114 protein-coding genes, 3 pseudogenes and 1 other annotated feature (1 of these 118 running past the window's edge) are annotated in these 115,343 nt (G+C 42.2%); of the genes and pseudogenes, 105 read left to right on the plus strand and 12 right to left on the minus strand.

The window, feature by feature from the left end:
* The first annotated feature begins 138 nt into the window (after nt 1-138).
* The 15 genes from rsmD to trpB all read left to right on the plus strand — a co-directional run bounded on the left by rsmD (nt 139) and on the right by trpB (nt 13,037).
* The gene (gene rsmD, locus P5Y91_RS01865) at nt 139-678 is read left to right on the plus strand and encodes a 16S rRNA (guanine(966)-N(2))-methyltransferase RsmD (protein ID WP_037599242.1); all 540 of its coding nucleotides are present in this window, start codon (nt 139-141) and stop codon (nt 676-678) included.
* On the plus strand, nt 668-1,156 hold the full coding sequence (gene coaD, locus P5Y91_RS01870; RefSeq protein WP_003011880.1) for a pantetheine-phosphate adenylyltransferase: 489 nt from the start codon (nt 668-670) through the stop codon (nt 1,154-1,156). The genes rsmD and coaD overlap by 11 nt, the downstream gene beginning before the upstream one ends.
* A complete protein-coding gene (locus tag P5Y91_RS01875) occupies nt 1,140-2,222 on the plus strand; it encodes a SepM family pheromone-processing serine protease (protein ID WP_277838836.1) in 1,083 nt (360 codons plus the stop codon). The genes coaD and P5Y91_RS01875 overlap by 17 nt, the downstream gene beginning before the upstream one ends.
* A gap of 62 nt (nt 2,223-2,284) precedes the next feature.
* Nucleotides 2,285-2,674 (plus strand): insulin activator factor, encoded by a 390-nt coding sequence (locus P5Y91_RS01880; RefSeq protein ID WP_241672459.1) that lies wholly within the window; start codon nt 2,285-2,287, stop codon nt 2,672-2,674.
* A 55-nt stretch (nt 2,675-2,729) separates the two neighbouring features.
* On the plus strand, nt 2,730-3,680 hold the full coding sequence (locus P5Y91_RS01885; protein WP_155125251.1) for a hypothetical protein: 951 nt from the start codon (nt 2,730-2,732) through the stop codon (nt 3,678-3,680).
* 99 nt (nt 3,681-3,779) lie between these two features.
* A complete protein-coding gene (gene ccdA2 / locus P5Y91_RS01890) occupies nt 3,780-4,490 on the plus strand; it encodes a thiol-disulfide oxidoreductase-associated membrane protein CcdA2 (protein WP_031575887.1) in 711 nt (236 codons plus the stop codon).
* 26 nt (nt 4,491-4,516) lie between these two features.
* Nucleotides 4,517-4,840 (plus strand): hypothetical protein, encoded by a 324-nt coding sequence (locus P5Y91_RS01895; protein ID WP_004219828.1) that lies wholly within the window; start codon nt 4,517-4,519, stop codon nt 4,838-4,840.
* Between the two features lie 56 nt (nt 4,841-4,896).
* Nucleotides 4,897-5,457: a TlpA family protein disulfide reductase gene (locus P5Y91_RS01900; protein ID WP_154358963.1), complete on the plus strand. Its 561-nt coding sequence runs from the start codon at nt 4,897-4,899 to the stop codon at nt 5,455-5,457.
* 12 nt (nt 5,458-5,469) lie between these two features.
* On the plus strand, nt 5,470-6,591 hold the full coding sequence (gene msrB / locus P5Y91_RS01905) for a peptide-methionine (R)-S-oxide reductase MsrB (RefSeq protein ID WP_155125252.1): 1,122 nt from the start codon (nt 5,470-5,472) through the stop codon (nt 6,589-6,591).
* A gap of 58 nt (nt 6,592-6,649) precedes the next feature.
* Complete coding sequence (locus tag P5Y91_RS01910; protein ID WP_023917426.1) at nt 6,650-7,384, plus strand: response regulator transcription factor; 735 nt, start codon at nt 6,650-6,652, stop codon at nt 7,382-7,384.
* The gene (locus P5Y91_RS01915) at nt 7,381-9,093 is read left to right on the plus strand and encodes a cache domain-containing sensor histidine kinase (RefSeq protein WP_277838837.1); all 1,713 of its coding nucleotides are present in this window, start codon (nt 7,381-7,383) and stop codon (nt 9,091-9,093) included. Before P5Y91_RS01910 ends, P5Y91_RS01915 begins: the two co-directional genes overlap by 4 nt.
* A gap of 147 nt (nt 9,094-9,240) precedes the next feature.
* Nucleotides 9,241-9,816 (plus strand): YutD family protein, encoded by a 576-nt coding sequence (locus P5Y91_RS01920; RefSeq protein WP_049483935.1) that lies wholly within the window; start codon nt 9,241-9,243, stop codon nt 9,814-9,816.
* Nucleotides 9,817-9,822: 6 nt separating this feature from the next.
* Nucleotides 9,823-10,911, plus strand: coding sequence for a dual-specificity RNA methyltransferase RlmN (gene rlmN / locus P5Y91_RS01925; RefSeq protein WP_003005918.1), 1,089 nt, complete (start codon nt 9,823-9,825; stop codon nt 10,909-10,911).
* Complete coding sequence (locus P5Y91_RS01930) at nt 10,898-11,425, plus strand: VanZ family protein (protein ID WP_155125254.1); 528 nt, start codon at nt 10,898-10,900, stop codon at nt 11,423-11,425. The genes rlmN and P5Y91_RS01930 overlap by 14 nt, the downstream gene beginning before the upstream one ends.
* A 67-nt stretch (nt 11,426-11,492) precedes the next feature.
* Nucleotides 11,493-11,728 (plus strand) — a binding site (T-box leader).
* Nucleotides 11,729-11,849: 121 nt separating this feature from the next.
* Nucleotides 11,850-13,037 (plus strand): tryptophan synthase subunit beta, encoded by a 1,188-nt coding sequence (gene trpB / locus P5Y91_RS01935; RefSeq protein WP_061604234.1) that lies wholly within the window; start codon nt 11,850-11,852, stop codon nt 13,035-13,037.
* 7 nt (nt 13,038-13,044) lie between these two features.
* Here the strand turns inward: trpB and P5Y91_RS01940 are convergent, their stop codons facing one another.
* The gene (locus P5Y91_RS01940) at nt 13,045-13,704 is read right to left on the minus strand and encodes a prepilin peptidase (RefSeq protein WP_155125255.1); all 660 of its coding nucleotides are present in this window, start codon (nt 13,702-13,704) and stop codon (nt 13,045-13,047) included.
* 87 nt (nt 13,705-13,791) lie between these two features.
* Between P5Y91_RS01940 and P5Y91_RS01945 the strand changes: the two genes are divergently transcribed.
* Together P5Y91_RS01945 and P5Y91_RS01950 are read left to right on the plus strand one after the other, a co-directional pair.
* Nucleotides 13,792-14,010, plus strand: coding sequence for a YqgQ family protein (locus tag P5Y91_RS01945; RefSeq protein ID WP_003017930.1), 219 nt, complete (start codon nt 13,792-13,794; stop codon nt 14,008-14,010).
* Nucleotides 14,010-14,393 (plus strand): rhodanese-like domain-containing protein, encoded by a 384-nt coding sequence (locus P5Y91_RS01950; RefSeq protein WP_024055336.1) that lies wholly within the window; start codon nt 14,010-14,012, stop codon nt 14,391-14,393. Before P5Y91_RS01945 ends, P5Y91_RS01950 begins: the two co-directional genes overlap by 1 nt.
* 43 nt (nt 14,394-14,436) lie before the next feature.
* Here the strand turns inward: P5Y91_RS01950 and P5Y91_RS01955 are convergent, their stop codons facing one another.
* Nucleotides 14,437-15,162 (minus strand): 16S rRNA pseudouridine(516) synthase, encoded by a 726-nt coding sequence (locus P5Y91_RS01955; protein WP_155125256.1) that lies wholly within the window; start codon nt 15,160-15,162, stop codon nt 14,437-14,439.
* A 177-nt stretch (nt 15,163-15,339) separates the two neighbouring features.
* On the opposite strand from P5Y91_RS01955, the gene typA reads away from it, so the two are divergent.
* The 13 genes from typA (at nt 15,340) to ileS (ending at nt 30,261) form a co-directional block, all read left to right on the plus strand.
* Nucleotides 15,340-17,187, plus strand: a complete 1,848-nt coding sequence (typA, locus tag P5Y91_RS01960) for a translational GTPase TypA (RefSeq protein WP_003017941.1) — start codon at nt 15,340-15,342, stop codon at nt 17,185-17,187.
* 23 nt (nt 17,188-17,210) lie between these two features.
* On the plus strand, nt 17,211-17,459 hold the full coding sequence (locus tag P5Y91_RS01965; RefSeq protein WP_004219693.1) for a DUF3165 family protein: 249 nt from the start codon (nt 17,211-17,213) through the stop codon (nt 17,457-17,459).
* Nucleotides 17,460-17,549: 90 nt separating this feature from the next.
* Nucleotides 17,550-18,899: a UDP-N-acetylmuramoyl-L-alanine--D-glutamate ligase gene (murD, locus tag P5Y91_RS01970; RefSeq protein ID WP_277838838.1), complete on the plus strand. Its 1,350-nt coding sequence runs from the start codon at nt 17,550-17,552 to the stop codon at nt 18,897-18,899.
* Between the two features lies 1 nt (nt 18,900).
* Nucleotides 18,901-19,983 (plus strand): UDP-N-acetylglucosamine--N-acetylmuramyl-(pentapeptide) pyrophosphoryl-undecaprenol N-acetylglucosamine transferase, encoded by a 1,083-nt coding sequence (locus P5Y91_RS01975; protein ID WP_070450319.1) that lies wholly within the window; start codon nt 18,901-18,903, stop codon nt 19,981-19,983.
* Nucleotides 19,967-21,193, plus strand: coding sequence for a cell division protein FtsQ/DivIB (locus tag P5Y91_RS01980; protein WP_070450322.1), 1,227 nt, complete (start codon nt 19,967-19,969; stop codon nt 21,191-21,193). The genes P5Y91_RS01975 and P5Y91_RS01980 overlap by 17 nt, the downstream gene beginning before the upstream one ends.
* Before the next feature lie 142 nt (nt 21,194-21,335).
* On the plus strand, nt 21,336-22,724 hold the full coding sequence (gene ftsA, locus P5Y91_RS01985) for a cell division protein FtsA (RefSeq protein WP_277838839.1): 1,389 nt from the start codon (nt 21,336-21,338) through the stop codon (nt 22,722-22,724).
* Between the two features lie 15 nt (nt 22,725-22,739).
* Nucleotides 22,740-24,005, plus strand: a complete 1,266-nt coding sequence (gene ftsZ / locus P5Y91_RS01990; protein WP_277838840.1) for a cell division protein FtsZ — start codon at nt 22,740-22,742, stop codon at nt 24,003-24,005.
* Nucleotides 24,006-24,007: 2 nt separating this feature from the next.
* Nucleotides 24,008-24,676 carry a YggS family pyridoxal phosphate-dependent enzyme gene (locus tag P5Y91_RS01995; RefSeq protein WP_003011742.1) on the plus strand — a complete coding sequence of 223 codons (669 nt, stop codon included), beginning with the start codon at nt 24,008-24,010 and terminating at the stop codon, nt 24,674-24,676.
* Between the two features lie 9 nt (nt 24,677-24,685).
* Nucleotides 24,686-25,315: a cell division protein SepF gene (locus P5Y91_RS02000; RefSeq protein ID WP_277838841.1), complete on the plus strand. Its 630-nt coding sequence runs from the start codon at nt 24,686-24,688 to the stop codon at nt 25,313-25,315.
* Between the two features lies 1 nt (nt 25,316).
* Nucleotides 25,317-25,580 carry a YggT family protein gene (locus P5Y91_RS02005; protein ID WP_003011858.1) on the plus strand — a complete coding sequence of 88 codons (264 nt, stop codon included), beginning with the start codon at nt 25,317-25,319 and terminating at the stop codon, nt 25,578-25,580.
* 6 nt (nt 25,581-25,586) lie between these two features.
* Nucleotides 25,587-26,378, plus strand: a complete 792-nt coding sequence (locus P5Y91_RS02010; protein WP_049514221.1) for a YlmH family RNA-binding protein — start codon at nt 25,587-25,589, stop codon at nt 26,376-26,378.
* A gap of 9 nt (nt 26,379-26,387) precedes the next feature.
* Nucleotides 26,388-27,215, plus strand: coding sequence for a DivIVA domain-containing protein (locus tag P5Y91_RS02015; protein WP_049514223.1), 828 nt, complete (start codon nt 26,388-26,390; stop codon nt 27,213-27,215).
* Between the two features lie 253 nt (nt 27,216-27,468).
* Entirely contained in the window at nt 27,469-30,261 is a 2,793-nt protein-coding gene (gene ileS, locus P5Y91_RS02020; RefSeq protein ID WP_277838842.1) for an isoleucine--tRNA ligase, read from the plus strand.
* A 102-nt stretch (nt 30,262-30,363) separates the two neighbouring features.
* Here the strand turns inward: ileS and P5Y91_RS02025 are convergent, their stop codons facing one another.
* From P5Y91_RS02025 to P5Y91_RS02035, 3 genes are all read right to left on the minus strand, one after another.
* Nucleotides 30,364-30,666, minus strand: a complete 303-nt coding sequence (locus P5Y91_RS02025; protein ID WP_003012157.1) for a DUF1827 family protein — start codon at nt 30,664-30,666, stop codon at nt 30,364-30,366.
* Between the two features lie 67 nt (nt 30,667-30,733).
* Nucleotides 30,734-31,183 carry an NUDIX hydrolase gene (locus tag P5Y91_RS02030; protein WP_004219690.1) on the minus strand — a complete coding sequence of 150 codons (450 nt, stop codon included), beginning with the start codon at nt 31,181-31,183 and terminating at the stop codon, nt 30,734-30,736.
* 261 nt (nt 31,184-31,444) lie between these two features.
* Entirely contained in the window at nt 31,445-33,706 is a 2,262-nt protein-coding gene (locus tag P5Y91_RS02035) for an ATP-dependent Clp protease ATP-binding subunit (RefSeq protein WP_037615484.1), read from the minus strand.
* Nucleotides 33,707-33,954: 248 nt separating this feature from the next.
* Between P5Y91_RS02035 and P5Y91_RS02040 the strand changes: the two genes are divergently transcribed.
* From P5Y91_RS02040 to metG, 26 genes are all read left to right on the plus strand, one after another.
* A complete protein-coding gene (locus P5Y91_RS02040) occupies nt 33,955-34,185 on the plus strand; it encodes a DUF1797 family protein (protein ID WP_003005989.1) in 231 nt (76 codons plus the stop codon).
* 165 nt (nt 34,186-34,350) lie between these two features.
* Nucleotides 34,351-35,205 (plus strand): bifunctional methylenetetrahydrofolate dehydrogenase/methenyltetrahydrofolate cyclohydrolase, encoded by an 855-nt coding sequence (locus P5Y91_RS02045; protein WP_003002422.1) that lies wholly within the window; start codon nt 34,351-34,353, stop codon nt 35,203-35,205.
* A 13-nt stretch (nt 35,206-35,218) separates the two neighbouring features.
* Nucleotides 35,219-35,992: an HAD-IIB family hydrolase gene (locus P5Y91_RS02050; protein ID WP_004219876.1), complete on the plus strand. Its 774-nt coding sequence runs from the start codon at nt 35,219-35,221 to the stop codon at nt 35,990-35,992.
* A gap of 52 nt (nt 35,993-36,044) precedes the next feature.
* Nucleotides 36,045-36,923 carry an NAD(P)H-hydrate dehydratase gene (locus tag P5Y91_RS02055; RefSeq protein ID WP_118396897.1) on the plus strand — a complete coding sequence of 293 codons (879 nt, stop codon included), beginning with the start codon at nt 36,045-36,047 and terminating at the stop codon, nt 36,921-36,923.
* A 27-nt stretch (nt 36,924-36,950) separates the two neighbouring features.
* Nucleotides 36,951-37,946 (plus strand): LacI family DNA-binding transcriptional regulator, encoded by a 996-nt coding sequence (locus tag P5Y91_RS02060; RefSeq protein WP_049514237.1) that lies wholly within the window; start codon nt 36,951-36,953, stop codon nt 37,944-37,946.
* A gap of 131 nt (nt 37,947-38,077) precedes the next feature.
* Nucleotides 38,078-39,391: an ABC transporter substrate-binding protein gene (locus P5Y91_RS02065; protein WP_049483914.1), complete on the plus strand. Its 1,314-nt coding sequence runs from the start codon at nt 38,078-38,080 to the stop codon at nt 39,389-39,391.
* A gap of 85 nt (nt 39,392-39,476) precedes the next feature.
* Nucleotides 39,477-40,379 carry a carbohydrate ABC transporter permease gene (locus P5Y91_RS02070; RefSeq protein WP_014712989.1) on the plus strand — a complete coding sequence of 301 codons (903 nt, stop codon included), beginning with the start codon at nt 39,477-39,479 and terminating at the stop codon, nt 40,377-40,379.
* Between the two features lies 1 nt (nt 40,380).
* Nucleotides 40,381-41,226: a carbohydrate ABC transporter permease gene (locus P5Y91_RS02075; protein WP_176745622.1), complete on the plus strand. Its 846-nt coding sequence runs from the start codon at nt 40,381-40,383 to the stop codon at nt 41,224-41,226.
* A 9-nt stretch (nt 41,227-41,235) separates the two neighbouring features.
* Entirely contained in the window at nt 41,236-42,690 is a 1,455-nt protein-coding gene (locus tag P5Y91_RS02080; protein WP_272144672.1) for a glycoside hydrolase family 32 protein, read from the plus strand.
* A 74-nt stretch (nt 42,691-42,764) separates the two neighbouring features.
* Nucleotides 42,765-42,962, plus strand: a complete 198-nt coding sequence (locus P5Y91_RS02085; protein WP_070589596.1) for a type 2 periplasmic-binding domain-containing protein — start codon at nt 42,765-42,767, stop codon at nt 42,960-42,962.
* Nucleotides 42,963-43,114: 152 nt separating this feature from the next.
* Nucleotides 43,115-44,455 (plus strand): exodeoxyribonuclease VII large subunit, encoded by a 1,341-nt coding sequence (gene xseA / locus P5Y91_RS02090; protein ID WP_272144674.1) that lies wholly within the window; start codon nt 43,115-43,117, stop codon nt 44,453-44,455.
* Entirely contained in the window at nt 44,433-44,645 is a 213-nt protein-coding gene (locus P5Y91_RS02095; protein ID WP_003006013.1) for an exodeoxyribonuclease VII small subunit, read from the plus strand. The genes xseA and P5Y91_RS02095 overlap by 23 nt, the downstream gene beginning before the upstream one ends.
* Nucleotides 44,642-45,517, plus strand: coding sequence for a polyprenyl synthetase family protein (locus P5Y91_RS02100; protein WP_277838844.1), 876 nt, complete (start codon nt 44,642-44,644; stop codon nt 45,515-45,517). Before P5Y91_RS02095 ends, P5Y91_RS02100 begins: the two co-directional genes overlap by 4 nt.
* Entirely contained in the window at nt 45,510-46,328 is an 819-nt protein-coding gene (locus P5Y91_RS02105) for a TlyA family RNA methyltransferase (protein ID WP_013903231.1), read from the plus strand. The genes P5Y91_RS02100 and P5Y91_RS02105 overlap by 8 nt, the downstream gene beginning before the upstream one ends.
* Entirely contained in the window at nt 46,318-46,752 is a 435-nt protein-coding gene (locus P5Y91_RS02110) for an arginine repressor (protein WP_003006022.1), read from the plus strand. The genes P5Y91_RS02105 and P5Y91_RS02110 overlap by 11 nt, the downstream gene beginning before the upstream one ends.
* Before the next feature lie 6 nt (nt 46,753-46,758).
* Nucleotides 46,759-48,417 carry a DNA repair protein RecN gene (gene recN / locus P5Y91_RS02115; protein WP_277838846.1) on the plus strand — a complete coding sequence of 553 codons (1,659 nt, stop codon included), beginning with the start codon at nt 46,759-46,761 and terminating at the stop codon, nt 48,415-48,417.
* A 20-nt stretch (nt 48,418-48,437) separates the two neighbouring features.
* On the plus strand, nt 48,438-49,166 hold the full coding sequence (locus P5Y91_RS02120; protein ID WP_129824397.1) for a metallophosphoesterase: 729 nt from the start codon (nt 48,438-48,440) through the stop codon (nt 49,164-49,166).
* A gap of 89 nt (nt 49,167-49,255) precedes the next feature.
* On the plus strand, nt 49,256-50,089 hold the full coding sequence (locus P5Y91_RS02125) for a DegV family protein (protein ID WP_129824396.1): 834 nt from the start codon (nt 49,256-49,258) through the stop codon (nt 50,087-50,089).
* Nucleotides 50,090-50,199: 110 nt separating this feature from the next.
* On the plus strand, nt 50,200-50,475 hold the full coding sequence (gene hbs, locus P5Y91_RS02130) for a non-specific DNA-binding protein Hbs (protein WP_003006038.1): 276 nt from the start codon (nt 50,200-50,202) through the stop codon (nt 50,473-50,475).
* A gap of 103 nt (nt 50,476-50,578) precedes the next feature.
* Nucleotides 50,579-50,734 (plus strand): hypothetical protein, encoded by a 156-nt coding sequence (locus P5Y91_RS02135; RefSeq protein WP_173020162.1) that lies wholly within the window; start codon nt 50,579-50,581, stop codon nt 50,732-50,734.
* A gap of 239 nt (nt 50,735-50,973) precedes the next feature.
* Nucleotides 50,974-51,420 (plus strand): Fur family transcriptional regulator, encoded by a 447-nt coding sequence (locus P5Y91_RS02140; protein ID WP_080934814.1) that lies wholly within the window; start codon nt 50,974-50,976, stop codon nt 51,418-51,420.
* A gap of 123 nt (nt 51,421-51,543) precedes the next feature.
* Nucleotides 51,544-51,672: a hypothetical protein gene (locus tag P5Y91_RS02145; protein ID WP_275138293.1), complete on the plus strand. Its 129-nt coding sequence runs from the start codon at nt 51,544-51,546 to the stop codon at nt 51,670-51,672.
* A gap of 45 nt (nt 51,673-51,717) precedes the next feature.
* A complete protein-coding gene (locus P5Y91_RS02150) occupies nt 51,718-52,518 on the plus strand; it encodes a hypothetical protein (protein ID WP_061590925.1) in 801 nt (266 codons plus the stop codon).
* 2 nt (nt 52,519-52,520) lie between these two features.
* Entirely contained in the window at nt 52,521-53,030 is a 510-nt protein-coding gene (locus P5Y91_RS02155; protein WP_155125269.1) for a hypothetical protein, read from the plus strand.
* Nucleotides 53,031-53,202: 172 nt separating this feature from the next.
* Nucleotides 53,203-53,895, plus strand: coding sequence for a phosphoglycerate mutase (locus tag P5Y91_RS02160; protein WP_003012031.1), 693 nt, complete (start codon nt 53,203-53,205; stop codon nt 53,893-53,895).
* Nucleotides 53,896-54,054: 159 nt separating this feature from the next.
* Nucleotides 54,055-56,046, plus strand: coding sequence for a methionine--tRNA ligase (gene metG, locus P5Y91_RS02165; RefSeq protein ID WP_155125270.1), 1,992 nt, complete (start codon nt 54,055-54,057; stop codon nt 56,044-56,046).
* A 263-nt stretch (nt 56,047-56,309) separates the two neighbouring features.
* Here the strand turns inward: metG and P5Y91_RS02170 are convergent, their stop codons facing one another.
* Together P5Y91_RS02170 and P5Y91_RS02175 are read right to left on the minus strand one after the other, a co-directional pair.
* Nucleotides 56,310-56,516, minus strand: coding sequence for a helix-turn-helix domain-containing protein (locus P5Y91_RS02170; protein WP_003006064.1), 207 nt, complete (start codon nt 56,514-56,516; stop codon nt 56,310-56,312).
* Between the two features lie 10 nt (nt 56,517-56,526).
* On the minus strand, nt 56,527-57,048 hold the full coding sequence (locus P5Y91_RS02175; protein WP_129824393.1) for a DUF2975 domain-containing protein: 522 nt from the start codon (nt 57,046-57,048) through the stop codon (nt 56,527-56,529).
* Between the two features lie 248 nt (nt 57,049-57,296).
* On the opposite strand from P5Y91_RS02175, the gene P5Y91_RS02180 reads away from it, so the two are divergent.
* From P5Y91_RS02180 to P5Y91_RS02190, 3 genes and pseudogenes are all read left to right on the plus strand, one after another.
* Nucleotides 57,297-58,559: a DUF6287 domain-containing protein gene (locus P5Y91_RS02180; RefSeq protein WP_155125271.1), complete on the plus strand. Its 1,263-nt coding sequence runs from the start codon at nt 57,297-57,299 to the stop codon at nt 58,557-58,559.
* Nucleotides 58,560-58,903: 344 nt separating this feature from the next.
* Entirely contained in the window at nt 58,904-59,839 is a 936-nt protein-coding gene (locus P5Y91_RS02185) for a metal ABC transporter solute-binding protein, Zn/Mn family (protein ID WP_155125272.1), read from the plus strand.
* A 7-nt stretch (nt 59,840-59,846) separates the two neighbouring features.
* Nucleotides 59,847-62,282 (plus strand): annotated as a pseudogene (locus P5Y91_RS02190) (pneumococcal-type histidine triad protein); the annotation flags it as partial.
* Between the two features lie 1,070 nt (nt 62,283-63,352).
* Here the strand turns inward: P5Y91_RS02190 and P5Y91_RS02195 are convergent.
* Nucleotides 63,353-64,537 carry a DUF2974 domain-containing protein gene (locus P5Y91_RS02195; RefSeq protein WP_049491535.1) on the minus strand — a complete coding sequence of 395 codons (1,185 nt, stop codon included), beginning with the start codon at nt 64,535-64,537 and terminating at the stop codon, nt 63,353-63,355.
* A gap of 146 nt (nt 64,538-64,683) precedes the next feature.
* Between P5Y91_RS02195 and P5Y91_RS02200 the strand changes: the two genes are divergently transcribed.
* The 5 genes from P5Y91_RS02200 to P5Y91_RS02220 all read left to right on the plus strand — a co-directional run bounded on the left by P5Y91_RS02200 (nt 64,684) and on the right by P5Y91_RS02220 (nt 69,332).
* Nucleotides 64,684-65,361 carry a response regulator transcription factor gene (locus tag P5Y91_RS02200; protein WP_049505925.1) on the plus strand — a complete coding sequence of 226 codons (678 nt, stop codon included), beginning with the start codon at nt 64,684-64,686 and terminating at the stop codon, nt 65,359-65,361.
* Nucleotides 65,354-66,328 (plus strand): sensor histidine kinase, encoded by a 975-nt coding sequence (locus tag P5Y91_RS02205; protein WP_277838852.1) that lies wholly within the window; start codon nt 65,354-65,356, stop codon nt 66,326-66,328. The genes P5Y91_RS02200 and P5Y91_RS02205 overlap by 8 nt, the downstream gene beginning before the upstream one ends.
* Before the next feature lie 115 nt (nt 66,329-66,443).
* On the plus strand, nt 66,444-66,572 hold the full coding sequence (locus P5Y91_RS02210) for a hypothetical protein (protein ID WP_260314290.1): 129 nt from the start codon (nt 66,444-66,446) through the stop codon (nt 66,570-66,572).
* A gap of 15 nt (nt 66,573-66,587) precedes the next feature.
* Nucleotides 66,588-67,346, plus strand: a complete 759-nt coding sequence (locus tag P5Y91_RS02215) for an ABC transporter ATP-binding protein (RefSeq protein WP_004219620.1) — start codon at nt 66,588-66,590, stop codon at nt 67,344-67,346.
* Nucleotides 67,347-69,332, plus strand: a complete 1,986-nt coding sequence (locus tag P5Y91_RS02220; protein WP_277838854.1) for an ABC transporter permease — start codon at nt 67,347-67,349, stop codon at nt 69,330-69,332.
* A 389-nt stretch (nt 69,333-69,721) separates the two neighbouring features.
* Here P5Y91_RS02220 and P5Y91_RS02225 read toward each other — a convergent pair whose 3' ends face one another.
* The gene (locus P5Y91_RS02225) at nt 69,722-69,985 is read right to left on the minus strand and encodes a SemiSWEET family transporter (protein WP_003012241.1); all 264 of its coding nucleotides are present in this window, start codon (nt 69,983-69,985) and stop codon (nt 69,722-69,724) included.
* 286 nt (nt 69,986-70,271) lie between these two features.
* Here P5Y91_RS02225 and P5Y91_RS02230 point away from each other — a divergent pair, with 286 nt between their 5' ends.
* The 16 genes and pseudogenes from P5Y91_RS02230 to P5Y91_RS02305 all read left to right on the plus strand — a co-directional run bounded on the left by P5Y91_RS02230 (nt 70,272) and on the right by P5Y91_RS02305 (nt 87,727).
* On the plus strand, nt 70,272-70,529 hold the full coding sequence (locus tag P5Y91_RS02230) for a SemiSWEET family transporter (RefSeq protein ID WP_003006102.1): 258 nt from the start codon (nt 70,272-70,274) through the stop codon (nt 70,527-70,529).
* A 259-nt stretch (nt 70,530-70,788) separates the two neighbouring features.
* A complete protein-coding gene (locus P5Y91_RS02235; protein WP_277838856.1) occupies nt 70,789-71,166 on the plus strand; it encodes a YbgA family protein in 378 nt (125 codons plus the stop codon).
* Nucleotides 71,167-71,532, plus strand: a complete 366-nt coding sequence (locus tag P5Y91_RS02240) for a TIGR02328 family protein (RefSeq protein WP_277838857.1) — start codon at nt 71,167-71,169, stop codon at nt 71,530-71,532. It abuts the gene before it with no gap.
* A 126-nt stretch (nt 71,533-71,658) separates the two neighbouring features.
* The gene (locus P5Y91_RS02245) at nt 71,659-74,652 is read left to right on the plus strand and encodes a type I restriction endonuclease subunit R (RefSeq protein WP_277838858.1); all 2,994 of its coding nucleotides are present in this window, start codon (nt 71,659-71,661) and stop codon (nt 74,650-74,652) included.
* Nucleotides 74,653-74,880: 228 nt separating this feature from the next.
* Nucleotides 74,881-75,525, plus strand: a complete 645-nt coding sequence (locus P5Y91_RS02250; protein WP_277838859.1) for a macro domain-containing protein — start codon at nt 74,881-74,883, stop codon at nt 75,523-75,525.
* Nucleotides 75,526-75,537: 12 nt separating this feature from the next.
* Nucleotides 75,538-78,219, plus strand: coding sequence for a DUF4062 domain-containing protein (locus P5Y91_RS02255; protein ID WP_277838861.1), 2,682 nt, complete (start codon nt 75,538-75,540; stop codon nt 78,217-78,219).
* Nucleotides 78,212-79,432, plus strand: coding sequence for a restriction endonuclease subunit S (locus P5Y91_RS02260; protein WP_277838862.1), 1,221 nt, complete (start codon nt 78,212-78,214; stop codon nt 79,430-79,432). The genes P5Y91_RS02255 and P5Y91_RS02260 overlap by 8 nt, the downstream gene beginning before the upstream one ends.
* A gap of 16 nt (nt 79,433-79,448) precedes the next feature.
* Complete coding sequence (locus P5Y91_RS02265) at nt 79,449-80,645, plus strand: HAD family hydrolase (protein WP_277838863.1); 1,197 nt, start codon at nt 79,449-79,451, stop codon at nt 80,643-80,645.
* A 315-nt stretch (nt 80,646-80,960) separates the two neighbouring features.
* Nucleotides 80,961-81,326: a type II toxin-antitoxin system RelE/ParE family toxin gene (locus P5Y91_RS02270; RefSeq protein WP_048789179.1), complete on the plus strand. Its 366-nt coding sequence runs from the start codon at nt 80,961-80,963 to the stop codon at nt 81,324-81,326.
* Nucleotides 81,316-81,609, plus strand: coding sequence for a helix-turn-helix domain-containing protein (locus P5Y91_RS02275; RefSeq protein WP_021144391.1), 294 nt, complete (start codon nt 81,316-81,318; stop codon nt 81,607-81,609). Before P5Y91_RS02270 ends, P5Y91_RS02275 begins: the two co-directional genes overlap by 11 nt.
* Before the next feature lie 21 nt (nt 81,610-81,630).
* Nucleotides 81,631-83,232 (plus strand): type I restriction-modification system subunit M, encoded by a 1,602-nt coding sequence (locus P5Y91_RS02280; protein WP_277838864.1) that lies wholly within the window; start codon nt 81,631-81,633, stop codon nt 83,230-83,232.
* A 115-nt stretch (nt 83,233-83,347) separates the two neighbouring features.
* Entirely contained in the window at nt 83,348-84,271 is a 924-nt protein-coding gene (locus P5Y91_RS02285; protein ID WP_277838866.1) for an Rpn family recombination-promoting nuclease/putative transposase, read from the plus strand.
* A 2-nt stretch (nt 84,272-84,273) separates the two neighbouring features.
* A pseudogene (locus tag P5Y91_RS02290) lies at nt 84,274-84,498 on the plus strand (hypothetical protein); the annotation flags it as partial.
* A 153-nt stretch (nt 84,499-84,651) separates the two neighbouring features.
* The gene (locus P5Y91_RS02295; RefSeq protein WP_277838868.1) at nt 84,652-85,575 is read left to right on the plus strand and encodes an L-lactate dehydrogenase; all 924 of its coding nucleotides are present in this window, start codon (nt 84,652-84,654) and stop codon (nt 85,573-85,575) included.
* Nucleotides 85,576-85,824: 249 nt separating this feature from the next.
* The gene (locus P5Y91_RS02300) at nt 85,825-86,883 is read left to right on the plus strand and encodes an Rpn family recombination-promoting nuclease/putative transposase (protein ID WP_070673787.1); all 1,059 of its coding nucleotides are present in this window, start codon (nt 85,825-85,827) and stop codon (nt 86,881-86,883) included.
* 304 nt (nt 86,884-87,187) lie between these two features.
* Nucleotides 87,188-87,727 (plus strand): NADPH-dependent FMN reductase, encoded by a 540-nt coding sequence (locus tag P5Y91_RS02305; protein WP_004219679.1) that lies wholly within the window; start codon nt 87,188-87,190, stop codon nt 87,725-87,727.
* A gap of 29 nt (nt 87,728-87,756) precedes the next feature.
* Here P5Y91_RS02305 and P5Y91_RS02310 read toward each other — a convergent pair whose 3' ends face one another.
* Nucleotides 87,757-88,452, minus strand: a complete 696-nt coding sequence (locus P5Y91_RS02310; RefSeq protein WP_045759197.1) for a VIT1/CCC1 transporter family protein — start codon at nt 88,450-88,452, stop codon at nt 87,757-87,759.
* A gap of 175 nt (nt 88,453-88,627) precedes the next feature.
* Here P5Y91_RS02310 and P5Y91_RS02315 point away from each other — a divergent pair, with 175 nt between their 5' ends.
* The 3 genes from P5Y91_RS02315 (at nt 88,628) to P5Y91_RS02325 (ending at nt 91,364) form a co-directional block, all read left to right on the plus strand.
* Nucleotides 88,628-89,479, plus strand: a complete 852-nt coding sequence (locus P5Y91_RS02315; RefSeq protein WP_277838869.1) for a VOC family protein — start codon at nt 88,628-88,630, stop codon at nt 89,477-89,479.
* Nucleotides 89,480-89,728: 249 nt separating this feature from the next.
* Nucleotides 89,729-90,496, plus strand: coding sequence for an alpha/beta hydrolase (locus tag P5Y91_RS02320; protein WP_277838870.1), 768 nt, complete (start codon nt 89,729-89,731; stop codon nt 90,494-90,496).
* A gap of 292 nt (nt 90,497-90,788) precedes the next feature.
* Nucleotides 90,789-91,364, plus strand: coding sequence for an NADPH-dependent F420 reductase (locus P5Y91_RS02325; protein WP_277838871.1), 576 nt, complete (start codon nt 90,789-90,791; stop codon nt 91,362-91,364).
* Between the two features lie 158 nt (nt 91,365-91,522).
* Here P5Y91_RS02325 and P5Y91_RS02330 read toward each other — a convergent pair whose 3' ends face one another.
* Nucleotides 91,523-92,911, minus strand: a complete 1,389-nt coding sequence (locus P5Y91_RS02330; protein WP_277838872.1) for an MFS transporter — start codon at nt 92,909-92,911, stop codon at nt 91,523-91,525.
* Between the two features lie 298 nt (nt 92,912-93,209).
* Here P5Y91_RS02330 and P5Y91_RS02335 point away from each other — a divergent pair, with 298 nt between their 5' ends.
* From P5Y91_RS02335 to P5Y91_RS02360, 6 genes are all read left to right on the plus strand, one after another.
* Complete coding sequence (locus tag P5Y91_RS02335; protein WP_277838873.1) at nt 93,210-94,502, plus strand: PTS transporter subunit EIIC; 1,293 nt, start codon at nt 93,210-93,212, stop codon at nt 94,500-94,502.
* Nucleotides 94,489-95,346, plus strand: a complete 858-nt coding sequence (locus tag P5Y91_RS02340) for an alpha/beta hydrolase (RefSeq protein WP_070586458.1) — start codon at nt 94,489-94,491, stop codon at nt 95,344-95,346. The genes P5Y91_RS02335 and P5Y91_RS02340 overlap by 14 nt, the downstream gene beginning before the upstream one ends.
* Nucleotides 95,347-95,429: 83 nt before the next feature.
* Entirely contained in the window at nt 95,430-96,548 is a 1,119-nt protein-coding gene (locus P5Y91_RS02345; protein ID WP_277838874.1) for a DUF4767 domain-containing protein, read from the plus strand.
* A gap of 213 nt (nt 96,549-96,761) precedes the next feature.
* The gene (locus P5Y91_RS02350; protein ID WP_277838876.1) at nt 96,762-97,322 is read left to right on the plus strand and encodes a hypothetical protein; all 561 of its coding nucleotides are present in this window, start codon (nt 96,762-96,764) and stop codon (nt 97,320-97,322) included.
* A 328-nt stretch (nt 97,323-97,650) separates the two neighbouring features.
* Entirely contained in the window at nt 97,651-98,418 is a 768-nt protein-coding gene (locus tag P5Y91_RS02355) for an ABC transporter ATP-binding protein (RefSeq protein WP_277838877.1), read from the plus strand.
* Nucleotides 98,411-100,414: an FtsX-like permease family protein gene (locus tag P5Y91_RS02360; RefSeq protein WP_277838878.1), complete on the plus strand. Its 2,004-nt coding sequence runs from the start codon at nt 98,411-98,413 to the stop codon at nt 100,412-100,414. The genes P5Y91_RS02355 and P5Y91_RS02360 overlap by 8 nt, the downstream gene beginning before the upstream one ends.
* Before the next feature lie 304 nt (nt 100,415-100,718).
* Here P5Y91_RS02360 and P5Y91_RS02365 read toward each other — a convergent pair whose 3' ends face one another.
* Complete coding sequence (locus P5Y91_RS02365; RefSeq protein WP_277838879.1) at nt 100,719-102,683, minus strand: peptide ABC transporter substrate-binding protein; 1,965 nt, start codon at nt 102,681-102,683, stop codon at nt 100,719-100,721.
* 260 nt (nt 102,684-102,943) lie between these two features.
* On the opposite strand from P5Y91_RS02365, the gene P5Y91_RS02370 reads away from it, so the two are divergent.
* The 16 genes and pseudogenes from P5Y91_RS02370 to macP all read left to right on the plus strand — a co-directional run.
* Entirely contained in the window at nt 102,944-103,270 is a 327-nt protein-coding gene (locus P5Y91_RS02370) for a PadR family transcriptional regulator (protein ID WP_277838880.1), read from the plus strand.
* Complete coding sequence (locus P5Y91_RS02375; RefSeq protein ID WP_277838881.1) at nt 103,267-104,067, plus strand: hypothetical protein; 801 nt, start codon at nt 103,267-103,269, stop codon at nt 104,065-104,067. Before P5Y91_RS02370 ends, P5Y91_RS02375 begins: the two co-directional genes overlap by 4 nt.
* Nucleotides 104,064-104,891 (plus strand): hypothetical protein, encoded by an 828-nt coding sequence (locus P5Y91_RS02380; RefSeq protein WP_277838882.1) that lies wholly within the window; start codon nt 104,064-104,066, stop codon nt 104,889-104,891. The genes P5Y91_RS02375 and P5Y91_RS02380 overlap by 4 nt, the downstream gene beginning before the upstream one ends.
* Nucleotides 104,892-105,008: 117 nt before the next feature.
* On the plus strand, nt 105,009-106,409 hold the full coding sequence (locus tag P5Y91_RS02385) for an APC family permease (RefSeq protein WP_277838883.1): 1,401 nt from the start codon (nt 105,009-105,011) through the stop codon (nt 106,407-106,409).
* Between the two features lie 123 nt (nt 106,410-106,532).
* Nucleotides 106,533-106,769, plus strand: a complete 237-nt coding sequence (locus P5Y91_RS02390) for a DUF2829 domain-containing protein (RefSeq protein ID WP_000141913.1) — start codon at nt 106,533-106,535, stop codon at nt 106,767-106,769.
* Nucleotides 106,762-107,460, plus strand: a complete 699-nt coding sequence (locus tag P5Y91_RS02395) for a 3-oxoacyl-ACP reductase (protein WP_277838884.1) — start codon at nt 106,762-106,764, stop codon at nt 107,458-107,460. Before P5Y91_RS02390 ends, P5Y91_RS02395 begins: the two co-directional genes overlap by 8 nt.
* Before the next feature lie 172 nt (nt 107,461-107,632).
* Nucleotides 107,633-108,202, plus strand: a complete 570-nt coding sequence (locus tag P5Y91_RS02400) for a PepSY domain-containing protein (RefSeq protein WP_277838886.1) — start codon at nt 107,633-107,635, stop codon at nt 108,200-108,202.
* Between the two features lie 89 nt (nt 108,203-108,291).
* The gene (locus tag P5Y91_RS02405) at nt 108,292-108,966 is read left to right on the plus strand and encodes a response regulator transcription factor (RefSeq protein WP_277838895.1); all 675 of its coding nucleotides are present in this window, start codon (nt 108,292-108,294) and stop codon (nt 108,964-108,966) included.
* Nucleotides 108,938-110,296 carry a sensor histidine kinase gene (locus tag P5Y91_RS02410; RefSeq protein WP_277838897.1) on the plus strand — a complete coding sequence of 453 codons (1,359 nt, stop codon included), beginning with the start codon at nt 108,938-108,940 and terminating at the stop codon, nt 110,294-110,296. Before P5Y91_RS02405 ends, P5Y91_RS02410 begins: the two co-directional genes overlap by 29 nt.
* 181 nt (nt 110,297-110,477) lie before the next feature.
* The gene (locus P5Y91_RS02415; protein ID WP_277838898.1) at nt 110,478-110,978 is read left to right on the plus strand and encodes an NUDIX hydrolase; all 501 of its coding nucleotides are present in this window, start codon (nt 110,478-110,480) and stop codon (nt 110,976-110,978) included.
* Nucleotides 110,965-111,693: a GNAT family N-acetyltransferase gene (locus P5Y91_RS02420; protein ID WP_277838899.1), complete on the plus strand. Its 729-nt coding sequence runs from the start codon at nt 110,965-110,967 to the stop codon at nt 111,691-111,693. Before P5Y91_RS02415 ends, P5Y91_RS02420 begins: the two co-directional genes overlap by 14 nt.
* Nucleotides 111,694-111,734: 41 nt before the next feature.
* A pseudogene (locus P5Y91_RS02425) lies at nt 111,735-112,606 on the plus strand (putative PEP-binding protein).
* Nucleotides 112,581-113,021: an ASCH domain-containing protein gene (locus tag P5Y91_RS02430; RefSeq protein ID WP_277838900.1), complete on the plus strand. Its 441-nt coding sequence runs from the start codon at nt 112,581-112,583 to the stop codon at nt 113,019-113,021. Before P5Y91_RS02425 ends, P5Y91_RS02430 begins: the two are co-directional and overlap by 26 nt.
* 112 nt (nt 113,022-113,133) lie before the next feature.
* Complete coding sequence (gene glmU, locus P5Y91_RS02435; protein ID WP_277838901.1) at nt 113,134-114,513, plus strand: bifunctional UDP-N-acetylglucosamine diphosphorylase/glucosamine-1-phosphate N-acetyltransferase GlmU; 1,380 nt, start codon at nt 113,134-113,136, stop codon at nt 114,511-114,513.
* A gap of 9 nt (nt 114,514-114,522) precedes the next feature.
* The gene (locus P5Y91_RS02440) at nt 114,523-115,068 is read left to right on the plus strand and encodes an NUDIX hydrolase (RefSeq protein ID WP_277838903.1); all 546 of its coding nucleotides are present in this window, start codon (nt 114,523-114,525) and stop codon (nt 115,066-115,068) included.
* 11 nt (nt 115,069-115,079) lie between these two features.
* On the plus strand, nt 115,080-115,343 hold the 5' portion of the coding sequence (gene macP, locus P5Y91_RS02445; protein WP_023917587.1) for a cell wall synthase accessory phosphoprotein MacP. It continues 72 nt past the right edge of the window; the window shows 264 of its 336 coding nt (coding positions 1-264); it begins with the start codon at nt 115,080-115,082; the stop codon falls past the right edge of the window.

The following is a 115,343-nucleotide window of genomic DNA, read 5'->3' on the forward strand; positions in this document are numbered from 1 at the left end:
GAGCCCACTCAACCACTGCGTCTTGCTCGACAATCCAAAAATAATTGAGAGGCTAGGACTTTTGTCCCAGCCTCTTTTAATTGTCGCTTGACCATATCAAATCGCAATTTTCTGATTTTTTTTGGTATAATGGTCCCTATGAAAATAGTATCTGGAACCTATGGGGGACGTCCCCTCAAAACACTTGAAGGAAAAACAACCAGGCCGACTTCTGATAAGGTCAGAGGGGCCATGTTCAATATGATTGGTCCTTACTTTGACGGTGGAAGAGTGCTGGATCTCTATGCTGGAAGCGGTGGGCTCTCTATCGAAGCCGTTTCTCGAGGCATGTCAGAGGCCGTTCTAGTAGAACGAGATCGTAGAGCGCAGGAGATTGTAGCAGCCAATATTGCCATGACCAAGGAAAAGGAACGGTTTCAACTGCTAAAAATGGAGGCCAAGCAGGCCTTGGGTCTCCTAACGGGCACCTTTGACTTAGTTTTCTTGGATCCTCCGTATGCCAAGGAAGAGATTGTTCGTGATATCGAAACCTTGTGCGAGCGTCAACTCTTGTCAGAGGACGTCATGATTGTGTGCGAAACTGATAAACACGTAGAACTTCCTGAGGAAATCGGACAAGTGGGAATCTGGAAAGAAAAAATCTATGGAATTAGTAAGGTAACAGTATATGTCAGATAGAAGTGGATTGTTTACAGGATCGTTTGATCCGATTACCATTGGGCATGTGCAATTGATCGAGCGAGCTAGTCGCTTGTTTGACCGTGTCTATGTCGGAATTTTTTATAATCCGGAAAAAGTCGGACTCTTTTCCATTGAGCAACGTGTGCGCATGGTGAAAGGGGCCTTGGCTCATTTGGAAAATGTTGAAATTGTGACGTCGACTCAAGAGTTGGCTGTGACAGTGGCGCGAAATCTTGGGGTTATCACCTTGATCCGGGGCTTGCGCAATGCACAGGATCTAGTATACGAAGCCAATATGGATTATTTTAATCACCAGTTGGCACCTGAATTGGAGACGGTTTATCTTTACGCCCAGCCTCCTTACCAGGCCATAAGTTCAACCCGTATTCGAGAGTTGCTGGCTTTTCAGCAGGATATCTCACCTTATGTACCAAAGAGTGTAATGGAGGAAATCAAAGATGACACAAGCGAATAAACCAAGCTTGACCCCTAAAAAGAAAAAAGGACGATTGAAAGAATACCGATGGCCGATTGCAGGCGTTCTTTTCTTGCTTCTCTTGCTAGCTGCTTTTGTGATTCGCCTTCCCTATTATATTGAGATGCCAGGAACGGCAGAAGATATTCGATCGGTCATGACAGTGGATGGAAAAATGGATACCAAGTCAGGATCCTATGACTTTGTAACCGTGGCAGTGAAAGAAGCGACCCCGGCTGATTTGATCTATGCTTGGGCGACACCTTTTACAGATATCTACTCTGCCAAGGATATGACAGGTGGTAGTTCGAGCCAAGAATTTACGCGGATTAACCAATTCTATATGGAAACCTCGCAAAATATGGCTATCTACCAAGGGTTAAAGACAGCTGGGAAAGAAACCCAGATGGACTTTCTAGGTGTTTATGTCATGCAAGTGGCAGATGATTCGACCTTTAAGGGAATCTTGAACATTGCGGATACCGTCACCGGTGTGAATGGCAAGACCTTTAAGAGTTCCAAAGAATTGATTGACTATGTTGGTTCTCAAAAAATTGGCGATCCCGTTTCGGTGACCTATATCGAGGATGGGCAAACCAAGACCGCAGATGGGAAGATCATCAAATTGTCCAATGGGAAAAACGGAATTGGGATTAGCTTGATCGACCGGACTGAAGCCAAAGGCGATGTTCCTGTCCAGTTTGCGACTCAAGGAATTGGTGGACCAAGTGCTGGTATGATGTTTAGCCTAGCCATCTACACCCAAGTGGCTGATCCAGATCTTCGTCAGGGACGTCATATTGCAGGGACAGGAACCATTAACCAAGATGGAACGGTTGGCGATATCGGTGGAATTGACAAGAAAGTCGTTGCAGCAGATAAAGAAGGAGCAGAAATTTTCTTTGCCCCTAATAACCCTGTTTCCAAAGAAGAAAAGAAAGCCAATCCCAAGGCCAAATCAAACTATGAAACTGCTAAAGAAGCCGCGAAACAAATCCATTCGAAGATGAAAATCGTACCCGTCAAAACCCTTCAGGACGCCATTGATTATTTGAAGAAGAATTAGCGTAGTCTGTTGGACAAGTGATGAAATGAGAGAAAATCAATTTCTAATTTTTATGAAGGATTATGGGTCAAGAAAGTAATGAGTTTATGAAATCATATAATATGTTGCTAATGAATGGGATTATTGGTATTTTAGGAGCAATCGTAATCAGCTATGCCTCTTTTCAACGGTGGGAGTGGACTTTCGTTCATGCTGTTCCTGAGCTGGTTGAAAAAGGTGATTGGGGATTGGTAATCAATACAATCAGTCTCTTGTATCTTGTTATCTCTATACTTGCAATGGCCAACTATAGTGAAAATCCAAAAGTAAATAAGAAAAGTCATAAAATTCTCTTCGTTGCTTCTATAGTTGGTTTCGTTCCTTTTGTATCGTCTTTAACTAGTGTGCTAGCAATCATTTCAAGTTTGTTATATCTATTCGATTATCAACAGTTATCAAATGAAAAGAAGTAGGCTTTGAAAAAAGTATTTGGTGATGTGAAGTAAAAGAAAAGTAGGAGAATTCATAATGCAAAACAAAAATAAGGCTAGGTTACTCATATTCCTAATTATGCTTGTTATTGGCAGTATAATTTTTTTCAAATATAAAAATTCCTCAGAGAAAATTTATAGAAATGAAACTCCGTCAAAAATTAGGGAAATAAAATTATTGGACAATGATAAATTTGTTTTTGTGGCTGTAGATAACTATTTAGACGATGTTATTTTGTTTGGTCAGAATTATATTACAACTTTTTCTTCGCATACACTTGATACTACTAATTTTAAAAAAACTCCTCCAATTGGGAGCGAAGAATATTTTCAAATTATTAGTTATAGTGTACATGGTAAAGAAAAAATTGTAAAATTCAATTTATATGAATTACTTGGGAAGAATAATTTATACCGTTTTGTTCATAATTTTCCTCGTAGATATTTACAAAATGACGATGATTACCTGACAATGGATTTGGAGAAACTAAATATGTACGATATAGCAGGTCATGATATTAGATCTGTATTAGTTTCTGCTAGCGGAGAGAAAGTTAAAGATATTTCTGAAAGTGAAATGGAGAAGATTGACAGAGAGCGAAAACTATATTTTAGCCCAAAATATGATTGGGATAGGGGGGGAATATCTGAGCAAATTGATGATAATCTAGCAAAATATCATCTTTCAAGATTTAAAAATTTTATATCCCCGATGAATGATGAACCATCTAAAATTAATGTTAGTGGATCTAACTTTGCTAAATTGTTTCCAGAAGTAGGAAAAAATATAAACTATTTAAATCGCATTTATTTCCGTCCGAAACAATATAATGAACGCGAATGGTTTGATAACATCATTTATTGGTTTGCGCCGGAAGGTCAAGATGTCATGGAACTTTATGCCACAGATGAAACAACTGGAGAGAAAACACAAATTCACTCTTATGACGAGTTCGTAGCCTGGATAAAGGCCCATCCGAAGAATTAATCACCTTCTAATCAAATTCAAGTTTTTGCTTATCAATCTCTCTATTTTTAGAGGGATTTTTTCTTTATACTGGTATCAGAAAGAAAGGGAGGTAGTGAAATGATTCAAACCAGTTTGTTTTCCATTTCAGTATTCTTAGCGGGAGTTCTATCCTTTTTCTCCCCATGTATTTTGCCACTGATGCCAGTCTATGTAGGGATTCTATTGGATTCTGAACGTGTGAAGACAGTTCGGATTTTTGGAAGAGACATTTCTTGGTACGGCTTGGTGAAGACTCTTTGTTTTATCGCAGGTCTATCAACCGTATTTCTCATCCTAGGTTATGGTGCAGGGGCCCTTGGTCAGGTGCTTTATGCTCCATGGTTTCGCTATCTGCTAGGAGGGATTGTGATCTTATTAGGGATTCACCAAATGGAAGTGATCAATCTGAGACAACTCCAAAAACAAAAGAGTATCCAACTGAAGAAGGACGAAAAACGCAATGAATTCTTCAATGCTTTTCTGATAGGGGTCACCTTCAGTTTTGGTTGGACCCCTTGTGTCGGACCAGTTTTAAGTTCTGTTCTAGCCATTGCCGCTTCTGGAGGAGATGGTGCTTTACAAGGCGCTTTCCTGATGCTGGTCTATACATTGGGATTGGCGCTACCCTTCTTAGTCTTGGCTCTTGCTTCTAGCTGGGTTTTACAACATTTTGCTAAACTCAAGCCCCATATGGGAACCTTGAAAAAAATTGGTGGTGCCCTCATCATCTTGATGGGCATCTTGCTGATGCTAGGAAATCTTAATAGCCTCGCATCCCTGTTTCACTAATCTTGAATGATTAAAGGAGAAAAATCATGAAAAAAATTCTTGCACTTTCTATTGCTACACTTAGCATCGTCACTTTAGCAGCTTGTTCTGGACAGAAATCAGATTCAGACATGAAAAAAACGGACGATAGTAGTATGATGAAGAAGGACGATATGAAGAAGGATGACATGAAGGATTCATCCATGTCCGATGATAAAATGAAAAAAGAAGACATGAAAGATTCATCTATGATGTCTGACAGCAGTTCTGAAATGAAGGACGATATGAAAAAAGATGAGATGAAATCTAGCGATTCAGAAATGAAAGACGAAAAGAGTGGATCATCGGATATGAAATCAGACAAGGAATAAAAGAAGGGAGAGGTCATCTGAGGATGACTTTCTCCTTGTTTAAAGAGGTGATAATGATGAAAAAATTAGCTTTAGTAGCTGCAGGAATCTTGTGTACTGGACTTTTGGGGGCTTGCTCGAGTCAAGGAATGGCTACTTCCAATAAGGACATGAGCCAACAAACAGCCAAAGCTGGGGCTAGGCAGCCATCTGGCAAGAAAGTGAAGGAGTTTAGCTTGCAAGGAGTGGATGGTAAGACCTACCGCTTATCCGATTACAAGGGAAAGAAAGTTTACCTCAAATTTTGGGCTTCCTGGTGCTCTATTTGCCTATCGACATTAGAGGATACCAATGAGTTGGCAAAAGAAGAGGCGGGTAAGGATTATGTGGTCTTATCCGTTGTAGCTCCAACTTTTAATGGTGAAAAATCAGAAGCAGATTTCAAAAACTGGTACCAGTCTTTGGATTACAAGGATTTCCCAGTCTTGCTAGATAGTAAAGGGGAACTGCTAAAAGAGTATGGGATTCGTTCTTATCCATCGGCACTCTTTATTGCAAGCGATGGAACTCTCGCTAAGACCCATATCGGTTATATGAGCAAGGAAGACATCGTCCAGACTCTAAAAGAAATGAAGTAAGGAGGACATAAAATGGAAACAAAATGGAAACTCATTTCCATTCTTTTAGTGGGGCTATTTTGTTTTGGAATCTTTTTCCTTGTCAAAGGATCCATGGCCTTGGATACATCAGATGCGACGACTGAGCAGATCAAAAAAGCGTCCATGAGTCAGACACCAGTAGCAAACAAAAAGAAGGAAGAAAAAGTCAATCCAGAAGACCAACGAGAAATCTATCTAGCTGGTGGTTGCTTCTGGGGTGTGGAAGAGTATTTTTCCCGTGTTCCGGGTGTCATTGATGCCGAATCAGGTTATGCCAATGGAAAAGGGGATACCACCAAGTATGAATTAGTCCCTCAAACAGGCCATGCTGAAACAGTTCATATCACTTACAATGTCAAGCAGGTATCTCTGAAAGAATTGCTCCTGCATTATTTCCGGATTATCGACCCAACGTCGAAGAATCGTCAAGGAAATGATCAAGGGACTCAATACCGAACAGGTGTCTATTATGTCTCTCAAGAGGATCTTCCAACTATTAACCAAGTCTTTGAAGAGGTAGCAAAAAAATACGACAAACCGTTAGCAGTGGAAAAAGAGCCACTGACCAATTTCATCAAGGCTGAGGACTACCACCAGGATTATCTAAAGAAACATCCGAATGGGTACTGCCATATCGATGTCAATCAGGCTTCTTATCCTGTTATTGATGCTAGTCGCTACTCCAAGCCAAGCGATGAGGAAATCAAAAAGAAGTTATCTCCCGAAGAGTATGCGGTGACACAAAAAAATGATACTGAACGTGCCTTCTCCAATCGTTACTGGGATCAGTTTGATGCCGGTATTTATGTAGATGTCGTGACCGGTGAGCCCCTCTTTTCCTCTAAGGATAAATTTGATTCTGGTTGTGGTTGGCCAAGCTTTAGCCGACCGATCAGTCCGGATGTGGCAACCTACAAGGAAGATAAGAGTTTCAATATGACTCGGACAGAGGTTCGGAGTCGAGTAGGAAATTCCCATCTAGGCCACGTCTTTACTGATGGACCTAAGGAAAAAGGCGGCCTTCGCTATTGCATCAATAGCTTGTCAATCAAATTCATCCCTAAAGCAGAGATGGTGGAAAAGGGCTACGGTTATTTATTGGACTATGTCTGAGACATTTGGAACTACAATTTGCTATAATAAGCCTAGCAAAAATAAGTAGGTGAAAGACATGTATGCGATCATGATTGTGGAAGATGAAGAGCTTATCCGGCAGGGACTGACTTCCTTAGTGGATTATGAACAGTTTGGAATGACCGTCATCAACCAGGCAGAAAATGGCCGTGAGGCCTGGGAGAAGTTTCAAGATCAACCAGCCGATATCCTTCTAACCGATATTAATATGCCACAAATGAATGGCTTGGATCTGGCCCGTCTCGTCAAAGAGCAGTCTCCGTCTTGTCATATCATTTTTTTGACAGGTTATGATGACTTTGAGTTTGCGAGGAAAGCCATCAAGTTAGGTGCAGATGATTATTTGCTGAAGCCTTTTTCAAAAGATGATATCGAAGAGATGTTAGCAAAGGTGAAAGGAAAACTCGATCAAGAGCGAAAAAAGGCGCAAGTCGAAGATTTGGTCAGTCATGGTTATTCGACAGACTTGGAAGAAGCTATTCATGCTCGTTTAGCAGATTCCCAGTTAACCCTGAAGGATTTGGCCTATCAACTTGGTTTCAGTCCCTCTTATCTAAGTGTATTGATCAAGAAAAAATTGGGACTTCCCTTTCAAGAATACCTTATCCAGGAGCGAATGAAGAAGGCTCGGCTCTTGCTTCTCACGACAGATTTAAAGATTTATGAGATCGCCGATCAGGTTGGTTTTGAAGATATGAACTATTTTTCTCAACGCTTTAAGCAGGTTGTTGGGGTGACGCCAAGGCAGTACAAAAAAGGAGAGCATGAATGAAACGATATCCCTTGCTGATTCAGCTGGTCCTCTACTTTTTTCTCTTCATTCTCCTACTTTTTGGTCTCATCGGTAGCCTTTACTATCAAACGAGTTCAGGGGCGATCCGCCAGCTAACGGAGCGGACGACAAGAAATAGTATCGACCAAAGTAGTCAGTTTATCACGTCTTATCTAAAAAAATTAAAGCAGACCACAACAGTGCTTAGTAAGGAACAGGCTGTTCGCCAATTTGCCCAAGATAGAAGTGCGGATCAAGAAACGGTTCAGCACTTGATGCGAACGATGATTGAAACGGATCCGGACCTGGTCTCAGCGGTCTTGGTGACCAAGGACGGACGTCTGGTAGCGACAGATACCAAAATCAGCATGCAGACTTCTTCAGATATGATGAATGAAAGTTGGTATCAAGAGGCGATTAAGGAAAGAGCCATGCCGGTCTTGACGCCAGCTCGAAAGGAATCCTTGACCTCGGAAAAAGAAAAATGGGTGGTTTCTATTACCCAAGAAGTGGTCGATCAGACTGGTCAAAATCTCGGAGTAGTACGCTTGGATATTGGCTACGATAGCCTTCAGGCTTACTTGGATCACCTTCAACTAGGGAAACAAGGCTTTAGTTTTATCATTAATCAAAAGCATGAGTTTGTCTACCATCCTAAAAAAGCGGTCTATTCCTCCAGCCAAGAGATGCAGGCCATGCAGCCCTATATTGCTGTGACAGATGGTTATGCTAAAGGAGGACAGAATTTTATCTATCAGGTTCCGATTCCAGATAGTGATTGGACCTTGATTGGAGTAGCTTCACTTGAAGGACTTCAGATGCTTCAGTCGCAACTCCTATACTCTTTCATTGGCCTAGGATTACTAGCTTTGATCATGTGTTTGATAGGGATCGGCTTTGTTCTGCGTTTGTGGATCAAACCCTTACGAGACCTTCAGACCATCATTTTGAGGATTGGAGCAGGAGAAGCTCACGTGAGGGCTGTAGCCAAAGGATCTCCAGAATTGGTGGACCTCGCTCAAGCTTTTAATGCCATGTTGGACCAAATCGATAACCTCATGCAACAGGTTAAGGAAGAGGAGCAAAACGCGCGGCGTTATGAGTTGCGGGCACTTTCGGCTCAGATTAATCCGCATTTCCTCTACAATACTTTGGATACGATTGTCTGGATGGCAGAGTTTAATGATAGTCGGCGCGTGGTCAACATCACTAAGTCTCTGGCTCAATATTTTCGACTGGCTCTCAACCAAGGCCAGGAACAAATCCTGCTGAGAGATGAAATTGACCATGTCCGCCAGTATCTTTTCATTCAGAAGCAACGTTATGGAGAAAAGCTCAACTATGAAATTCTAGAAGATAAACGGTTGAGCGACTATCAGCTCCCCAAATTAGTGCTTCAACCCTTAGTGGAAAATGCGATTTACCATGGTATTAAGGAGATCGATCGGCCTGGTCTCATTCGAGTGACAACTGAAGTCAGTGGAGACTACGCTTGCGTATCGATTTTTGACAATGGACGAGGGTTTGACCGATCAGAATCAACAGCCCAAACCCTTCTTCGTTTAGGAGGTGTTGGCTTGAAAAATGTGGACCAACGATTGCGTCTTCAATTTGGCGAAGCCTATCATATGGAGATCGATTCTAAGGCCAATAGCTATACCAAAATTACTCTATTTTTACCCCTTTCATCATCTGATGAACATGTATAGAGACAAAGATTGCCTTCTTTGTCTCTTTTTCCTTTTGGAAACTTTCAATGTTGAATTTCAACTCTTTTCTAGTCAAATCTGACGCAAGTCATCAAATTTATGATAAAATAAAGTGTTACAGTAAATAGATTTTGATGAAGGAACACTATGCGAAAAGAGATTGACCCTGAATTATATAATTACAATAAATTTCCTGGACCTGTGTTTCGTCAGGTAGGAGACCAGATCCTTTCAGAAAACCTCTCTTTTGAGTTGTTAAAAAATGAGAAGGAAGCATTTGATGCGACCGTTTTTGGTCAGCGATTTTCTGAGATTTTAACCAAGTTTGATTACATTGTTGGTGATTGGAGCAATGAGCAGTTGCGCTTGCGTGGCTTTTATAAGGAAGAGCGCGATGTTGCAACGATGGATAAACTAAGTCGCTTAGACGATTATTTGTTAGAATATTGTAGCTATGGTTGTGCTTATTTTGTCCTTGAAAATAAGGAACCTCATCGTGCTTCCTTTGATAAGAAATCACCGGTCAAAAAAGCTCAATCAGAAGAAAGAGAGCCGAAAAAGCGTTCGCGCAATCGCAAACAAAAAGATCGTTTCCAAAAACGAGAACGCGACAAGGGACAACCAGCGAAAAACTCGAAAAAAACAAGACCGTCTGCTGAGACCAAAAAGACAACGAAGACAGACAACAAACGTCATTTTGTGATTCGACAAAAAGAGGAGTAAGAAAGAATGAAACCATCCATTTATAGTTTAACACGCCAAGATATGATTGATTGGGCAGAAGAAAACGGCGAAAAGAAATTCCGTGCAGCACAAATCTGGGAATGGCTCTATCGCAAACGCGTCCAGTCTTTCGAAGAAATGACCAACCTTTCTAAGGACTTGATTGCAAAGTTAAATGATCAGTTTGTCGTCAACCCACTCAAGCAACGGATCGTGCAAGAGTCAGCAGATGGAACGGTCAAGTATCTTTTTGAATTGCCAGACGGCATGTTGATTGAAACTGTCTTGATGCGTCAGCACTATGGTTTATCTGTCTGTGTAACGACTCAGGTAGGATGCAATATCGGTTGTACCTTCTGTGCTTCTGGTTTGATCAAAAAACAACGCGATTTGAACAATGGGGAAATCGTGTCTCAAATCATGTTGGTTCAAAAATACTTTGACGAACGTGGCCAAGATGAACGGGTCAGCCATATCGTTGTCATGGGGATCGGAGAACCATTTGACAACTATAACAATGTCTTGAAATTTATCCGGACGGTCAACGATGACAAGGGATTAGCGATTGGTGCTCGCCATATTACAGTGTCAACTTCTGGTTTGGCTCATAAAATTCGTGACTTTGCAAATGAAGGTGTGCAGGTCAATTTGGCAGTGTCCCTTCATGCTCCAAACAATGACTTGCGCTCTAGCATCATGAAGATCAACCGGGCCTTTCCAATTGAAAAATTGTTTGCGGCGATTGAATACTATATTGAGACTACGAACCGTCGGGTGACCTTTGAGTACATCATGCTCAATGAAGTCAATGATGGAGTCGAGCAAGCCTTAGAGTTGGCAGAATTGCTCAAGAATATCAAGAAATTGTCTTATGTCAACTTGATTCCTTATAATCCTGTCAGTGAGCATGACCAATATAGCCGGAGTCCAAAAGAACGGGTCATGGCCTTCTATGATACCTTGAAAAAACAAGGTGTTAACTGTGTAGTGCGTCAAGAGCACGGTACAGATATTGATGCTGCCTGTGGCCAATTGCGTTCAAATACCATGAAACGGGACCGGGAGAAAGCGATTGTTGAACATGCGCAACCTTAAACAAGGGCTGATGGATCATACAGAACTAACAAAAAGAGGAAGAAGGCTGTTACGGAGTGGCAGCTTCTTCTATTTTATCCTCTTGTGTTTGATGTGTTTTTTGCCCCAACAGCCAGAGCCAGGTATGGAAACACCGGGTATTCAACATTTCGGTCGTATCGTCGTCCTGCTAGTTCCTCTTAATTCGGTGATGAATCTTGGCCAGATTACCAGTGTCCTCCAACTCATTAAGGTCATCCTCCAAAATATAGCCAATATCTTTTTGTTAAGCCCGCTGGTCTTTCAACTTCTCTGGCTATGGCCCTGGTTGAGGAGCTGCAAACGGGTCTTGTGCTTCGGCTTTGCGATGAGCTTGTGGATTGAATGCAGCCAAGTTCTGTTAGATCTCTTGTTTGATGCCAATCGTGTCTTTGAGCTAGATGATTTGTGGACCAATACCTTAGGGGCTTATCTGGCTTATATAGGCTTTCAGTATTTCAGAGCACGATTGCTAGCAAAAAATGGGAAAATGTAAAACCCGAACATTTTAACCACTTTTTAAAATTTTTGTTGACAAAGTCAGAAGCGGGAGCTATAATAGCTTCAAGACATCAGAAAAGTAGAGATTTTTCTCACTTCCAGGGAGCTTGTGGTGATTGCGAACAAGCAGTGGTGAATCTTGAAATGGGCTGATGCGTTTATGATAATGAATTTGAAACAATAAAAATTCGGTGAGCACACCTTATCGTGCACCCTGTTGTTAGACAGGTCAGAGATGTAGGAGAAAGAATATCTTCCTACAATTGAGGTGGCACCGCGGTATCGAATCGTCCTCACACAGATTTTTCTGTGTGAGGTTTTTTGTATCTCAAAGGAACCCAGTGAGACTGCAGCTCAAAGGGCCCGCGAGAGAAAAAGATCATAAACAGGATTAAAGATATAGAAAAGAGGATACAATCATGACAGAAACAAAAGGCTATTTCGGACAATTTGGTGGATCTTTCGTACCAGAACCCATTCAAAACTTGCTCAATCAATTAGAGGAAACCTTTGAACAATATAAAAATGATCCAGAATTTATCGCAGAATACAAACATTATTTGAAAGATTATTCTGGTCGGGAAACACCGCTCTACTTTGCGGAAAGTTTGACAGAGCATTTAGGTGGGGCAAAAATTTATTTGAAGCGCGAAGACTTGAATCACCTAGGTTCGCATAAATTGAATAACGTTCTGGGGCAAATCCTCTTGGCTAAACGCATGGGCAAAACGCGCGTGATTGCTGAAACAGGAGCCGGTCAACACGGTGTAGCTACAGCAGCTGCGGCAGCTAAGTTCGGTATGGCCTGTGATGTTTATATGGGAGCAGAAGACGTGGAACGCCAACGCTTGAATGTCTTCCGCATGGAAATGATGGGGGCAACCGTTCATGCGGTTGAAACCGGGACTAAGACCTTGAAAGACGCCGTTGATGCTGCGTTTGGAGCATGGATGGCGGATCTGGATGCCTTTTACGTTTTGGGTTCTGCTGTTGGCCCTCACCCTTACCCAACCATTGTGCATGAATTCCAAAAGGTGATCAGTGAAGAATCTAAACGTCAAATCTTGGAAAAAGAAGGTCGTTTGCCGGATTATGTGATTGCCTGTGTCGGTGGTGGCTCCAATGCCATCGGTGCCTTTTCTGAATATGTCGCAGAAGAGGAAGTCGGCTTGATTGGGGTAGAAGCAGCTGGACATGGCTTGGACACCGATCAACACGCAGCGACCATGACCAAAGGGACTATCGGTGTGGTTGATGGGATGAAGACCTATGCAGTCTTTGGCGAAGATGGAAAAGTAGCGCCAGTGTACTCGATCTCTGCTGGTTTGGACTACCCAGGGGTTGGTCCAGAGCATGCTTTCTTTAAAGATTCTGGTCGTGTCGAATATGTAGCAGCGACAGATGATGAAGCAGTAGAAGCTCTTCTTCTTCTCAGTAAGACAGAAGGGATCCTCCCAGCCATTGAAAGCTCACACGCGATTGCGGAAGCTGTCAAACGTGCTCCACAATTGGATAAAGACAAGATCATCATCATCAATGTTTCCGGACGTGGGGATAAGGATGTGGCTGCCATCGCCGATTATCTAGAAGCGAAGGTTGCAAAGTAAGAAGAACTTATCTGCAAAATATCGTATAAAGCAGTAAAGCGTGATAACTGAGAAAGAGACAGGGAACAAAGGGGATCCGGTCTCTTTCTTTTTTGAGAGCAAAGACGAGAATGCCTAAGATGGATGCGATCTGAATGAGAATGAGGATCTTGGTAGAAGAAAAGCTTAGCGAAAAGGTAGCTAGTAAGAGAAAATCTCCTGCTCCTATTCCGATAAAGAAAAAGTGAGCTCCGATCGCAAGGAGTAAAAAGACCAGCATGAAGAGATTACTACCGGATAAAAAGAGGACCAAGGCATGGAGACAGCACCAGATGAATAAAGGGTATTCCATAAAGCGTAGGTCATAGATGGCTAAAACGGCAGCTCCCAGTAGTGTTAGAAGTTGAGGCAGAGAAAGGAAACCATTGGCGCAGGCTAAAAAAAGTAGGCCACTCCAGACCTCAAAAAGGCAGTACCAAAATGGGTAGGTCTGATGACAATAGCGGCAGCGAAAACGATGGAGTAGTTGCGAGATAATAGGGATGAGATCCCAAACGCCAAGGACGTGCTGGCAGTGATCACAATGACTGCGAGGAGCAAGAATGGATTGGTTTGGGAAACGATCGACAACTAGTCCCAAAAAAGAGGCGATACAAGTACCGATGGTAAAAAAATAAAAGTTGATCATACTTATTTATTCGTAAAGCAATCGGAAAATGTCATCATTTGCTTGAAAATCTTGTAAAGCCTTTCTAAATTTGATACAATAATGAACATGAAAAACCTGTATGATGTTCAACAATTTTTAAAACGTTTTGGAATCATCATTTACGTAGGGAAGCGCCTCTATGACATCGAATTGATGAAAATTGAGCTTCAACGTCTTTATGATGCAGGCCTGATGGAGCGGCTCGATTATTTAGAAGCCGACACCGTTTTAAGAAGAGAACACAAGCAAGAATTAGAATTTTTGAAAAAGAGTGAGGTAGAGTGATGGGAAATATCATTGTTTGGTTGGCTATTTTAGGAGCATTTGGATGGATGGCGTTTAATTATTTCCGCATCCGTAAAGCTGCTAAATTTGTGGACAATGCTACTTTTGAAGAGCTGATTCGTAAAGGTCAGTTGATTGACTTGCGAGAGCCAGCTGAGTTTCATGCCAAGCATATTTTAGGAGCACGCAACATTCCTTCTACTCAGTTGAAGTTGAGTCTTGCAGCCTTGCGCAAAGATAAACCAATTTTGCTCTATGAAAATAGCCGTAGTTCGCGTGTAACCAATGCGGCTCTCTATCTTAAGAAGCAGGGCTATACAGACATTTATGTCTTGTCTTATGGTCTCGATTCTTGGAATGGGAAAGTGAAAAAAGACGCCTAATAAAAAGAGCTCTAACTGCACAATGTATGTGGTTAGAGCTTTTTTATCTCGTTTTTTCAAGGTAATCTTTGACCCATGTGAGCTCTACCTCATTCAAAGGTCGGCTTTCTCCAGGGGCTAACTGAGGATCCAAGGTGAAGGGGCCAAAAGACAAGCGTTTTAAGGTCATTACTTTGACCCCAATGGCTAAAAACATCTTTTTCACTTGGTGGTATTTTCCTTCTGAGATTCGGACCTGGGCCTTGCTGTAGCTGGGGGTACTTTCTAGAATGGTCAAGGAAGCCGGCTTGCAGATAGGACCGTCTGTGAATGAAATCCCATTCTGAAATTGCTCGATGTGGGCTGCGTAAAGCGAACCATTGACTTCTACCTCATAGACTTTCTCCACATGGTATTGAGGATGGAGCAGTTGAAAGCCTAAGGGACCATTATCTGTGAGGAGGAGCAGACCACTGGTATCGCGATCGAGGCGACCAAGTGGATAGAGGTCGAGGTACTCTTGCTGGGGGTCTACTAGCTCGATCACCGTTAGATGGTGGGCGTCTCTTTTGGCGGTCACGGCTCCAATTGGTTTATGGAGCATGTAGTAGTGGTGACGCGGTTCTTGAATGATTCGTTCTCCGATTTGAATCTGTTGGAGTCCAGGGTCGATGTTTTGGGATAGCTTTTGAGCTGGTAGGTGATCGACCAAGATTTGCCTTCGGGCCAAAAGTTGTTTGATGTCTTTACGAGCGTACTGATGGTCTGCCATCAATTGATCTAATCTCATGGGAGCCTCTTTTTCTGAAAGTCTAATAATCAGTGTATCATGAAAAGAAAAGGAAATCGAGTCGGAGAAAAGAAATAAAGATGAAAACATTTACAACTAGCTGAACTGTGTTTTTTAGATAGGACTGTGGTATAATTGTTCAGTTAGAAATATTATTTAAATTTTATAGAGGAAATCATGACAAAATTAAGAGAAGATATTCGTAACGTTGCGATCATTGCCCACGTTGACCATGGTAAAACAACCTTGGTAGACGAATTGTTGAAACAATCGCACACCTTGGATGAACGTAAAGAATTGCAAGAACGTGCAATGGACTCAAACGATCTTGAAAAAGAACGTGGGATCACGATTCTTGCTAAAAATACAGCCGTTGCTTATAACGGAACTCGAATCAATATCATGGACACACCGGGACACGCGGACTTCGGTGGAGAAGTGGAACGGATCATGAAAATGGTTGACGGAGTTGTATTGGTCGTTGATGCCTACGAAGGAACCATGCCTCAGACGCGTTTCGTATTGAAAAAAGCCTTGGAACAAGATCTTGTTCCGATCGTTGTAGTCAACAAAATCGATAAACCATCTGCTCGTCCAGAAGAAGTTGTAGACGAAGTTCTTGAACTCTTCATCGAATTGGGTGCGGATGATGACCAATTGGAATTCCCGGTTGTTTATGCATCAGCGATTAACGGAACATCTTCACTTTCAGACGATCCAGCTGATCAAGAGCACACAATGGCACCGATCTTTGATACTATCATTGATCACATCCCAGCTCCAGTTGATAACTCAGATGAGCCTCTTCAATTCCAAGTATCCCTGCTTGATTACAACGACTTCGTTGGACGTATCGGTATCGGACGTGTCTTCCGTGGTACTGTAAAAGTTGGGGACCAAGTAACCCTTTCTAAATTGGATGGAACGACTAAGAACTTCCGTGTTACCAAACTCTTTGGTTTCTTTGGTTTAGAACGTCGTGAGATTCAAGAAGCTAAAGCGGGTGACTTGATTGCTATCTCTGGTATGGAAGATATCTTCGTTGGAGAAACCATCACACCGACAGACGCAGTTGAAGCTCTTCCAATCCTTCACATCGATGAACCGACGCTTCAAATGACCTTCTTGGTTAACAACTCACCATTTGCTGGTCGCGAAGGAAAATGGGTAACCTCTCGTAAAGTTGAAGAACGCTTGCAAGCGGAATTGCAAACAGACGTCTCTCTTCGTGTTGACCCAACTGATTCACCTGATAAATGGACCGTTTCAGGACGTGGGGAATTGCACTTGTCTATCTTGATCGAAACCATGCGTCGTGAAGGATACGAATTGCAAGTATCTCGTCCAGAAGTTATCATCAAAGAAATTGATGGTGTCAAATGCGAACCGTTTGAACGCGTGCAAATTGATACACCAGAAGAATACCAAGGATCTGTTATCCAAAGTCTTTCTGAACGTAAAGGTGAAATGTTGGATATGATCTCAACTGGTAACGGTCAAACTCGTTTGGTCTTCCTTGTTCCAGCGCGTGGTTTGATTGGATACTCAACAGAGTTCTTGTCAATGACACGTGGTTACGGAATCATGAACCACACCTTTGACCAATACTTGCCAGTGATTCCAGGAGAAATCGGTGGACGTCACCGTGGTGCTCTTGTTTCAATCGATAACGGAAAAGCAACCACTTACTCTATCATGTCTATCGAAGAACGTGGTACGATCTTTGTCAATCCAGGTACAGAAGTTTACGAAGGAATGATCATCGGGGAAAACTCTCGTGAGAACGACTTGACCGTAAACATTACGAAAGCAAAACAAATGACCAACGTTCGTTCAGCTACTAAGGACCAAACAGCGGTTATCAAGACTCCTCGTATCTTGACCTTGGAAGAATCTCTTGAGTTCTTGAACGACGATGAGTACATGGAAGTAACACCTGAATCTATCCGTTTGCGTAAACAAATCTTGAACAAAGCAGAACGCGAAAAAGCAAATAAAAAGAAAAAATCAGCAGCTGCTGAATAATACGGAAAGAAAGGAGAAGCAAAATGGTCTATTTTATCTTAGGGATTTTGATTCTCCTTTTTTACCTTTTTATGACCCCAAAAAGTATTCGTGGTACCTTAAACAGTGTCACAATGGTGGTCTTGATCGTCTCCATTATCGTACTGACTTGTCTCGCTATTTTTCAGATATTCCAACTACCGTCTGAGTTTTTTGTCGGTGCCTTTCTCGCCTTTGTTGGCTACCTGGCTTTGGTGGATATTTCCAAAATGACGACCAAACAGAAAAAATAAACGCTGACGTGATTTTTAAAGCCCTTTGGGCTTTTTAATTTTGCTAAAAAAAGGTAAAATAGAGAGTGATAAAAATGGAGCGAAGAAATCATGAAATTTGTGAAACAATTTGAAAATAAAAAGGTTCTTGTATTAGGTTTGGCTAAGTCAGGCGAGTCAGCTGCCCGTTTGTTGGATCGCTTAGGAGCGATTGTGACCGTCAATGATGGCAAACCTTTTGAAGAAAATCCAGCAGCACAAAGTTTACTGGAAGAAGGGATTAAAGTTGTGACAGGAGGTCACCCTCTGGAACTGTTGGATGAAGACTTTGCCGTCATGGTCAAAAATCCAGGAATCCCTTATACGAATCCGATGGTCGAAAAAGCGCTTGAAAAGGGCATTCCCGTCCTCACTGAAGTGGAATTGGCCTATCTGATTTCGGATGCGCCAATTATTGGGATTACAGGATCAAACGGAAAAACGACGACGACAACCATGATCGGGGAAGTCTTGACGGCTGCCGGCCAAGGTGGTTTATTGTCTGGGAATATCGGTTTTCCAGCTAGTCAAGTTGCACAAACAGCAACAGAAAAGGATGTTCTGGTCATGGAATTGTCTTCTTTCCAATTGATGGGAATTGAAGCCTTCCATCCAGAGATTGCAGTGATTACCAACCTCATGCCGACCCATATCGACTATCATGGTTCTTTTGAAAATTATGTAGCTGCCAAATGGAATCTTCAAAAGAATATGACAGAAAAAGATGTCATTGTCTTGAACTTCAACCAAGACCTGGCCAAGGAACTGGCGACAAAAACCAAGGCAAGGGTCCTTCCGTTTTCAACGGTCGAAAAAGTGGATGGGGCTTATTTGGAAGATGGACTTCTCAAGTTTAAGGGAGAAGTTGTTATGCGTGCAGATGAACTGGGCGTTCCAGGTAGTCACAATGTAGAAAATGCCTTGGCAACGATTGCAGTTGCAAAAGTCCGTGGTGTGGAGAATGAGGTCATTAAAGAAACCTTGTCAGCCTTTGGAGGTGTCAAACACCGTCTTCAATATGTGGATGAGATTCAAGGTGTCAAATTCTACAATGATAGCAAATCGACTAATATTCTAGCAACACAAAAAGCTCTTTCTGGTTTTGATAACAGCAAGGTGATCTTGATTGCAGGGGGGCTCGATCGTGGCAATGAATTTGATGAATTGGTGCCTCACATTACTGGTTTAAAGGAAATGGTGATTCTAGGGGAATCAGCTCCTCGAGTGAAACGCGCAGCAGATAAAGCTGGCGTCTCTTATGTTGATGCGGCAGATGTAGCGGATGCTACAAAGAAAGCCTTCGACTTGGCTAGCCCCGGAGATGTTGTGCTACTAAGTCCTGCTAATGCCAGCTGGGATATGTATCCGAATTTTGAAGTGCGTGGGGATGAATTCCTTGCTACAGTAAAAGGGTTGAAATAAGATGAAAAAAATAATGTTTACTGGTGGGGGAACCGTGGGACATGTGACCCTTAATCTCCTCTTGATTCCAAAATTTATCGAAGATGGATGGGAAGTTCATTATATTGGGGACAAAAAAGGAATCGAATACCAAGAGATCAAAAAGTCTGGCCTAGACGTACGCTTCCATTCAATTGCAACGGGGAAATTGCGCCGTTATTTCTCTTTCCAAAATATGATGGATGTGTTCAAGGTGGCTTGGGGAACGCTCCAGTCCATTGCAATCCTGCTTCGTGTGCGCCCACAAGTTCTCTTCTCAAAAGGGGGATTTGTCTCTGTGCCGCCGGTGATCGCAGCTAGACTCACGCGTGTCCCTGTCTATATCCATGAGTCGGATCTCTCGATGGGATTGGCCAATAAAATTGCTTATAAATTCGCTACCAAGATGTACACGACTTTTGAGCAAGCTCATGGTTTAACAAAGAGTGCGCATATCGGTGCGGTAACCAAGGTCACAGATCATATTCCGACAACTTCTGAAGAATTAGAAGAAAAAACACAAGGATTTCAAAAAGACTTGCCGACCCTTCTCTTTGTCGGAGGATCAGCCGGTGCGCGTGTCTTTAATGAATTTGTGACAGAGCATCAAGCAGAGCTCTTGCAGCACTACAATATCATCAATTTGACGGGTGATTCAACATTGAATCAGGCTGAGGGTGGCTTGTATCGAGTGGATTATGTAACCGATCAGTATTTACCCATGCTCCAGAAGGCTGATTTAGTGGTGACTAGAGGTGGAGCCAATACCTTATTTGAGCTCTTAGCTATGAACAAACTCCATTTGATTGTACCGCTAGGAAAAGAAGCCAGCCGTGGCGATCAGATTGAAAATGCCCAATATTTTGTGGATAAAGGTTATGCAGAGCAATTGCAGGAAGATCAATTGACGCTCGAAACCTTTAATGAAACCATTCAAGAAATGTTGAAGCAAAGCCAAGTCTACCACCAAGCAATGGAAAAATCGACAGAACTCCTTTCACTAGACGATTTTTATGGCCTGCTTCAAAAAGATATCAGTAAGGGAAAAGATGACGGACGACAATAAAAAAACGCCAACGGATGACAAAATTACAGAATTGTCAGCCTGGCAAAAAAGAAACAAAGAATATTTAGAAAAAAAAGCGCTTGAAAAAGCGGAAGAAGCTGAAACAGAGGAAACTGAAAGCGAAGAAGCAAAAGCAGACGAAGACCTTTCAGAAAAAGAAACAGCTTCCGTCTCAGAGGAAGAATCTGAAGAAGAAATAGAAGAGTCTGAAGAGGAAAATGAATCTGAGGTCGAAGAGGATCCAGAAGCAGATGGAGAAAGTTCAGAAGGAGAAAAGGATGATCCAGCTATAGAGGAGCTAGATCCTTCAGAGAAGCAAGAGAAAAAGCCTTCATTTTTTAAAGGCTTAAAGACGAAAAAACCAAAGAAGGAACCGACAGTGGCAAAATGCCATATCTATCGTGCCCTTCCGGTTATCGGAATCAGCTCTATTGTCGCCCTTCTCTCAATCTACTTTTTAAGCCCCTTGTCCACACAGAAAGTGATTGAATTTTCAGGGAATAAAGCGGTTGATCAGCAACTTTTGTATGAAAAAAGTCGCATCAAAGAAGAAGATTATACTCTGACGACCTTCCTTCATAAATCGGTCTATGAACAAAATATGAAAACGGCTAGTCCATGGATCAAAGAGGTTCACATGCATTATCAATTCCCGGTGACCTTTAAAGTCAATATCGTGGAACACAAAGTGGTTGCCTATTATGTGACCGGAGAAGACCACTATCCAGTATTGGAAAATGGAGAAGTCGTTGAGACAGTAACTCCAGCTTCGGAATTGCCGTCCTCCTATATTAGCTTAAAATTCTCAGATCGAGAATTGGTTAGACAATTTGTCCAAGAAATGAAATCCATTTCTTCTTCCATTACGGATAAAATTGTTTCGGTTGATCTGACACCGAGCAAGGTCACCAAGGATCTGGTGACCATCACCATGAAAAACGATAATAAAATCTTGGTGCCTGTTTCCCAAATTACCCGCAAGCTTCCTTATTATAAAGCCATTAGTAAGCAATTAGATGATGATTCGACTATCGATATGGAGGCTGGAGTTTTCAGCTATAGTGAACAATCCATCGCAGATGCCAAAGAGCAAGCTGAAAAAGAAAAGGCTGAAAGTACAGAAAAGCAAGAAGAACATTCTGAGGAAGCAAGCCAAGAACAGAATCAAGAACAGAATCCAGAAGGAGAAAATTCTTCTGGGAATGAGTAAAGCCCATAAATTATCTCAAATAATTGAAGAAAAAATGTCCATTTTAGGCTTCTTTGTGATATAATGAAGTTTGGATAGTTCCAACTAAAAGGGCTATAAATAGATGTAAAGTGAAAACAAATAAAGAGAGAGGACTGGTGTAATGGCTAGAGACGGCTTTTTTACAGGTTTAGATATCGGTACTAGTTCAATAAAAGTATTGGTGGCAGAACATGTCAATGGAGAAATGAATGTAATTGGAGTCAGCAATGCAAAAAGTGCTGGCGTCAAAGATGGAATTATAGTAGATATCGAAGCTGCTTCAAATGCAATTAAAACTGCAATCAGCCAAGCTGAAGAAAAAGCAGGGATTTCAATCAATCTAGTCAATGTTGGGTTGCCTGCAAACTTACTACAAATCGAAGCAACTCAAGGAATGATTCCAGTCACAAGTGATTCGAAAGAAATCACAGATGCAGATGTTGAGAATGTTGTCAAATCTGCACTCACAAAAAGTATGACACCGGATCGTGAAGTAATCACCTTCATTCCTGAGGAATTCACAGTTGATGGTTTCCAAGGAATCCGCGATCCACGTGGAATGATGGGGATCCGACTTGAAATGCGTGGCCTTCTTTATACAGGACCTCGTACAATCTTGCACAATTTGCGTAAAACAGTCGAACGTGCAGGCTTACAAGTTGAAAACATCATCATTTCACCGCTTGCGATGATCAAAACAGTCTTGAATGAAGGCGAACGTGAATTCGGAGCAACGGTGATCGATATGGGTGGTGGCCAAACAACGGTGGCATCTGTTCGTAGCCAAGAACTTCAATTTACAAATATCTACCAAGAAGGTGGCGATTATGTTACCAAAGATATTTCTAAAGTATTGAAAACTTCTCAAAAATTGGCAGAAGGCTTGAAGTTCAACTATGGTGAAGCCTATGTGCCATCTGCTGGAAACGAAGTCTTCCATGTAGAAGTCATCGGTGAAGTAGAGCCAGTTGAAGTGACTGAGAAGTACTTAGCTGAAATCATTTCAGCACGTATCAAACACATCTTTGAGCAAATCAAACAAGACCTTGAGAGAAGACATCTGTTGGATCTTCCTGGTGGTATTGTGATTATCGGTGGAGGAGCGATCCTTCCTGGTGTTGAAGAATTGGCTCAAGAAGTCTTTGGTTTAAATGTGAAATTGTTTGTTCCAAATCAAATTGGAATTCGCAATCCAGCTTTTGCCCATGTAATTAGCTTGTCTGAATATGCAGGCAATTTGACAGATGTGGATATTATTGCTCAAGCTGCGGTTCATGGAGACGAAGTCTTGCGTCAACAACCGATTCAATTTGATCGTCCAGTGCAACCACAAGTACAACCACAACCTGCTGCTCCAGCACAACCGGTAGTACCTGCATACAATGCTGAGAAGATTGAATCTCCAGTGGATACTCAAGAAATTCCAGCAGCAAGCAATGATAGCAAACAAGAACCAAAAACTACATTCACAGACCGAATGAAAAATTTGATCGGTAATATGTTTGATTAAGGAGTGTAAGTATTTATGACATTTTCATTTGACACAGCAGCGGCACAAGGTGCAGTAATTAAAGTAATCGGTGTCGGTGGCGGTGGCGGTAACGCCATCAATCGTATGATTGACGAAGGCGTTGCCGGTGTAGAATTCATCGCAGCTAATACAGATGTTCAAGCACTTTCAAGTGCAAAAGCTGAAACAGTTATCCAATTGGGTCCAAAATTGACTCGTGGATTGGGTGCTGGAGGTCAACCTGAAGTTGGTCGTAAGGCAGCTGAAGAAAGCGAAGAAGTGTTAACAGAAGCTTTGCAAGGTGCAGACATGGTCTTCATCACTGCAGGGATGGGTGGAGGATCTGGTACAGGTGCTGCACCAGTCATCGCTCGTATTGCAAAAGCAGTAGGTGCTTTGACAGTAGCCGTTGTCACTCGTCCATTCGGATTTGAAGGTTCAAAACGTGGCAACTTCGCTATTGAAGGGATCAACGAACTTCGCGAACATGTAGATACCTTGTTGATTATTTCTAATAACAACTTGCTTGAAATTGTAGACAAGAAGACACCACTTCTTGAAGCTTTGAGTGAAGCAGATAACGTTCTTCGTCAAGGTGTTCAAGGGATCACTGACTTGATCACAAGTCCTGGATTGATCAACCTTGACTTTGCAGACGTGAAGACTGTTATGGAAAACAAAGGAAATGCCCTCATGGGTATTGGTGTTGGTAGCGGTGAAGAACGCGTTATCGAAGCGGCTCGTAAAGCCATTTACTCTCCACTTCTTGAAACTACAATTGATGGTGCAGAAGACGTGATCGTCAACGTAACAGGTGGTTTGGATATGACATTGATCGAAGCTGAAGAAGCTTCAGAAATTGTGAACCAAGCTGCAGGTCACGGAGTGAACATCTGGTTGGGTACATCTATTGATGAATCTCTTAAAGATGAAATCCGCGTGACGGTTGTTGCAACTGGTGTCCGTCAAGACAAGGTAGAACGCGTTAGCGGAATTGCTTCCTCACAACGTCCTTATAAAACAGGAACACGTGAACAACGCCCACAAGCTGCACCATTTGACCGTGAATTTGATTTGAAACAAGATGTTGAATTGCCAACAACTCCAAGTCGTCCAGCGGTAGAACCAAACCGTGGCTCAGCCTTTGGTGATTGGGATATTCGTCGTGAGAATATCGTTCGCCAAACTGAACCAACATCAACACATCAAGTTGATCGTTACGTAGATTTATCTTCAGATGATGATGAATTGGAAACACCACCATTCTTCCGGAATCGTTAATCATGAATCTGGTAGAGAATGCTGATCTTGTTCGGCAACAAGTAGAAACAGCAAGAAACAAAGCTAACCGTCAAGATCAAGTTAATGTGATAGCTGTTACCAAGTATGTGGATGTTGCCACAACAGAAGCACTGGTGAAAACAGGTATCCAACATATCGGTGAAAATCGTGTCGATAAATTCCTAGAAAAGTATCAAGCTCTAAAAGAGTATGACCTCACTTGGCACTTGATTGGGAGCCTCCAACGGCGGAAAGTAAAAGACGTGATTAATCTCGTCGATTACTTTCATGCCTTGGATTCGGTGAAGCTGGCTCAAGAAATTCAAAAGCGAGCAGAACACCCGATCAAGTGTTTCCTCCAAGTGAACATTTCTGGTGAAGAAAGTAAGCATGGATTTGCACCCGATGAACTGGATGATGTTTTAGCGGAAATCGCACAGCTGGACAAAATTGAAATTGTTGGTTTAATGACGATGGCTCCTTTTGAGGCTAGTCAAGAAGAGTTGCAGGATATTTTTTCAAAAACTCACCAACTTCAGAAACAACTAGAAAAGAAACAATTAAAAAATATGCCTTTTTCAGAACTAAGTATGGGTATGAGTCGTGACTTTGAAGTAGCCATTGCGAACGGAGCGACTTATGTTAGAATTGGGACATCATTTTTTAAATAGGAAAGAACTATGTCATTAAAAGATAAATTTAACAACTTTATTGACTACTTCACAGAAGACGGTGAAGAAGTAGAAGTTCGCGAGGCAAAAGCAGCTGGGGCGGAAACACAACCAGTTCCACAGCCACAGCCGACTCCTCAAGTGACTTCTCCACGTCCACAGATTAGTCAAAGAGAACCAGTAAAACCAAAACCGACTCCTGTCGCACCTGTTACGACTCCAGTGTCTACAGCGGCAGTGAAGGAACCTGTTTCAACAACGAAAAATACATCTGAAAATATTACTCGTTTGCATGAACGTCAACGTGAATTGGCTGCTAATCGTGCGAATACAGATGAAAAGATTACCATTGATGTACGCTATCCCCGCAAATACGAGGAAGCGACTGAAATTGTTGATCTATTACTATCTAATGAGAGTATCTTGATTGACTTCCAATATATGACTGAAGTACAAGCACGTCGTTGTTTAGATTATTTGGATGGGGCTCGTTATGTTTTAGCAGGAAATCTTCGTCGTGTTGCAAGTACCATGTACTTGTTGACTCCAATTAATGTAGTCGTTAAGATTGAAGATATCCGCCTTCCAAATGATGTGGAAGTGACAGAATTTGACTATGATATGAAACGTAATCGTTAAGATGGTTATCTTTCAATACTTATCAAATATCATTCAAATCTATTCCATCATTCTTGTCATCTATGCCTTACTATCTTGGTTCCCTGGGGCACCTCAGAGTACTCTTGGACAAATGGTTCACCGCCTAGTTGAACCATTTTTGAGCCTTTTTAGAAAGTTACCATTGCAGTTTGGAGGCTTGGATTTTACGGTTCTTGTAGCACTTTTGGTCTTGAACTTGATGAATCAGTTATTAGCCCGCTTGTTCCTACTTTTGATTGGGTAGAAAACGATGGGACAGACAGAGATTTACCAACATTTCAATCGCGAAGATCACGAATTCATTGATCGTTGTATTGAATTGTCTGAAAGAGTGGTGGAACGCTATTCTGTTGAGGTGACGGGCTTTTTAAACCCTCATCAGGTCGGTATTTTACGAAATGTCGCGGCAAGCTACCAATTACAGGTCTTTGCTTCCAGCGATGAGCAGAAAATGGAGTATGCCAAGGTTATTGTTGCTCCAGATTATTACCAATTAGATCCAAGTGACTTTGATCTGGCCCTATTGGAAATGGTCTATGCTTCAAAATTTCATCACTTGACCCATTCCCAGGTACTGGGGACCATTGTTCACCAATTAGGTGTGGAGCGCAAGTCCTTTGGAGATATTCTGACGAGTGATGGAAAGATCCAAGTATTTGTTGAACAGCGTTTTGTTCCCTATTTCATGGATCACATCCAGAAAATTTCTCGGGTACCTGTTAAGCTGAGGGAAGTTCCTCTCTCTGAACAAATGATCGTAGAGGAAGAAAGCCAGCAGCGAGATATTCTCGTGTCGAGTTATCGGTTAGATAAGGTGATTGCTGGGACCTTCAAGCTTTCGCGCTCACAAGCTAGTCAGTTGATTAGTTCTGGTCTAGTGAAAGTTAACTATGCGACTACTTCCAATGTTAGCTATGCTGTAGGTCTGAATGATTTAGTCAGTGTTCGACGCTTTGGGCGTCTTAAAATTGTTTCTGAAAATGGTATTTCAAAGAGTGGAAAATATAAAGTAACTGTTGAAGTACTCTTAAGTAAAAAATGAGGAGGAGTTATGGCTCTTACTGCTTTAGAAATTAAAGATAAAACTTTTGGCGTTAAATTTAGAGGGTATGATGCGAACGAAGTAGAAGAATTTCTAGATATCGTTGTTCGCGATTATGAAGATCTTGTTCGTTTAAATCATGATCAAGAAGCAAAAATTCAAGCTCTTGAAGAACGCTTAAACTATTTTGATGAAATGAAAGATTCATTGAGTCAATCTGTTTTGATTGCACAAGATACTGCGGAACGTGTCAAACAAGCCGCTAACGAACGTTCTGAAAATATTGTTCGTCAAGCTGAACAAGATGCACAGCACTTAGTGGATGAAGCAAAACAAAAAGCAAATGAAATCCTTCGTCATGCAACGGATAATGCCAAGAAGGTTGCCGTTGAAACAGAGGAATTGAAGAACAAGACACGCGTCTTCCATCAACGTTTGAAATCAACCATCGAAAGCCAATTGAGCATTATCGATACACCTGAATGGGATGAAATTCTTCGTCCAACAGCTATGTACATTCAAACAAGTGATGAAGCTTTCCGTGAAATTGTGGAGAAAGCTTTGGGTGAATCTGTTCACCATCATCATGCAGAAGATGATAACATTGATTTGACTCGTCAATTCTCTCCAGCTGAAATCGAAGAATTGCAAAAACGCATCGAAGCTGCTAATTTAGAATTGGGTGCAACACAAGCGTTTGAAGGTTTGAATGAAAAAGTTCAATCCGCTTTAGAAGAAGCAGAGCACGCTCGTCATGAAAATGAAGAAGTTGTTGAGGTTGAAGAAACTATTCAACCTGAAGATGATGCAAATCGTGAATCTGTCAATATTTTATAATTTTGTAAAAACAGGTCCATTAATGATAGGTCTAGCGAGCAGATGATGGTGGAAGATCTGCACTCCCTCTTAATGGATGATCCTTTTACAGTATTCGTTCTGAACCATTGAGTAAGAACGGACGTTTCCCTCGTTACGGGATGAGAGGAGAAAGTCGTTTGCGACTTCTCGAACAAAGGTGGTACCACGAGCAATCGTCCTTTTTAGGATGCTCGTGTTTTTTTATAGCTTTTTAAATCAATAAGGAGACACAATGAAACTTAAAGAAACATTGAATCTTGGGAAAACAGCTTTTCCAATGCGGGCTGGGCTTCCAACGAAAGAACCAGTTTGGCAAAAAGAATGGGAAGATGCAAAATTGTATCAACGCCGTCAAGAGTTGAATGAAGGAAAACCGCATTTTACCCTTCATGATGGCCCTCCCTATGCCAACGGAAATATTCACGTAGGGCATGCCATGAACAAGATCTCAAAAGATATCATTGTTCGTTCTAAGTCTATGTCAGGATTTTACGCCCCTTATATTCCAGGTTGGGATACCCATGGTTTGCCAATTGAGCAAGTCTTGGCCAAACAAGGCGTGAAACGTAAAGAAATGGACTTGGTTGAGTATTTGAAATTCTGCCGTGAATATGCGCTTTCTCAAGTAGATAAACAACGCGAAGACTTCAAACGCTTAGGTGTTTCAGGTGATTGGGATCATCCTTATGTAACCTTGACGCCTGACTATGAAGCAGCACAGATCCGAGTCTTTGGTGAAATGGCCAATAAAGGCTATATCTACCGTGGGGCTAAGCCAGTTTACTGGTCTTGGTCTTCTGAATCAGCCCTCGCTGAAGCAGAGATTGAATACCATGATTTGGTATCAACGTCTCTTTACTATGCGAACAAAGTTAAAGATGGTAAGGGTGTCCTAGATACAGACACTTACATCGTTGTCTGGACAACAACTCCATTTACGGTTACAGCTTCTCGTGGATTGACGGTGGGTGCAGAGTTTGATTATGTCGTAGTGAAGCCTGCTGGATCTGACCGCAAGTATGTCGTAGCATCTGAGCTCTTGCCAAGCCTTTCTGAAAAATTCGGTTGGGAAAATGCTGAAGTCCTTGCGACTTACCAAGGAAAAGAATTGAACCATATCGTTACAGAACACCCATGGGATCCTGAAGTGGATGAATTGGTGATCCTTGGTGAGCATGTAACCCTTGATTCAGGTACTGGTATCGTCCATACCGCTCCTGGTTTTGGTGAGGATGACTACAATGTAGGGATTGCCAATGGCCTCGAAGTTGCTGTTACTGTTAACGAACGCGGAATCATGATGGAAAATGCTGGCCCTGACTTTGCTGGTCAGTTCTATGACAAGGTTGTTCCAACAGTTATCGAAAAACTTGGCGATTTGCTCCTTGCTCAAGAAGAAATCTCTCACTCCTACCCATTTGACTGGCGGACGAAAAAACCAATCATCTGGCGTGCCGTGCCACAGTGGTTCGCTTCTGTATCAAAATTCCGTCAAGATATCCTAGATGAAATTGAAAAAGTGAAATTCCACTCAGAATGGGGGAAAGTGCGTCTTTATAACATGATTCGTGACCGTGGTGACTGGGTCATCTCTCGTCAACGTGCCTGGGGTGTGCCTCTTCCAATCTTCTATGCAGAAGATGGAACACCAATCATGACAGCTGAAACCATCGAACATGTAGCGCAACTCTTTGAAGAACATGGTTCCATCATCTGGTGGCAACGTGAAGCGAAAGACCTCTTGCCAGAAGGGTTTACGCATCCTGGTTCACCAAATGGCGAATTTACAAAAGAAACAGATATCATGGACGTCTGGTTTGACTCAGGTTCATCATGGAATGGGGTTGTGGTTAATCGTCCAGAACTCAAATACCCAGCTGATCTTTACCTTGAAGGTTCAGACCAATACCGTGGTTGGTTCAACTCATCTCTTATCACATCTGTGGCGAACCATGGTGTCGCACCATACAAACAAATCTTGTCTCAAGGTTTTGCCTTGGATGGTAAAGGTGAGAAGATGTCTAAATCTCTTGGAAATACCATTGCTCCAAGTGATGTTGAAAAGCAATTTGGTGCTGAAATCTTGCGTCTCTGGGTAACCAGTGTAGACTCAAGTAATGACGTGCGTATCTCAATGGATATCTTGAGCCAAGTGTCTGAGACTTACCGTAAGATCCGGAATACTCTTCGTTTCTTGATTGCCAATACTTCTGACTTTAACCCAGCTGAGGATGCAGTTGCTTACGACGAGCTTCGTTCAGTGGACAAGTACATGACCATTCGCTTTAACCAGCTTGTCAAGACCATTCGTGATGCTTATGAAAACTTTGAGTTCTTGACGATCTACAAGGCGCTTGTTAACTTTATCAACGTTGACTTGTCAGCCTTCTACTTGGATTTTGCCAAGGATGTTGTTTACATCGAAGGAGCTAAATCCCTCGAACGCCGTCAAATGCAAACAGTCTTCTATGATATCCTTGTGAAAATCACGAAACTCTTGACGCCAATTCTTCCTCACACTGCTGAAGAAATCTGGTCCTATCTTGAGTTTGAAGCAGAAGACTTCGTTCAATTGTCAGAATTGCCAGAAGCAGAAACGTTTGCCAACCAAGAAGAAATCTTGGATACTTGGTCAGCCTTCATGGACTTCCGTGGTCAAGCTCAAAAAGCCTTGGAAGAAGCGCGGAATGAAAAAGTGATTGGTAAATCACTTGAAGCTCACTTGACTGTTTATCCAAATGAAGTTGTGAAAACACTTCTTGGAGCTGTTGATAGCAATGTTGCTCAACTCTTGATTGTTTCTGAATTGACCATCGCAGAAGGCTCAGCTCCAGAAGGTGCAGTGGCCTTTGAAGATGTAGCCTTCACGGTTGAACGTGCAGCTGGTGAAGTTTGTGACCGTTGCCGTCGCATCGATCCAACAACGACTGAACGCCACTACCACGCAACCATCTGTGATCACTGTGCAAGCATCGTTGAAGAGAACTTTGCGGACGCAGTCGCAGTAGGATTTGAAGCTAAATAAAAGCCATTAAAAGAAGTTCCATAAAGGAACTTCTTTTTTAATAGCTAGAATGGTCTATAAATTCATGCATTAAGGAAATAAAAAAAGTAAGGCAAATTGGCCTTACTTTGTAATTGGAAAGGAAATTTCAATTAGTTTATCGGAGTAGAGGGTTTTAATAGCGGATTGGTCAATGATTTGAAGATCAATCTTACGTTTTAAAAAGAACTCACGAATTTTTTCTACTTCAGTTTCACGAATAGCTCGGTGTTTGTTACTGATCAATAATTCATAGTGGGTTGGGGCCTGTGTAAAAACGACATCAGTATTGCCCGCGGAATAAACCTCGACAAGCAAGGCGTCAGTGCTGGCAAGTTGGCTTTTGACCAGTGCAGCATGACTATTTGTGGTATTAATGAGCTTCATATGAGTTCCTCCTAACCTCTATCTTCATTTATTATAGCACTTTTTTATTTTTTGTGAAAGAATCCCTTTATTTTTTGTGGGTATTTTTCCACTGTTCAATGCCCCATTTGTGACTGCCACGTTTGAGTTTTTCAATGGCTTCATCTACAGGAAACCAAGCAAGATTGTTAAAATCTTCCAGTGGTTTTTGAGCCTCTGTATAATCCACTACTTCATAAATATAGGCAGGATTGTAGTAGTAGGTGTCGCGATGACTGGAATAGAAATACTCATCTGCTTGGCCATAGTATTGTCCTAAAACAGCGGTAAAACCTAATTCTTCGATCAGTTCCCGTTTCAGAGCTTGCAAGTGATCTTCACCTGCCTCGATTTCCCCGCCGGGCAAGAACCAGGCTCCATTAGGAGCTTGAACGAGGATGATCTGATCCTGGTCCTTATTGGGAATAACAGCGTAGACACCATAGCGATTGACGTAGGTCACGTCTTGTTTCTTATCACCAAAACTAGGAATGGTCATGGTTTTCTCTTTTCTTATTTTTTCATTATTATAACATATTTTTTAGCAAAAATCTGGAGGAAAAAAAGAAAGAGACTGGGACAAAAGTCCTAGCCTCTCAATTATTTTTGGATTGTCGAGCAAGACGCAGTGGTTGAGTGGGCTCTACTACGCTGATTTCATCAGCTTTTACAGCCCTACTCAACTGTGCGGAGGTGGGACGACGAAATCGAATTCTAACGAATTACCGATTTTTGTCCCACTCTCTGAATGTACATTTACTTATAATGATTCTGAAGCCTGTTCTACTGGCTTGTGAGCAGCCTTGATAGAGATCTTCCCATTGCTGGTCATGACTGCTTTGAGTTGTTTCTCACTTGGATGTTCCAGGTAATAATCGGTAATAGCATCTTCGATATGGTCTTGGATGGTACGACGAAGTGGGCGGGCCCCCATTTTTGGATCGTATCCCAGATCGACCAATTTTTCTTTGACCTTCTCTGTCACATCCAGATGAATCTCATTTTGTGCGAGACGTTGATTGACTTCATCAAGCATGAGGGTAACGATTTGAAGAAGGTTTTCTTTTGATAGAGGTTGAAATTCAATGATGCCATCAAAACGGTTCATGAATTCAGGGCTAAAGAAGTTACCGAGTTCTCCAAGTACGGAGTTGGTGCGACCCTCGCGAGCAGCTCCAAAACCAACATTGGCCTCAGCCTTGCCGGTTCCAGCATTAGAGGTCATGATGATAATGGTATCTTTAAAGCTGACGGTACGGCCTTGACCATCTGTCAAACGGCCATCATCTAAAACTTGCAAGAACATGTGCATGACATCTGGATGGGCTTTTTCCACTTCATCCAACAACACGAGGGAGTATGGATTGCGACGGACCTTTTCCGTTAGTTGTCCAGCTTCATCGTAGCCAACATAGCCCGGAGGAGCTCCGACTAGTTTCGCTACGCTATGTTTTTCCATGTATTCGCTCATATCAAAGCGGATCATATTGTCTGCAGAGCCAAAGAGCTCGATCGCCAATTGTTTAGACAACTCGGTCTTCCCTACACCGGTTGGTCCGACAAAGAGGAAGCTTCCGATCGGACGGTTAGGAGATCCTAGGCCGACACGATTGCGTCGAATGGCTTTCGCAATTTTATCTACAGCATCATCTTGACCGATCACATGGGCTTTCAAATCAGAAGCCAGATTGATCAATTGAGACTGTTCTTTTTCTTTCAAATCGCCAACAGGAATATTGGTCTTTTGTTCAACGATGTGTTCAATCGTTTTTTCACTGATGACAGGGGTTTCCTGATCAGTGACATGTTGACCTTGCATTTCCTTGTATTTCGCGATTTGGTCGCGGAAGTAGGCTGCTTTTTCAAAGTCTTCTTCGCGTGTCGCTTGAGCTTTGAGGTTTTCCGCTTCAATCAAGCGCTGGTCGATCACTTTTGGATCCACAAAGTTTAGGGTCAGGTTCATCTTAGACCCCGCTTCATCTAACAGATCAATGGCCTTGTCTGGCAGGAAGCGATCTTGGATGTAACGGTTTGAAAGAATAGCTGCCGCTTCGATGGCCCCGTCTGTATAGTGGACGTGGTGGTAGTCTTCGTATTTTTTCTGGATGCCCTTGAGGATGGTGATGGTTTCTTCAACCGTTGGTTCATCGACCTTAACGGGCTGCATCCGACGTTCCAAGGCCGCATCTTTTTCAATGATACGGTATTCATTAAGGGTAGTAGCCCCAACTAATTGGAGTTCTCCGCGCGCCAAGGCTGGTTTGAGGATATTTCCAGCGTCCATATTGCCTTCACCAGCTGATCCTGCGCCAACAATTTCATGGATTTCGTCGATGAACAGAATAACATCTTCGCGTTGACGAATTTCATCCATTAATTTTTGCATGCGTTCTTCGAATTGACCACGGATGCCTGTGCCTTGAACTAGGCTCACGACGTCTAGGCGGATGACTTCTTTTCCTTGCAATTTATGGGGAACGTCGCCATCAACGATTTTTTGAGCCAGGCCTTCCACAACGGCAGTCTTTCCGACACCAGGTTCCCCAATCAGAACCGGATTGTTCTTGGTTCGACGGTTGAGAATTTCGATGACACGGATAATCTCCTCATCACGGCCAATGACAGGGTCAATATCCCCTTTGCGGGCAATCTCTGTGACATTGATGCCGAACTCTTCTAAAAGACCTTTTGGCTTTTGAGGACGTGCTTGACGAGGGTCTTGACCACCACCACGGTTATTGTTTTGGCCGTAGCCGCCACCTCCATAACTGCCTCCGGATTGAGTTGGAGGGGTTTGAGGTTCTTGCGGACTTTGGAAGTTTCCAAGGTTATTGAAGAAATCTTCAAAAGGATCTCCAGTCAGTTGGCTCCGTTGGGTCATGCCTTTCAAGAAGCTGTTATTTGGGTCTGTTTTCATAATTTTATAGCAATTTTGACAGAGGTCTACTTGTTGCTGACGTCCATTTACATTTGTATATAAATGGATGGTTGATTCATTTATTTTACAATTTTGACAAAGCATATACATACCTCACAGTAGGTTTTTGATGGTTTTCCATCAAGAGACGAGCCTATTTTCAAAAGGTCAAAAATAGTCAAAGATTTATATTTTCATTATATCAGTATTCTAGAAGTTTGCAAGAATTTGCTACGGAATGTCGCTAAGGAGTGAAGGAGAGAGCAAATCAATGGAAAAATGTGAATTTTTATTGGAAGAGCTTTCTCTTTTATGATAAAATAGGAGAGTAGAAAGTAAAGAGGAGAAATAAAATGGAATCACATTTAGTACGGATTATCAACCGTTTGGAGACGATGACAAAAGACGGTGGAAACTTGAAACGTAATTTTGAACGTGACGGTGTTGTTGTCGCTGAAGTAGCCTACAACCACAATGAAGAAGAGGGTTCAACCTTTACACTTCGTGATGTTGAAGCGCGTGAAACCTATACATTTGATAGCATTGATTTAATTGCAATGGAAATTTATGAATTGCTTTACTAAGCAGCTGTGTGGATGAGTTTGGGGTGGTCTCAAGCTCATTTTTTGTCCATCTGGCTATAGTTTTCGTCTATAAGAAATTCTAAATAGGAACAGTTAGGTTTGAGAGTTGAAATCTGCTATAATAGAGAGGACTATTTTCATTACTTGACTAGAAAGAGAATTGATATGACGACAATCATTGATGGGAAGGCGCTCGCTACAAAATTACAGGGTGAGATTGCGGAGAAAACAGCACGATTAAAAAAAGAGACAGGAGTTGTGCCTGGCCTCGTTGTCATCGTGGTAGGAGATAATCCAGCTAGCAAAATCTATGTAAGAAATAAAGAGCGTTCTGCTATTGCGGCAGGCTTTCGGAGTGAAGTGAGACGACTTCCTGAAAGCATCAGCCAAGCTGAATTATTAGAAGTGATCGAACACTACAATCAAGATCCCCTTTGGCATGGGATTTTGGTGCAGTTGCCACTGCCTAAGCATATCGATGCGGATGCAGTCCTTTTAGCCATTGATCCGACAAAAGATGTGGATGGCTTTCATCCATTGAATATGGGACGCTTGTGGGCTGGGAATCCTCTCATGGTGCCTTCAACTCCCGCTGGGATCATGGAGATGTTCAAAGAGTACGGGATTGATCTAGAAGGGAAGCGAGCAGTCGTGATTGGTCGTTCCAATATCGTTGGAAAACCAATGGCACAGTTGCTCCTCGCCAAAAATGCGACGGTAACCTTGACCCATTCCCGGACCCATCATCTGCCTAAAATTGCTAGAAGAGCAGATATCTTGGTTGTTGCGATCGGTCGTGCGAAATTTGTAACAGCAGACTTCGTGAAAGAAGGCGCCGTTGTTATTGACGTCGGAATGAATCGCGATGAGAATGGCAAATTGTGTGGGGATGTCGATTTTGACTCCGTTGCCCCTTTGGCCAGTCATATTACCCCGGTACCAGGAGGGGTTGGGCCTATGACCGTCACCATGCTGATGGAGCAGACCTACGAAGCAGCTGTTCGTGCCTTAAAAAAATGAAAGTGTGAACAAGATGAAGTTTGTATTTGATTTAGATGGAACCCTGTCATTCGATGGTGTCACAATCGATGATGAAATCAAACAGGTCTTATTGAGAGCAGAAGAATTTGGCCATGAAGTTGCCTTTGCTTCTGCACGTTCTTACCGGGACTGCTTGGGCCTTTTAGGGGACTCATTGAGTCAGCAACTCGTGATTGGTTTAAATGGTGGATTGGCCTATCGCCAGGGGCAATTAGTATATGAGGAACAATTGGACAAGGATGTGTATCGGGAAGTCCTTGGCTTTTGTCGCCATTACAATCTACCATTTTTTGTGGATGATACCTTTGATTATAGCGGACAGATTTTGGAAAAGATTCCTTTTGTTGCTAATGTGGATCCCCTCAAGAAAGCCCAGTATCGCTCGTTAGAGGAGCTGACAGATCCGATTAAGGTCGTGATCTATATGGGTGGTCATGAGGAGCTCGTGGATGAGATCATCGAGCGGATCGAAAAGACAGAAAAGGCCCATATCCGCTATCATGCGCATGAAAAATGCATCTATCTCAATCCAGCAGACACGCATAAAGCCACAACGGTAGAAGAACTCTGTGGAGAGAATTTCGTGGCTTTTGGCAATGATCAAAATGATATCGAGCTCTTTGAAAAAGCTCTTTATGCAGTTCAAATTGGTGATTTTCCAGCCCTTCAGCCTTATGCGGATGATCAATTGGTAGCCAAACAAAATCAACCACAAGCTGTGGCTGCTAAGATCTTGCAAGTCTTTGCAGAATTCAGAGGAAAATAAAAGATGGAGGGGGAGTCGTGGCTTCTCCTTTTTCGCTAGAAATGAGGAAGGTATGAGAACAGTTCAGAAAGAAGAGATCCAGCGAGTCATTGTGAAGCGAGATGCGAATTCTTATAAGGGCGATTTTGGTCGCCTGCTCTTGATTGGGGGGACTTACCCCTATGGGGGAGCTATTATTATGGCGGCGCTTGCTGCGGTTCATAGTGGTGCGGGGCTGGTTACTGTCGCAACAGATCCTGACAATCTGACAGCCCTTCATAGCCATCTTCCTGAAGCTATGGGCTTTGATCTGGCGGATCACGAACTTCTTCGGGAGCAACTCCAAAAAGCCAGCGTGATTCTTGTCGGTCCAGGCTTAAAGGAAGCAAGAGAAAGCCAAGCAATCTTGCAGATGATTTTTGAGCAAGTCTCTAGCCAGCAGGTCTTGATATTAGATGGAGGAGCTATTAGTCTTTTTGCGGCCTCTCAGTTTGACCTGCCAGAGGCTCAGTTGGTCTTTACCCCTCACCAAAAAGAATGGGAAAAACTGTCAGGGCTTGATCTAGCAAGCCAGACAGAAGGCAAGAGTCGAAGAGCAGTACAGAACTTTCCTAAAGGGACTGTCATTGTAGAAAAAGGACCCCACACCCGCATTTGGACAAGTGGGCAAGATGAGGGCTATCAGCTAGATGTTGGTGGTCCCTATCAAGCCACAGGTGGCATGGGGGATACCTTGGCAGGGATGATCGCAGGATTTGCGGGTCAATTTCCACAGGTCAGTCTCTATGAGCGCGTGGCAGTCGCGACCTACCTTCATTCAGCTATTGCTGAAGACTTGAGCAAGGAGGCTTATGTTGTTTTACCGACAAGCATTAGCAAAGAAATTCCCAAATGGATGAAGAAGTGGAGTGACAATTTAAACGAAAATGTTGAAAATGAAACGTTTTCATGATAGTATTTAAGAAAAGGAGGTGAAAAAATGAATGAGCAAAAAAAATCGATTACCATGAAAGATGTTGCAGCAGAAGCTGGAGTTAGTGTTGGGACAGTCTCTCGTGTCATCAATAATGAAAAAGGCATTAAAGAGGTGACCTTAAAAAAAGTTCAACAAGCAATTGAAAAACTTTCTTATGTCCCAGATGAATATGCGAGAGGATTAAAAACGAATCGTAGTAATATTATTGCTTTACTCATTCCAACTATATGGCATCCTTTCTTTTCTGAATTTGCTTATCATGTTGAAAAAGCACTATTAAAAAATCAATATAAATTATTAATTTGTAATGCGGATAAAGATTCTAAAAATGAGATAGAATACATAAAATTACTTGAGAAAAATAAAGTAGATGGGATTATAGGGATCACCTATTCAGATATTGATAAGTATGTCTCATCAAATTTACCTTTTGTCAGTATTGACCGTCATTTTTCTGAAAATGTCTATTACGTAACTTCTGAAAATTTTCATGGTGGTCAACTAGCTTGTCGCGAATTAGTCAAACGCGATTGTCAAAATCTAGCTTACATTAGTGGTGTGAACAAACATTTGAATGAAACAACGGAACGGGGGAGAGGTTTCAAAGCGGAGGCTAAACAGAAAAATACGAACCTTTATTGTCTTGAAATGCCGGAACCACTGAATCAAGTAGAAGAGCAAATAAGAACCTTTTTTGAAAAGCATCCTCAGATTGATGGGATTTTCACAGTAAATGATTTTATGGCCCTTCGTGTGATAAAAGTTTTAGGGGAGATGGGAAAAATTCCTATAGAAGATTATCAGATTATTGGTTTTGATGGATTAAGACCAGCTTTTGATCAACCTTACTTACTTTCTACAATTGTTCAACAAATAGCTCAGATGGCTCAAGCAGCAGTTGAACTATTGCTTAAATTAATTCGTGAAGAAAAAATAGACCAGAATGTCATTAGTTTACCGGTACATTTTTTTGAAGGAAACACAACAAAAAAATTATAAAAAGTGCTTGACAAATTATGAAAGCGCTGTTATAATTTAGTCATAAAATGAAACGTTTCAAAAAAACTCAGCTATCTTAGTTTGAGTTAAAAAATCAATAAAAAATGAAACGTTTCAAAAAGGAGGACGCTATGCGTAAAGGTATTAAGTTATCTGTAGTTGCAGCACTATCATTAGGATTGCTTGCAGGATGTGGTGGGGGATCAAAATCCAAAACTGCAAGTTCTTCGGACGAAATAAAAGTCTGGGTTCAATTCTCAGATGAAACAGCTGAGGGAAAAGCTTGGCAACAAGTTGTTGATAATTTCAACAAGTCAAAGAAAACCAAATACAAGGTTGTGACAGAATATATTCCACGTAGTGGTAGCGGTGGAGGATATGAAGATAAGGTCAACGCTGCTATTACGACAAATAGTTTACCAGATGTTATTACGCTAGATGGACCAAATACTGCTGCCTATGCAAAATCAAAAGTGATTGCTCCCTTGGATGATTATCTAAAGGACAATGACATGGATGATGTACTGGACAGTATTAAACAACAGGGAACTTATGATGGTAAATTCTATGCGTTTGGTTTTTCTGAATCAAATGTAGGTGTATACTATAACAAGAAGATGTTTAAGGAAGCTGGGATTGATGAAGCGAGTTTGCCAACCCTTGAAAAACCATGGACATGGTCTGAGTTTAATGCTATTGCTAAGAAATTAAAAGATCATTTTAATAAACCAGCAATCGATTTCCGTTTGAATTCAAATGATGAGATGTTACCATATGCTTATATGCCCCTTATTTGGTCAAATGGTGGTTCTGTTGTAAATTCTAAAGGAACAAAAGCTGAAGGTTACTTCAATAGTAAGGAAAGTGTTGAAGCTGTTCAATTTATTCAAAATCTAGTAAAAGAGGATTACACTACAGTTAGTCCTGTTGAAAAAGGATTTGAAACAGGTGAGTATCCGATGGTTCTAAGCGGGTCTTGGACGATTGGGGATCTACAAACAAATTACAAAGATATTGATTTTGGTATTCTTCCTTATCCAGTTTCAGATAAAACGAAGAAATTGGTCTCACCTTCAGGTAGTTGGCAATTAGCTGTTACAACAAAATCTGATAAAAAAGAAGCTGCTGCTGAATTTGTTAAGTTTGCAACAAATACAGAATCTAGTGAAATTATAAGCTTGGGGAACAGTGTTCTTCCAATCAGAAAATCAACAATTAAAAATATTAAGGATAAAGTATCTGAACCATTGCGCTTCTTGATGGAACAAAATGCTGTATCAGCCCATCCTCGTCCTGTTGTAGTAGCTTATCCACAAGTTTCACGCGCTTTCCAACAAGCAATGCAAGATATCAGCTATTATAAAGATAATCCAGATGTACAAAAAGTATTAGATGCTCGTGCGAAAGAAATGCAAACAGCAATCGACCAATCTTTAAATAAATAGTTGACATTCAAAAAGGTGGAAGGTAAGTTATGGAATGTACCTTCCACCTTATTTTATTTAATAGTTTCATCTTAGGAGACGAACAATGAGCGAAAAAAATAAAGTCGAAACAAAAAAGAAAGAACGCCTTAAAGAAAATATTATGGGCTATAGCTTTTTAGCTCCAGCTTTAATATTACTTTTCATCTTTTTAGTGATACCTGTTGGTATGGTGATCTATTATGCCTTTACAGATTATTACCTATTAACGCCTGAGGATAGAAAATTTGTAGGACTACAAAATTTTATGCGCTTAGCACAAGATCCAATCTTTATAAAAAGCTTCTTGAATACCTTGAAATTTGTAGTTTGGATTATTCCAGTGCAACTTGGTGCGGCTCTCGGGATGGCCTTAATTGTTAATAAGAAACGTAAAGGAAATATGTTCTTTAAGGTAGCATTTTTTGCTCCTGTTGTGATGTCTCTTGTCGTTATCTCTATCCTCTGGTTATACTTGTTAAATCCAAATAATGGTTTGCTCAATGCTCTACTGAATAAAATTGGTATTTCTTCACAACCATTCTTGACAAGTCCAAAACAAGCCATGTATGCCATTGTATTTGTTTCTGCATGGCAGGGTGCAGGTTATCAAATGTTGTTATTCCTTGGAGGAATGCAAAATATTCCACAAGATATTTATGAGGCGGCAGAGTTGGATGGATTTTCAAAATGGGCTCAATTTAGATATATCACGATGCCTTTATTGAAACCAACTGCCTTGTTTGTACTCTTGACAACATTGATTTCAGCATTTAAATTGATTGTGCAACCAATGGTCATGACTCAAGGTGGTCCATTGAACTCAACAATCACTATGGTATATTACATTTATCAACAAGGTTTCACTGACCGTCTTGTTGGTTACTCAAGTTCGATTGCCTTAGTATTTACAACATTGATTGGTATGATTAGTCTTGTACAACGGCGAGTTTTGAAGGAGGATGATTAGGATGAAACGTTTAAAACCGACTATTATTTTAGAATATGTTTTATTAATTCTATTAGCAGGCCTCTTTCTATTTCCTATGATCTGGATGGTGGTTTCAGCAATGAAGCCAGAAGCAGATGTGTATAAGAATTTAACAAGTTGGAAAGCATTCTTACCTAGTTTTAATCCAGCTGATTGGTTTAAACCCTACCAAGAGGTTCTTGCCCGTTTTAGTATTCTAACATATCTAGGGAACAGTATTTTTTATGCAGGAACATTTGCACTTGGGTCTATTATAGTAAACGCCTTAGCGGGATTTGCATTTGCAAAAATTAATTTTACAGGTAAAAAAATTCTGTTTGGCTTTTTATTGGCCTTGTTAATCATTCCGATGGAAACAGTGTTGATTCCACAATTTACAATTATTAATTCACTTGGCTTAGTTAATAATCGTTTAGCGGTTATTATCCCTGGATTAGCTAGTGTCTTTAATATTTATCTTTTCCGAAACTTCTTTATTGCCATTCCAGAAGAAATTATCGAATCTGCAAAAATAGATGGTGCAAGTATCTTACGGATCTTTTTCAAGATTATGTTGCCGATGTCGAAACCAGCGGTTGCAACAGTAGGTGTTCTTTCCTTTATTTCTAGTTGGAATGATTATATCTGGCCGTTGATGGTTTTAACCGATTCGTCAAAATTTTCAATGCAGGTGGCAATTACAACCATTAATACAACTCAACCAGTTTATATCAATCAAGTAATGGCTGTTTTGACAATTTCTACAATTCCACTTATTCTAGTATATATCGTAGCACAAAAATATATTATTCAAGGTCTAGGTGGATCTGGTACAGGTATTAAGTAGGTGATCAGTATGAAGGAAAGCATTCGGAAAGCAAATCAGTATATCAATGAAAACAGGGAGAGGGTGAACCAGCAATATAGAGGAGCATTTCATTTGCTACCTCCAATCGGCTGGATGAACGATCCAAATGGCTTTGTTTATTTTCGTGGGGAATACCATTTGTTTTACCAATTCTATCCCTATGATAGTGTTTGGGGTCCCATGCATTGGGGGCATGCCAAATCAAAAGATCTTCTCCATTGGGAAGAACTGCCAGTAGCATTAGCGCCAAGTGAAAGCTATGATAAGGATGGTTGTTTCTCGGGTAGTGCTATTGTGAAAGATGACAAGCTCTATTTGCTTTATACTGGTCATGTAGACGATGAGGAAAAGCGGGAAGAGACTCAGTGTCTTGCGGTGTCAACAGATGGCATTACCTTTGAAAAGTTGCCTACTAATCCAGTGATCCATGCTCAACATATTGAGGGGATCGCAGATATTGCAGATTTTCGTGATCCTAAAGTATTTGAATATCAAGGAAGATATTATGCTGTCGTTGCTTCTAAGACACCAGATGACAGAGGTCAAATTCTCCTATTTGTATCAAGTAATCTAGTAGATTGGGACTTTACATCAGTCCTTCTAGAAGGTGAAAAAGGGCAAGGGATTATGTGGGAGTGTCCTGATTTCTTCCCTTTAGATGGCAAATGGGTCTTGATCCTGTCTCCCATTGAAATGGAAAGGCAGCAAGAAAAATACTGGAATTTAAATTCGACGGTTGCCTTTATCGGTGACATGAATTGGGAAACGGGGCACTTTCGTGTCGATTCCTATGATGAAATGGATGGTGGTTTGGATTTCTATGCCCCTCAAACTTGTCAAGGACCAAATGGCGAACGATTCATGGTTGCCTGGATGCAAATGTGGCACCGGTCTATCCCCAGTCATGATTTAGCTCATGGGTGGGCAGGTAGTATGACTCTTCCAAGAAAATTGTCCTTGAAAGACGGACGATTGGTTCAGGAGTTACCTGAGTCAGTGAACGAACACTTTCTTGTAGAGCATGCCTCAGAAACCATTGTTAAGGGCAATCAGATCACGATTCCAGCTAGAGGGAAACAAACCTTGTTTGAGCTAGATACCAAACGGGGTTGCTCCTTTATCTTAGGTTATGGTGATGAAACTGATCCTGATAGTGTCTTGCAATTGATTTACGACGCCTCTCAAAAACGCTTTAGCTTAAGTCGAGACCAATTTGGGCACCCCATTTCTGGAAAAGAAAATCCAGCATTTCAATCGAGATGGATTCAGTTGGATACTGAAAAGGATCATCATTTTTCGATCATTCGCGATACCAACTCCATCGAAGTATTCGTGGATGGCAAAACTCTCTCGATGACTTTTTATGAAACGACTGAGAATCCCGTCTATACTCTCACGGCAGATGAAGGGGTTGATTGGGTCGTGAAAACCTATCAAAAATAGAAAATCAATAGCCTCCTAAAGAATAAAAGACAAGTCCTATGACTTGTCTTTTTGTTGTATCCTAAATAGGATTTGTGTTCATCGAAGAAAATTTGGGAATTGGTCTCATGACCGATCTGACTCTCTTCCCAGAATATCCAAATCTTGTCAAAATTCCGCTGGTTGAAGAGGAAAAAACAGTCTTCTATATTAGTTATGCCTATCCAAATGAAGGGGAACCCCAAGCGCTTCTTAGCTCCTTTATTGAACGGTTAGAGAAGTGTGAAAAATAAAGAAGCTGGTGTTAAACAGACAAGTAGAGGGTAACTTGAATAAAATGAGGCTTGTAGAGAAAGGAAATTCATGATTTCGCTTTGTCTGCCAGCCTTTTTTGGTGTTTTTTGGTATAATTAAACTTGATCATATTCTGCAGAAAGGAGTTCCTATGTCCAACTATTTATCCGTATCAAGTTTGACCAAATATTTGAAATTAAAATTTGATAAGGATCCCTATTTGGAAAGGGTTTATCTGACAGGGCAGGTCTCCAATTTCCGAAAACGTCCCAACCACCAGTATTTTTCATTAAAAGATGAAAAAGCGGTCATTCAGGCAACGGTCTGGGCTGGGGTTTATCGAAGCTTTGGTTTTGAGCTAGAAGAAGGCATGAAGATCAACGTCATTGGTCGCATTCAGCTCTATGAGCCAAGTGGGAGTTATTCCATTGTCATTGAAAAGGCTGAGCCAGATGGGGTAGGGGCCTTGGCCATCCAATTTGAGCAACTCAAGAAAAAGTTGACCGAAGAAGGGCTCTTTCAGGATCGATGGAAGCAAGCTCTGCCACAATTTTCAAGAAAGATCGGGGTCATCACCAGTCAAAGTGGGGCCGTGATTCGCGATATTATCACAACGGTGAGCCGACGCTTCCCTGGTGTAGAGATTGTGCTCTACCCGACCAAGGTTCAAGGTGAAGGAGCATCTAGCGAGGTGGTTGCTAATATTCAAAGGGCTAACCAACGGGATGATTTGGATGTCTTGATTATCGGTCGTGGGGGTGGTTCGATTGAAGATCTTTGGGCCTTTAATGAAGAAGCAGTGGTGCGAGCCATTTTTGAATCGCGGATTCCGATTATCTCCAGTGTTGGGCATGAGACAGACACGACTCTAGCCGATTTCGTAGCAGACCGACGAGCAGCTACTCCAACAGCAGCTGCTGAATTAGCTACTCCAGTGACCAAATTGGATCTCTTGTCCCATTTACAAAAGCAGGAAAATCGCATGGCAACAGCCATGTCCAATCGCTTGGCCTATAATCGTGAACGTTTGGCCAAATTAAGTCAATCGGTTATTTTTAGACAGCCTGAAAGACTCTATGATGGCTACCTACAAAAGATTGACCAGTTGCAATTGCGTTTGAAACAAGGAATGCGTGATGCTTATGGACAAGGGGCGAATCAGCTGCAAGGTCTGCGTCATCGCTTAGAAGCCATGTCTCCTTTGCATCGCATCGAGCGCTACCAGGACCGCCTGCTCCAAGATAAGAGAATCTTAACCAACCGAATGGAACAAGTCCTAAAAGAGCAAAAGATCAAGGTGAAAGGCTTATCAGAAGCCCTCTTGATGCTCGATACCAGTCGGATTATTGCGCGTGGCTATGCCATGGTCAAGGAAGGAGATCAGGTCCTAGATTCCGTTGCGAAAGTAACAGAAGGGGACCCGCTGTCACTCATCATGAGAGATGGCCAGTTAGAAGTAGAGGTAAAACATGTCGAAAGAAAAGAAATTTGAAGAAAATTTAGCAGATTTGGAAGCCATCGTCCAAAAATTGGAGAGTGGTGATGTGGCTTTAGAAGAAGCCATTACAGAATTCCAAAAAGGAATGAAGTTGTCGAAAGAATTGCAAGATACCTTGGATCAAGCAGAGAAAACCCTGGTCAAGGTCATGCAAGCAGATGGTACTGAAGCGGATCTAGCATGAGACAAGAAGAAAAACGAAATAGAGTAGAGCAAGCAGTTCGCTCTTTTTATGAGGAAAAATCTGTTGCCCCCCATTTAGTGGAGTCGGTCCTTTATTCGATCCAGGCAGGAGGAAAACGCCTGCGCCCCTTGCTTCTTCTAGAATTGTTAGAGGCCTTTGGACAGGAATTGACGGAGGCTCACTTTCAAGTGGCAGGGGCTTTAGAGATGATCCACACAGGAAGCCTTATTCACGATGATTTGCCAGCCATGGACAATGATGATTACCGTCGGGGGCAATTGACCAATCATAAGAAATACGGAGAAGACCTGGCGATTTTAGCAGGGGATGCGCTTTTTCTTGATCCCTTTGGGATGATTGCTGCCAGTGCCCTTCCTGATGCGGTCAAGGTCTCTTTGATCCTTGAATTGTCAGATGCTTCCGGTAGTCGTGGAATGGTAGCTGGCCAAGTCCTGGATATGGAAGGGGAGCACAAACAGCTCACATTAGCAGAGTTGCAGACTATCCATGCCAATAAGACAGGACGCCTCCTTGCCTATCCTTTCATCACAGCTGGTTTGATTTTAGAGTTGCAAGCAGACATTGCTCAGCTTTTAAAAAAAATCGGGAAAAAATTAGGCCTGGCTTTTCAAGTGAGGGATGATATTTTGGATTTGATCGCTGATTTTGAAGCTTTGGGGAAGACCCCTCAAAAGGACTTAGTGGCTGAAAAATCGACCTATCCAGCCCTGTTGGGATTGGAAGAATCAAAAGCTTTGCTGACAAGAGAATTAGATGCTTGCGAGGACTTGTTGGATCAGATTACAGCTACTTGCGAGTTTGATCCGCAAGCGATCAAGAAATTAATAGAAGGATTACGAATAGATGGCTAAGGAAAGAGTGGATGTATTAGCCTATAAACAAGGCCTATTTGATACCCGCGAACAAGCCAAAAGAGGGGTGATGGCCGGTCTTGTCGTTGCCGTTATCAATGGTGAGCGCTTCGATAAACCGGGTGAAAAAATTGATGAAGCAACCGAGTTGAAATTAAAGGGTGAAAAGCTCAAATATGTCAGCCGGGGCGGTCTTAAATTAGAAAAAGCACTGAACCAATTTGGTTTATCTGTAGAGGGTAAAATTGCCATTGATATCGGAGCTTCTACAGGTGGCTTTACAGATGTCATGCTGCAAAACGGAGCCAGCCAGGTCTTTTCGGTGGATGTCGGGACCAATCAGTTGGCCTGGAAATTGCGCAATGATCCTCGAGTGGTCTCGATGGAACAGTTCAATTTCCGCTATGCCGAGCCAGATGATTTTGAAGCGACACCGAGCTTTGCGAGTATCGATGTCAGCTTTATTTCCTTGGACTTGATTCTGCCAGCCCTTCACCGGATTTTGGCAGAAAATGGACAAGTCGTGGCCTTGGTCAAACCTCAGTTTGAGGCAGGACGCGAACAGATCGGGAAAAATGGGATTATTAAGGATCCTAAGATTCATTTAGCCGTTCTTGAAAAGGTCGCTGCTTTTGCAGGGACACATGGCTTTGCGGTAATGGGAGTGGATTATTCCCCTATCCAAGGAGGCCATGGCAACATCGAATTTTTGATGTATCTAGAAAAAAAAGAAGAGAAAACAAAGCCAACTACAGAGCAGCTGGAGGCTGTTGTGGAGCTGGCACACAAGGAATTTAAACATGAAGAGTAAGAATATCAGATTAGAAAAAATTCGCCGCTTCATTCGCGATCATGAAGTGGGGACGCAAGAAGAGATCGTCGAACATTTGAAAGAAGAAGGCATCTCAGCAACCCAAGCGACAGTATCACGGGATATCAAAGAATTGGGCATCGTAAAACGCCCTCTGAAAGACATGACCTATGTCTATGAATTGCCACGTAAGCACCACCAAGGGATTGGGATGATTGAAAGCAATATCTTGTCTCATCGTCGCATGGGAGAATATGTCAATTTCACCATGGTTCCAGGGACAGCTCCTTTAGTTAAACGTCGCTTGCGGGAGATTTATAAGGAGCATATCTTTAGTATTGTCGCAGATGATGATACGATTTTACTGATTGCTTATTCCGCACCAGAAGCAGAGAATATCCTCAAATCAATCTTTGGGTGGTAAGAGCCTATGCTATTAGAAATTTCGATTAAGAACTTTGCTATTATCGAAGAGATTTCCTTAAATTTTGAAAAGGGAATGACGGTACTGACAGGGGAAACAGGTGCAGGGAAATCCATCATTATCGATGCCATGAACATGATGCTGGGAAGCCGCGCAACGACGGATGTCATCCGACACGGAGCCCCAAAAGCGGAAATCGAAGGGCTCTTCACCGTTGAGAGCAATCGCCACTTGACGGCTCTCTTTGAAGAGCAAGGACTAGAGTGGACCGATGAATTGATCATTCGCCGAGAGATTCTGCAAAATGGACGAAGTGTCAGCCGGATCAATGGTCAGATGGTGAATTTGTCTGTCTTAAAGGCGGTCGGGCAACATTTGGTGGACATCCATGGCCAGCATGATCAGGAAGAACTCATGCGGCCTCAATTGCATATCGCTATGCTGGATGAATTTGGGGATGCAGCCTTTTTCCAAACCAAAGACGCTTATCGTCAAACCTTTGAAGATTACAAACGTCTGCGCAAACAAGTAGTGGAACTTCAGCGCAACCAGCAGGAAAACAAGGCCCGTATTGAGATGTTGGAGTTTCAAATTGCAGAGATTGAGGCAGCTGCCTTGGAAGTGGATGAGGACCTGCGTCTGGAGCAAGAACGCCAACGCCTGCTCAATCACAAGATGATTGCTGATACCCTAACCAACGCCTATACCATGCTGGATGCAGAAGAATTTTCGAGCCTCTCCAATGTTCGCTCAGCCATGAATGATCTGGAAAGCATTGAAGAATATGATCCGACCTACAAAGAGCTATCAAGCCAGTTATCTGAAACCTTCTATGCCCTTGAGGATATTACCAAGCGCTTAGAAGATGTGGTCGATGGTCTGGAGTTTGATGGCAATCGCCTCATGCAGGTGGAATCTCGTTTGGATTTGATCCACTCCATCACGCGCAAGTATGGTGGCCAAGTCAAGGACGTATTGGAATACCTGGCGCAAATCACCAAAGAATATAGCCTTCTCACCGGAAGTGATCTCTCGTCTGAGGACTTGGAAAAAGAACTCAAACGTCTAGAAAAGAGTTTGGTCACCTTGGCTCAAGATTTGAGTGATCAACGGCATGACCTAGCTCAAGATTTGGAAAATGAAATCCAGCAAGAATTGGCAGATCTCTACATGGACAAGGCGCGTTTTCAAGTGCGTTTTAGCAAGGCTAAGTTTAATCGTGAGGGAAATGAAGCTGTCGAATTTTACATTTCGACCAACCCAGGTGAGGATTTTAAACCCCTTGTCAAGGTAGCATCCGGCGGAGAATTGTCACGCTTGATGTTGGCCATTAAGTCGGCTTTTTCTCGAAAAGAAGGAAAAACCAGTATTGTCTTTGACGAGGTGGATACAGGAGTCTCTGGGCGCGTGGCTCAAGCCATCGCAGCGAAAATTCACAAGATTGGTCAAAATGGCCAAGTGCTTGCCATTTCTCACCTGCCTCAAGTCATTGCTGCAGCAGATTATCAATTCTATATTGAGAAAATCAGTGATGAACACTCAACTGTATCTACTGTTCGTTTGCTCAATAGAGAAGAACGAATCGAAGAAATTGCCAAGATGCTGGCAGGAGAGGATCTAACGGAAGCTGCCCGTCAACAAGCAGAGCAACTTCTCAAGCGTTAAGAGAAAGAAGGTTTGAAACAATGTCAACATACTTTGTAGTCGGAGATATTCATGGAAAAGCACAAATGCTAGAAGAGCTCATGACAGAGTGGGATGGAAAAGCCCAATTGGTCTTTTTAGGGGATTTGATAGATCGAGGCGAAAACAGCAAACGATCAATTGAAATCGTAAAGGACTACGTAGACCATCACGGAGCTGTTTGCCTTTCCGGGAATCACGAGTACATGTTTTTAGCCTGGTTGGACAATCCAGAAGAGCGTTATGATCACTACCGAAGAAATGGTGGCGATACGACTATCAACTCTCTGTTAGGCCGGCCGCTCGATGCTCCTGTAGATGGCATTGCGGATGCTCAAGCAGTAGAAAATGTCGTTCCTGACTTGGTGGCCTTCATCCGCAGTTTACCCTTTGACTACGAGACAGAGACCTATTACTTTGTCCACGCTGGTGTGGATCTAACCCTTGAAAATTGGCGGGAAACCAGTGATTACCAAAAAGTCTGGATCCGAAAACCATTCCATGAAGCGGAGAATCATACAGGCAAATGGATAGTCTTTGGCCATACACCGGTCTATGGACTGCTCAATGAGCCAGTTGGCACCGAAAATCTTTGGATTTCAGATCAGAAAATGGGCGTCGATGGTGGCGCTGTCTTTGGAGGAGTCCTCCATGGATTGCTCTTGGATGATCAAGGCATTGTCCATGACCATGTCCTTCATAATACAGGTTTTTCTGCTGCAGACGACTGAGGAAGCAGGAATGAATATCTTTCACTGCAAAACCCCGTGTTTTTTGATATAATGAAAGCAGAACATTCTTAGGAAGAGTATAGAAATATATGGCAAATATTAAAATAGTTACAGACTCATCTATTACAATTGAGCCTGAAGTGGTTGAAGAATATGGCATTACCATTGTGCCACTTTCTGTTATGGTGGATGGAGTCCTTTATTCCGACAGTGAGTTGGGCGAAGGGGACTTCTTGCGCTTAATGCAGTCTAGCAAAAATCTTCCAAAGACCAGCCAACCACCCGTTGGAGTCTTTGCGGAGGTGTATGAAAAGTTAGCAGCAGACGGAGCTCATATCGTTTCAATTCATATGTCTCATGCCTTGTCAGGAACCGTAGAGGCGGCTCGTCAAGGAGCAACCTTATCAGGGGCAGAAGTAACTGTGATTGATAGTGGCTTTACAGACCAAGCCATGAAGTTTCAAGTGGTTGAGGCAGCTAAGTTGGCTAAAGAAGGAGCAGATCTAGACACCGTTTTAGGTCGTATTGAAGAAGTCAAAGAAAAGACAGAGTTGTATATCGGCGTATCTACCTTGGAAAATCTAGTTAAAGGTGGTCGGATTGGCCGTGTCACCGGACTTTTGAGCTCGCTTCTTAACATCCGTGTGGTGATGCAAATGAAGGACCATCAGTTGGAACCAATCGTCAAAGGACGTGGAAACAAGACCTTTAAGAAATGGTTGGATGAATTGGTAGAGAAACTTTCCCATAGTAAGGTGGCTGAGATCGGGATTTCTTACGCAGGGACACCAGAGTGGGCCAATGAAATGAAGGCTCAGTTGCAATCGTTCGTTGAAAATGCTATCCCAGTTCTCGAAACTGGATCGATTATTCAAACCCATACAGGTGAGAATGCATTTGCAGTTTTGGTGCGCTACGAATAAGCTGAATAAATGTTTGAAAAAACAGGTTTAGTACTTGACCTAAAGGCTTTTTTTAGATATTATAGTACTGTTAAGGCGTAAAGCCTAAAAAAATTTGGAGGATTTGTTAAATGGCTAACAAACAAGATTTGATCGCAAAAGTGGCAGAAGCTACAGAATTGACTAAAAAAGATTCAGCAGCAGCTGTTGACGCTGTATTCGCAGCAGTTTCAGAATACCTTTCAAAAGGTGAAAAAGTTCAATTGATCGGTTTCGGTAACTTCGAAGTTCGTGAACGTGCAGCTCGTAAAGGTCGCAACCCACAAACTGGTAAAGAAATCAAAATCGCAGCTTCTAAAGTTCCAGCATTCAAAGCTGGTAAAGCTCTTAAAGAAGCAGTTAAATAATTTCATTTTGAAAAGCCATCCTAGATTTCTAGGGTGGCTTTTTTGTTGGACAGCTCTATAGGATAAGGGTATAATAGGAAAAAAGAAAGAGAGAGAAAAGACCATGAGATTCATTTTAGGACTCTTTGCCTTGTTGTTTATCCGACCTATTTTGTATCTTCTAAAAGGACTGTGGTTCGCACTGGAATTCTGTTTTATGATTATCGTGGTCAAAATGATCCTAGGAACCGTTCGCTGGATGACCAGTTGGATCGGATGAGAGGGGATAGAGACATTAGTGAATGTCTCAATGTCTCCCAGGGGTTTAGCTCTTCCATTTTCAGGCTCGTGAATCAATGTCCACTGGACATGAACTCGCTTTTCCGTTTTCAAGCTCGTGAAAAAAATGTCCACTGGACATTTTTTTAATTAAAAGCATTCTAAATAGTGATTTATTTTGAAACATGCTATAATAAAGGTAACGAATCGATTTAATCATATTGGAAAGGGGAAATCATAGTGAACGCATTGCATCGTCATGAAGAAGAGCGCGTGGAAGAAGTCTTGCAAAATTTGCGTGCCAAGGGTATTCGGATTACTGATACCCGTAGAGCAGTTCTTTCCTATTTAGTGGCGAGTCATGAACATCCAAGCGCTGAGAAGATCTATCGTGATTTATTGCCTCAGTTTCCAAGCATGAGTCTAGCAACTGTCTACAACAATATCAAGGTTTTAATTGATGAGGGGGTTGTCTCTGAGATCAAGGTTCGCAATGATACCACGACCTATTTTGATTTCATGGGGCATGACCATTTGAATGTGGTATGTGAAAAATGTGGTCGTATCGCAGATGTGGACATTGAAGTCCCAGATCTTCGCGAAGAAGTAGCCAGTCAAAGTGGTTACCAGATCACCAAGACTCAGATGACCGTCTATGGCATTTGCCCCGACTGTCAGAAAAATTAATGTGAGAGAAAGCAGAGCCGTCAGGCTCTTTTTTGTATAGTAAAACCACACTAGGATAGTGAAGGAAAAATAGGAGAAATCATGATATAATATACTTTTAAAATCAAACAATAGGAGAACGAGATGAAAAAGCTGGAGAATTTTTCTTGGAAGATGTGGCAGGTCTATGCCTTAGCAGCAGTGACCATTTTTATGATTGGTGCTATATGGTCTTTCTTTTTCTTGAAAATGGCCCCTCATATAGTTGGATAGAGTAACAATGTTTGTGAGATAAGGACTTATAGAAAGATATAAAAAATGAAGATAAAGAGTGAAAAACTAAAAAGTTTACTGGTCATTGTTGGTTTTTTTATCCTTTTAACTATTTGTTTTTATAAAAATTTAGAATCAAATATCAAGGAAATCTACAAGAATAATCATTATTCAGGAGAGGTTCGGATCACGGGCCTTTCGCTTACAAGTGAATCAAAACTAGTGATTAATGCTAATTATACCTATTCTGAAAGGATTAATGGGAAAGTCGTCTCTATTCCATTGAAGAAACAAATGATGTTAGAACAAGTCATTTTGCCATATTATCCACCTGTAGCTAAAGAAAGACGTTTTGGATTGCTTGGTGATTCAATAGGAATGTATAGTGAGCCTCCTAGCACGTATGTACCCATTCTTGAAAAAGCCCTAGAATTGAATCCTGAGAGAAAAAAGGTGGAGCAGGAATTAAAGAAAAAAATAGATCAAAATTCTATCTTAAAAGGATCGAAGGTTGAATTAAAACTTGGTATTTCAAGTAATATTAACTATACTGGCGGGATACATTGGCTTGAAGATTACGAGAAACAATCAGCGAAGAGTGGACGGACTGTTCTTGGAGGATGGTATGGTTTTCCGGTAAAAGAAGCTTTAGATCATGATGTCATCTATGTTCAAGTGACATTACCTAAAGGTGTGAAAAGGGATCATATCCGTTTTAAGGATGAATTACAAGCGATTGTAAAAAAATCGAATTTACCAAATGGTCTTTATGTCTTAGGGACTATGACAGATTCGGATTTTGATATGGTCGATATTGAAGACAGAGTGATTAAGGAAAGGGGTTAAAGATGTCAGAAACAAAACAAGAAAGTAATCTTAGTTTAATCTGGGAGCTTGTATTGTATATTATTCTAATTTTTTCAATTGTTGGGCTTCCATTTTTGAATGGTCATTATTATTCGTATTCTGATACTTCACAGGTTTTTCTATTTCGGAAAAACAACTCAGTATTTTGGGGGCAAGAATTTAAAGGTGTGGTGAATTCTTACTTTATTATTTCTCTCATACTATTAATTCTTTTACCTGTTATAGCCTATTTTATTCATGATTCTTTTGAAAAAAAGGGGTATCCATTTTTGGCTAGCCTGCAGTCGTTTTTGATTTACTTATCTTGTAGTGTGATTTTGATATATGCTGCATTTTCATTAACGATTCAAAAAGTTTATTATAATTTGGGGTTTGGTGTTTATCTTTGTCTGCTTATTTATATGGTTCATATGTATAGTGATTTAAAAGATATCAGAAAAATGATTGAACAACGAAATTGTTCGACTGAAAAGAATCAAGTAGAAGAATAAGCTGTATCAACGTAAGAATAAACATTCCTCATTTTCAAACCAGAGCCGTCAGGCTCTTTTTTGTGAGAAATTGCACTTTTCTATGGTCGCCACTAGATTTTTCACTGAAAATCTAGTAGAATAGAATAGATAAACGGGGGGAACCTCGGAGAATAAAAAGGAGATCCATCTAATGGTAAAATTGGTTTTTGCTCGCCACGGTGAGTCTGAATGGAACAAAGCTAACCTTTTCACTGGTTGGGCTGATGTTGATTTGTCTGAAAAAGGTACACAACAAGCGATCGACGCTGGTAAATTGATCAAAGAAGCTGGTATCGAATTTGACCAAGCTTACACTTCAGTATTGAAACGTGCGATCAAAACTACTAACTTGGCTCTTGAAGCTTCTGACCAATTGTGGGTTCCAGTTGAAAAATCATGGCGCTTGAACGAACGTCACTACGGTGGTTTGACTGGTAAAAACAAAGCAGAAGCTGCTGAACAATTTGGTGATGAACAAGTTCACATCTGGCGTCGTTCTTACGATGTATTGCCTCCTGCAATGGACCGTGATGATGAACACTCAGCACACACTGACCGTCGTTACGCTTCACTTGATGATTCAGTGATTCCAGATGCTGAAAACTTGAAAGTTACTTTGGAACGTGCCCTTCCATTCTGGGAAGATAAAATCGCTCCAGCTCTTAAAGACGGTAAAAACGTATTCGTAGGAGCACACGGTAACTCAATCCGTGCTCTTGTTAAACACATCAAACAATTGTCAGATGACGAAATCATGGATGTGGAAATCCCTAACTTCCCACCATTGGTATTCGAATTTGACGAAAAATTGAACGTTGTAAAAGAATACTATCTTGGTAAGTAAGATAACATAATTTGTTATCCATAAAAAAAGCTGACTTCGGTCAGCTTTTTTGCTTGTCTTCCTTAGATCCTAGCTGGTTTTGGGTTTTCAGTAACCCCTAAAAGTGTTATAATAGAGTGTTACTAAATTGGGTTCCATTAGCCCTGAAAGGAAAAGAAAATGACAAAATCATTCTACATCACAACCCCTATCTATTACCCATCTGGTAAATTGCATATTGGTTCAGCTTATACAACGATCGCCTGTGACGTTTTGGCGCGTTACAAACGCATGATGAACTACGATGTTTTCTACCTGACTGGTCTCGATGAGCATGGTCAAAAGATCCAGCAGAAAGCAGAAGAAGCTGGGATTACGCCACAAGCTTATGTAGATGGGATGGCCGTTGGAGTGAAAGAACTCTGGCAATTACTCGATATCTCATATGATAAATTCATCCGTACGACAGACGACTACCATGAAAAAGTGGTGGCACAAGTCTTTGAACGCTTGCTTGCGCAAGACGACATTTACCTTGGTGAATACTCTGGTTGGTATTCAGTCTCTGATGAAGAGTTCTTTACAGAAAGCCAATTGGCTGAGGTTTTCCGTGATGAGAATGGCAAGGTCATCGGTGGGGTAGCCCCATCAGGCCACGAAGTAGAATGGGTTTCTGAAGAATCTTATTTCCTTCGTCTCAGCAAATACCAAGACCGCTTGGTTGAATTTTTCAAATCCCAACCAGACTTCATCACGCCAGATGGCCGTCTCAATGAAATGTTGAAAAACTTTATCGAGCCAGGCTTGGAAGATTTGGCAGTATCTCGGACTACCTTTACTTGGGGAGTCCCAGTTCCATCTAATCCAAAACACGTGGTCTATGTATGGATCGATGCCCTTCTCAACTATGTGACTGCTCTTGGTTACGGTCAAGAAGATCATGAAAACTTTGATAAGTTCTGGAACGGAACCGTCTTCCACATGGTCGGAAAAGACATCCTTCGTTTCCACTCCATCTACTGGCCAATCCTTCTCATGATGTTGGATATCAAATTGCCAGAACGTTTGATTGCCCATGGTTGGTTTGTCATGAAAGACGGCAAGATGTCTAAGTCTAAAGGAAATGTCATTTACCCAGAAATGTTGGTGGAACGCTTCGGCTTGGATCCACTTCGTTACTACCTCATGCGTAGCCTTCCAGTTGGTTCTGATGGGACTTTCACCCCAGAAGACTACGTGGCTCGCATCAACTATGAATTGGCTAATGACCTTGGAAACCTCCTCAACCGGACGGTAGCCATGATCAATAAATACTTTGGTGGCCAAGTTCCAGCTTATGTCGAAAATGTCACTGCATTTGATGCTGATTTGGCTAAGGTAGTTGAAGAAAACATCGCTGAATACCACAAGCAAATGAACGCGGTGGATTATCCACGCGCTTTGGAAGCCGTATGGAACATCATCTCTCGGACCAACAAGTACATCGATGAGACAGCGCCTTGGGTCCTCGCTAAAGAAGATGGTGACAAGGAACAATTGGCAGCAGTCATGGCTCACTTGGCAGCTAGCCTTCGTGTCGTGGCTCACTTGATCCAACCATTCATGATGAACACCTCAAATGCCATCATGGAACAACTTGGCTTGGGCTTGGACTTCGATCTTGAAAACTTGACCCTAGCAGGCTTCCCTGAAAATGTCACAGTGGTTGCCAAAGGAACTCCAATCTTCCCACGTCTCGACATGGAAGAAGAAATTGCCTACATCCAATCTCAAATGAACGCAGGTAAACCACAAGAAAAAGAATGGATTCCAGAAGAAGTGGAACTCAAGTCTGAAAAAGATGAGATCAAATTTGAAGACTTTGACAAGGTTGAAATCCGTGTCGCAGAAGTCAAAGAAGTGGAACGCGTCGAAGGATCAGATAAATTGCTTCGCTTCCGCTTAGATGCAGGAGATGGCGAAGACCGTCAAATCCTCTCTGGTATCGCGAAATTCTATCCGAATGAACAAGAATTGGTCGGCAAGAAACTACAAATCGTGGCCAACCTCAAACCACGTATGATGATGAAGAAATATGTCAGCCAAGGTATGATTCTTTCCGCAGAACACGGAGATCAATTAACAGTCTTAACTGTTGATCCATCTGTACCAAATGGAAGCATCATCGGTTAAACGATAGATGAAGAAAAGCACTCCCGTGGGAGTGCTTTTCTTGTGTCGATATAGTTCCCATCATTGCGTTTTACAAGGATGGGAGATGAGTTCTATTAGTAATGAATGTTAATAGAGACTTCCGTAGTGAGAAAAGAGTCTGAAACATTTTTGTTTCAGACTCTCGGAAGATTTGAGACAGTGGGCTCAAATCTTAGGTATGGAATCCCAGAGGGATTCGCTACCGTCCGTCCTCACCCAAGGAAAGTCTCCGAATATAGTCCCTATTCATCTGGCCTGTATTCCAGGATATCTCCTGGCTGGCAGTCGAGTTCTTTGCAGATGGCTTCAAGGGTGGTGAAGCGGATGGCTTTGGCCTTGCCGGTCTTGAGGATGGAGAGGTTGGCTGTGGTGATGCCGATTTTGTCGGCTAGCTCATTGGATTTCATCTTTCGCTTGGCCAGCATGACATCTAAATTGACGATAATCATGGCACCCTCCTTAAATGGTCAGCTCATTTTCTTCAGCGATCTCAATCCCTCTCTCTAAAATCTTGCCAAGCACCCATACAATTGGGACGGCAAGGAGGAGTCCCGTATTAAAGGTCAATTGGAAGGTAAAGGGAAGAAGATAAACATCGCCACTGGTCTCAAGTGTACCGGACATAAAGGACAAGACCAATAGGATCTTCCAAGCTCGGTTGCAAAGATCAATGTTGGAGTGAGAAAAGATCTTTTCTTGGTAGAGATTTTGGAGGAAGCTACGAATGGTGATGAGAAGAAAAATATAAATAGCACTTGAGGCTAGTGGGAAGAGCAACTGCCAGAGGGGGTGCGGATGTTTGGGGAAGAGCTGGATGCCATTGATATCAAAGGACAAGCGTCCAGATTGAACGATCTCCTTAAACACTCCCATCCGGGAAAGCAGGTGGATGACCAGTGCTGCCAAGGTCATAAAGCCACAGAAGTAAATGAAAGCCGTTAAGACTTCAATGACATCTTTTAAGGTTTTTGAGTTTTTCATCGAAAGCCTCCTTAAAGTTTATTTATTTTTCACTTATAGTATACTCCTTATAAAAAATAAGTCAACAAAAAAGTATCGAAAAACGATAAAAAAATAATGTTAAACAAAATATTATTTTTGAGAAACAGGTAATCTCTGCTATAACTAGTCAGTTTAAACCTAGAAAACCACTACATAGAGGGGAATTTTACTATACTTTCGATTTAGGGTATACTAGTGTAAAGATCTTATTCCATGGAGGTAGTAAAATGAATCTAAAATGGAAGAAAAAATACCTGGGGCCGATTTTGGGACTGGTCGGAGCAGCTGTTCTGATTGGTGGGGTCTATCTCTACTCTAGTTCTAACATCCAACCAGACCATCAAAAGGAATTTAACCAGACCAGCAAGAAGGTCACCAAGCCAAAAGAAAAAGCTATTGACTTGAGTGGTGATTATGTCTCCAATGAACGAGATGAAGCCAAAATCGAGAAAAAAGGCAAAGCCTGGAAGATCGCTTACCAAACGGCTGATGGCAAGGTATCTGCTGAATTTAGCACGGATTGGAAGGTCGAAGGGTCTAACAAGGTTTCGACAGGCAAGATGAAAAAGTCCGATGGCAATACCGATTTTACAGTCACTGTTCGCGTCTTCAAATATAAGACGGATAAGAAGCCTTTGATCACGGTGACCATGTCTGACAAAAATCCTGACCACGAGATGGTCTTTGCCAATCGGGAGGATTTTTTCAAATCGACAGATCCAAATGATGTTGTCCTTGATGGCAATCTTTCACCGTTTGAAGGTGCTTATTCCAATGATGCCTATGAAAAGGAAATCGCCGATTCCGGTTTTAAACTTTATGGCTATACTCCAGAAGAATATTACCAAAACAAGACAAACGCCTTTCCAAGCATTGTAAATGGTGAGACCGGCTGGGCTTTCTGGAGCGGAGGCACTCGGGCAAGTTACCTGCTCAATAAAGAAAAAGAACCTAAGAAACGAAAAGGCTATTATGAAGTTTATTTCACTGGGGCCAATGCGACTGCGATCCAAGGGCAAGAACAAATCTTGTACTTGATCCCAGCAGGTGTGACAGGTCCTGATGGAGTGGCTTCGCAAGAGCGTCGAATTATGTTTGGAGATGTGGCCTTTCGGGATTACCATCTAGAGTGGTGGAAAGCCTACCCGCAACCGAAAAAAGAGAAAGACTTGGATATTGCGGCCATTAACGGAGGCGACTTCTCTAGCTTAGCTGGAACTTGGCGCAATGGCAAGGGTGCTGAAATCGTCATCCAAGCAGACGGAAAAGTCAAGGGCCAAGGTAGCCTCAAGGCTGTTGCGGACTCAGATAAGAAGAGCAAGATCCCTTATGTTGAACTGAAGATGGGTGAGACCGGTGCGGCGATTGGACTGCTGAAAATTGGCTTCCAAAATCCAGATGGAGATCAGTCTGACACCAGTAAGCCACGTCTGGTGGTGACTCAATCTGCAGGAAACTACCCAGCTGATCAATATTTCTACCGTCAATAAAAGAGAGTGGGACAGAAATCGGTCATTCGTTAGAATTCGATTTCGTCGTCCCACCTTTGCACACTTGAGTAGGGCTGTAAAAGCTGATGAAATCAGCGTAGTAGAGCCCACTCAACCACTGCATCTTGCTCGACAATCCAAAGACAATTGAGAGACTAGGACTTTTGTCCCAGCCTCTTTTTTTCTGCAGGGAAAGGTCGTGGAGGCTAGTAAAAGGTTAGTCTCTATCATTAAAAGGAAAAATATGCAAAAAAGACTTGACAAAGCAAATGATTAGCAGTATTATTAACTAGTTAATTAACTGATTAATAAACTAGTTAACGAAAATGAAAAAGAGGTGAAGGATGAATAGGAGAAGAATGAAGGTTCTGGGACTCTTGTTTCTCGGTTTCTTTCTGCTGACAGCTTGTGGAAGTCAAGGAAATGCGGGTAAGCCCCCTTCTAAAAAAGGTCTCAAAATTGTCACGAGTTTTTATCCTATCTATGCTCTGGTCAAGGAAATCTCTGGCGGTCAAAATGACATCTGGATGGTTCAGTCAGGTGCAGGGATCCATGATTATGAGCCCTCTACCAAAGAAGTGGCCCAAATCTATGATGCGGATGTATTTGTCTATCATTCTCAGACCCTGGAATCTTGGGCCGGTCGCTTAGATCCCAATCTTCAAGGTTCCAAGTTGCGAGTGATCGAAGGCAGCCAAGGAATGACCCTGGATAAGGTGGCTGGATTAGAGGATGTCGAAGCTGGTCAGGGAAAAGAAGGCAAGCATTTGTATGATCCGCATACTTGGTTGGATCCTGTAAAAATCGCAGAGGAAGGAAAGATCATCGCCCAGCGCTTGGGAGAGATCGATCCAAAGAACAAGGAGCGCTATCAGGCCAATGCTCAAAAGCTTGAAAAGCGCTGTGAGGACCTGGTAGCACAATACCAGCCTCTCTTTGACAAGGCCAAGCAAAAGACTTTTGTGACCCAGCATACGGCCTTTTCTTATCTAGCCAAACGCTTTGGTCTCAAGCAGTTAGGGATTGCAGGGATTTCCCCAGAGCAAGAACCGACCGCTCGTCAATTGTCCGAGATCCAGCAGTTTGTCAAAGACTACAAGGTGAAAACGATCTTTGTGGAAAAGCACACGTCGTCAAAAGTGGCAGATAGTATCGCCAAGGCAACAGGGGCGCGTGTCAAGGTCTTGGATCCACTGGAAGCCGATCCACAAAATGATAAGGATCTATTAGAAAATTTAGAAGAAAATATGGCGACTTTAGCCAAGGAATTAGAGGAGTAAATCAAGAATGAAGAAAAAGGGAACGATTGGAATTGTAGCGACCTTGGGGCTAGGACTCTGTGCCTATGCGCTCAGTCAGCAACCACAAGTCAAGGAAGAGAAAAAGAATCAGATTCAGTATTTGCAAGCAGATAAGAAATCGTCAGCGACTGCCTCCAGCAAAAAGGAAGATAGCATCGAAGCGGTCAATGCCAAGGAAAAGACCCAGGCAGAGCAAATTGTCATTAAGATTACAGATGAAGGCTTTGTCACTTCTCATGGGGATCATTTTCATTACTACAGCGGCAAGGTCCCATTTGATGCCATCTTTAGTGAAGAGTTGATTTTGCGGGATCCAACTTATCAGCTCCAAGAAGCTGATATTGTCAGCAAGGTCAAGGATGGCTATATCATCAAACGGGCTGGGAAATACTATCTCTACTTAAAGGATGCTCAGCATACGGTCAATGTGCGCTCGATCGAAGAGATCGCTCAACAACAAAAAGGAGGCGCTAAAGAAGAAGGGGAAACAGGATCGGTACAGGCGAGCTCCTCGCACAAAGGGGTTAAAACTCGAGATTTTAGTCAGCCAAGTCAAGCGCTAAAAGAGGGGAAGTCCCTTGAAACGCTGACTGCTAAAAACCATTCAGGAGGAGGCTATCGTACGGACGATGGTTATGTCTTTAGCCCTGGAGATGTCATTTCAGATACAGGGGAAGGCTTTATTGTGCCCCATGGTAGCCATTTCCATTATATTCCAAAGAGTGCCTTATCTGCTGGAGAGTTAGCAGCAGCCCTTTCGGCCTTAGGTGGTCAAGCTGGCCATCAGGCTGGAGGCTCACGCCTAGCTGGAGCAAGCACAGAACAAGGGCAAGGGACTCCAAATCAAGCCTCTCCAAGCTTAGGAAAACAAGCAAGCAATCAGGTGTCACCAAGTCCAACCCCTACACAGACAACACCAACGACTTCTAAACCGGCTACTTCAAAACCGAGTCCAAACCTGAGCAATCTGATGGAAGAATTGCAGAAAACACCTCTATCTTCTCGTCATGTGGAGTCTGATGGTTCTGTCTTTGATCCAAGTAAGATTACCAAGTGGACCGATCAAGGGATTGTCTACCCTCACGGGGATCATTTCCACTTTATCCCTTACAGCTCCCTATCTCCTTTAGAACGTGAGCTGGCGCGGCAATTCCAACTGCTTCGGGCCCAAGGTGCTACTACACCTGCTGAAATAAGACCAAACCATCCTTCAAATCCAAGTACAAAACCAATTGACCATGAGCACGAGCATGAACATGGAGATAGTCACGAGCATGAACATGGGGACAGTCATGATCACGAGCACGAAGAGGAGCACGATCATGGTTTCCATGCAGACATGGTCATCAGTAAGGACGAGGACGGTTACATGGTCGCTCATGGCAACCACGCTCATTATTTTTATAAAAAGGACCTCTCTCATCAAGAGATTGCAGCAGCAGAGGCAACTCTGGCAGGTAAGAAAGAAGAGTCCAAGGGACAGCCACTGACAGATGATGTCGCTAGCTATTCTCGCGATGCCTCAGATGAGGAAAAGATCCAGTACATCAGCAAGACCTACGGCGTCCCTCGTGAGGCCATTAAGATTTCCAATGGTTTCTTTGTCTTTAACAATCCAGACCAAGAATACGATCCGACCCACATCCACCCATATGCCGTTCGTAAGGAACATGTCCGGATTCCGCTTGAGACGGGTAATCCTGAACTAGACTTTATCAATGAACTCTATGCAACAGCCCTTCGCTCGGGGATTTCTCCGTATAGCCTCCAGATTGAAAATGGCCAGTTTGTCATCCCACATGGCGATCACAACCACTACATCAAGGTGCGCTCAGCAGGACTAGCAGACTACTTAGCCCACCGTCTTCCTACCATCCAATCGACTTACAAAAAAGGAGAGTTGGACAAGAAAGTCGTAGAGGATAGGGTCAACCAGCTCTTAGCAGAAAGCCGCAGTCTCTATGCTTCTGATCCATTGCAACAAAGACGGATTGAGCTCATCTTGGGCCACTTCTTGGAAAATGTCAAGAGTTTCCCAAGTAATTCAACAGAGGGCTATCTAGCTAGTCTCAAACAGGTTGATGAGCAGTACATTCATGCGACCCAAGCGGTCAAACCAAAAGAAGAGACAGCCTTGGATCGTCGTTACCAAGAATTGCTGGAACAAGTGCGCTTGCTAGATACAGAGGCCTTCCAATTGAAGAAGGAAGAGTTGGTCTCTCAACTGCAGGAAGCCTATACTGCCAAGGACAGCAAGCGTATAGAGCAGGAAGGGAAGCTATTAGAAGCTGTTCAGGAGATGCAAGATCGGACGGGTGTGACATCTGTCGACTACCTCAAGTATTTCTACCAAAGCTTGAGCGATGCGCGCTTGACACCAGAACTCCGCACCAAGGCGGCAGATCTAGCCTTGAAGCTCTACCGAGCTCAAGCCTTTGAAGAAGCTTGGGATTCCAAGTCTCACTTTATGGAGCTCTACCAAACTAAGCAAGCTATTGACCAGCTCTTCTCCCAAGAAAAAGGCCAAACCTATCCTATTGAAAAAACAGTTTTGGATCAAAAAGGAAGTCAAGCCCCATCTTACAACGTAGAGGTTTATGATTTCCTCAAAGGCTTGTATGGAGAGTTGGATAAGGCAACAGAAGCTCGTCAACAGAACAAGATTCTGACAGCTCTCTTAGAGCAAATCCAGTCGCTCTTGCCACAAGTCGAAGACCAAGGCAAACGAACTGCCTTTGAAGCAGGATTGGCTCAACTTGGAAAAGAATCTGATCCAGACAAGGCTATTTCAAGTGGGGAAGCACTTCTACGCGAAATCAGTGATACCATTGAAAAGCAAAAACAAAAGCAAACGGAAGAGCCTCAAATTGGGGATGTCGCTCTTTATCAACAGCTCTATAACCAATTGATGGCCCTACACCAACAATTGCAGGACAAGGGAGCTAGTGATGCGGTGTTTGATCGCTTAGAAGCTCTCTTTGACCAATTGGCTAATCCAAAGAGTGATAAAGCAGCCTTACTACAGGCCATCCAAGCCTTCCAGGCAGAATTGGCAGCTGCGCCATCTGCAAGCGAAGCGGGGAAACCAGCTTCTACAGCTGAAACGCCTGTCGCTACAGAAACTCCGGTGGAAAAAGAAGCAGCAGCTTCAGAAGGAAGCAAGCCTGCCACCACTGAGACTGAAACAGAGCCTGCAAGCGCACCTGTAACAGAAGCAAGCACGCCAGATACTCCATCTCCTCAGAACCAATAGAAAATAGAAAAGAGAGTGGGACAGAAATCGGTAATTCGTTAGAATTCGATTTCGTCGTCCCACCTCCGCACAGTTGAGTAGGGCTGTAAAAGCTGATGAAATCAGCGTAGTAGAGCCCACTCAACCACTGCGTCTTGCTTGACAATCCAAAAATAATTGAGAGGCTAGGACTTTTGTCCCAGCCTCTTTTTGCGTTTTAGTGAATAGAAGAAGTTGTCTCTTTTTTCAGTTGTTGAGTCTCATTCCTTGTGCTCGAGGAGCAGTGGAGAGGTAGACTCGATTACTTTTTTCCGTTTGAAAAATGCAGCCATTTGAACCAGGATGCGGGGGACCGTCTGCCATTTTTTCCAAGCTTGAAAGCGGGTGTCGATGAGCTGCTTGGCCAAACGTTCCAGCATTTCTCGCTCAGTTGGATCCAAATCCTGGGCATTTTGGAGGATTTCTTTGGCCTTAGCTAGCTGCTTGAGATCGGTTAGATCATTGATGGAAGTGATGCCGGCATCTAGAAAAATGCCAAAAAAGGTGTCAAAAAACTTCTTGCGCTCCTCTGCCGATGTTTCGCGAACCCATTGCTTCAAGGTCAGATCGGTCTGCTGGCTATCTGGACTGGTTTCAGAAACGGTCACAAAGCTGTAGTCCTTGATTTCCCAAGTAAAGGCGTCGTGCTGGGCAAAGCCGCCAAAGGCGTGACTTTTGACAATGGTCGTCGGTTCTGGCACTTCCAACATCATGCCAACGATGGATCCCTGAGGGACAAAGCGACGAATGTTTGGAGACGTGCGCTGGTAGCCTTCGGTTTCGATAATGGCCTTGTTGAGGCCAGGAGCATCGTAGCTGTAGATCTCGTCAACCCGTTCAAACAGATAATCTGGAAGATACGTGCAGGCGTAGGCTGCGAGATTCCCCCCTTTGGAGTGACCGGCTACCAAGAAGCGACCTTTCGGAAATTCCTTCATGACATGTTGCAGGTAGCTGGCTGCGCGCTTCTGAGCTGGGACATGGTCCATATAGGTCATGTGGAAGTCTTCCTTCCAGCCGATCAAGGTGTCATCCGTTCCTCTGAAAACGACCAAATACGTATCCAGACTAAGCCGATAGGTCATGGCCGCAAACTGTTTTTGCACATCGGGATCGTATTCATCGACATAGTTGAGGAGTTTGATGTTCTTAAAGCGCTTTGAAGTAGCCAACTCATCGACTAATTGCAGGTGCTGGTTACTCACGATAAAATCGGTAGTCCGATCGATCAGTTCCATCGCATCAGACAGGCGCACTGGAATCCCTGTTGTATCTCCTTGAGGCACAATGTGTCCAAAGGGCAGATAGGTCAGCTCTGTCAATGCGAGAACATCCAGTTCTTTGAAGGGGCGGTCATATATGGAATCATAAGTCACTTCTTTTAGGTAATCAAAAATCGTCGACATCTGTGCCTCCCGTGTCTTATTTCTTTCAGTATAGCACAAAAATGGGAGTAGAAAAAGCTCTTACTGTTAAGAAGGCTACGCTCGATCTTTTTCTCTGCTTCTTAATCTGTTATAATAGGAAGAAGAAAAAAGAAGGAAAGACAGCCATGCATAAAATTCTCTTAGTGGAAGACGATGAAATTATCCGCCAACAGGTCAAACAATTATTGGAACAATGGGGCTATGAAGTGGTCGCAGTAGAGGATTTTATGGATGTCCTCGGGATCTTTGTCGAAAGCGACCCTCATTTGATTCTCATGGATATTGGCCTGCCTCTCTACAATGGTTACCACTGGTGCCAAGAGATTCGCAAGGTTTCAAAGGTTCCGATCATGTTTCTTTCTTCACGGGATCAAGCCATGGATATTGTCATGGCCATCAATATGGGTGGAGACGACTTCGTCACCAAGCCTTTTGATCAAAATGTGCTCCTTGCCAAGGTCCAAGGGCTCTTGCGCCGCTCTTACGAATTTGGCACGGATCAAAATCTGCTGGAGCACCGGGGTGCTATCCTTAATCTCAAGTCTACGGACTTGATGTATGAAGGGGAAGTCATCAAGCTGACCAAGAATGAATTTCAGATCCTTCGCGTCCTATTTGAGCATGCAGGCAGTATCGTAGCACGCGATGACATGATGAAGGAGCTCTGGAATAGCGACTTCTTTATTGATGACAATACCTTGTCTGTCAATGTAGCCCGCCTTCGTAAGAAACTAGAAGAGGCTGGCTTGTCAAACTTCATCGAAACCAAGAAAGGCATCGGTTACGGGTTGACCCATGAATAAATTTGGAACGATCTTCTGGCAGTATGTGGTATCCCGCAGGCGCCTACTCTATCTATTGGTCATCTTTTTGATCATTGATTTGGTCTTTGCCTATCTCTTTCCAGAGACAGGGACGGTTTTCCTCTATGCGACCCTAGTGCTAGGCTTTTTTGCCTTCTGTGTCTTGATCTGGGATTTCGTCATGACCTTTCAAGACTATCGAAAAGCTGCGCTATATGAGGAAATAGAGGCTGCTTCGCCCTTGGAACACCTTCTTTATGAAAAATACAGGGAAGAACAGCAGGCGCGTCTGGAAGAAGGTAAGACAGCCCAGGCCAAGTTCAATGACCTGATGGATTACTATACCCTCTGGGTTCACCAGATTAAGACGCCCATTGCGGCCAGCCAGCTCTTAGTCCAAGATGTCGAGACGCCAACGATCAAACAGCAGATGGAGCAGGAGCTTTTTAAGATTGACTCCTATGCCAATCTGGTATTGCAGTACCTGCGACTGGAGAGCTTTCATGACGATCTGGTCTTGAAGGGCGTGTTGCTAGAGGATTTGGTCAAGGAAGTAGTCCGCAAGTATGCCCTCTTTTTTATCCAAAAGAACTTGACCGTGGACTTGCATGATTTGGAGCAGGAGGTCATCACCGATCGCAAGTGGCTCCTGGTCATCATCGAGCAGCTCTTATCCAATAGCCTCAAGTACACCAGCACTGGTGGGATTGAAATCTATTTTAAAGACCAGACTCTCTATATAAAAGATAGCGGGATTGGGATCAAAAATAGCGATGTTCTCCGTGTCTTTGAGCGGGGCTTCTCTGGCTACAATGGCCACCTGACCCAGCAATCCTCAGGGTTGGGGCTCTATCTATCTAAGAAAATCGCAGAGCAATTGGGCCACAGGATCACCCTCCATTCAGAGGTCGGCCAAGGCACGACCGTCGCTATTCGCTTTGAAGAAAAGAAGTTGGTCATGGATTAGGATTTCCCCATCTTACAAAAATGTAAGAAATAAAGGTCAAAATGAAAGGTTAGGTTATGGTAGCCGCCTTTTATTTTTTATACAATTGTTTCATCAAATGAAGGAGGTCAAGAAAATGAAACTCTTGAAATGGATGAAACAACCCAAAAAGACTGAGAAACCAAATAACCAAACCGATCTGGAAAAGACGGAATTTGGTCTCCAAGTCCTGCAACAAACCCAAGAATTTTTCTTGATCTACTAGTAAAAGGAGAAAAGCATGTCATTACTAGATGTTCAACATATCAAAAAGATCTACAAAACCCGCTTTCAAGGAACGCAGGTTGAAGCCCTAAAAGATATCCACTTCACGGTTGAAAAAGGGGAATACGTCGCTATTATGGGGGAATCAGGATCTGGGAAATCAACTCTCCTCAATATCCTAGCCATGCTGGACCAGCCGACGGAAGGGCGGGTCTACCTCAATGGCACGGATACCTCAACCATCAAGAACAAGGATGCGTCGAGCTTCCGTCGGGAAAAACTAGGCTTTGTCTTTCAAGATTTCAACCTACTCGATACCTTGTCTGTCAAGGACAATATCCTCCTGCCCTTGGTCCTTTCTCGCAGACCAGTCAAGGAAATGATGAGCAAGGTCGATAGCGTCAGCCGGGAGTTGGGCATTCACCAACTGCTTGAAAAATACCCTTACGAAATCTCTGGTGGGCAAAAACAACGGGTAGCCGTAGCACGGGCTATCATCACCTCGCCAGAAATTCTCCTTGCGGATGAGCCAACAGGGGCGCTGGATTCCAAGTCTTCGGCTGCTTTGCTAGATGTCTTTGAAGATATCAATAGCATGGGGCAAACCATTCTCATGGTGACCCACTCAACCGCAGCAGCAGCTCGGGCCAAGCGCGTGCTCTTCATCAAGGATGGGATTCTTTACAACCAGATCTTCCGTGGCGAAAAAACGGAGCGTCAGATGTTCCAAGAAATCTCGGATACCCTGACGGTCATGGCAAGTGAGGTGGAGTAGATGTTTCGATTAACCACTAAACTAGCTTGCTCTAATCTCATCAAGAACCGCAAGCTCTATTATCCCTTTGCGATTGCGGTCATTCTCGCAGTGACCATCGCCTACCTCTTTGACTCCCTGACCTTTAATCCTCACATTCATGAGCTTCGAGGGGGAGATCCCATGATATTTACCCTGGTCTTGGGACTGTTCGTGGTCAATGCTGCGGGAGCTATCATCGTGCTCTATGCCAATAGCTTCGTCATGAAAAACCGCTCCAAGGAACTGGGCATCTACAGCATGCTCGGCCTTGAGAAACGCCATCTCATCAGCATGATCTTCAAGGAACTTTTGATTTTTGGTTTTGTGACGGTCTCAGCCGGAGTCTTGATTGGAGCCCTCTTTGACAAGCTGATCTTTGCCTTTCTCTTGAAACTCATGAAGATGAAGGTCCAGCTAGTGTCCACCTTCCAACCTGGGATTGTCATCTTGGTCTTTGTCACCTTTGGTCTCATCTTTGGACTTTTGATTCTTCTCAATGCTTGGCGCATTCTCCGTTTGAATGCCCTGCAGTTGACGCGTGAGAAGGCTAGTGGCGAAAAGAAAGCCCGCTTCTTGTGGCCTCAAACCATTCTGGGCTTAGCCTCTCTTGGTTTTGGCTACTACCTAGCTTTGTCGGTCAAAGACCCTATCATTGCGCTTGTGACCTTCTTTCTAGCGGTTATCTTGGTCATGATCGGGACTTACCTGCTCTTTAATGCTGGGATCACCGTCTTCTTGCATCTGCTTAAGAAAAAGAAGAGCTATTATTACCAGCCCAACAATATGATTTCGGTCTCTAACCTCATCTATCGCATGAAGAAAAATGCAGTGGGCCTTGCGACCATTGCCATCCTCTCGACCATGGTGCTGGTAACCATCTCTGCAGCAACCAACATCTATGTCGGTAGCGAAATGGTCAAGAAAATCATGGCGCCTCATGATTTCTCTGTCCAAGGAAAAGGGGTCGAGCTGGAGCAAATCAATCAGAAATTTGATGAATTTGCCTCTGAGCACCATCTCAAGATCAAGAATCGCGACCTGATGACCTATGCCAACTTTGGGATTAAATCACAAAAGGGCACCGATTTCACCGTCTATCCAGCTGATGAACGCAGCGTCACTCCCAAAACCGTCTTTATGGTCTTTGATGCAGCTAGTTATGAACACATGACAGGCGAACAAGTCAATCTGACAGGCAACCAAGTCATCCTCTTTGCTCATAACGAGGCTCTGAAAGGGCAAAATCAGTTGACTATCAATGGGCAAGACTTCCAAGTCAAAGAAGAAGTGACCAAGGATTTTATCACCGACCACGTGCCAAATCAGTTTAATATGCTGACGGAGGATTTCAACTACCTGATCGTACCTGATCTCTCAGCCTTTGTCGCTCAGTTTCCAAATCTGGCCATCAATACCAATATCTACGGTGGTTTCAATGTCAATGTCGATGAAGACCAGCAGCTCAAGTTAGCAGCTAGTTATGACAAGATGATCGATGAATTGAGTAGCCAACAGGGCCAAGGAACATTTATCTATGGAGGTAACCGAGCCAATGATGTGGCAGAGTTGAATAGCCTTTTTGGTGGCATCTTCTTTATCGGGATTTTCTTGTCACTGATCTTCATGGTCGGAACGGTCATCGTCATCTACTACAAGCAAATCTCAGAAGGCTATGAAGACCGTGAGCGCTTCGTCATCCTCCAACAGGTGGGGCTCGATGAACACGAGGTCAAACGAACCATCAACCGTCAAGTACGGACCGTCTTCTTCCTCCCTCTCATCTTTGCCTTTATCCACCTGGCCTTTGCCTACCATATGATCCGCCTCATTCTTAAAGTGCTCGGTGTCATCAATAGTGGCCAAGTACTCGTCGTGACCATCAGCGTCTGCGCCGTCTTTCTTATCACCTACCTGATCGTCTTTTGGATCACCTCTCGGAGCTATCGTAAGATTGTGCAGATATAAGGAAAAAGAAGCTCGAATCAAATTAGAAACTTTCCTTAGGTGAGGACGGAGGTTAGGTGAAATTATCCAGTGGATGATTTCAGCAATCCAGAAAGTTCCATGACTAATTATTGAGCCTAAGGTCTCAATAATTCCGAGTGCCTGAAACATGATTATTTCAGGCACTTTTCTCACAGCGGAAAGTTTCAATATACTCTAAATAATAATGAGAAATCATTTTGAGATTTTTGTACAATAGTCCAGCTAAGGTTATTCAAAGAAAAGAATTGTCAATTTTTAAGCTCGCTCATTGCGGGCTTTTTGTTTGAAAACCGATGCGATTGTTTTTGCTTTTCAAAGGGATATAAAAAAGACTGAACCAGTCGAGTTCAGTCTTTGTTCGCTTTCTATTAAAGTGATGTAAGGAAAGTCAATCCTCCTAGGATGACACCTGCCGAATTCGGAATGATCAAAATCCAGTCTTTTTTAGGTTCCTTTGTCCAACCATAAATGACCCAGATCAAGCAAGAAATAGCAGCTGACAAGGGTTGGAAAGGTTGGGCCTTGTTTCCCTGTAAATTAGCAATAATTTGTGGGATGTAGGCAATGAAAACGATAATCCCAATAAAGGCACCGATCGAGCCAACGATTTGGTTGATTTTTTGTTTATTCATAAAATTTTACCTCTGTGTATCAAAATAGCATAAATAGGAAGATAATGCAATTAATTTGCATGCTATTCAAGATGAAAATGATTACATTTGCAAAAAAATTAGACAAAGTATCTAAAATAATTACTAGAGAGAAGACTCTCTCGAAGAGAAATCCATCTTCCTGCAAAATCACAAGATTGTGACACTTTACAGTTCGGTAACATTTGAAAAAAAAGACTTGAATTTGTAAAGGACAAAAGGTAGAATAGTGCATACTTAAAAAAGAAAAGGAAATGGTAGTTTCAAAATGAATGAAAAACAAATGAAAATTCTTGGTTGGGTTGCGACCTTTATGTCTGTTATGATGTATGTGTCTTACTTCCCACAAATCATGGATAACCTCGCAGGTCACAAAGGAAACTTTGTTCAACCCCTTGTCGCAGCCATCAACTGTAGCCTTTGGGTTTACTACGGACTCTTCAAAAAAGAACGCGATATTCCACTTGCTGCAGCCAATGCACCAGGGATCATCTTTGGTTTGATCACAGCCATCACAGCCTTGTAATCAATGAAAGAGAGAGTGGGACAGAAATTGGTAATTCGTTAGAATTCGATTTCGTTGTCCCACCTCCGCACAGTTGAGTAGGGCTGTAAAAGCTGATGAAATCAGCATAGTAGAGCCCACTCAACCACTGCGTTTTGCTCGACAATCTAAAGACAATTGAGAGGCCAGGACTTTTGTCCCAGCCTCTTTTTTATAACTTCACTCATTTCCATGGTATAATGGGAGGACTATTAACCGAGAAGATCAAAAGGAGACACGAGTGGATCAAAAACATCACTGCCAAGTCCTATGGGCAAAAAATAAATACCTGGTGCTGAGTCATTCCAGCAACATTTACAAGGAGATCCGGGAATACCTCAAGCAAGACCAGGTGGAGGTCAGCCACGTCGAGGACCTGATCAAGCAAGCGCTGGCCTTGCCAGAAAATCGTGGCCAGGTCTCCAATGCCTTCCAGCATATCTGGGGCTATTTCAAAAAGCAGGCGACTCCTGAGGAAAAGGCCGACTTCATGCTGCTACTTGAGAAATACCAGCATGGGCAAGCTAGCCAAGAGGATCTCATCAAGGGGATCCAAACGCTCCTAGAGCGCTACCCCAATCGCTATTTGCAAGAGTCGACACTACTAGGAGGTCAATAGATGAGACTGTGGCACCAAGATTTGATCTCAAAACTCCCCCGTCCCCAGCTTCTCGGCCAACACCGGGAATGCTGCGCCCTGAGAGGCAATGGCTGGGGAAAGAAGCACGCGACGGTCAACTATGTCTTTGACTACTCGCCCTATCGCCTCTATGCCTATCACCGCCTGATCATGGAGGAGATGACTGCACGTGGCTACAAGGTCAGTCCAGAGTGGTGGGAGCCGACCTACCGAGGCAAGACCTGCCCAGCCTATCCAGAGCTGAAAGAGGAAGCCTTGAGCACCCCTATCTATCCTGAGCATCAGGACACTTACCTCCAAGAATGCCTGGACAATCTAGCAGAAAAAGGGATTCATTTAGATTAAGAAAAACGGACCAGACCAGGTTCGTTTTTTTTGCGCGAAAAACCAACAAAATGCTTTGAAAGCGTTAATTTCTTTTCCAAACATGCTATAATAATAGGAGATTATGTAGAGGAAAAGGATAGACGGATGAAGGCAGTAGCAACTCCAGAACTTGAGATTGAAAGACAGTTGATCCAGCAGTTGACTTCAGGAGAGAGTCAGTGGACCTACCGCGAGGATCTCAAGAATGAAGACCAGTTGTGGGACAATTTCTTTGACAAGCTCGCGCAAAACAATGTCGCCGTGCTGGCGGACCGTCCTTTGACTGACCAAGAAAAGCGTCAGATCAAGAACCAGCTCAACTTTGTCAGCTATTATGAAGCGGCCAAGTGGCTTGCTGGTGAAAATGGAATCGCCAAGGTAGAAGTCCAGCGTGAAGATGCCAGTCTAGGGACTATCCGTTTAGCGGTCATCTGGCGGGACAATATCGCAGCTGGTAAGTCGAGCTATGAAGTGGTCAACCAAGTCGAACGCGACAAGGCCTATCCACTAGACCAGGATCGACGGTTAGATACCACCCTTCTGATCAATGGCCTGCCTCTCATCCATATCGAACTCAAGAGTCCCCGAGTGGCCTTTCTAGATGCCTTTCATCAGATCAAAAAGTACGATCGTGAAGGCAAGTTTCGGGGTATTTACTCTAGCTTGCAGATGTTTGTCGTGACCAATAAAGTAGACACACGCTATATCGCTGCAGCCCGTGAAAGTAAGCTAAACAAGCAATTCTTGACCAAATGGGTGGACAAGGACAACCAACCCATGATTGATCTCAACAGCTTTGCTCATGAGGTTCTCTCCATTCCCCGGGCCCACCAGATGGTTATGCAGTACTCGGTCATCGACGATAGCAAGAAAGCCCTCATCCTCCTGCGTCCCTACCAGATCCATGCCATCGAGGCTGTGCAGGAAGCCTCCCGTCGCCAAGAGTCAGGTTATATCTGGCATACGACCGGTTCTGGTAAGACCCTGACCTCTTACAAGGTGGCGCGCAATCTCTTACAGATCCCAGCCATTCAAAAGACCATCTTTGTCGTTGACCGCAGAGACCTGGACCAGCAGACGACCTCGTCCTTCCTCTCTTATGCGGCTAATGATGTCATCGACATCGACGAGACGGACAACACCCATGAGCTGGTCAAGCGCCTAGGGGGCAATGACAAGCGCGTGGTAGTCACGACCATCCAGAAAATCACGACTATGATGCGTAGGTTCGAAGAAGGGAAGTACCAGCGGGATGCTGGGAAGATCAAGGACTTGCGCGTGGCCTTTGTCGTGGATGAGTGCCACCGGGCAGTCACCCCTCAGACACAAAAAGAGATCAAGGCCTACTTCAAGAACTCACTCTGGTATGGTTTTACAGGGACCCCAATCTTTAAGGAAAACAAACGTAAACAAGTGGGAGACCTGGCTCAGACTACCCACCAACAATATGGCGACCGCCTGCATGAATACACGGTCAAGGAAGCCATCCATGATGGAGCAGTTCTGGGCTTTAAGGTCGACTACCGCAATACCATCATCTCCGATCTCCTAGAAGAAGAGATCCCAGACCAGGCCTATGAGGACAAGGAGCACATGCTAGAGGTCCTAGATGCCATCCTCAATAAGAGCCAGCAACAGCTCAATATCCCAAAAGGGGTCGGAAAGAGCTATGAGGCGATCTTGACAGTTAAGTCTATCCCAAGAGCACAGGCCTATTATAATCTGCTCAAGAGCATTCTCGCTGGCAAGGAGCGTGTCAAGGTCTCCGAGCGGGTCAAACAATACCTACCAGATTTTCCAAAGTTTACCATCACCTACTCAGTATCTGAAAATGAGGAAGAATCCATCGGCTACCAAGACCACATGAAGCAGGTCATGGAGGACTACAACCAAGAGTTTGGTACGCATTTTAGCCTAGCGGATCTGCGGGGCTTTAACACCGATGTCAATAATCGCCTGGCCAGAAAGCAGGACAAGTACCTCTACCGCAATGAGCAGTTGGACCTAGTCATCGTGGTCGACCGTCTCTTGACGGGCTTTGATGCACCTTGCCTATCTACCCTCTTTATCGACCGCAAGCCTATGCGCCCACAGGACTTGATCCAGGCCTTTAGCCGGACCAATCGGATCTTTGATGACAAGAAACACTTCGGCCATATCATCACCTTCCAGCGTCCTCAAGCCTTCAAGGAAGCCGTCGACAATGCCCTCAAGCTCTACTCCAATGGGGGAGAAAATGAGGTCCTGGCACCAAGCTGGGAAGAAGAGAAGCGCAACTTCTTAAAAGCCTGGGCAGAGTTTAAAGGCCAAGTCACAGACTTCGAAGAAGAAGGAGTTGCCCTCGAGCAGGCCCCAACAGCTCAGCTTCGCAAGGTCGCCAAAGCCTATCAGGTCTTTGACAAGTACCAAGCCTCGATCCGCGTCTACTCAGAGTATGATAAGGAAGAGATCTATCTGGAAACAGGCCTCAGCGACAGCCAGCTCGAAGCCTATCTGGGCCTCTATCAAAATATCCTGGCAGAGATCAAGAGCAGGGATCCAGAAGTGGACAGCCAAGATGAGCTAGATATCCATTATGAGCTGGAGTCTGTCCAAGTTGATGAGATCAACTATGCCTATATCCTGATGCTGATCCAGAGTATGATCCAGCAGGAGGAAAATGACGAGCAGACCCTGAGTGACAAGGATATCGCAACCGTGGATAGCTATATTGAGAGCCTGAACCGGACCAATCCAAGCCTAGCAGAGATCATACAAAATCTCTGGACCCAAGTCCAAGAGGAGCCCGAACGCTACCGAGGACAATCCATCACCGGAGTCTTGGATCAGATGATCGAATCCGTCATCGATAGCCATATCGTAAGCTTCGCCAAAAAGTGGTATATCGGAGCCGACGAACTCCGCTACTATATCCAACACTATCGCAAAGGCGCCAAAAAACAAGCCGGCGAAAGCCAATTGACCAAGAGCCAACGCTACAAAGACTACAAGGCAGAAGTAGCAGACGCCCTCAACCCACTCAGCTACAAAAAACAAATCAAAGAAGCCTATACCCAACTGATCGAAGAGGTGATTGAACCACTGAGAGTGGGGAGGTAGGAGAAGGGGAGTAAAATACATTTGATAAAGAGATCATTAAAATTATCGTGCAAGTATTTTTTTAGTTTTCTATCCTTGTTATCCTTGTTGGCAACTTTTATAAATATCAGTGATTTTTATAAAAGTAATAATCTAATAAACCATATTTTTAAAGTAATATTAACTTTTCTAGTAATATATTTCTCAACTTTTGGTTATACACTTTTATATTACCGTTTAAAAAGCAGAGTGGTATATTTTAAATATAATAGTTTTGAAGTTTCAGGAACATATGGCAATATCCTAGATCATATTGGTGCTAGTAAGGTTAATTTAATAGTTCCTGTAAATAGTTGTTTTGATACCAAAATAGATGAATCAGTTATTTCTACCAATTCACTTCATGGGAAAGTTATTAAATTTTTATACGATAATAATTTAGTATCACAGACAGTTCTTGATAAGAAGATTAAGAGTAGTTTGAAAGAACAGGGTATATCATCAGTAAATATTGGTAATGATGTAAAAAAAGGTGGAAAATCAGTAGGAAATTATAATAGATATCCAATAGGAAGCACTGCTTTTGTAGATATTGGAAACGTTAGATATCATTTCATAGCGTTATCAATTATAGAAAATAATAAGAATGCTAAAACTAGTGATCAAGACTATCTTATAGTTTTGAATGCAATAGTTGATAATTGTTTTAGGAATTCTAATGGTAATCCAATATATCTACCCTTGATCGGTTCTGGTTTATCCAAACTGAATTATAATCATCAGCAACAATTAGAATTTATGGTTAAATACTTCATGCTACGTAAAACAAAATTAATATCTGATGTCGAAATCGTAGTCCGAAAGGAAGATGGAGATACTATTTCTATATTATAATTTAGGTGAGAAATGAGTACGAATAAGGTAAAAAATCCGATTATAGTTTTTATTAGTTCTAAATGCGATGGGAAGTATAGAGAGATGCGTAAAAGACTCTCTAAATTCATTAATGATTCGCCCTTAATGAATTCAATTTGTTATGAAGAAGAGGGAAGTCGCAGTGTTAAATCGGAGGAATTTTATGTAAATCATGTAAAGTCTTGTGACGTCTGCTTGATCATCATTGATAATGAAGATGGAATCAGTCCCTCAGTTTTAAAGGAAATTGACACTGCAAAAAAGCATAATAAAAAATGTTTATATTTCTTTTGTACTGAAAATTCTAGTGATAATACTCAATTGCAGGAAGATCTTTATGCAAAAGAAAAATATACAGAAATACCTGTGTTCGATCAGATTCCGGAAATAGCAATTGAATCAATTACTAGAGATATTATTTATTATTATCGTTATAGAAATAGTGATACTGTTGATTACAAAATTTCTGACATCACTATAGATAAGTATTCTTCAACAATTCTTGATATTTCAAAAGAATCAAAAGTATTATGTGAATATCTTTTCAAAGTGTTTCAGTTGAACTTTTCACAAGATGAGAATAAATTATCAGACATTGAGCAGGAGATAATAAAGTTTTTCCAATTTATTTTTAATAAAAATAAATCCAAAGATATTAATTTTGACTTTCTAGAGGAGCATTTTATTTCAAAAGCTGAAGAGGAATTAAAAGACTTTTTAACACAAAGATTCATTACTTTAAAGTCATACTTTAATGGTGATCTAGATGGTGCAATATCCAATTTATCTGAAAATATAAAGAAATCAGCTGATAATAGTAGTATTCCGATATGGTTAGTTAATAATTTAGCAATAGATTTAAGAAATATTCAAAATGAAAAAGGAGAGTACGAAAATTATTGGTTGAGAAAAAATAGTGGACAAGAATTTATAGACAACTCAAAAGAGCCTATTTATTTTCCGTTGTTAGATAGAAAAGAAACTTTGTTTTTCGAGAAGATTAATAAATTTTATGTTGATAATACTTATTTAGAATCTGTAAGAAATTATAATCTATGTAATGTTGGTGTATTTCAATGGATATCGGAGTCATTCCTATTATCTCTTAGCTATGGTTCTATTACCCATCTAAAACGCGTCAAAATTTTGATGAAAGAATTATTAAGAACACTTGTAGGAATGTATGATGATTATGAGTTTAAGATAGAATTATTTGGATTAGCTATAACAACTTCTGATAAAGAATTGGCAAGTTATATACTAAAATCTGAATCAATAATAGGAATTATTGGACCAGAAGAGATTGAATTTGCTTTAAAAATGATCCGTAATATCGAATTTCAAAATAATCGGCTACGCTCCTTATGTTATTTACTGCGATATTTTTCTGATTACTTTGATGAATTTAAATTAAACTCAAGTCTTATTGAATTCAAAGGTGAAGTTATAAAATGGTTGAATCAAGATAATAGTGAATTGAATTTAGAAAAGCCAATATTTGAGGCTTTAAAAAAAATAGTCAATAGATCTAACTATTTGGATATTATTGTTATTCTAGATACAATCTTTGAAAAAAATTTGATTCGTTTTTATGATAGTTCGTTTTCTCTACTATCTCTCATTGACTTTAGTGGTCTACCTGATAAGATTCAGGAAAAAGTTGTTGATTATTTTAAAAATGGTGATAAAGAAAATATACATGGGAATTATGGAGATGCTGTTATTCGATTTCTAAAGAGTTCTAGCATTGATAATACTGAATTATTAAATAATATTAGAGAAAGTAATTCCGCATTAGAAGAAAAAGTTAAATTTGAATTAGAACATGATGCTTCTCCTGAAAAATATATTAGCGGTTTTATTGACGATATAATTACTTATAACAAAACACAAGGTAAGGACGGAATCTTTGAATCTTATGGAGTAAATAATTTTCAAACTATATTTAATGTTATTAAGATAGACAATGTAATTTTATCTAAAACTCTCTTTAATAAATTAGTTGATGTTTGTAGAGAAACTATTATTTCTGATAATCAATTTTTAAAAGATAAATTTTCTGCTTTTAATCTTTTATTTCTCATTTATTATTCTCAGCCTCATAGATATAATTGGGAGAAACTAATCGATGTATTTCAATCAAATGGAAATACATTGCTAGTACATAGCGATTTAACTGATGAAAATCCAATTATTTTGTCTATTCAACTGAATGTATTGAAAAGTATTTGTGATGGAAACTATAATCTAGTTATTAACGATATACTCAAGCTATCTGATGAAAATATATTTGAAATTAAGAGGCTAATGTCATTCCTACAAATAATTTTCGAATTTGATAAATTTTCTACGAATAATGAATTTATTATGTTTTGTACTTATTTTTGTTTAAACATGACCAAACATTATTCTAGAAATATTAAGATGAATGCAACAGATTTGTTGATTAAACTAACTAAATATGAAATAGTTAAACAGATTATATTAAATCAATTATCAAATATGATGGATTGTTCTAGCTCCGATATCAAGCTAGTTATTGTAAAAAATATAGATAAAATTATTTCAAATGGTGATTATAAAGAATATATTATAGAGAAGGCAAAATTAGATAATCATTATTTAGTAATTAAGTATGCAAATGAATATAGAATGGAAAATTTTAATGAATAGTTTTAAAATTCCCAAAATTAGATTTATGAATTTTAATGATAAGTGGAAATATATAATACTTGGTGAAATATCAAATTCTATCGAATATGGTTTAAATGCTGCTGCAAAGGATTTTGATGGTATTCATAAATATCTTAGAATTACAGATATAGATGATTCTTCTAGATTATTTTTAACTGATAAACTTAGTTCTCCAGATATCAATTTTACTGAAGAGGACTATGAAAACTATAAATTGCAGAAGAATGACCTCCTATTCGCACGTACTGGTGCAAGTGTTGGTAAAACATATCTTTATAGAGAATCAGATGGTGAAGTCTATTATGCTGGATTCTTAATTAGAGCAAGATTATGTGATTCATTTGACGGAAATTTTGTTTTTCAACAGACGCTTACTGATAAGTATAAGCAATTTATTGAAATCACTTCTCAACGGTCAGGTCAACCAGGGGTTAATGGGAAAGAATATGGAGAGTGGAAGATTGGCATGACATCCTACCACGAACAATCCGTCATCGGTTCCCTTTTTCGCACCTTCGATGACCTTCTGGCTAGCTACAAGGACAATCTCGCTAACTACCAATCTCTCAAGGTAACCATGCTCTCAAAAATGTTTCCCAAAGCTGGACAGTCTGTCCCTGAGATTCGTTTGGATGGATTTGAGGGGGAGTGGAAAAAAGATACTTTAGAACCTTATCTAACTGAAAGTAGAATTTCAGGCGACACAGGTCTAACTGCAAAAAAAATTACTGTTAAACTTTGGGGAAAGGGAGTTATAGAAAAGGAAGAGAAATATGCTGGTAGCTCGAATACGCAATACTTTGTTCGCAAAGCTGGACAGTTCATATACAGTAAACTAGATTTTCAAAATCAAGCATTTGGAATTATCCCGAATGAACTTGATGGGTATCAGTCAACATTGGATTTACCAAGTTTTGATATTCAAAACATTGATTCTAAATTTTTACTTGAGTATGTGATGAGAAGAGGTTTCTATGAATATCAGGGCTTAATCGCGAATGGTTCCCGAAAAGCAAAGCGTATTCATCCAGAGGATTTTTTAGTTATGCCAGTTAGGATTCCATCCCTTGAAGAACAACAAGCCATAGGCTCCTATTTCTCTAATATCGATAACTTTATCAATTCTTACCAAGAAAAAATTTCTCAGATAGAAACACTGAAAAAGAAACTCTTGCAGGATATGTTTATTTAACTGAAAGGGGCTAAATATGCCAGACACAACTTTTAAACGTGAAAAGAAAACAGACAAACCGGTTATAGCACTTTGTTATGATTTTGATAAGACACTTTCTCCAGATGATATGCAGGCTCAAGGATATATCCAAACAGTACAACCGGAAGGCAGCGACATGATTGGTGATTTCTGGAAGGAGTCAAATGGTCGTGCTACAGCAAATAATATGGATAAAAACCTTGCTTATATGTATACCATGAAGAAAAAAGCTCGTGGTCAGATTGTTTTTACAAAAGAGAAGTTAGCTGAGTATGGATCTCAGGTTGCACTTTTTCCAGGAGTAGAGGATTGGTTTAAACGCATAAGAGACTATGGGGCTGATAAAGGAATCATTGTCGAGCATTATATTATATCTTCAGGTTTAAAAGAGATGATAGAAGGAACTTCAATTGCAAAAGAGTTTAAAGAACTGTACGCAACTTCTTTCTATTTTGATGATGATGGAGTTGCTGTTTGGCCTGCTCAAGTAGTGAATTATACTAATAAGACACAGTTTCTTTTTCGTATCTCAAAGGGTGTCCTTGACGTGAATGATGAAGCGGTTAATGATTCTTTCGCTCCTGACGAAATCAGAGTTCCATTTCGAAATATGATTTATCTGGGTGACAGCGACACAGATATTCCTTGTATGAAATTGGTGAATTCTCAAGGTGGTTATTCTGTCGGAGTTTTTAATCCAGATGAAAAAGATGAACTAAAAGCAAAGAATAAGGTCTATAAAATGATGAGAGATAATCGTATTTCTTATTTTGCTCCTGCAGATTATTCAGAGGGGAGTGAACTTGACGAACTAGTAAAATTGATTATTGATAAAACTGTATACAATGAAAAACTGTATGAGAAAAAGTACAATAATCAAAAAGAAGCTATTGAACAAGCCAAACCAAAAGAAGAGCAAGAGAAATTAGATTTAATCAACTCATTAGAAAGTAGTGGTAGTTTCAAAAATACTCATGCTTTAGTTGAGAAATTATCAAAATACACTAGTTGGAAGTATGAAGAATTAGAAGACCTCTTAGAGATTGCACTGGAAAATACACAGGTATGGCATATTTTAAATGATCCAGATATTAGAAAGTTTTACCAGTATCTAATTGAACAACTTGGTAGCAATACTGATGAGTTAATTAGAGACAAAGTTGAAAATATTCAACAAAAATTTGAATCATAAATTGTAGATGAGAATTGTTAGGTAGGTTTTGACGGAGAATGATTTTATAAAACTAGAGAAAATTGATATCTCAACTGCGGCGTAAAATTTTGCAAATTTATTAGTTGAATGAACTTCAAAAAGAAACTCTTGAAAGATATGTTTATCTAACCTTCAAATAATTTCCTTATCAGTATCCATAAGCACACACTTTTTCGAATAGTATAAGTGAGCCCCTTTGATTCTTTCAAAGGACGCTCCTTAGTATTTAATTACTTAAAAGTATTTACTTTTAATAACTTTAGAGTTATAATAAATTCGAAAAGAGGTTGCTTTGTGCACGCTATTTATTTTTATAAGGATAAACAGGGGAATCAACCGGTCTTGGACTATATGAGGGAGCTAGCTCGTCACGATAGCAAGGACAGCCGGATCAAACTCAACAAGCTCAACGACTATATTGAACTTTTGAGCCAGCAGGGAACCCGTGCTGGCCAGCCCTACATCAAGCATCTGGATGCGGAGATCTGGGAGTTGAGACCCTTGCGGGATCGGATTTTATTCGTGGCTTGGCTGGATGGGAGCTTTGTCTTACTGCATCATTTTGTCAAAAAGACACAAAAGACACCTAGACGAGAGATTGAGAAAGCCAAGAGGGAGTTGCAAGATTTGAAGGAAAGAGGGCTAAGAGATGAAGAATAGTGCCATCGGCAGTAATTGGAAAGATGTGAGAGCAGAGCTCTTTACCAAGGAAGAAATCCTGGAAAGTGATCTGCGGGTCGCGATTATGACTGAGCTGATCGAGGCTCGGCATGAAAAGGGCATTAGCCAAAAGAAACTAGAAGAACTCAGTGGGGTCAGCCAACCGGTCATCGCTCGGATGGAGACAGGAAAGACCAGTCCTCAATTGGACACGGTTTTAAAAGTCTTAGCCAGTCTAGGCAAGACCCTCGCCGTCGTCCCACTGGAACAAGAAAAGGTCTAAAAGAAATCAGAAAGAACTATTATGGAAACAACACAAACCTCCCAGTCGCTCTACCAAGCCCTGTGGAACTCAGCGGACGTGCTCCGCTCTAAGATGGATGCCAATGACTATAAGTCTTATCTCTTGGGGATGATCTTTTACAAGTACCTCTCAGATAAGTTGCTCTTCTTCGTGGCGGAGACCATGGAGGAGGAGACAGAGAGTCTGGATGAAGCCTTGGCGCTTTACCGGTCCTACTATGAGGATCCTGACTCTCAAGAGGACTTAATCTCTGTCATCACTGATGAGCTCAACTATGTCATCAAGCCAGACTTGACCTTTACGGCCTTGGTGGACCGGGTCAATGAAGGGACCTTCCAGCTGGAAGATCTAGCTCAGGGCTTCCGAGACATCGAGCAAAGTGATGACCTCTATGAGAATCTCTTTGAGGACATTGATCTCTACTCCAAAAAACTAGGTGCCACTCCTCAAAAGCAAAACCAGCTAGTGGCTGCCGTTATGAAAGAATTGGCAGTGCTAGATGTGGCAGGTCATGCGGGCGATATGCTTGGGGATGCTTACGAGTACTTGATCGGTCAGTTTGCGACCGACTCTGGTAAGAAAGCAGGAGAGTTCTATACGCCCCAGCCTGTAGCCAAGCTTATGACCCAGATTGCCTTTTTAGGGCGTGAAGACGTGCAGGGCTTTACCATCTACGATGCCACCATGGGATCAGGCTCCCTCTTGCTCAATGCCAAGAAGTATTCTCACCAGCCTCAAACCGTCCAGTACTTTGGTCAGGAGCTCAATACCTCTACCTATAACCTGGCTCGGATGAACATGATCCTACACGGGGTTCCGGTGGAAAACCAGTTCCTGCACAATGCCGATACTTTGGATGAAGACTGGCCGACCCAGGAGCCGACCAACTTTGATGGGGTCCTTATGAACCCACCTTACTCAGCTAAGTGGTCTGCAAGCTCTGGTTTCCTCCAAGATCCTCGTTTCTCCCCATTTGGCAAGCTGGCGCCTCAGTCCAAGGCAGACTTCGCCTTTCTCTTGCACGGTTACTATCACTTGAAACAAGACAATGGTGTGATGGCCATCGTCCTTCCTCACGGAGTCCTTTTCCGTGGCAATGCTGAAGGAACCATTCGCAAGGCCTTGCTGGAAGAAGGGGCCATTGATACCGTGATAGGTCTACCTGCCAATATCTTCTTCAATACTAGCATCCCAACGACGGTCATCATTCTCAAAAAGAACCGGACCAATCGGGACGTATACTTTATTGATGCCTCTAAGGAATTTGACAAGGGCAAGAACCAGAACATCATGACGGATGCCCATATCGAGAAGATCCTCAAGGCCTATAAGAGCAGAGAGGACATGGATAAGTTTGCCCATCTGGCTAGCTTCGAGGAGATTGTCGAGAATGACTACAACCTCAATATCCCACGCTATGTGGACACCTTTGAGGAAGAAGAAGTAGAGCCATTGACTGATATCGTGGCTAAGATCAACCAAACCAACGCCACTATTGAAACCCAGACAGCCTCTCTTCTAGACATGCTCAGCCAGCTTCATGGAACGACACCAGAAGCCGATGCCGAACTCAAGAAATTTGTCCAAGAGTTTAAGGGCTAGGGTGTGAGGAGATAGGGAGTAGGTAAAGGGTACTTTATTCGCTATTTCTCAAATTTTTTTCGAATAATAGAAGTAGAGGGACCTTCCCTCTATTTTTTATCGGAAAGGAGCAGGGATGCAGAAAAGACACGCGCATGTATCGCCGACCTTGGATATCATGGCCAAGAAGATTTTTAGTTTGCCGGAGGTGACGGCAGCATTTATTCGAGATATTTTGGAGCTGGATGTGGCAGACGCTCAGATTGTGGAAGGAAGCCAGCCCCACAGCATGGCCTATGAGGAAGATGACTTGTTCTCCACTGCGGTGGATGTGAGAGCCAAGCTCCACGATGGGACCGAGGTGATCATCGAGATCCAGATTCGCAAGCAGCAGTATTTCTTGAATCGGTTCCATTATTATTTGGCCAATCAGCTGGTGGAGAATGTGCAAAAATTGCGCCAGCAAGGCCAGACACATAAGATGTACGAGCAGATGGAGCCAGTCTATGGGATTGCGATTTTGGAGAAGTCGCTCTTGCTGGACGAAGAGGCCGCCATCAATAAATACTGGCTGACCAATAGCCGGTCCGGCAAGCAGCTCAAGGCCTATTATAAAAACGGTAAGCACCAAAATCTTCTGCAGGTTGCCTTTTTAGAGCTAGACAAGTATAATAAAGATGAGAACCTGACAGATGCAGGCAGACAGTGGCTGGAATTTTTTGGGAATCTTCCCTTCACAAAAGCTCCCAGTCAGGCTGTCGCCCATGCAGATTCATTATTAGATTCATCTAGCTGGACCAAGGAGGAGAAGACCATGATAGACGAGCGTATTCGTATTCAAGAAAATTATGATATGACCCTGGAGACAGCGATTGATGAAGCGCGCGAAGAAGGTCTAGTACAAGGTCTGGAACAAGGTTTAGAACAAGGCTTGGAACAAGGCCTGGAACAAGGTCGTAAACAGTTGGTATGCGAGATGATCTCACGAGGAATGACACCTGAACTGATCTCAGATATGACGGGTTTGTCGCTGGAGGAGATCAAATCTATGTTAGTGTAAGATCTAGCTGGACCAAGGAGGAGAAGACCATGATAGACGAGCGGATTCGTATTCAAGAAAATTATGATATGACCCTGGAGACGGCTATAGACGAAGCGCGTGAAGAAGGTCTGGAACAAGGTCGTAAACAGTTGGTATGCGAGATGATCTCACGAGGAATGACACCTGATCTGATATCGGAGATGACAGGTTTGTCGCTTGAAGAGATTGAGACTCTTCTTTCCTGAGTCGTTAAAAGAGGCAGTGCCTCTTTTATTTTTTGAAAAAACTTGAAAATTTTCCCATTTTTTCAATCCGCCTTTCTAGAATTGTGGTAGAATAGAGTCAACAAAGAGCTATCCTCACCAACAGTGTGATCGATACTAGAAAAGAGGATTCTGATGACAAGAAAAATTGGTATTATTGGTTTGGGGCATGTGGGTGCGACCTTGGCCCACAGCATGATTTTGAAACACACCTGTGATCACTTGGTCTTGATTGATACCAATGAGAAAAAGGTCAAGGCAGATGCCTTGGATTTCTGTGATACAGTTGCCAATACAGGTTATCCGGTTCATATCACGGTCAATGACTACGCGGCTTTAAAAGATGCGGATGTTGTGGTGTCGACTCTTGGAAATATCGAGTTACAGGCGAATAACACTGATGACCGTTTTGCGGAGCTTCCTTTTACTAGCAAGCAAGTGGTGCAAGTGGCGCGTGATTTGAAGACTTCTGGCTTTAGCGGGGTCTTATTGGTAGTGACCAATCCGGTCGATGCGGTTACTCAACTCTATCAACAATATACCGGCCTTCCAAAAGAGCAGGTGATTGGGACAGGGACCTTGCTGGATACAGCGCGCATGAAGCGTGCCGTCGCTGATCGCTTGCAGGTTTCTCCTGCTAGTGTATCAGGCTATAACCTTGGTGAGCATGGAAATTCTCAATTTGTCGCTTGGAGTCAGGTCCGTGTCAAAGGACATGCTATTACCGATCTCTTCTCTCAAGAAGAGCTGGACGCCATTAACTACGAGTCCTTGCGCGGTGGCCACACGGTCTTCTTTGGCAAATTCTATACCAATTTTGGGATTGCTGCGGCAGCCCAACGCTTGGCAGAAGCTGTGATCAATGATAGCCACGAGGAAATGCCAGTGTCTAACTATCGTCCAGAATATGGAACCTATCTTGGCTACCCAGCAATTGTAGGTCGAAAAGGAATTCTTGAACGATTGGACTTGCATTTGACAGAAGAAGAAAAAGAAAAATTGCTCCATTCAGCCGAAACTATCAAGGAAAACACGCGAAAAGGATTGGAGCATGCATAAAAGCAAAGAGAGTGGGACAGAAATCGGTAATTCGTTAGAATTCGATTTCGTCGTCCCACCTCCGCACAGTTGAGTAGGGCTGTAAAAGCTGATGAAATCAGCGTAGTAGAGCCCACTCAACTACTGCGTCTTGCTCGATAATCCAAAAATAATTGAGAGGCTAGGACTTTTGTCCCAGCCTCTTTTTCTGCAATTTATTCGAATGGTATAAGTGAGGGGATCCCCTACACGAAATCATTGGAGGTTGCTATGAAAAAACGACATGAGTATGTATCGCCCACCTTGGATTTAATGGCGAAAAAGATTTTTAGTCTGCCGGATGTGACAGCGAAATTCATCCGCGAAGTCTTGGATCTGCCAGTAGAGTCCGTTGAGATTTTAGAAGGAGACCAGATCCATGAGCAGGGGTTTTTAGGAGATCTTCCTTTTGAAACATCTGTTGATGTGAGAGCAAGACTAGATAGTGGGCTTGAAGTCATCATTGAGATTCAAGTTTTGAAGCAAGAGTATTTCTTGAATCGTTTTCACTATTATTTAGCCAATCAACTGGTAGAAAATGTCCAACGCAAGCGAAAGAAAGGGGCAACCCATTCTATGTACCAGGAGCTGGAGCCGGTCTATGGGATCGCTATCCTGGAGCGAAGTATTTTTCCTCATTTAGATTCACCTGTCAATGTCTATGAAATGCGCCATACAGTAGATGGGACACCTCTTTATAGCTCTCGAAAGGATGGAGTAGCTCATAATATGTTAAAGGTTGCCTTTTTAGAGTTGGATAAGTATAATGAAAGTAGAGATACGGAGTTGAATGCTCACTGGAGACAATGGCTTGAATTTTTTGGCAATCGCCCATTCAGTCATCAACCAGATCAAGTGATCGAGCAGGCAGAATCACTCCTGATCCCATCAAATTGGACAAGGGAGGAAAAAGAAATGATTGATGAACGGATTCGTATCAGAGAAAATTGGGAAATGAGCATGGATACCTTTCGGAAAGAACAACTGGAAGCCGGTTTTCAGAAAGGGTTGAAAAAAGGTCTTGAACAGGGACTCGAACAGGGACTCGAACAAGGTCTTGAACAAGGTTTAGAACAAGGTCTCGAACAAGGACTCGAGCGTGGTCTCGAACAGGGATTGGAACAAGGCAGACAAGAAGGCATGGAGTTGGGAGTTCAAGCTGGTCAGCAGTCTCTGATTCAAAAACTATCTTTGAAGGGGATGAGTATTGAGATGATTGCTGAAATGACGGATTTATCCAGCGAATCCATCAAAAAAATGTTGGCTACGGATTCGTCTAACGAGGAGTAGTAGCGCGAACAGAATTTGGGGCTTGAGAATTACCTTGCTTATAAAAAAGTAGTTCTAAAATGGATTGTAAAGATCGTCAGGAGTTCGTTATTTTTGGATCTTGATCCTCTACAGATTTATACGGTTATGATTTATTGAAGGTTGGAAACTTTTATCCAACCTTTTTTTCTCACTCCTCTTGCTCCTCACCTAGTGAACTGGAATAGAAGTTTAAAAATACGAGTTGTAATCCTTGATATTACATTGTGATCCTGTATAATAGCTATTGTAATAAATAATCTTACAACAGAAAGAGGAAGCAACTATGAAAAACATTTTATTTATTGTCGGATCTCTTCGTCAAGGATCTTTTAACCACCAAATGGCTAAGAAAGCAGAAAGCCTTCTTGAAGGAAAAGCAACAGTGACTTACTTGGACTACAAAGACATCCCAATGATGAACCAAGATTTGGAAACGCCAACCTTACCAGCAGTGCAAGCAGCGCGTGATGCAGTCCTTGCTGCGGATGCCATCTGGATCTTCTCGCCAGTCTATAACTTTGCTATTCCAGGTGTAGTGAAAAACCTGATCGACTGGCTTAGCCGTGCCCTTGACCTGTCAGAAACTCGTGGTCCATCTGCCCTTCAAGACAAGATCGTAACGGTTTCTTCAGTTGCCAATGCTGGACACGAACCAATGTTTGCGGCATACCAAGCGCTTTTGCCATTCGTTCGAACTCAAGTAGTTGGAGAGTTCACTGGAACAACCGTAAACCCAGAAGCCTGGGGAACAGGTGAATTAATCTTGACGGACGAAGCAGTGGAAGGACTGAAAAAACAAGCACAAGATCTATTAGAAGCATAAGAAAAAGCTGAGACAGAAGTCTCAGCTTTTTAGATACTAAAGAGTTGCCCGAAGAAGTAGGTCACACCCATGGTGAGAAGTCCAATGATGAGGTTGCGAAGCATGGCTTGCTTGGTTGGTGCTTTTCCCAGTTTCGCACTGGTATAGCCAGTGAAGATTAAGGATAGTCCAACAACGAAGACCGTCACCGGAATGCGATAGGCAGTTGGAAAGAGAATGATCGAGAGCATTGGAGGAAGGGAACCAACAGAAAAAGCAAGGAAGCTAGATGCAGCAGCATGCCAAGGATTGGTAAACTCCTCGTATTCGATACCATATTTCTCTTCAACCAGGGCTTTGAGAGGATGTTTCAGAAATGCCCGTTCTGTCAAAATCTTTGCGGAAGTTTCGCATTCTCCATTTTGAAGATAAGCATGGTAGAGAGATTCTCTAGCTAACTTTGGATCGCGATCCAACAAGGCTTGCTCGCGGTTAACAGCGGCTTCTTCCGTGTCTTTTTGTGTGGAAACAGAGACATACTCACCGCCCGCCATCGAAAAGGCACCTGCCAGAATAGCCGATAAGCCAGAAAGAAAAATGATCCAGATGTTTGGTGTGGCACTGGCTACCCCGATCACCACCCCAGCAATAGAAATGATCCCATCATTAGCTCCGAGAACAGCAGCTCTCAAGATATTCAAGCGGTCGTTAAATGATTCATCTACTCCATGTTTTATTTCAGTCATACTTATCTCCTTTATCTTATTTAGAATGATTATAAATAAATCTTGAAAAGAAAGCAAGGATTTCAACTCAAATGATAAAAGTTCGACAATTTAATGGAAACTAAGTTGTAACGTTTGACATTACAACAAAAAGAGATATAATGTAACATATAAAGTTACAACTTGGAGGAAGAAGATGACTTACGCCTATCATAGCAAGATTTACTTGGCAGAAGCAGTACTTAATGTGAAAGATCTGGCACGCCAGACCGCTTTTTACACCCAAATTTTGGGTTTGGAGGTTTTGTCTCAGACGGAGGCGGAGGTCCTTCTTGGAGCTGGAGGCCAGCCCTTGGTCCATCTCATCCAAACGGATCGGACGGAGGCTGTTAAGGCTAGCTATGGTCTCTATCACATGGCCATTCTCTTACCTAGTCGGGAGGACTTGGCGGATGTCTTCAAACATATGGCTGAGCTGGACTATCCCTTTGTCGGGGCTGCGGACCATGGCTACAGTGAAGCCCTCTATCTGGAAGATCCAGAGGGCAATGGCATTGAGCTCTACCGGGATAAGCCAGTGGTGGAGTGGGATATTCGTGAGGATGGTCGCATCATTGGGGTGACAGAGGAACTCTCTGCTCAAGAAATTTATGACATGGGGCGCAAGGTGGAGCCATTCCAGATAGCGCCCGATACCCGCATGGGACATATCCACCTCTCTGTGAGAGATAGTCAAGTAGCATCAGTCTTTTACCAAAAGGTGTTGGAATTATCGGATAAGTTCACCATTCCATCTGCCAGCTGGATTGCCTCAGGAGATTACCACCATCACCTAGCTGTCAATGAATGGAGTGGGAAAAATTTAGCTAAGCGTGACAAAGATAGGCCTGGCCTTGCTTATTACGTCGTTGAAGTGGCAAACAAAGATGACTTGGTTGCCATAGCAGAGAGGGCAAAAGGAAATGGCGCTCCTGTCAGCTGGGTGACCTCCAATGAATTCACCTTTGAGGATCCTGATGGCATTCTAACGCGAGTGCGGAAAGGATAACGGTATTTTGACCAGGACATAGTGCAAATGATGTAGCAACTAATTTTCAATGGATAGAAAATTAGGAATGAAAAAAATTGATGGCAGTTAATTGAAATTAAATGATAATATCACTAGAATACATTAAAACGATAGGAAAAATCTATGAAATATGTATGGAGCATAGGATTATGAATCTTTCTTAGCTTGGTAGCTGTTGTAATATGGACTAGATATGGAGAAACCAATATTACAGAGAAGAGTACACAAATGACAAATGCGATTACTATAGAAACCTACAAAGTATCTTATGAAGATAAGAACCTATATGGGGTGATAACAGCACCTAAGGATTACCGATCAAAGAAGTTGCCCACTATTATTATGTCCCATGGCTTTAATGCGACTCTAGAGCAGTATGATAGTTTTGCGGAGTATTTTGCGAAGCTTGGTTTTGTGGTTTACAGGTTTGATTTTTTTGGTGGCAGTCCACGAACCAAGAGTGGAGGAGAGGATATGCTAAATATGTCAGTAACGACGGAGTTGCGTGATTTATCAAAAGTGGTTGATCAGTTAGCAGCTATGGATGCTACGCAGATGAATCTGATGGGAACAAGCCAAGGTGGTGTGGTCACAAGCCTTTATGCAGCTGATCATCCTGATCGAGTGCATAAGTTGCTTTTGATTTTCCCGGCGTTTGTACTATTTGACGATGTAAAAGAGACTTATGAAAATCTAGGAAGTCCGGCTATCAATGCGATTCCTGAAAAGCTTACTCATCACAATGCAAGCTTAGGAAGTATTTATATTAAGGATGCGTTAGCAATTGATATTACAGCTAAACAGAAAGAAATTTCAACACCAACCATGATTGTTCAGGGAACAGCAGACACGACTGCACCTTACCATTATGCAAAAGAAGCCCAAGAAACAATACCAAATGCAATATTGATTACTGTAGAAGGCGGGAGACATCGAATTGACTCCCATTTTAAAGAAGTTGCGCTCTCCGCATTTACAGATTTTTTGAAAAAATGATGGAACTAGCTAGAAAAATGGCTAGTTTTTTAGTTCATATAAGTAAAAAACACAGTTAAAAAATTTTTTTAAAAAATTTAGATGTAACTATTGACATTACATTGAAAAGTGGTATACTGGTTATTGTAATCAATTAGATTACAACGGAAGGGGTGAATATGAATTTAGTCATTGCAATTGATGCCTCTCAGATACGATGTTGCGGATCATAACGTAAAGAGAAACGAGAGTATAGAATAGGAATCGTTTAAAGAAATTTAAACAATGATAAAAGAAGAAAGAGGAAAACATTATGGCAAACATTACAATTTTTGGACAAGGAAATATGGGACAAGCAATCGCAAGCGTCTTCACTTCAGGTGGACATCAAGTCGATTTTGTAGGTAAAGAAGGGTTGGCAAGACCTGCAGGAGATGTAGTTGTTCTAGCTGTACCTTACGCAGCTGTACCAAGTATCATTGAAGCCAACAAAGAGGCTCTCACAGGTAAAATCTTAGTTGACATTTCCAATCCAGTTAACTTTGAAAATATGGATGAATTGGTCACACCAGTTGACAGTTCTGCAGCAGAAGAAATTGCTAAGTTGATCCCAGAAGCACGTGTGGTAAAAGGATTCAATACAACTTTTGCAGCAACACTCGCTACAAAATCCGTTGCTGGTAAAGAAACGACTACCGTTCAATTGGCATCAGATGATCAAGAAGCAAAAGATATTGTAGCCGGATACATCCAAGAAGGTGGCTTGAATACTATTGATGCAGGAGCTCTTAAACGTGCCCGTGAATTGGAAGCTATGGGATTCTTGCAAATTACCCTCGCAGCTCGCGAACAACTTAATTGGACTGCTGGTTTTGCCGTTATTAAATAATGGAATCAAAAAGGAGCAAAACAAAACGATTTGAATAGAAGTCGTTCTGTCTTGCTCCTTTTTCTTAATTAGTAGTTTTTTAGCTACGAAGAAATAGTTTATTTAATTGCGGTCATCACAAGGATTTTAGAAAGTTAGACATGTTTTGTTTAGGTAAGTTACTCATTATCTTTTCCCACCACCCAAAATAAGAGAAGGAGTTGGAAGATGCCTAAGGCAAATAGGACCATAAAACCGTTGCGGCTTCCTTTAGCAGTTGCTTGGGTGAAGTCCATCTTTTGATTGGCTTGGCTCATAGCAACGATCAGCGAAGCCAGGGTTGTTCCGACAGCGCCTGCAAATTGTTGCAGAGTGTTAAAGATCGCGTTCGCATCGGGTTGCTCTTCCAGAGAGAGTTGTTTTTGTCCGTTGGTCATGATATTGCCGAAGGCCAGACCCATACCGGTCATGAAGATCATGTAAAAGACAAGAATCAAGACATTTGATAACTTCAAGCCAAAGAGTGTGAAGAAGAAATGAGCCAGAAGGATCAAACCAGCTCCAAGGAGAATTGGTTTGCGGGCGCCTAGTTTATCTAGAATGAGACCGGAGAAAGGAGCAAAACCTGCTCCAATGATGGCTCCTGGAAGTAGCATCAAGGCTGCAAGCGTGGTGCTCGAGTGGTTGACCAATTGGACATAATTGGGCAAGAGGAAACTCATGGCCAGAGATCCTAATTGGAAAGTGAAAAAGGCAAGAACATGGCCAGTAAGGAGATGGTTCTTTAAGATGGCAAGGTTGATAATGGGAGTCTCTAACTGATTGGACCGCCGAACTAAGAGAACCAGTCCCAAGAACCCAATCACCAGCCAACCAAGGACAGAAAAACTAAAGAAAGCATGGTCAGAGAGTCCGTGAATGCCTAAAATCAAGCCTAAAAATGAAGCAATAATAGCGAGAAGGCTCATGATATCAAGCGTTTCCCGCTTGACTGTACTGATTTGTTCGATGGAGCGAAGCCCTGCAACTAGCGAAGCTAGAAGGATCGGGAATTGAACCAAAAAGATGGAGCGCCAGCCGAAGTTAGCAGTCAAGAGACCACCGACAGTAGGCCCAATGGCGGGAGCGATGGCTGTAATTAGGGTCCCCACTCCCATCATGAGACCGATCTTGCGTTTTGGGACCTGCTCTAAAATGATATTAAACATCAGAGGAAGAGCAAAACCAACCCCCATTCCTTGAACCAATCGACCCAAAACCACAAAGCCAAAACTTGGAGCTAGGAAGTCAATGAGAACACCTAAAACAGACAGAAGATTTCCAACTAAAAAGATGGACTTCATTTTGAAGGAGCGTTTGAGGTAGGCAGATAAGGGGACTACACAGGCAACCACTAGAAGATAGATGGTGGTGACCCACTGGACGGTTGCGGTATTGATCTCAAATTCCTTCATCAATATTGGGAAGGTGATATTCATGGCAGTTTCTCCAGCCACCCCGCAAAAGGAAAGGATCCCTGTTGCAAAAATAGCGTATAGGACCTTGGCTGAAATTTTTTCTTGTGACATCGGTGTCTGATTCCTCCTAAATCTTCCTAAAGATATGGACTATGGTATAAAAATCATGGTAAAGATCTGATTTTCCGTCAGGTAGCATAGCAAGACCAACGGTAACCTGATCCATCGTTTTGTTAGCTAACAAATAGTATAGAGGAAATGAAGACCCCTGTCAAAGAGTTTTTGAAAAGTTTTGAAAATATTAACAGCATTCTCAAAAGACGATGCTTCTCCAAACGAAAGGAAAGGCTCGCCAGTATGGTATAATAAGAAGAAAGTAAGCAACGTGAACACACCAATAGGGGGCGCCATGACCAAGTATTTAGTCCAGAAGTTTTTCTGGTTACGAGAAAAAAGTTTGATTCAAATTTCCCAGAAAACCCTGGTTTCCTTATTTCCTTTTTTTCTATTTTCAGGAATCATTCGGGTGATCGCCTTATCGGTCTTCTCCGATCGAGGCTATATCCATCAGCTTTTTTCGATGGATAGCTGGTTGCCATGGGATCAGGCCATCAGCCAGGTCCTCGGTAATATTTCCAACTTTCTAGGAGGTCTAGCTGGACCGTTAGCGACCTACTTCGCTGGAAAATACACAGCTGGGCACTATGGTAGAAGTACAGGGACAGCTGGAGTGACAGCTCTTTTGGCCAGTCTAATAGTAGGCTCTCAGGAATTGTTGGTGGGCCCCCTCCATGACGGGCAACTGACGCGTATCAACTTACCTGCGACGATCAATATCGTCTTAGCGATTTTTTTAGGCTATCTAATCGGACAGATCTTTCGGCTATCTAAAGCCAGTGACGATCAGATTGTGGACAAAGACTTTATCTATCAGCCCAAGACTGTGCGTCCCATTTTCTTGTCCTTGGTTCTAGGGGTTAGCCTCAATCTTCTTTTGGTTCTCGGGAACCAATTTAATATTTTTCAGACTATCCAACAGTTCTTGGCTTCTCTAACGGTAAGCAGTCATCATCTCCTGTCCACCTTTGTCATGGGACTATTTAGTGGGCTATCTGCTTGGTTTGGTAATAGTCAATCCTTTGCCTTGAACTCAATTGCGGATGATAACTTTGCTTTGGAAAATCTCACCTACGCTGTGACGCATCATACAACGACAGGCATTCCTCATCTCTATACCTTGACCAATTTGTACCGCAGTTTTGGTCTGGTGGCTGGTGTCGGCGCTGTCCTAGCGCTTTTGGTTGCAATCTTATTGGTTTCACGAAGTCAAAAGGACAAGAAAGTCAGTTTTCTCAGTCTATTTCCAAGTCTCTTTAACAACGGGGCGTCTTTCATGGTAGGGATACCGGTCCTTCTCAACCTGCTTTATGTGATTCCTTTCTTGTTGATCCCTTTGGTGAATATGGCGATAGCAGCTCTAGCTTTGTGCCTCAAACTGATGCCAGCAGCCGTCTATCCAGTGCCAGACGGGACTCCTAGCCTTCTCTATGCCTTTATTGGAACAGGAGGTAGTCTGAGAGCCTTAGCTGTCAGTATATTTTGTTTTGCCGTCGATGTGCTCCTTTATCTACCATTTGTCCGCATGGGAAATCGTATCCGAAAAGATTTAAAAGTGAAAGGAGAAAGCGATGAAGCCATCTAAAAAGACAGCAATCGTCCTTACTTTGGTCAGTCTTTTCTTGATCGCTTTAGCCATTCCTTCTTATAGCTGGACTCGGACCAATGTTTCAAGAATCGAGAAATTTTATAATTCAAAATTGTCTCCCATCATCATGATCCCGGGAAGCTCAGCGACAGAGAACCGCTTTGATGGCTTGGTGACCAAGCTCAACCAAGACCGCCAAGGAACCAAACACAGCCTGCTCAAGGTCAAAGTTTGGAATGATGGGCATATCACCTATAGTGGAAGTATTGATGCCAAGGACAATGAGCCAGTAATTGTGGTTGGTTTTGAAAACAACAAAGATGGCTATAGCAACATTAAAAAGCAAGCTAAACTATTTAATCAAGCCTTCGAAGCCCTTCAAGAAAAATATAATTTTAATAATTTTAAGGGCTTGGGTCATTCCAACGGTGGCTTGATTTATACAGCCTTTATTGAAAATTACCTGGGGGATTACGATGTGGATCTCAAGACCCTCATGACCATCGGGACTCCCTACAATTTCACGGAGACCAATATCAAAAATAAATCTGAGATGTTGGCCGATTTTATCAAGGGAAAAGAAGCTATCCCCACAACCCTCCATATGTATTCAGTAGCAGGGACCATTACCTATGATTCAGATGAGTTGGTCCCAGATGCCAGTGTTTCTGCTGGGAAATATATCTACCAAAACCAAGCAGCTAGCTATACGGAGATTACGGTGACGGGGGAAGATGCACAGCACTCGGACCTTCCAACCAATGATGAGGTGGTTGCCTTGGTGAAAGAGCATATTGAAAGTCAAACCGATCGTCGAGCCAAACCGAATAAAATAAACTAAGTGTGAAGAAGGGATTCCTTCCTCACCTTTTTTTTAGTATAATGAAGATCAGTATGAAAATAAGGGAGACTATAGGAGATCAGATGAAAAGAAAACAATGGGTGCAGTTAGGATTAGTGGCTTCGAGTATGGTCATGTTAACAGGATGTTACCAGAGATACCAGCGCCAGTCTAGTCCCAAAAAAGAGGCTGCAATGAGCCAGACTTCAGCAAAAAAACAAGCGAAAAAAACAGATACCAAACAATTATACCAGTCTGTTTTTTCAGACTACCAAAAGATTTTTGCCACTTCAAAAGATTTAGATGCTATTTCCAAATTGAATGATGCATTAGCCAAAGAAGATCGGATGATCAATAGTTGGGTGATCGAGACCGTGATTAATCAGCCAGATGCCGTTCGCTATGCCTTTAAGGACTTAAATAACGATGGGGTAGATGAGATGATCGTCGCCAGTCAGCAGACCGATGGCAGTTACTTCGTGACAGGAGTTTATTACCTCAAGGGCCAAAAACCGACTCTGCTAGCTGAAGGTTTCGTCGCTGGACACGGTGGAGCGCGCAATGCGACGACCCTCTATAAGGGAGGAGAAGTCCTAGAAGTCAGCTGGTTATCTGGTACTGGCCGAGGTCTAGCCGTGCTTTCACGAATAGAAAAGACGTCTCAAGTCGCGACCAAAGTCAAGGAAGAAGAAGTTCAGGTACCTGGGTCAGATCTGAATGCCCTCTTTGGAAAAGCTGATGAGGATAAACTAGATCTCAAGAGTTTTGACTGGCAAACTTTTGATAGCACGCCTTCAGGAGGCAATACCCAAAGCCAGGAGAAAACACCATGGAATGCTGAAAAATCAGCCCAGCTAGCTGCTTTTATGAAGACTTGGGGTGAAAAGATGGGGCAGCCCAACTACCAAAAAGGCATTGCTGGCGGTGATGTAGGACCAGACAACCTCTATACTCTAGGGGATAATAGCAAGATGGATGCTATTTATACAGATACTGGTCAGGGAAATGCAAAATACCGCATAGTGGAACGCTATAGCAATTGGGACAAGTATCCAGATGTGCATAGTTATTTCTTTGCCATTACAGATACAGGAGAAGGCATTGTCTTTCATTCTCCAACGACCAATGGTGGAAAGATGTATCTAAAACCAACGGACAACAAGGAACTTCAAGAAGCATTTACGCAGTTGCTTCATCAATAAAAAGAAGAATAAACCAGAAAAGGACTGTTTTTCTGGTTTTGTTTATTCAAACAATGTATAAAAATACAATAAAAGAAATAATTTTTAGGATATAAAATATGTTAAAAACTAGTGATAATTGGCGGTGCATGAGTATTTGAAAACAGAAAATGTTTGACAATTAAAGGAAAATCATTTAAAATATATTCATTCTTTATTTATAGGAGAAAAAATATGAAAAAACTTCTTACAGCCGGTGTGGCTCTCTTGTCCGTTGCAACCTTAGCAGCATGTTCTGGTAAAACTGCTTCAGAATCATCTAGCAAAGATGCAAAGGCTTCTTCTAGCAAAGTAGAAAAATCATCTACTTCAAAAAGCAAATCAAGCAGCTCATCTAAATCATCAAAATCTTCTGTTGATGTTCCAGAAATTGTCTTGTTGACAGATGAAGAAATTGACAATGCCAAAACAATTGGTGATATGAAATCCCTATATAGCAAATTAGTGGATAACTATAAAAAAAATGCACAAGATATCGGCCAACAAATTCCAGAAGCATATAGAGCTACTTATACCAAACAAGTAGAGCCAGCTCTCAAGACACTGGACGAATCAAAAACTCAATTTGATAAAGGAATTTCAACTGGTGGTCCAGATGATACAGTTGTTCCTGAACAAGGGCGTACTATTTTTGTACAACAATTGAAATCTTCTCGTGATGCAATGAAACAAGCTCTTGAAACTGCTTATGAATCAATTTCACCATATACTTCTTCATCTTCAGATGATGAATAATTCATAAATGAAAATGAGAGTAGGACAGAAATCGGTCATTCGTTAGAATTCGATTTCGTCGTCCCACCTCCGCACAGTTGACTAGGGCTGTAAAAGCTGATGAAATCAGCCTAGTAGAGTCCACTCAACTACTGCGTCTTACTTGACAATCCAAAAACAATTGAGAGGCTAGGACTTTTGTCCCAGCCTCTATTTTTGATTTCTTACAAAAATGTAAGATTGCAAGGGTAAAATGTAAGGTTATGTTATGGTGAAAGCGTTTCAGTTTTAGTACAATAGACTTGTAAAAAACGATTGAAGCTTTTATCGAGCTAGAAAGGAATGGACCATGACCCTACTAGACGTTCAACATATCAAAAAAATCTACAAAACCCGCTTTCAAGGAACGCAAGTCGAAGCCTTAAAGGATATTCACTTCACTGTGGAAAAGGGGGAATACGTCGCCATCATGGGGGAATCAGGATCCGGGAAATCGACCCTTCTCAACATCCTAGCCATGCTGGATCAGCCGACCGAAGGACGGGTCTACCTAAATAGCATAGACACCTCGACCATCAAGAACAAGGATGCGTCGAGCTTTCGTCGGGAAAAACTAGGCTTTGTCTTTCAAGACTTCAACCTGCTGGATACCTTATCCGTCAAGGACAATATCCTCCTGCCTCTGGTCCTTTCTCGCAGACCGGTCAAGGAAATGATGACTAAGGTGGATGGCGTCAGTCGGGAGTTGGGCATTCACCAGCTCTTAGAAAAATACCCTTACGAGATCTCTGGTGGTCAAAAACAACGGGTAGCTGTAGCACGAGCCATCATTACCTCACCAGAAATCCTCCTTGCCGATGAGCCAACAGGGGCGCTAGATTCCAAGTCTTCGGCGGCTTTACTAGATGTTTTTGAAGATATCAATAGCCTGGGCCAAACCATCCTCATGGTGACCCACTCGACCGCCGCGGCAGCTCGGGCCAAGCGCGTGCTCTTTATTAAGGACGGGATTCTTTACAACCAGATCTTCCGCGGGGAAAAGACAGAACGTCAGATGTTCCAAGAAATCTCGGATACTTTGACGGTCATGGCGGGTAAGGAGGATAGCGATGTTTAAATTATCGAGTAAATTAGCCTTTTCTAACCTCAAACAAAATCGCAAGCTCTATTATCCCTTTGCCTTGGCTGTCATTTTAACGACCATGATCCTTTATAGTTTTATTGCCTTGGCAACGACCCCTCATTTAGAAGCTTCTTACGGAGGACGAACGGCAAGAGCTGTCCTTGGTTTTGGAAGTTTCGTTGTCCAGCTGGTCGTCGTCATTTTAGTGGCTTATGCCAATGGCTATGTCATGAAAAATCGTTCCAAAGAACTGGGCTTGTACAGTGTTTTGGGGATGGAGAAGAAGCACCTCCTCGTCATGACCTTATGGGAATTGCTTATCTTCTATATCCTCACAGTTGGAGTAGGACTGGGCTTGGGGCTCTTGTTTGATCCCTTGATTTTTGCCCTCCTCTTAAAATGTATGGGGCTTCCAGTCGTCATTCAATCGACCTTCCAGATAGGGGCTGTTCTTAACACTTTACTTGGGTTAGCCTTAGCTTTTGCCCTCATTCTCTTGTTAAATTCTTTCCGTCTTTTGCGCTACAGTTCCCTCCACCTCATGCAACAGAAAAAGGCAGGAGAGAAGAAAGGACGCTTCTTGCTGGTCCAAACTCTTTTAGGACTAGGACTCTTAGGAATTGCTTTCTATTTAGCGCTAACAGCAGAGCGTCCAGTTGCGGCTGTCCAAAGATTCTTTATTGCTGTCATCTTAGTCATTCTAGCGACCTATCTCTTATTCAACGCAGGCACCATTACCTTTTTAAGATTTCTCAAAGATCGGAAATCCTACTATTACAAGCCAGAAAATTTTATATCCGTCTCCAACTTAATCGCTCGGATGCGAAAAAATGCAGCGGGCCTTGCGACCATTAGTATTCTTTCCACCATGGTCTTAGTCACCTTAACTGGGTCGCTCAATCTCTTTATTGGAGGGCAGAATTACCTAGATACTATGTACCCTTCGGACTACAATATTAGTGTGGGACATATGCCTTCAGATGCTGAAATAGAACTGGTTACTGAGGAGGTTCAAGCACAAATTAAGAAAGTGGCCGATGCGACACATCTGTCAGATTATCAGGTGGTACAGACAACATACTGGTCGGCTGAAATTCGAAAGATTGATGGAAGGAGCTTAGAGGTGTATGAGCAGTCCTATCAAGAAACTGGTCAGGAATTGAAGACAGAAGGAGTAGTCTACTTTTTTGATCAGGCAACTTATGAGCAACTGACGGGTCAAAAAGTTGAGCTTGGGGAAAATGAAATCCTAGCCTATGGGTATCAGTATCCTGGAAGACTAGACTCGCAATTAGAAATCAATGGCAAGACCTTCACGATTAAACAAAAACTAGACTCCAATTTTATCCAAGGAAAACTCCCTCAAGCCGACCTGTTTCAACACCAAATGGGCTTGTACCTTGTCCTACCTGACTTGAACCAACTGGGACTAAAAATGGATAAAAATTTGGAATTCTCTATTAGTGCTAAAAATAAAGAAAACCAAGATTTTATAGCTGGAATGGCCAGAGAGCTTAATTCGACAGACAAAATGAGTCAATATGGTGCGACTTTGTTTGGTGGGGTTGATCGATACAGCATGGAGAAGGAGTGGCGTGAATCGGCAGGGACCATCCTCTTTATTGGGATTTTCCTATCGGTGATCTTTCTATTGTCTACGGTACTCGTCATTTACTACAAGCAGATTTCAGAGGGCTACGAGGACCGGGAAAATTTTGTGATCTTGCATCAAGTGGGATTAGACCAAAAGCAAACGTCCACCACCATTCGCAAACAGATTCTCACTGTCTTTTTCCTTCCATTATTCTTCTCCTTCCTTTACCTAGGAGTAGCCTACAAGATGATTTCAAAAATCGTTGCTCTCTTAGGAGCGACCAATGCGGGCTTGGTCCTTCAAACAACCTTAGCCATCTGCGCTGTCTTTTTCATCTCTTATGTCCTCGTCTTTCTTCTGACTTCTAGAAGTTATCGGAAGATTGTCGTGAGGTAGCGCTGAGTCTATAAAGGATGGAGAAAGGAAAAATCCAATAAATAGATAAACTGTTTTTTACATAGGACAAGCCAAGTGTTGCGGAAAGAATTATAATAATCTATATTATTAAGCTTATTTAAATAGATACCGAAACTTTCCGCCGTGAGAAAAGTGCAAGAAATAATAGTATTTCTAGCACTCGGGAGTTTTGGAACTTCGGAGAAGTTCGCTAACGTCCGTACTCACCTAAGGAAAGTTTCAAGGATAGGTTTTTTCTTAATCAAAAACACCGGGGATTATATCCTCGGTGTTTTTATCGTGATTATTTCACGTGTTTTGCAAGTTCTTCTTGCGCTTTTTTATTGGATTCTTCTTTTTCTTTTAACCAATTCTTATAAGCCTTTTCGTAGTCAGCAGTTGTGACGGTCTTGTCTTGAACTTTTTGGTATTTGAAGAAGCTTGTTTCCCCTTTAATACCAACTGCAGAATAGGCTGCTGAGAATGGGGTTACCTTGGTGATAGATGGAACGCCACCCTTAGAGTAGATTGGAAGAACCATCGCATTTTCTGTCAACCAAGCTTGGGCAACAGCGTATTTTTCATAACGTGCATTGGTATCCAATTTTTCAGCATTGGCAACATCTAGCAAGGCTCCGTATTCGTTCAAACCAATTTTCTCGATGAGCGCTTGGTCTTTCTTAGGATCAAGTCCCATACCAGTCAAGGTTGAACCATCTGTTGGGTTTAAGATATCCAAGTAAGTAGATGGGTCTTGGAAGTCAGGTCCCCAACCAGTGATATCCATATCAAAGTCTTTTTGGTCTGGTGATTGGGCAAAGTAAGTAGCGTTATCAGCATCGTCTGTAGACAATTTTTGTACATCGATCACGACATTGTCTTTACCAAGGGCCGCTTCGATTGAGCTCTTCATAGAGTCTGCTTGTTGGACAAGAGCATTAGAAGATTGGTCCACAACATAGTCGATGTGGATTGGGAATTGAACACCTTGTGATTGCAATTCAGATTTTGCCTTAGCAAGTTCCGCTTTGGCTTTATCTGCATTATGCAAGCTATCTTGAGCATCAGCGAAGCTAACACCTTTCCACTCATCTCCTGTTGCGGCAAGTTTTTCTTCAACGAGAGTACCGAAGTCTTTCCCGTCTGCTTGCACAAATGTCGGTGGAACTAGAAGGGTACGAAGAGTTTTGGTTGCTCCGTCTTTCCCGTTAACTTGAGCGCTGTAGGAAGTTCTATCTAAAGCAAAGTTCAAAGCTTGACGGAAGTTTTTGTTTTGAAGGGCTGTCTTGGTGCTGTTCTTTTGCTCATCAGATGTCTTCTTGGTATGGCCGTAGTTTTGACGGTTGACGTTGAAATAAGCATAGTAAACAGTAGAGTCTTGTGGGGTATAAACGATGTTATCCTTGAATTTTTTCTCAATCGTACTGAAAGTTGAGCTAGTTGGGAAGAGACGAGCAGTAGATAGGTTACCATCTGAGAAGTTACGAGCAAGATAATCTTGGTCAGATCCATCGAAGTACGTTAATTTAACGGTATCGATGTGAACATTTTTCTTATCGTAGTATTCAGGGTTTTTATCCAACTCGATTTGTGATTTTGAAGTGAAGGACTTCAAAATATAGGCTCCATTGTAGAGGATCCCATTTGGTTTCACGCTACCGAAATCTTTCCCAGCTGATTCCAAGAATTTTTCATTAACTGGCATCATGGTAGAAGTGGTCAATTTAGAATTCCAGAAAGATTCTGGTTGGTTCAAAGTATATTGAAGAGTATGATCATCAACAGCTTTGACTCCAACAGTTGAGAAGTCTTTAGTTTTTCCGTTTACATAATCATCCAAGCCTTTGACTGAGTTTTGAACCAAGTAAAGAGCATCGGATTTTTTATCGGCTACATATTTCAGAGCTGTCACGAAATCATGTGCAGTGACGTCAGCATATTCATTTCCTTCTGAATCATACCACTTCGCGTCTTTTCGAAGCTTGTAGGTATAAGTGAGACCGTCTTTTGAAACAGACCAGTCCTCAGCAAGAGCAGGCACTAGGTTACCGTATTGGTCGTTTTCAAACAAACCATCGACCAAGTTGGTAGTAATGTCGCTTGTAGTTGAACGATTTGAAGTCAAATAGTTCAAGGAATCAGGGTCTGTACCATACACGTAGTTGTAGGTTGTCCCTTTTGATGCATTAGAAGATGAGCCACATGCAGCAAGGAAAAGCGTTGAAGCCGCGGCGACACCTGCTAAAAGAGCAAGCTTCGATTTTTTCATATTCGTGTCTCCTTTTGAATAATTTTAATTATTATACTCCAATCAATCTACAAAATAAAGTGTTTTTTGAACTTTTTTTGTATATTTACACACGAGTATACAGAGAAACCTTGATTTTAAGGGATTTTTAAGGAATAAAAATTTTTTTGAAATAAGTTACTATTTTGCTTTACATACTAGTTGAGAAAGAGTATACTGATAGTGAAATAGCTAGTATGTAAAACAAACTAGTGGAAAATGTGAAGAAAGAGGTGAGAAGGATGAAAGAGTCCCAATTGCTAAAGGGAGTCTTGGAGGGCTGTGTTCTAGAGATTATTTCCAAAAAGCCGATCTATGGTTATGAATTGATCCAAAGTCTTAAAGAGATGGGATTTGACAAAATTGTCGCAGGGACTATTTATCCTCTGCTTCAAAAATTGGAGAAACAAGGCATTATCTATGGGGAAATGAGACCCTCTCCAGATGGCCCAGATCGCAAGTATTTTTCACTCAGTGATACTGGAAGAGAGCGCTTAGAGGAATTTTGGAACCAGTGGCAGGATTTGGTTAGTAAAGTAGAGCGCGTGAAAAAGGAGGGGGAAGAATGATCGAAGATTATACAGAAAAAATGTCAGTTGAATTAAGGCACCTAAACAAGGATGATCAATCCTATGTGAAAAAAATGGTGGCCTATATTGGGGCCAAGGCCTATTTTTATGATGATGAAGCACTCGGTGAACAACTCTACAATATGGTTTGCGACCTAAAAGTTGCTGAGAAAGAAGGCATTCGTGCAGTGGATTATTTTGGAAAGGATCCACGGGCTATGGTGGACCAAGTTCTTTCAGAATTGCCTAAACGCTCTCTAGGATCTTATATGAGACTCGTCTTCCTACTTGGAGTGATCTTAGTTGGCATGCGTTATTTAATGGATTTTACCTGGATGACGCCACTGAAAATCGAACCCCTGACCTATGTTGTTATTTTATTCAATTTCTTGGTGTTTAGCCAGTTCATCACGTGGCTTTGGTCCAAACAGAGCTATGGTGAAATGAAGTGGCCTTGGGCTATTTTTATCAGTGTGATCTGCCTGATGGTATTTCTGAACATCGTACGACTATTTTCGATCTATTTTGGCCACATTGGGAGTCTCTTCTTATCAGATGGTTGGGCGGTTGTTCTTGCTGTCCTAGTCTTACTTGGGTTTGCGGTTATGGCTTATAGAAGCAGGGAGCGTTTGATGACGAGTCTACTAGTCATGGGCCTGACTTTCCTAGTTACGGGATGCTGGATTCGTCTTGTGAATCAGGAAACTGCTCACCTATTAGGCTGGCTACTTCCTCTCATAGGACTAGTCCTGTTCTTCCTTGTATTTCGTCTCCAAAGAAAGGGGAAAGCAATATGACATCAGCTATTTATTATGAAGAAACGCAGGCTTTGGTTCAAACCTTTAGCCAGGAGGACCAAGCTTATTTCCAAGACCTCTGGGATTATTTCAATTTTGCCGGTTTCTTATATGAGGAGGAAACTTTAAGAGAGCAGGTCTATAATCTAGCCCTAGATTTTTCGCAAGCAAGTAGAGATGGATTGACAGCAAAGGACTATTTTGGTCTCGATCCAAAGGAAATGGCAGACCAAATCATCGAAAATATGCCCAAAGAATCGACACGGTCTGTTCTGAAATATGGGGCGATCATCTCGGGAATTGTTATTTTCTATCGCCTCTTAAGTGATTTTGCTTCACAAGCAGTCCTGGTTCTTAAGCCACTTGTCTATCTAACGGATGGTATTTTAGGGCTTTTGGCCGTTGGACTACTCTTCTATCTCCTTCGTCGTCTCATTTTTGCAGAAGAGAAGTCAAAAAAAGCAATTTATGGAGTAGTCGTTCTCGTTCTGGGGATCTATTTTATCAGTGAAATAGTTGGGGTCCGTTTCTTGCCAGCTTTTGCCTGGTTGACGGTACCGAATCCATGGGATACTTTCCTGATGACAGGTGCTTCTGCAGGACTTATCCTGTGGCAGTGGAAAGAAGAGTTTGCTCGTGCCTTCATCTTTCCTATTCTGTCCTTCTTAGTAGTGGGATTCTTGCATCGCTGGACTTTGGCACAAGGAATTCAGAATCTTGGTATGACGGTTCTTCTGCCCACAGTGATCATCATCTTTGGGCTAGTTATATACTATTGGTTTACCATTCGGGCCTTGAAAAAGATGAAGGCTGAAGAAGGTTAAAATACAGTTAAGGAGGGGTGCCCCTCCTTTATTAGTTGGAGAAGCTACTGTCAGAGATAGGCTACCATTTTCAATCTAAGTGTGATAGAATGATGACAATAAAAGGGGGAAAAAGGGATGAATCTATTTCGAAAAAAAGATGTTGGCAAATCTCATGCTGGTCTGAACCGTCATTTACGATTGTGGGATTTGATTATTTTAGGAATTGGTGCCATGGTGGGGACAGGGATCTTCACGATTACGGGAACTGCAGCAGCGAATTTAGCTGGTCCAGCCCTCATTATTTCGATTGTGATTGCGGCTTTTTGCGTCGGCTTATCTGCCCTTTTCTTTGCTGAATTTGCGTCTCGCATCCCTTCAACTGGTGGAGCCTATAGTTACCTCTATGCCATCTTTGGAGAGTTTCCCGCCTGGATTGCCGGTTGGTTGACCGTGATGGAATTTATGACAGCCGTATCAGGGGTGGCTTCAGGTTGGGCTGCTTATTTCAAGGGCTTGTTGGCCAATCTTGGCTGGAGTCTGCCGACGGCTTTAAACGGGACTTTTGATCCAGCTAAGGGAACTTATGTGGATCTCTTGCCTATTTTGGTCATGGTCCTCGTAACTGCCTTAGTCCTTATGAATGCAAAAGCGGTCTTACGTTTTAATTCCTTGCTGGTCTTACTCAAGTTCTCCGCTCTTGCCTTGTTTATCCTTGTGGGGATTTTTCATCTAAATCCTGGCAACTGGGAAAACTTTGCTCCGTATGGATTTGGCGAAATCTATGGTGGTCAGATAGGGATTATGGCTGGTGCTTCGCTCATGTTCTTTGCCTTTCTTGGTTTTGAGTCCATTTCAATGGCGGTCGACGAAATCAAGGAACCACAAAAGAACGTCCCTCGCGGGATTGTCCTCAGTCTCTTGATCACAACCGTTCTTTATATCTTGGTCACCCTGGTTTTGACCGGTATGGTTCCTTTTAAGAACTTAAATGTAGAAGACGCGGTTGCCTTTGCCCTTCGTCAGGTCGGAGCCGGCTGGGCAGGGAATTATGTATCGCTGGTCGCTATTTTGACCCTGATTACCGTCTGCATTTCCATGACCTTTGCCCTTTCGCGGATGATTTACAGTTTGGCGCGGGATGGGCTCTTGCCAAAAGCTATGAAACAGCTCGATCCAAAAACTAGAATTCCCAAAAATGCAACACTAGTAGCTGGCTCGATGGCTGCCATTGCTGGTGGAGTCTTCCCGCTAGCCAGTATCGCTTCCTTCTTAAACATCTGTACCTTGACTTACCTGGTTATGTTGGCCCTTGCCCTCTTGAAATTGCGTAAGGAACACGGGGCTCCTGGACCTGGTGAATTTAAAACACCCTTGGTTTCAGTCTTGCCAATCCTATCGATTGTGGTCTGTCTGTCCTTTATGACCCAGTATTCCTTTTCGACCTGGCTGGCCTTCGGAGTTGCTCTCTTGATTGGGATAGGAATTTATTTTGCCTATGGGTATGGCCATTCGGAAGAAAATCAGCAAGAAGATTAACGAAAAGTCAGAGAAGACCTCTGGCTTTTTCTTTTGAGTAGATGAGGAAATGGCAGAAAGAAAACAACGAGCAAGCTTGATTTTTGTTATAATGAAAGGGACTATAAATCAAAGGAGAAGATGATGACATTCGAAGAAATCTTGCCTGGACTAAAGGCAAAAAAGAAATATGTACGGACTGGTTGGGGCGGAGCAGAAAACTATGTCCAATTGTTTGATACCATCGAGCAAAATGGAGTGGCTCTAGAAGTGACGCCTTATTTCCTCATCAACGTCTCTGGTGAGGGCGAAGGATTTTCCATGTGGAGTCCAACTCCTTGTGATGTCTTAGCGACTGATTGGGTGGAAGTTCATGACTAAACGGGTCTTGATTACGGGCGTAAGCTCCGGGATTGGTCTGGCTCAAGCTCGTCTTTTTCTAGAAAAGGGCTACCAGGTTTATGGGGTGGACCAGGGAGCTGATCCCCAGTTGCCAGGTGCCTTCCATTTCTTGCGGCGGGACTTGACCCTGGATGTGACGCCGATTTTTGACTGGTGTCCTGAGGTAGATGTCTTGTGCAATACGGCCGGAGTTTTGGATGACTACAAACCCCTTCTGGAGCAAAGCGCTCAGGAGATTCAGGTGATCTTTGAGATCAACTATGTGACTCCGGTAGAGCTGACACGGCATTATCTGACCCAAATGTTGGAGAAGAAGCAAGGGATCATCATCAATATGTGCTCCATTGCTTCAAGCCTAGCTGGTGGTGGTGGTCACGCCTATACCTCGTCTAAACACGCCTTGGCAGGATTTACTAAACAGTTGGCCCTGGATTATGCAGAAGCTGGGGTTCAGGTCTTTGGCATTGCACCAGGAGCCGTTAAAACAGGCATGACCGCGGCAGACTTTGAGCCAGGAGGCTTGGCTGACTGGGTAGCTAGTGAAACGCCCATCAAACGCTGGATAGAGCCAGAAGAAGTGGCAGAAATTAGTCTCTTTTTAGTCAGTGGGAAGGCATCTGCCATGCAGGGGCAAATCCTGACGATTGATGGTGGCTGGAGTTTGAAATAGAGGTGAAGGAGACTGGGAAATCGAGCTACAAAGAGCTAGCCGACTCACTCAGTCTTTTTTTAAAAAAAATTTTTTAAAAAACTTTTCTTATTCATTTTGGATTCATCTTTCTTGGATAAAATAGAATCATCAAGAAGAACTTGATAAGAAAAAAAGAAAGTTGGAAACAAACATGAAAAAAAACATCAAACAAAAAGCTCTTGCCGGTCTGGCAATTCTGTCACTCTCTACTCTTGCCTTTGGCTCTGTAGTAGCCTTTGCCAATACTGGAACAAGTAAAAAGACTACTTCTTCAACAGTGACTGCATCTGTCACCCTTGCACAAGCTCAAGAAAAAGCCCTGAAAGAAGCTAAGGATGGAAAAGTGATTGGTTACGAGCAAGAGGAAAAACATGGAAAAACAGTGTACGAAGTGACCATCTTGGATGGAAAAACTGAGAAAGAATACAAGATTGATGGTCAGTCTGGTGCTATCTTGAAGTCAAAAACCAAGGATTTGAGTCAGGATCGCGAAGATCAGCAATTAATCGGAGCAAGTGTTCAGTTGGACTTGGCTAAGGTAGAGAGCCAGCTGAAGTCTAAATATCCGAATGCTAGTATCGAAAAAGTAGAGTTAGATGTAGAAGATGGCAAACTTGTCTATAGCGTTAGCTTGCGAGAAGGCAATCAAGAAACTGAGATAGAGCTAGATGCCAATACAGGTACCGTGTTGGAAGAAGATGTGGACCTGGATCACGATTAACTAGAGTAAGATCTCGACTAGGCTTTTCCTAGCCGAGATTTTTTATGGAAGCATGGTATAATAAGGGAAGAAATTTGGAGTAAATGTTTATGAAAGTATTAGTGATTGAAGACGAAGTAGATTTGAATCGCAGCATCGTTAAATTACTGAAAACCCAGCAATATAGTGTCGATGCAGCCTATGATGGTCAGGAAGCCTTGGACTACATTCGTGTGTCCCAGTATGACGTGATTATTTCAGATATTATGATGCCCAAGCTGGATGGTTTGGGTGTATTGAGCTACTTGAGAAATCATCAGATTAAGACCCCAGTTTTGATGCTAACGGCTAAAGATAGCCTGGAAGACAAGGTGACCGGTCTGGATGCTGGAGCAGACGATTACTTGGTCAAACCCTTTGAATTTGATGAATTACTGGCTCGAATTCGCGTCATGCTGAGACGAAATAATCGAGAAACCTTGACCAACCTGGTCCAATTTGGTGACTATTCCTTAGACCTGGCAAAAAAGACCATCCAACACAAGGGTGTTTTGGTTGACCTGACTTCCAAGGAGTATGAGTTACTAGAGTGTCTGGTGCGCCATCCCAATGTGGTTCTAAGTCGGGAACAGATTCGTGAGCATATTTGGGATTTTGATTATGTTGGGGAGTCCAATATCATCGATGTTTTAGTCAAGAATATCCGCAAAAAATTAGGTAATCCATCGATTATTCAGACAAAAAGGGGGATGGGCTATGTTTTCAAAAATGAAGAAGGACTCTAAGTCTCCCTCCATCGTTTCTAAGGTGACATTGTGGTATACCCTCTTTGTTTCTTTTCTCTTTGTTCTTATGTTTTGTGCTTCTTTTATCATTTCCGGAGCCTGGTCTAGCTATAGCGCCCGTGGAGAACTAGAGCAGAAGACCATGGAAGTAGCTTCAGACCTTGAGGAATTTGAGCCCTTTGATGACGGCAATTATTTTGCGCTCTACAATCAAAATAGGGAGTTGGAGCAGGGGGCTCTGCCAAATGACTTTGATGCCAATGCGAGCTTTGAGTCTGGAAAATTGTCGACTTATACCTCCTCACAAGCAACCTATTACTATTTTGATGTCTATAATGAAAGCGAGGGCAAGTGGGTACGGGGGGTGCGCCTTGCTTCTGGTTTGGGAAGAGAATTGACCATCTTTCTTCTTTCCTTGGTCATTATTGCTCCTCTGTCCATCCTTGGGATGGCCTGGGGGGGACGTCGGATCCTCCGTAAGGCCTTCCTGCCGATCAGAGAGGTGACCCAGATGGCAGAGGAAATTACAGAGAGCGGAGACTACAGCAAGCGCGTGTCGACCGATCACCAGAAAGATTATATAGAAACGTCTCGTCTAACCAAGGTATTTAATAATTTGATTTCCTCTGTTCAGTCGACTTTTGAGAAAGAAAAGCAATTCAACCAAAATGTATCCCATGAGTTGCGGACCCCTCTATCAGTCATCGTATCGGAGAGTGAGTTTGGCTCCAAATATGCAGATAACCTAGAGGAGACCAAGGAATCTTTGACGGTCATTCATCGGCAGGCTAAATTAATGAAATCGATGACGGAGCAGATCTTAGAAATATCCAAGGCCCAACACCTGCAGTGGTCGGATTTAAAACCCATTTGTCTATCAAGCCTAGTGGCAGATTATTGTCAGGGACAGGAAAGAAAGTGGGCAGAAAGCCCCATCGCCTTTGAAGTAAGCATTCAGCCGGACCTCTGGATTCAGGGAGATGCTGTCTTGGTAACTCGGATGCTGGATAATCTATTGAGCAATGCAGTGAAATTTACCAAGACCAAGGTTACCATCCGCTTGGAGGCTAGTCCAGCTGGTGCTGTTCTCAAGGTAGCGGATGATGGGATTGGGATTGCGCCAGACCATCTGAGCAAGATTTGGGATCGCTTCTACCAGGTGGAGGATTCTCGAAACAAGGGCCTCAATAGTGGCATCGGACTGGGCTTGTCCTTTATTAAGGACATTGCAGATCTGCATCGAGCAGAGGTGAGGATCATTTCCGAAGAAGGTCGCGGAAGTCTCTTTCGTGTGACTTTCCCACAGATCAAGGACCAGACCTCTGTCTAAGAAGGCTGATTGAGTGATTAGTATGGTCTGAAAAAAAGTAAAATAACAAGGATGAAATGAGTCTAGTCAAAACGCTGGGCTCATTTTCTATTTTAGCTTTATGGAAAGGAAATCTTATGGTATGATAGCCTAAAAGGGACCTGTAATATGGAAAAATAAATTAAGCTAGGAAGTTAAGAATATGGAGATCAAAAAACACTTTGGTGTATACGGAGTCTGTCTTCAAGATGGGAAACTGCTCTGCATTGAGAAAACGAAAGGTCCTTATCAACATCGTTTTGATTTACCGGGTGGTAGTCAAGAAATCGGTGAGGGGTTGACAGAAACTCTCCAGAGAGAAGTTCTGGAAGAGACAGGATATACGCTTAGCTCTTATTCAAAACCTAGGATTTATGATGTATTGGTTCAAGAAGAAGGGCAAAATTTCGCTGTACACCATATCATGGCCTTTTATGATATCGTACTCGATTTCGAACGCTCTCAACAATCCTTTCCTCAGGAGCTTCTTGATGGAAGCAATGATTCAGCAAATGCAATCTGGCTTCCTATCGAGCAGATTACCGAAGATAATGCCTCACCTTTAGTATTGAAGGCCAAGGCAGAGTTGCGAGGATTTCCAGAATTGGATAAGACTTCTTACATGAATTGGAAGGTAAAGAAGGGGAATTATGGAACTATTTAAAACATGGAAGAAAAATATGGTTCTCTATGGTCTTAAATCTCAAATCGGAACTGTCTACCGAAACAGTGATAGGACAACAAGTTTTTATGATGTTGGGAATTTTCTATACCTAGCAGGGGAGTTGGATTCCAGATTTTGGGAAGATTTTGTTAGGAAATATGGTTTAGATGATAAGATTATTATTTCAGAAAATACCAATTGGCAAGATTTTCTGCATCAGAAAGTGAAGCTAATTTCTTTTACTCGCTATTCTTTTAAAGATAAAGCAAATTTTCAAGTTGAATTTCTAAATGATCTAGTTAGTCAGTTAGAGGAAGATTACAATATTATGCCTATTGATAATCATATTTATGACAGCTTTTCTGAGGAAGAATGGTCACGAGATTTACAAGGGGATTTTGAATCCTTCCAGGATTTTGCTTTAGAAGGTGGATTTGGTTTTGTGATTCTTAAAGATAAAGAACTGATTGCTGGGATTTCCTCAGGGTTAGTTTACCAAGGAGCAGTTGAAGTGGAAGTTGCAACTAGACCAAACGAACAAGGAAATGGATTTGCTAAAAAGCTTGGTGCTGCAATGATTCTAGAGAGTTTGAATAGAGATATGTTTCCTCTTTGGGATGCTCATAACGAGGCTTCCAAAAAAGTAGCAGAATTTTTAGGATATGAGTTAGTTGAACCTTATGAAGCCTTTGAACTAGAGGAAAGTGTCGTATAATGATATCTAATATTGTATCTTTTAAGACGAGGCGAATGGACATGCAAAATCAACTGGCTCTTAGTGGAGAAAAAAATATTTGAAAAAGTTTATCCTCAACTATTTCACCACATTGGTATGATTCGTGGGGAATACTTGCTAAGAGAGCTCAATCAAAACATCCTGTTACCAAGTTGTCAGCAATTTGTAAAAGATTATATAGACACTATTTGTCATTTGTATTCAGGTGAAGAAGTATGGTATCGCTTTTCAGAGTTAACAAATGCAGAAGCAAATAGTCTAGACGGGACTAAAGAGTATTTTGACGAACGCCACCCCTTATTTGGATACAGAGGTATCAGGCGTTTATTGGCGTGTCCATATGAATTTCAGGCTGAGGGGCATGTCGTTACAGAAGTTTATCAAACCAATCCCAATCTGTCTGTTGTTTTTCCTTTTGTGAATGATGCTGAACAGTTAAAACAAGCTATTAGAGTATTGCGCCAGCATGGTTTTACTGGAAAAGTTGGAACAATGATTGAATTACCGTCAGCGTATTTTGACTTAGACAGGATACTGGAAACTGGTATTTCAAAGATTGTAGTTGGAATGAATGATTTGACTTCATTTGTTTTTGCGACTGTGAGAAACTGTCAATGGCATGATATGGAAAGTCCAATTATGTTAGATATGTTGAGACAGATGCAGGATAAAGCAAAGTCAAAAAATATTGATTTCGTAGTAGCAGGATATCTGAATGCTTCTTTCATACAACAAATGAACTAGATGGAAATTAAATGCATTATCCACTATAGTTCTATTCCAGAGATTTTTGATTTAAAAATTGACCATCCAGACCATCTCAAACACATAAAAGAAGAGAGTAGAAAATTACAAAGGAGCAACCCATGACACCTCAAGAAATGTGGAATAAATACAAGCAAATCAACCCCTCGATTGGTGATGAGATAGATGCCTGGGCTTTTGGAGTAGAGGCAGATCTCTTAGCCGACTTAGTTCTAAGAGGCGAAAAAACAGCAACTGCATCAGCCTATGATCTTTATGCAGTTGATAATGACCCCCTGCCACAAGAAGGGTCCTTTGATGTTGTTTTAGACAGTCAAGATCAAGCTGTCTGCATTATCGAAATTACCAAGGTTTCTGTTCAGCCCTTCCATCAAGTGTCAGCTGATCATGCCTTCAAAGAAGGGGAAGGTGACAAATCCCTCGCCTATTGGCGTCAGGTTCATGAGGAGTTTTTCACGGAGTGGCTGGAGGAAGCAGGTCTGGCTTTTACACCTGACAGCAAGGTGGTTTTAGAAGAATTTCGTAAGGTTTATCCATTGTAGAACATGAGTCAGGGCATAAAGTGTCCACTCCCTTTTTAATCTGGATCTTATTTTCCAAAAGGGCTAAAAAATGGTATAATGTAAGCGATATTGTACAGAAAAGAGAAATGTTATGCCAAATTATGCCATTATTTTAGCAGCGGGGAAAGGTACCCGTATGAAATCAGATCTGCCCAAGGTTCTCCATAAGGTTGCAGGGATCTCTATGTTGGAGCATGTCTTCCGTAGTGTAGGAGCCATCTCACCAGAAAAGACTGTAACAGTTGTGGGCCACAAGGCGGAGTTGGTAGAGCAAGTCTTAGCGGGACAAACAGAGTTTGTCAAACAAACCGAACAATTGGGAACTGGTCATGCAGTTATGATGGCAGAGCCAGTCTTGAAAGGTCTTGAAGGGCATACCCTCGTCATTGCAGGAGACACTCCTTTGATTACGGGTGACAGTCTCAAACACTTGATCGACTTCCATATCAACCACAAGAATGTGGCAACGATTTTGACAGCCGAAGCAGCTAATCCATTTGGCTATGGCCGGATTGTTCGTAATGACAATGCGGAAGTACTTCGCATTGTCGAGCAAAAAGATGCGACAGATTTTGAAAAACAAATCAAGGAAATCAATACAGGGACTTATGTCTTTGACAATGCCCGCCTCTTTGAAGCTTTGAAGAATATCAATACCAACAATGCCCAAGGTGAATACTATATCACAGATGTGATTGGGATCTTCCGAGAAGCAGGTGAAAAGGTTGGTGCTTATACGCTCAAAGACTTTGATGAAAGTCTCGGGGTTAACGACCGCGTGGCCCTTGCGACAGCAGAAGGCATCATGCGTCGTCGCATTAACCAAGCTCATATGGTCAATGGAGTGAGCTTCGTCAATCCTGATGCGGCCTATATTGATATCGATGTTGAGATCGCACCAGAAGTGCAAATCGAAGCCAATGTTACCCTAAAAGGGCACACAAAAGTTGGGGCTGAAACCGTCTTAACTAATGGTACCTATATCGTGGATAGTGAAATCGGTGCAGGTGCCGTTATTACCAACTCGATGATTGAAGAGAGCACAATAGCCGATGGTGTGACAGTAGGACCTTACGCCCACATTCGTCCAGGATCTAGCTTGGCCAAAGATGTCCATATCGGAAACTTCGTCGAAGTCAAAGGTTCGTCTATCGGAGAAAATACCAAAGCAGGTCATCTGACCTACATTGGCAACTGCCAAGTTGGTAGCAATGTCAACTTTGGTGCTGGAACTATCACGGTGAATTACGATGGCCAACACAAGTTTAAAACAACAATTGGCAACAATGTCTTTGTTGGTTCAAATTCGACCATCATTGCACCCGTCGAGCTCGGAGATAATTCCCTAGTCGGGGCTGGATCCACCATTACCAAAGATGTGCCAGCAGATGCGATTGCGATCGGTCGTGGCCGTCAAGTGAATAAAGAAGAGTATGCTCTTCGCTTGCCACACCATCCTAAAAATAAATAGGAGAATCTCATGCAATTTGAAGAAAAAACCATTGAGCGCAAGGAAATTTATCAGGGACCGATTTTCCAAGTGGTGACTGATCAAGTAGAACTACCCGCTGGAAAAGGTCAAGCTCAGCGTGATTTAATTTTTCATAATGGAGCAGTAGCGGTTTTACCGATCACAGAAGATGGGAAGACGATCTTGGTTAAGCAGTACCGCAAGGCGATCGAGAGGACTTCAGTAGAGATCCCTGCAGGGAAGTTGGAAAAGGGTGAAAATGCGGATCCTCAAGCAGCTGCTCTGCGTGAATTGGAAGAAGAAATTGGCTACACAGCGGATCTAGAGTTGTTGTATGATTTTTATTCTGCAATTGGATTTTGTAATGAGCGGATTAAACTCTATCTTGCAACCAACTTGGAAAAAGTGGAAAATCCTCGCCCTCAAGATGCAGACGAGACCTTAGAACTCTTAGAAGTGACCTTGGAGGAGGCTAAAGACTTGATCCAAGCTGGCGAAATCTGTGATGCCAAGACCATCATGGCTATCCAATATTGGGACTTAATCAATAAATAGAGGAGGATCCGATGGGAAAACCTTTATTAACCGATGAAATGATTGAACGAGCAAGGCGAGGTGAGGACATCACCGGTCCTAATATGGTCGATGCTGAAGAAACGAAGATTATTCGGACAGACCACAGAGGATTTGGCTACGAACGTCCTATGAGAGAGAGTCGTATGGAGCGTCCACAGGAGAGCTATTCTCAGGATACTGTGCAGATCCAAGTGGAGCCCACAGTGACCAAGAGTCGTCGCATTGAAGAACGCAAACAAAGTGTGGTCCAATCC

It is taken from the genome of Streptococcus taoyuanensis, assembly GCF_029589235.1.
Taxonomy (GTDB): Bacteria; Bacillota; Bacilli; order Lactobacillales; family Streptococcaceae; genus Streptococcus; species Streptococcus taoyuanensis.

Bases quoted from the DNA above. Each gene is read 5' to 3' on its own strand.
- rsmD (WP_037599242.1), top strand. From the start codon at position 139: ATGAAAATAGTATCTGGAACCTATGGGGGACGTCCCCTCAAAACACTT.
- coaD (WP_003011880.1), top strand. From the start codon at position 668: ATGTCAGATAGAAGTGGATTGTTTACAGGATCGTTTGATCCGATTACC.
- P5Y91_RS01875 (WP_277838836.1), top strand. From the start codon at position 1,140: ATGACACAAGCGAATAAACCAAGCTTGACCCCTAAAAAGAAAAAAGGA.
- P5Y91_RS01880 (WP_241672459.1), top strand. From the start codon at position 2,285: ATGGGTCAAGAAAGTAATGAGTTTATGAAATCATATAATATGTTGCTA.
- P5Y91_RS01885 (WP_155125251.1), top strand. From the start codon at position 2,730: ATGCAAAACAAAAATAAGGCTAGGTTACTCATATTCCTAATTATGCTT.
- ccdA2 (WP_031575887.1), top strand. From the start codon at position 3,780: ATGATTCAAACCAGTTTGTTTTCCATTTCAGTATTCTTAGCGGGAGTT.
- P5Y91_RS01895 (WP_004219828.1), top strand. From the start codon at position 4,517: ATGAAAAAAATTCTTGCACTTTCTATTGCTACACTTAGCATCGTCACT.
- P5Y91_RS01900 (WP_154358963.1), top strand. From the start codon at position 4,897: ATGAAAAAATTAGCTTTAGTAGCTGCAGGAATCTTGTGTACTGGACTT.
- msrB (WP_155125252.1), top strand. From the start codon at position 5,470: ATGGAAACAAAATGGAAACTCATTTCCATTCTTTTAGTGGGGCTATTT.
- P5Y91_RS01910 (WP_023917426.1), top strand. From the start codon at position 6,650: ATGTATGCGATCATGATTGTGGAAGATGAAGAGCTTATCCGGCAGGGA.
- P5Y91_RS01915 (WP_277838837.1), top strand. From the start codon at position 7,381: ATGAAACGATATCCCTTGCTGATTCAGCTGGTCCTCTACTTTTTTCTC.
- P5Y91_RS01920 (WP_049483935.1), top strand. From the start codon at position 9,241: ATGCGAAAAGAGATTGACCCTGAATTATATAATTACAATAAATTTCCT.
- rlmN (WP_003005918.1), top strand. From the start codon at position 9,823: ATGAAACCATCCATTTATAGTTTAACACGCCAAGATATGATTGATTGG.
- P5Y91_RS01930 (WP_155125254.1), top strand. From the start codon at position 10,898: ATGCGCAACCTTAAACAAGGGCTGATGGATCATACAGAACTAACAAAA.
- trpB (WP_061604234.1), top strand. From the start codon at position 11,850: ATGACAGAAACAAAAGGCTATTTCGGACAATTTGGTGGATCTTTCGTA.
- P5Y91_RS01940 (WP_155125255.1), bottom strand. From the start codon at position 13,704: ATGATCAACTTTTATTTTTTTACCATCGGTACTTGTATCGCCTCTTTT.
- P5Y91_RS01945 (WP_003017930.1), top strand. From the start codon at position 13,792: ATGAAAAACCTGTATGATGTTCAACAATTTTTAAAACGTTTTGGAATC.
- P5Y91_RS01950 (WP_024055336.1), top strand. From the start codon at position 14,010: ATGGGAAATATCATTGTTTGGTTGGCTATTTTAGGAGCATTTGGATGG.
- P5Y91_RS01955 (WP_155125256.1), bottom strand. From the start codon at position 15,162: ATGAGATTAGATCAATTGATGGCAGACCATCAGTACGCTCGTAAAGAC.
- typA (WP_003017941.1), top strand. From the start codon at position 15,340: ATGACAAAATTAAGAGAAGATATTCGTAACGTTGCGATCATTGCCCAC.
- P5Y91_RS01965 (WP_004219693.1), top strand. From the start codon at position 17,211: ATGGTCTATTTTATCTTAGGGATTTTGATTCTCCTTTTTTACCTTTTT.
- murD (WP_277838838.1), top strand. From the start codon at position 17,550: ATGAAATTTGTGAAACAATTTGAAAATAAAAAGGTTCTTGTATTAGGT.
- P5Y91_RS01975 (WP_070450319.1), top strand. From the start codon at position 18,901: ATGAAAAAAATAATGTTTACTGGTGGGGGAACCGTGGGACATGTGACC.
- P5Y91_RS01980 (WP_070450322.1), top strand. From the start codon at position 19,967: ATGACGGACGACAATAAAAAAACGCCAACGGATGACAAAATTACAGAA.
- ftsA (WP_277838839.1), top strand. From the start codon at position 21,336: ATGGCTAGAGACGGCTTTTTTACAGGTTTAGATATCGGTACTAGTTCA.
- ftsZ (WP_277838840.1), top strand. From the start codon at position 22,740: ATGACATTTTCATTTGACACAGCAGCGGCACAAGGTGCAGTAATTAAA.
- P5Y91_RS01995 (WP_003011742.1), top strand. From the start codon at position 24,008: ATGAATCTGGTAGAGAATGCTGATCTTGTTCGGCAACAAGTAGAAACA.
- P5Y91_RS02000 (WP_277838841.1), top strand. From the start codon at position 24,686: ATGTCATTAAAAGATAAATTTAACAACTTTATTGACTACTTCACAGAA.
- P5Y91_RS02005 (WP_003011858.1), top strand. From the start codon at position 25,317: ATGGTTATCTTTCAATACTTATCAAATATCATTCAAATCTATTCCATC.
- P5Y91_RS02010 (WP_049514221.1), top strand. From the start codon at position 25,587: ATGGGACAGACAGAGATTTACCAACATTTCAATCGCGAAGATCACGAA.
- P5Y91_RS02015 (WP_049514223.1), top strand. From the start codon at position 26,388: ATGGCTCTTACTGCTTTAGAAATTAAAGATAAAACTTTTGGCGTTAAA.
- ileS (WP_277838842.1), top strand. From the start codon at position 27,469: ATGAAACTTAAAGAAACATTGAATCTTGGGAAAACAGCTTTTCCAATG.
- P5Y91_RS02025 (WP_003012157.1), bottom strand. From the start codon at position 30,666: ATGAAGCTCATTAATACCACAAATAGTCATGCTGCACTGGTCAAAAGC.
- P5Y91_RS02030 (WP_004219690.1), bottom strand. From the start codon at position 31,183: ATGACCATTCCTAGTTTTGGTGATAAGAAACAAGACGTGACCTACGTC.
- P5Y91_RS02035 (WP_037615484.1), bottom strand. From the start codon at position 33,706: ATGCTTTGTCAAAATTGTAAAATAAATGAATCAACCATCCATTTATAT.
- P5Y91_RS02040 (WP_003005989.1), top strand. From the start codon at position 33,955: ATGGAATCACATTTAGTACGGATTATCAACCGTTTGGAGACGATGACA.
- P5Y91_RS02045 (WP_003002422.1), top strand. From the start codon at position 34,351: ATGACGACAATCATTGATGGGAAGGCGCTCGCTACAAAATTACAGGGT.
- P5Y91_RS02050 (WP_004219876.1), top strand. From the start codon at position 35,219: ATGAAGTTTGTATTTGATTTAGATGGAACCCTGTCATTCGATGGTGTC.
- P5Y91_RS02055 (WP_118396897.1), top strand. From the start codon at position 36,045: ATGAGAACAGTTCAGAAAGAAGAGATCCAGCGAGTCATTGTGAAGCGA.
- P5Y91_RS02060 (WP_049514237.1), top strand. From the start codon at position 36,951: ATGAATGAGCAAAAAAAATCGATTACCATGAAAGATGTTGCAGCAGAA.
- P5Y91_RS02065 (WP_049483914.1), top strand. From the start codon at position 38,078: ATGCGTAAAGGTATTAAGTTATCTGTAGTTGCAGCACTATCATTAGGA.
- P5Y91_RS02070 (WP_014712989.1), top strand. From the start codon at position 39,477: ATGAGCGAAAAAAATAAAGTCGAAACAAAAAAGAAAGAACGCCTTAAA.
- P5Y91_RS02075 (WP_176745622.1), top strand. From the start codon at position 40,381: ATGAAACGTTTAAAACCGACTATTATTTTAGAATATGTTTTATTAATT.
- P5Y91_RS02080 (WP_272144672.1), top strand. From the start codon at position 41,236: ATGAAGGAAAGCATTCGGAAAGCAAATCAGTATATCAATGAAAACAGG.
- xseA (WP_272144674.1), top strand. From the start codon at position 43,115: ATGTCCAACTATTTATCCGTATCAAGTTTGACCAAATATTTGAAATTA.
- P5Y91_RS02095 (WP_003006013.1), top strand. From the start codon at position 44,433: ATGTCGAAAGAAAAGAAATTTGAAGAAAATTTAGCAGATTTGGAAGCC.
- P5Y91_RS02100 (WP_277838844.1), top strand. From the start codon at position 44,642: ATGAGACAAGAAGAAAAACGAAATAGAGTAGAGCAAGCAGTTCGCTCT.
- P5Y91_RS02105 (WP_013903231.1), top strand. From the start codon at position 45,510: ATGGCTAAGGAAAGAGTGGATGTATTAGCCTATAAACAAGGCCTATTT.
- P5Y91_RS02110 (WP_003006022.1), top strand. From the start codon at position 46,318: ATGAAGAGTAAGAATATCAGATTAGAAAAAATTCGCCGCTTCATTCGC.
- recN (WP_277838846.1), top strand. From the start codon at position 46,759: ATGCTATTAGAAATTTCGATTAAGAACTTTGCTATTATCGAAGAGATT.
- P5Y91_RS02120 (WP_129824397.1), top strand. From the start codon at position 48,438: ATGTCAACATACTTTGTAGTCGGAGATATTCATGGAAAAGCACAAATG.
- P5Y91_RS02125 (WP_129824396.1), top strand. From the start codon at position 49,256: ATGGCAAATATTAAAATAGTTACAGACTCATCTATTACAATTGAGCCT.
- hbs (WP_003006038.1), top strand. From the start codon at position 50,200: ATGGCTAACAAACAAGATTTGATCGCAAAAGTGGCAGAAGCTACAGAA.
- P5Y91_RS02135 (WP_173020162.1), top strand. From the start codon at position 50,579: ATGAGATTCATTTTAGGACTCTTTGCCTTGTTGTTTATCCGACCTATT.
- P5Y91_RS02145 (WP_275138293.1), top strand. From the start codon at position 51,544: ATGAAAAAGCTGGAGAATTTTTCTTGGAAGATGTGGCAGGTCTATGCC.
- P5Y91_RS02150 (WP_061590925.1), top strand. From the start codon at position 51,718: ATGAAGATAAAGAGTGAAAAACTAAAAAGTTTACTGGTCATTGTTGGT.
- P5Y91_RS02155 (WP_155125269.1), top strand. From the start codon at position 52,521: ATGTCAGAAACAAAACAAGAAAGTAATCTTAGTTTAATCTGGGAGCTT.
- P5Y91_RS02160 (WP_003012031.1), top strand. From the start codon at position 53,203: ATGGTAAAATTGGTTTTTGCTCGCCACGGTGAGTCTGAATGGAACAAA.
- metG (WP_155125270.1), top strand. From the start codon at position 54,055: ATGACAAAATCATTCTACATCACAACCCCTATCTATTACCCATCTGGT.
- P5Y91_RS02170 (WP_003006064.1), bottom strand. From the start codon at position 56,516: ATGATTATCGTCAATTTAGATGTCATGCTGGCCAAGCGAAAGATGAAA.
- P5Y91_RS02175 (WP_129824393.1), bottom strand. From the start codon at position 57,048: ATGAAAAACTCAAAAACCTTAAAAGATGTCATTGAAGTCTTAACGGCT.
- P5Y91_RS02180 (WP_155125271.1), top strand. From the start codon at position 57,297: ATGAATCTAAAATGGAAGAAAAAATACCTGGGGCCGATTTTGGGACTG.
- P5Y91_RS02185 (WP_155125272.1), top strand. From the start codon at position 58,904: ATGAATAGGAGAAGAATGAAGGTTCTGGGACTCTTGTTTCTCGGTTTC.
- P5Y91_RS02195 (WP_049491535.1), bottom strand. From the start codon at position 64,537: ATGTCGACGATTTTTGATTACCTAAAAGAAGTGACTTATGATTCCATA.
- P5Y91_RS02200 (WP_049505925.1), top strand. From the start codon at position 64,684: ATGCATAAAATTCTCTTAGTGGAAGACGATGAAATTATCCGCCAACAG.
- P5Y91_RS02205 (WP_277838852.1), top strand. From the start codon at position 65,354: ATGAATAAATTTGGAACGATCTTCTGGCAGTATGTGGTATCCCGCAGG.
- P5Y91_RS02210 (WP_260314290.1), top strand. From the start codon at position 66,444: ATGAAACTCTTGAAATGGATGAAACAACCCAAAAAGACTGAGAAACCA.
- P5Y91_RS02215 (WP_004219620.1), top strand. From the start codon at position 66,588: ATGTCATTACTAGATGTTCAACATATCAAAAAGATCTACAAAACCCGC.
- P5Y91_RS02220 (WP_277838854.1), top strand. From the start codon at position 67,347: ATGTTTCGATTAACCACTAAACTAGCTTGCTCTAATCTCATCAAGAAC.
- P5Y91_RS02225 (WP_003012241.1), bottom strand. From the start codon at position 69,985: ATGAATAAACAAAAAATCAACCAAATCGTTGGCTCGATCGGTGCCTTT.
- P5Y91_RS02230 (WP_003006102.1), top strand. From the start codon at position 70,272: ATGAATGAAAAACAAATGAAAATTCTTGGTTGGGTTGCGACCTTTATG.
- P5Y91_RS02240 (WP_277838857.1), top strand. From the start codon at position 71,167: ATGAGACTGTGGCACCAAGATTTGATCTCAAAACTCCCCCGTCCCCAG.
- P5Y91_RS02245 (WP_277838858.1), top strand. From the start codon at position 71,659: ATGAAGGCAGTAGCAACTCCAGAACTTGAGATTGAAAGACAGTTGATC.
- P5Y91_RS02255 (WP_277838861.1), top strand. From the start codon at position 75,538: ATGAGTACGAATAAGGTAAAAAATCCGATTATAGTTTTTATTAGTTCT.
- P5Y91_RS02260 (WP_277838862.1), top strand. From the start codon at position 78,212: ATGAATAGTTTTAAAATTCCCAAAATTAGATTTATGAATTTTAATGAT.
- P5Y91_RS02265 (WP_277838863.1), top strand. From the start codon at position 79,449: ATGCCAGACACAACTTTTAAACGTGAAAAGAAAACAGACAAACCGGTT.
- P5Y91_RS02275 (WP_021144391.1), top strand. From the start codon at position 81,316: ATGAAGAATAGTGCCATCGGCAGTAATTGGAAAGATGTGAGAGCAGAG.
- P5Y91_RS02280 (WP_277838864.1), top strand. From the start codon at position 81,631: ATGGAAACAACACAAACCTCCCAGTCGCTCTACCAAGCCCTGTGGAAC.
- P5Y91_RS02285 (WP_277838866.1), top strand. From the start codon at position 83,348: ATGCAGAAAAGACACGCGCATGTATCGCCGACCTTGGATATCATGGCC.
- P5Y91_RS02295 (WP_277838868.1), top strand. From the start codon at position 84,652: ATGACAAGAAAAATTGGTATTATTGGTTTGGGGCATGTGGGTGCGACC.
- P5Y91_RS02300 (WP_070673787.1), top strand. From the start codon at position 85,825: ATGAAAAAACGACATGAGTATGTATCGCCCACCTTGGATTTAATGGCG.
- P5Y91_RS02305 (WP_004219679.1), top strand. From the start codon at position 87,188: ATGAAAAACATTTTATTTATTGTCGGATCTCTTCGTCAAGGATCTTTT.
- P5Y91_RS02310 (WP_045759197.1), bottom strand. From the start codon at position 88,452: ATGACTGAAATAAAACATGGAGTAGATGAATCATTTAACGACCGCTTG.
- P5Y91_RS02315 (WP_277838869.1), top strand. From the start codon at position 88,628: ATGACTTACGCCTATCATAGCAAGATTTACTTGGCAGAAGCAGTACTT.
- P5Y91_RS02320 (WP_277838870.1), top strand. From the start codon at position 89,729: ATGACAAATGCGATTACTATAGAAACCTACAAAGTATCTTATGAAGAT.
- P5Y91_RS02325 (WP_277838871.1), top strand. From the start codon at position 90,789: ATGGCAAACATTACAATTTTTGGACAAGGAAATATGGGACAAGCAATC.
- P5Y91_RS02330 (WP_277838872.1), bottom strand. From the start codon at position 92,911: ATGTCACAAGAAAAAATTTCAGCCAAGGTCCTATACGCTATTTTTGCA.
- P5Y91_RS02335 (WP_277838873.1), top strand. From the start codon at position 93,210: ATGACCAAGTATTTAGTCCAGAAGTTTTTCTGGTTACGAGAAAAAAGT.
- P5Y91_RS02340 (WP_070586458.1), top strand. From the start codon at position 94,489: ATGAAGCCATCTAAAAAGACAGCAATCGTCCTTACTTTGGTCAGTCTT.
- P5Y91_RS02345 (WP_277838874.1), top strand. From the start codon at position 95,430: ATGAAAAGAAAACAATGGGTGCAGTTAGGATTAGTGGCTTCGAGTATG.
- P5Y91_RS02350 (WP_277838876.1), top strand. From the start codon at position 96,762: ATGAAAAAACTTCTTACAGCCGGTGTGGCTCTCTTGTCCGTTGCAACC.
- P5Y91_RS02355 (WP_277838877.1), top strand. From the start codon at position 97,651: ATGACCCTACTAGACGTTCAACATATCAAAAAAATCTACAAAACCCGC.
- P5Y91_RS02360 (WP_277838878.1), top strand. From the start codon at position 98,411: ATGTTTAAATTATCGAGTAAATTAGCCTTTTCTAACCTCAAACAAAAT.
- P5Y91_RS02365 (WP_277838879.1), bottom strand. From the start codon at position 102,683: ATGAAAAAATCGAAGCTTGCTCTTTTAGCAGGTGTCGCCGCGGCTTCA.
- P5Y91_RS02370 (WP_277838880.1), top strand. From the start codon at position 102,944: ATGAAAGAGTCCCAATTGCTAAAGGGAGTCTTGGAGGGCTGTGTTCTA.
- P5Y91_RS02375 (WP_277838881.1), top strand. From the start codon at position 103,267: ATGATCGAAGATTATACAGAAAAAATGTCAGTTGAATTAAGGCACCTA.
- P5Y91_RS02380 (WP_277838882.1), top strand. From the start codon at position 104,064: ATGACATCAGCTATTTATTATGAAGAAACGCAGGCTTTGGTTCAAACC.
- P5Y91_RS02385 (WP_277838883.1), top strand. From the start codon at position 105,009: ATGAATCTATTTCGAAAAAAAGATGTTGGCAAATCTCATGCTGGTCTG.
- P5Y91_RS02390 (WP_000141913.1), top strand. From the start codon at position 106,533: ATGACATTCGAAGAAATCTTGCCTGGACTAAAGGCAAAAAAGAAATAT.
- P5Y91_RS02395 (WP_277838884.1), top strand. From the start codon at position 106,762: ATGACTAAACGGGTCTTGATTACGGGCGTAAGCTCCGGGATTGGTCTG.
- P5Y91_RS02400 (WP_277838886.1), top strand. From the start codon at position 107,633: ATGAAAAAAAACATCAAACAAAAAGCTCTTGCCGGTCTGGCAATTCTG.
- P5Y91_RS02405 (WP_277838895.1), top strand. From the start codon at position 108,292: ATGAAAGTATTAGTGATTGAAGACGAAGTAGATTTGAATCGCAGCATC.
- P5Y91_RS02410 (WP_277838897.1), top strand. From the start codon at position 108,938: ATGTTTTCAAAAATGAAGAAGGACTCTAAGTCTCCCTCCATCGTTTCT.
- P5Y91_RS02415 (WP_277838898.1), top strand. From the start codon at position 110,478: ATGGAGATCAAAAAACACTTTGGTGTATACGGAGTCTGTCTTCAAGAT.
- P5Y91_RS02420 (WP_277838899.1), top strand. From the start codon at position 110,965: ATGGAACTATTTAAAACATGGAAGAAAAATATGGTTCTCTATGGTCTT.
- P5Y91_RS02430 (WP_277838900.1), top strand. From the start codon at position 112,581: ATGACACCTCAAGAAATGTGGAATAAATACAAGCAAATCAACCCCTCG.
- glmU (WP_277838901.1), top strand. From the start codon at position 113,134: ATGCCAAATTATGCCATTATTTTAGCAGCGGGGAAAGGTACCCGTATG.
- P5Y91_RS02440 (WP_277838903.1), top strand. From the start codon at position 114,523: ATGCAATTTGAAGAAAAAACCATTGAGCGCAAGGAAATTTATCAGGGA.